Below are 111722 nucleotides of genomic sequence, written 5' to 3' on the forward strand. Positions count from 1 at the left end.
TGTCGATGCCAGTGCCGCCGACCACCACCTCGGGCGTGCCGAGCACGGCGTAGATGTAGTCGTTGCCGTCACCGCCGTAGGAGGAATCCGAGCCGCCCGCGCCGTTGATGATGTCATTGCCGCCGCCACCGTAGATCGCGTTGGCGCCACTGGTGCCGGTCAGCGTGTCATGGCCGATGCCGGAGATCAGGTTCTCCATCTGGGTGAAGCTCTCGCCGGCGAAGTTGGTCAGCCCGGTCGTCAGGTTGACCGCGTAATTGCCGGAGAAGGCCGTGGTGTCGAGCGTGTCGATGCCAGTGCCGCCGACCACCACCTCGGGCGTGCCGAGCACGGCGTAGATGTAGTCGTTGCCGTCACCGCCGTAGGAGGAATCCGAGCCGCCCGCGCCGTTGATGATGTCATTGCCGCCGCCGCCGTAGATCGCGTTGGCGCCGCTGGTGCCGGTCAGCGTGTCGTTGCCGATGCCGGAGATCAGGTTCTCCATCTGGGTAAAGCTCTCGCCGGCGAAGTTGGTCAGCCCGGTCGTCAGGTTGACCGCGTAGTTGCCGGCGAAGGCCGTGGTGTCGAGCGTGTCGGTCCCGGCGCCGCCGACCACCACTTCGGGCGTGCCGAGCACGGCGTAGATATAGTCGTTGCCGTCACCGCCATAGGAGGAATCCGAGCCGCCGCCGCCGTTCAGGGTGTCATTGCCGGCGCCGCCAAATAGGGCGTCCGCGGCCGTAGTCGGGGCCGCACCGCCGATTTTTGTCACCGTAGCGGAAACAAAGGTGGGACCAATGAACTCGTTAGCGCTGGAGCCAAAGAAGCTTGCCATAATATCACCTTCTGGAGTTGGAGAATGGCATAAGGAGACAGCACCGAAACCGGTGTGCCTTTCGAGTGTCGAATCTATAGCTGCGCGCAAAGCATACTCTGAAACTCGGCTTTTCACAAACCTTGACACCCCCGGGCGACCTGCCCTGCCCCGCTGTCGGGCGTCCACGACCGCGGCCCGGCCGTGGTAGACATCAGGCGCGGGAACGCAGGCGGCGCCCTGGGGATCTTGCGCCTGGCGATAGCCCGTGGGGCCGCGCGGACAGCATGTCCCAGGTCGCGGTGTCGATGGGGATTCCCTGCTCGCGGGCAAGGCTGGCGGCGGCCGCGGCACTGCAGCCTTCGGCCAGGAAAATCGCCGGCAAACGGACGGTCAGGGCGTCGGGCGACAGGTGCAGCGTGGCAAACCCCGGCAGGGGTGTAGCCTGATGGGGTTTCCCCGGCAGTGAACAGGCGGGGGGGGAGGCGTCTCACCGCCCGGGGACCCGGGCGGCGAGCATGCTGGCCGAGTGGCCCGGTCAGGCCGAAAGCGCCGCGACGGCGTCTTCGACATGCTTCATTTCCTCGGCGCTCAGCGGCGGAACCGGCATGCGGCACAGGCCGGCCGGGCGGCCGGTCATGGCGCTGCCGGCCTTGGCGACCGGGTTGAACGGCAGCGTCCAAAGCAGCCGGCTGATCGGCCGCAGTTTCGCCCAGACCTTTTCAGCCTCACCATATTCGGTCGACTTCGACAGATCCCACAGCTTGCGGATCAGCGCCGGGGCCACGTTGCCCGAGCCGGTGAACAGGCCCGCCGCGCCGTTGACGATGGCGAAGAAGTTCAGGAAGTCGCAGCCGCAGAACACCTTGGCACCCTGACCGGCCAGCTTTTCGATCCGGCTCGGATCCGCGGTCGAGTCCTTGATGTACTTGATCCCGTCGATTTCCGAGAACCGGGCGTAGATTTCCGGGGTGATGTCAAACTGGGTATAGACCGGGATGTTGTAGGCCATGATCGGGGTCTTGACCGCCTTGGCGAGCTGTTCGTAGTGCCACCGCACCCCCGCCTCGCCGGGGCCTTCGAAATAGGGCGGCAAGATCAGAAGGGCATCGGCGCCGATGCCGTCGGCGTGTTTCGAATTCTCGACGGCATCCTCGGTCCGGATCGCCGAGGTCTGGGCGATCACCTTGGCGCGGCCGTTTGCGCGCTTCACGGCGACTTCGGCCAGCTTGCGCTTTTCGTCTTCGGCCAGGAAGGGGAACTCGCCTGTGCCACCGTTCACGGCGATGATATGGACGCCGTTTTCAATCAGCGAGTCGATGTTGGCTTCAAAGGACTTGAGGTCCAGCGAGGCTCCGCTGTCCTTGAAGGGGGTGCAGATCGGCACGCATACGCCAGTCAGGTCGGTCATTTTGTCTCTCCTTTGTGTTGCTTGCCCGGAGCGCGGGAAGCGGTTCTGGTTTCAGTCGGGGGTTCTGCCGGAAACAGGCACTGCGTCCGGCAAAGGTGGTAAAGTTGGCGAACGAGGGTGGGCTGTCCGCGAAAGCAGCCAGTCGATCACCCCGGCAAGGCCGCCTGCGTCGCAATGGCCGCCGGTGAACCGGGCAAGGCGCCGCGCCGCTTCGACGCCGTTTGCAACCGTCAGCGGCAGGCCTGCCCATCGCAGCATGTCGATGTCGTTTTCGCTGTCGCCCACAGCTGCGCAGTCAGCCGGGGTCAGGCCAAGCCGGGCGGCGATCTGCGCCGTGGCGACGGCCTTGTTCACGCCCTTGCGGACCACTTCAAGCAGGCCGGGGCCGGACCGGGTGATCGACACCGTGCCGCCGCAAGCCGCGGCGAGCTTGAACTGCGCGGCCGCCAGGTCTTCCGGTCGCGCGACCAGCATGATCTTGAACGGATCTTCCGGTATCGCCGACGGCGCGTTGACGAGGTCAAGGCAGTCCTGTGTCACCGCAGCCTGCCACCGGGCGGCGCTGGCGTCAGGCTCCAGCGCATAGACCGTATCGGTCCCGTACCACAGCGCGGCAAGCCCGGCAGCTCTGCCGCAATCGATGACGGAAAGGGCCGTTTGCCGATCAAGCCCGTAGCCATACCAGGGACGCCGATTGCCGGGAGTTCCCGACCACGCTCCGTTGAAGCAGATGGCCGGGCCATCGAGCCCGAGGGAGTGCTGAATTCGGCGCACCCCGACGGGCGATCTGGCAGAGGCAAGAACCACCCGGATGCCTGCCGCCTCTGCGCGCCGGATGGCCTGTGCCACCTTGGGCAGCAGCGCATGCGCCTGGGTCAGCAGGGTCCGGTCAATGTCGCAGAAAAGCAGCCTTGGTCGCAGGGTCATGCGGCAACCCCTTCCGGCGAAACCGCGCGGGCGGCGCGGACATGAACCCGCGGGCAACCGGCGCCAAGCGCAATCAGCGCCTCGTGTTCGTTCGTCGCTTCAAAGCGGGCCAGACTGCGGTAGGAGATGGAGGGTCCGACGATCTCGGCGATGCTGCCGACGCCGACATCCCCGAGACCCGTGACATCGACGGCCGTCAGATCCATCGACACCCGCCCGACCACGGGCACCAGCCGGCCGTTGAAGGCGACCTGGCCCTGGTTCGAGGCGCTGCGGCGATAGCCGTTCGAATAGCCGATGGACAGGATGGCGATCCGGCATTTGTCCGGGGCGTGCCATGTGGAAGAATAGCCAACCGGATCGCCCCGGGTCAGGTCGCGCAGCTGGACCACCGGCGCATAGACTGCCGCAGGTTCGGCCATCGGGTTGCGCTCTTCCGGCAGGGGATTGATGCCGAAGGTCGACTTCCCGGGTCTGGTGATGTTGCCGTGCAAGGCGCGCGACAGGAACAACCCGCAGGAATTCGCGATGGACAGGGGCGCCGGCGGCAACCGGCGCACCGCCGCCTTCAGCCGGGCAACCTGCGTGCGGCACAGCGTAAGGTCGATGTCATCGGCCGCGGCAAAGTGCGTCATGTAGGCCTGAACCTCCAGCGCCCCGATCGCGGTGGCCAGCGCTTCGATCTCGTGCGCGGCAAAGCCAAGCCGGTTCATCGCGGTGTCGATATGGACGAAGGCGCGCACCCGCTTTCCAGTGTGGTGCGCCGTCCGGACTGCGGCGTGCAGCTGTTCCGGCCCGTTGATCACCGGCACGATTCCGGCCGCCACCGCCTCTGCCATCGTGGCGTCCTGCGCCCCGTCCAGAACGGCGACAGTGCTGCCGGGGCGCAATCTCTGGCAAAGCAGATGCGCGTCATCCAGCCGGGCCGTGAAGAACAGATCGGCGCCGGCCTGTTGCAGGGCCTGCGCCGCTGGCAGCATGCCGTGGCCATAGCCATCGCCCTTCACCACAGCCGCCGTGCGCCCGGCGCTGCGCCGCGACAGCTGCAGGAAGTTCGCCTGAATCGCAGCGAGATCGACAACCATGACGGGGCCGCCGCGAAGACACCGGAGCGCTTCGGCCGGGAGAGCGCCATCGTTCACAGGAGCTGCCGTCATGGGTGTCATCGCTTTGGGCCTCAGCGCAACTGGATCCAGATCGACTTCTGCTCAAGGTACTGGTCATGCGCGGCCAGCCCCTTGTCCTTGCCGCCGAAACCGGATTCCTTGTAGCCGCCGAAGGGCATGGCAAAATCGCCCTCGGAGAAGCAGTTGACCGACACGGTGCCGGCGCGGAGAGCCTTGGCCATCCGGTGCGCCACGTTCAGGTTGTCGGTATAAAGCGACGCCGCCAGCCCGTAGGGCGTGTCGTTCGCCACCTTCAGCGCCTCGGCTTCATCCTTGACCGAGATCACCGACAGGACCGGGCCGAACACCTCTTCACGGGCAATAGTCATGTCGTTGCGGACGTTCTCGATGATCGTCGGCTGCACGAAATAGCCGCCGCTTTCCTCAAGAATGCGCTTGCCGCCGAAGGTGATCTTGCCGCCCTCGGCCGCGCCCTTGGCGATCAGGCCTGTGACCTTGTCGAGATGCCTGGCCTCGATCATGGCGCCAACGCGCGTAGCGGCGGCAAAGGGGTTGCCCACCGTCCAGTTGGCGAATTCGGCCTTCAGAGCCTCAAGCAACTGGTCGCGGATCGGTTCCTCGACGATCAGGCGCGAGCCGGCCGAGCAATTCTCGCCCTGACAGAACAGGATACCGATGGCGATCTGCTGCACGACCGGCGCCAGATCCTGCACATCGCGCATCACCAGCGCAGGCGACTTGCCGCCGCATTCCAGCACGACCTTCTTCAGGTTCGACTTTGCCGAATATTCAAGGAAATACCGCCCGACCTCGCCCGAGCCGGTGAAGCTGACGCAGTCGACATCCCCGTGCAGGCCGATGGCCTTTCCCGCTTCGTGGCCAAGACCCGGCACGACGTTGAAAACCCCGTCGGGAATGCCCGCCTCGCTGGCCAGCGCTGCCATGCGGATCAGGCTGAGCGAGGTTTGTTCGGCGGGTTTCAGCACGATCGAGTTGCCGCCCGCCAGCGCCGGGGCCAGCTTCCACATCGCCACAAAGATCGGGAAGTTCCACGGGATCACCGCCCCGACCACGCCAATCGGCTCGCGCACGATCAGCGACACCACATCGGCCGGGGTCTGGGTGGTCTGGTCGTGCAGCTTGTCGGCCAGTTCGGCGTGCCAGCGCAGGGTTTCGATCGAATCCGGCAGGTCGACGGCGCGGGCGTCCGAGATCGGCTTGCCGCAGTCCAGCACTTCGATCAGCGCCAGCTCGTCCTGATGCTTCTCGATCAGATCGGCAAAGCGTAACAGCACCTTCTTGCGGTCGCGCGGATGCATCTTGCTCCAGGACCCGGCCTCAAAGGCGCGGCGGGCGGCAGCGACGGCGCGGTTCACGTCCTCATCATCACCCGCGGCCACTTCGGTAATAACCTTGCCGGTCGCCGGGTTGACGGTGGCAAAGGTGCGGCCCGACGCGGCAGGTACATATTTGCCGTCGATGAAGGCCCGGGTTTCCAGTTTCAGCTTCGCGGCGGCAGCGGCGAAATCGATTTCATTGCTCATTGCAGCTCTCCTAGAAAGGGGATGGCCCGGGCGTTCAGCCCTTGGGCCAGGTGTCGGTCAGGGTGTAGCCTTCGGGGAAGGGATCTGTCGGATCGAGGACGTATTGCTTGAACCCCGTGATCCAGGCCCGCCCGGTGATCGCCACTTCGACCGAGGGCAGGCCGCCCGTGGTGCCGCTGGCGAGAATCTCGCCGGTGAATCTGGTGCCGATGATGGATTCATGGACAAAGCGTTCGCCTTCGGCGATGGCGCCGCGGGCATGCAGAAGCGCCAGCCGCGCGGTCGTGCCGGTGCCGCAGGGGGATCGGTCGAGCCGGCCGGGCGACACGATCACGCCGTTGCGCGAGGTCAGAACCCCACCTTCGCGCCGCAGCGGGCCGGCCCAAAGAGTCTGGTTCACCGTGTGGATTTCCGGATTTTCCGGGTGAACCGAAGGCAGTTGTTCGGCCGCTGCGGCCTTGATCAGTTCCCCGACGCGGCTGAGATCCGCGGCCTCGTCCGGCACGATGCCAAAGCCCATGTCGGCGGCGTCGGCGATGACATAGAGCATGCCGCCATAGGCCACATCGACCCGCAGCGACCCGTGGCCCGCGACCTCGATCATCGCATCGCGGTGCAGCACGAAGGCCGGGATATTGCGGAAGGTGACGCCGGTGACCTTGCCCCCCTCGCATTCCGCGCGCACCCGGATCAGCCCGCCCGGCGCTTCAAGCGTCAAGTAGGTGACCGGCTCGACCATCGGGATCATGCCGGTTTCCAGCAATGCGGTGACGGTGCAGATGGTGTTGGTGCCCGACATCGGCGGATAGGAGGCCGGCTCGATGATGACATAGCCGGCCTGCGCCTCGGGGTGCGAGGAGGGCAGCACAAGGTTCACGCATTGCGTGACCTTGCCACGCGGTTCATGCAGCAGGAAAGCGCGCAGCCAGTCGCCCTTGGTTTCCAGCCAGCGGGCCTTTTCGAACATGGTCTTGCCCGGCACATCCAGCACGCCGCCGGTGATGACATCGTTCGGCTCGCCTTCGGCATGCAGGCCGACGACAGTGATCATGCGGGAAAAGCGCATCGTGAAACTCTCCTTACTGCGCCCGATAGTAGGGCTGGGCGTCGGGTGGCAGCGGGCTGCGCCCGCGGATGTTGTCGGCAATCTTCTCGGCCAGCATGATGACGGGGGCATTCAGGTTGCCCGACACGATCTCGGGCATGATCGAGGCATCGACCACGCGCAGGCCCTCGACCCCGTGAACCCGGCCCTCGGCATCGACCACGGCGTTGTCATCGGTGCCCATCCGGCAGGAACAGCAGGGGTGATAGTTCGTCCCGGCGACGTTGCGCAGCCAGGCCCGGATCTCGTCATCGCTGCGCACCTCGGGGCCGGGGGTCACTTCGGCGCCGCGGAATTCGTCCCAGCCCTTTTGCGCGACGGTAGCGCGGATCGCCTTTACCGCCTGCACGCATTGCTCCAGATCGTCGGCGTTGTCGAAATAGTTGAACACGAACTTCGGGTTCGCCAGCGGATCGGCGCTGTCGATCCAGACCCGGCCTTCGGATCTGGGCCGCATCAGCGACAGGAAATACTGGAAACCGTTCTCAAGCTTGACGTTGCCGTGCTGGAACTCGCCCAGCATGGGCACGAATTCGAACTGCACGTTCGGGATGGCTTCGCTGTCGCGGGTGCGCATGAAGGCGCCAACCTCGAAGAAATTCGTCGCCCCGAGGCCGCGCTTGAAGAACAGCCAGTTTGCCCCAAGCCAGGCCTTGCCAAGTAGCGTCAGGTCCTTGGCCGCCGACACATTTTTGGTCGCCCGATACATGACAGGCGCCGCCACATGGTCTTTCAGGCCGCGCCCGACGCCCGGCAGATGCTGGACCAGACCGACGCCTGCGCGCTTCAAGTCGTCGGCATGGCCGATGCCCGAAAGCTGCAGCAGCTGCGGCGAGTTGATTGCGCCACCGCACAGGATGGTCTCGCGCTCGACCTCATACCGCACGCGGCCCTGCGCCGTCTGCACCGCGACGCGCACTGCCCTGCGGTTCGAGGTTTCGATCCCCAGAACCCGCGCGCCAGTCAGCACTGTCAGGTTGGGCTTCGGCGGCTGGGCGTGGATATAGCCTTGCGACGTCGACCACCGAATACCATTGCCGACATTGCGCTGCGTGACGTGAACTCCTTCCTGCTGATAGCCGTTGTGGTCGGCGACATGCTTCAGCCCGGTGTCCTGCCCGGCCCGCAGGAACGCATGATACAGCGGGTTTTCTGCCTTGCAGGTCTCGACGCGCATCGGCCCGTCGCCGCCGCGATAGGCGTTCGCGCCCTTGTCGAAAGTCTCGGCCTTCTTGAAATAGGGCAGGATCTCGGCATAGCTCCAGCCGGCATTGCCCATGGCCGACCAGTTGTCATAGTCCCACGGATTTGCCCGGACCCAGTTCATGCCATTGATCGAGGACGAGCCGCCCAGAACCCGCCCGCGCGCCTCGTGGATGGTGCGGCCGTTCAGCTGCGGCTCCGGTTGCGAGTTGTAAAACCAGTTGAACCTGTCGTTCATCAGCGGAAAGCCAAGGGCGGCAGGCATGCGGATGTAAAGGTGCCGGTCCGATGGCCCCGCCTCGAGCAGAAGAACCGAGGTGTTCCGGTCCTCCGCAAGGCGGGCCGCGATGACCGAACCGGCGGAACCGGAGCCGATCACCACATAGTCGTAACTCTTTGCCATTGCGGGTTCCTTCCGGTCTGCTGCCAAGATTTTCATTGCCACCTGCAATTCCATTGCCATCAGGCGGCGGTATGGCCGAGCGCCTTGGTTCGCTTGCCAAGTCGGATGAAGGTGGATTTGACGTCCATGAACTCGATCAGACCCTCGATCCCGTTCTCACGCCCGAGACCCGACCGCTTGTAGCCGCCGAAGGGCATCTGAGGGGCGCCGTCCAGATAGGTGTTCACCCAGACCGTGCCGGATTTCAGGCGCTTGGACAGTTGCAGGGCCTTGTCGACATCCTTGGTCCAAAGCCCGTTGCCAAGGCCGTAGGTGGTGTCATTGGCCAGCGCGACCGCTTCTTCGATGGTGTCGAACACCGTGATCGAGGCCACCGGCCCGAACACCTCTTCGCGGAAATAGGTCATCGACGGCGTGACATCGGCCAGAATGGACGGCTGCACGAAATAGCCCTTGCCAAAATCACCGTCGAGCTTGCGATGCCCGCCTGCGGCGATCCTGGCACCTTCCTTGCGCGCCGTTTCAATATGGCCGAGAACCGAAGTCATATGCGCTTCGTGGATGACCGAGGCGATATCCGCCGTCTCGTCCAGCGGCATGCCGACGCGCAGTTTGGCGGCACGTTCAACCAGCGCCTCGGTGAAATCCTTCGCGATGCGGCGTTCGACCAGGATGCGCGTCCCGGCCACGCATTCCTGCCCCGCGTTCAGGATGGTGCCGAAAAGCGCCCCGTCCAGCGCGTCGTCGAGATCGGCATCGGCAAAGACCACGTTCGCGGCCTTGCCGCCGAGCTCCAGCCCTGCCCGCTTGACCTGACGGGCACAGGCCGCGCCAATCTCGGTGCCGGCGCGGGTGGAGCCGGTGAACGAGATCATGTCCACCAGCGGGTGTTCGATCATCGCCGTGCCGACCACCGTGCCCTTGCCGGTGACAACATTGATGACGCCATCGGGAATACCGGCCTCGGCTGCCAGCCGCGCGATTTCCAGCGTCGTCCCCGAAGTCAGTTCCGACGGCTTTATCACCACCGCATTTCCGGCCGCCAGCGCATAGGGCAATTTCTGGAACAGCGTCACCGCCGGAAAGTTCCATGGCGTGATCATGCCCACCACACCACGCGGCTCATAAGTCACCAGACCGAGAGCGCTGTCGCCGTGATGGCTTTGCGCCCGCCCCGGAATTTCCCAGGCCAGGGCGGCGGCATAGCGGGCAAGGTTGGCACTGTGGGACAGCTCGCCCCGGGCATCGCGGATGGTCTTGCCCGCTTCCTCGGCCTCAATTACCGCCAGACGCTCGCGGTCGCGCAGGATCAGATCGGCCAGTGCCGTGATGCGTCCAGCCCGCTCCATGCCGGTCATCGCCGCCCAGCCCACTTGCGCCGCGGCCGCGGTTTGGGCGGCCCGGTCGACATCTTCGGCCGTGCCCGCGGCATAGGACGCGAGCAGGGCGCCATGGGCGGGCGAGCTGCGGGTCACGCGGTCAGGGCCATGCCCCACCGCGTCCTTGCCGCCGATCCAGTGGTGATACGCGCGCATCGTGCTTTCTCCGTCCTCAGGCCGCGACCAGCCGCAGGGCTTCGCGGCGCACCTTCACGCCGACACGCTGACCGGCCTGAACCCTGGTGCGGTCGACCACTGCGATCATGCGAATGTCACCGACGTTGAGATAGACATTGGTCGTCTGACCCAGCGGTTCGACCAGATCGACGACCGCCTCGAAATCCGCCTGACCTTCGCCGCCTTCCACCAACGAAAGATGCTCGGGCCGGATGCCGATATAGGCGGCCATCTTGGCCGGCGCGACGGGATTGGCGGTCAGTTCGGCATCCGGCAGCAGCTCGGCCAGAACCGGCAGGTCGCAAGCCATGCGGCCATCCGGCCTTGCGCGGGCCGGCAACAGGTTCATCGCCGGCGAGCCGATGAATTCGGCCACGAACTTCGTCTGCGGGCGCTCATACATTTCCAGGGGCGAGGCGATCTGCACCATGTCGCCATCCTTCATCACCGCAATGCGGTCGGCCATCGACATGGCCTCGATCTGGTCATGGGTGACATAGATCGTGGTGATCTTCAGCTCGGTCACCAGCTTCTTGATCTCGGTCCGCATGGTGGCGCGCAGCTTGGCGTCAAGCGCCGACAGCGGCTCATCCATCAGAAAGACGCGCGGGTTGCGCACCAGGGCGCGGGCCAGCGCGACGCGCTGGCGTTGCCCGCCGGAAATCTGCCCCGGCTTGCGGTCCAGAAGATGAGAGATTCCCATCTTCTGCGCAACGCTCTCGACCTTCGTCCGGCGCTCGGCCTCGGGGACACCGCGGACTTTCAGCGGGAACTCGATGTTGCCGCGCAGCGACAGGTGCGGATACAGGCCGTAGTCCTGAAATGCCATGGCGATGTCGCGGTGGCGCGGCTCTTCATAGGTCACGTCACGGCCCCCGATGCGGATCTCGCCCGCAGTCGGCAATTCCAGCCCGGCCACCATGCGCAGGGTGGTGGTCTTGCCGCAGCCCGACGGCCCCAGCATCACGAAGAACTCACCGTCCGCGATATCGACCGACACGCCCTTGACCACCTTCAGCGCGCCGAACGACTTCTCGACATTCTTGATTTGGACCGACATGAAATCTCTCCCTATCCCTTGACCGCGCCGAGCGTCAGGCCCTGCACGAGGTACTTCTGCATCATCAGGACCAGCACGATGACCGGCATCGACATGATCACCCCCGCCGCACAGGCCAGACCAAAGGCGATGGCCTTGGGCTTGATCGCGTTCGCCGCAATCACCGGAAGGGTCTTGGCATCTGACGATGTGAGCAGGCTGGCCAGCAGGAACTCGTTCCAGGCGAACATGAAGACGATGACCATGGTGGCGGCCAGACCCGGCAACAGGAGCGGCAGCGTCACGCGCCAGAACGCCTCGATCCGTCCGCAACCGTCGATCATCGCGGCCTCTTCCACCGATTGCGGAATGTCCTGGATGAAGACCCGCATGATCCACACCACGAAAGGCAGCCCGCTCAGCGTATAGACCGCAATCAGCAGCCAGGGCGTGTCGAAGATGCCCAGCCAGCGGGCGATCATGAACAGCGGGATCACCGAGACGATGGGCGGCAGCATGCGCACCGAGAGGATCTCGATCGCCATGGCGTTCTTGCCCTTGATGTCAAAGCGCGCCAGCGCATAGGCGGCCATCGTGCCGGCGATCATGGCCAGAAGCGTCGCAATCGTGACGATGAAAAACGAATTCCACAGCGCCTTGCCCGCCTCTGCCTCGAGGAAGAGATGAACAAAATTGTCCATCGAGGGCGCGAAGGTGAAGACCGGCGGGAAGGTCGAGCTGACCTCGTCGGTCTTGAAGGCGGAAGAGAACATCCAGTAGACCGGGAAGAAGAAGAACACGGTCACTGACACGGCGAGCAGCCAGAGGGTGACGGCACGGCGGCGTTCGCGGGCCTTGTGCCGGGCAAGCGTGGCAGACATCAGCGGGCCTCCTTTTCATTCACGATGCGCAGGAACCCCGACAGGTTCACGAAGATCAGCACTACAGCGAGGATGAGCAGCATCGTCACCCAGCTGAGGGCGGAGCCATAACCCAGGTCGAAGAACCGGAAGTTCACGCGCTGCAGGTAGATCGAGACGACATCGGTCACGAAATCCGGCCCGCCGCGGGTGATGATGTAGATCGTGTCATAAGTGCGGATCGCGTCGATGAGGCGCAGCAGGACCGCGATCACGATCACCGGTTTCAGCATCGGCACTGTGACCTGCCAGAAGGTCTGCCAGCCGCTTGCGCCGTCGATCTGGGCGCTTTCGAACGGGCTGCGCGGCAGCGACTTCAACCCGGCGAAGATGATGATGAACATGAAGGGCGTCCATTGCCACACATCCACCAGCACGACCGAAGCAAGGGCCGACCCGCGCGAGCTGCCCCATTGGAACGGCCCAAGCCCGACGATACCGAAAAGGTAGTTCAGCACGCCCAGTTCCGGCATCATCATGATCCGCCAGATCAGGCCGACGGCAATCGGCGTGACCAGCATCGGGATCAGGATCAGCGAGCGCATCAGCACAAAGCCGGGCAGCGGTCGGTTGAACAGGATCGCCATCAGCACGGCAAGGACAAGAGAGCTGACCACGCTCAGCGCGGTGAAGCCGCCCGTCACCAGAACGGCGTGCCAGAATTGGCCGTCGCTGACCACCTCGGCGTAATTCTTCAGCCCGACCCAGCCCTGGTGCGCGTTCGGATCGGTCGGCTTGGCGCCGGTGAACGAGATGTACAGCGAGTGCAGCAGCGGATAGACGCCGACCACGTTCATGATGACCAGAGTCGGGGCCAGCAAGATCCATGGCGCCCATTTCTCGCCCGCACGTTGGGCCTTTGCGGCACCGGCGTGCACCGTCGCGCTGCGGATGGCAGATTCAGCCATGGGATGGCTCCTCGACATCGATTTCAGACAGAGAGGATGAATGCGGAGGCCAGTTCAGGCAACAGGCCTCCGCGGCGGGCATCAGCCCGCTAGCACTTCCTTCACGCGGGCCTCGGCATCGGCCATGGCCTGCTCGGCCTCCTTGCGCCCGTTCACACCGGCGAGAACCTCTTCGTAGATCACGCGCTGAACCTCGACGGCATTCACTTCGCGGTAGGGCGGAATGGCCACCGGCGAGGTGCCGCGGGTCTTGAAATCGGCAAAGGCCTGCAAGGTCGGCGCCTTGGCCACGACCTCGGGATTGTCGATGTCGCGCTGCAGGCAAAGCGAGCTTTCCCCGGCCTCGCGCATGATCTCGTAGCCGCGGCCCTCGGTCATCCAGGCCATGAACTTGGCCGCTTCTTCCTTGTTGGCCGAGGCGTTGTTGACCAGCATCGACCAGCCCCCCACCATCTGCTGCTCATATTGCTCGGTCGGCGAGACGGTATAGCCGAACTTGCCCTTGTGCGGGCCGTCCTCCAGCCCCAGAAGCACGTCCGACCAGGTGATGATCATGGCTGCGCCACCCTGCTGCATGATCGACGAGCCTTCGGGATAGTCGAACCCTTCCACGCCGGCCGGGCAATAGGGCAGAACTTCCTTCAGCCGGTTGATCGCCTTCACGCCCTGGCCTTCGCTGTTGAAGACCACGTTGCGGTTTTCATCCAGAACGCCGTCATTGTGCGGCTCGATCTTGGTCATGCCCATCAGGCGCGAGCCCCAGTCGCCCGACGCGTGGGCGTCCTGCCCGCCAAGCAACAGGACGTTGCCCGCGACCTCGGCCGAATGCATCTTGGCCGCCGCCTCGCGGTAGTCGTCCCAGGTCTTCGGCACATCGAGACCGGCAGCCTCCAGCAGGTCCTTGCGGTAGGCGAGGATCGGCGTCGTCATCACCATCGGGATGCCATACCGCTTGCCGTTGAATTGCTGATAGCCGACCGAGGCCTGGGCGAGGTTCTCCAGCATCATCTGCGGCGCCTCGGTCATGGCCGCCATGATGTCGTCCAAGGCCGCCGCCCAGCCATTCGCCATCGGCTGCACGATCCACAGGTTGTCGGTTGTGACCAGATCAAAGGTCGAGGAGCCCTGGCTCAACTCGATCAGCATCTTTTCGTAATGAGCCTCATAGGGATTGGCCTCGCCGACGAGGCCCGCGCCCTTGTACTCGGCCGCAACCCCCGCGGTGAGGGCCTCGGCCCAGATCGTGTTGGAGTTCAGGATATTCAGCGAGGCCCCCTGCGCCATGGCACCAGTGGCGCGATAGGCCGCCAGGACCGAAGCAAGCGCCGCGGTCTGCTTCATGAACATCCGGCGGGAAACCGGGTGGTTGGACGTGAGTCCCATGCGTCATTCCTCCAAGTTGTTTTTGCAGCAGTTTTTTTTGGCGCCCCACGACCCCGGGGAATCGGAATCATGAAACCGATTTCATGAAATCAATTTCAATCCCCCTTGTCAACCCGTTTCTTCCGCGTCAGGATGGCGGAGCGGTGCAGGGGAAGGACCGGGGAGACATGCAAGAACGACCCAAGAGAGGTGGCCTGGCCGCCGTCGCAAAGGCGGCCGGCGTTTCGCCTGCAACCGTGTCGCGAGCCTTCAATCTCCCCGAGTTGGTGAATGACGCCGTTCGGGCGCGCATTCTGGCCGTTGCCGCCGAACAGCAATACCGTCCCGACCCCGCCGCGCGAGCGTTGCGATCGCGCCGCACCCATATGATCGGCGTCGCCCTTCCAACGCTGGACTACTCAATTTTTGCGCGCCTTATCAATCGGTTCCAGTCCAGATTTGCCGAAGAAGGCTACACCACCATCATTCTCACCACCGGCTTCGACAACCGCAACATCCATGACTCGGTGCAACTTCTTCTGGATCGCGGCGCCGAGGCCGTGCTGCTTGTCGGAGCGGTCGAGGACGCCAAGGTTAACGAGATCCTCGCTGAAACCCAGGTGCCGTTCGTGACCACCTACTCCTTTCCGAAAGGCAGCGCGGTTCCAGCGGTCGGCTTTGACAACGGTGAGGCGACGCAGGCGGCAACCGAACATCTGCTTGCGCTCGGGCATCGGCATTTTGCGATGATCGCCGGCCTGACCGATGGCAACGACCGCCAGCGCGACCGGATCGCCGCCTACAGGCGCTGTCTTGAGAGGGCGGGGGCAACCGGGGCGGACCGGGTCGTCTGCCACGGCTTCGACATGGCCGCGGGCGGCCGGGCGCTGGCCGAGATCATGGATCACTACCCTGACACCACGGCGATTGTCTGCAACACCGACATCTTCGCTGTCGGCGCCTATGCCGAGTGCCGCAAGCGGGGCATCCGCGTTCCGGACGATCTGTCCATCATCGGTTTTGACGATGCGGAATATGCCCCCCTGCTCGATCCTCCGCTGACGACGATCGCCGTACCGGCGGACGAAATGGGGCTCTGTGCCGCCGAAGCGCTGCTGGCCGCCTTGAAATCCAAGGCGCCGCCGCAGGAACGCTGCATGGACACCACGCTGACCCTGCGGGGCTCGACAGCCGCGCCGCGCCACAAGAGCTGAGAAGGTTCACGCGGAGCTTGAGAACGTCACGTTCGGGACCGGGAGCGCAGGTGCAGGCAGCAGCCACCACACCACGGCGCCCGACGGAGAACGCGGGCCACAGCGTACCGAACGCGCACAATGCGCCCGCAGGGCCGATCCGGAATTTATTGATTAATCAGGTCATTGGTGGAGCAGAGGGCCGCCATTCCGCCATTGCATCCGGTGACTTCCAAGCGCAACGACAATATCTAACTCAATAAAATACAGGCAGAAAATATCTAACAAAGTCGCATGCCATTGCATCCCATGACCTCAAGCGCTATATTCTTAGGTGGGTAAGATGGGGGCTATAAAATGCCGCGCGTTGCCAAGGAACTCGGACCGCTGGACGTAAAGCGGGCAGTCCATGCAGGGGGCAAGGGAAACACCATGCTTCCCGTGGGTGGTGTCTCGGGCCTTTACATGCAAATCACCCCCAAGGGCGGCAAGACTTGGATTTTGCGCGTGGCGATGGGTGGCAAGCGGGCCGAGATTGGCTTGGGCGGCTTCCCGACCGTGACCCTTGCCCAAGCTCGCGACAAGGCACGCGAAGCCCGTGACAAGATCGAACGCGGCATTGACCCCATGGCCGAGCGCAAAGCCGCCCGCGCCGCCTTGGCCACCGCCCAGCGCAAGGGCCTGACCTTTGCTGATGCGGCTAGCCACTACCTTGCCGCGAAGCTGGACGCATACAGGAATGAGAAACACCGCTACCAATGGCGCGCGACCCTAGAGCAACTTGCCTACCCGGTCTTGGGAAAGTTGCCCGTCTCGGAAATCACCGTGCAAGACGTGCTGCAAGTGCTGCACCCGATCTGGGCTGACCGCACCGAAACCGCATCCCGCCTTCGCGGGCGGATTGAGGCGGTTCTGTCTTGGGCAACCGTCTCGGGCCACCGGGCAGGCGACAACCCCGCGCGCTGGGCTGGCAACCTGAAGGAACTTCTCCCCGCGCCTTCCAAGATCAAGACGCAAAGCAATCAACCAGCCCTGAGCCTTGACGACGCCCCGCGCTGGTTTGCCGCCATTCAAGGCCGCGAAGGCTTTGGCGCACGGGCCTTGGAATTTGCCGCCCTGACCGCCGCCCGATCCGGGGAAGTGCGAGGCGCGATCTGGGCAGAGATCGACTTGGAGCGCGACTTGTGGGTCATTCCTGCCGAGCGGATGAAGATGGGCCGGGAACATCGGGTGCCCCTGCCTGCCGCCGCCGTGGCGCTGTTGAAGGCCCTGCCGAGGCTGGACGGGTGCGACATGGTGTTTCCATCGGCCAAGGGCGGGCAGCTGTCCGACATGACCCTAAGCGCCACTATGCGGCGCATTCATGAGGCCGAGATTGAGGCCGAGCGCCACGGCTTTCTGGACCGCGTGAACAAGCGCCCCGCCGTGCCGCATGGCCTTCGCAGCACCTTCCGCGATTGGGTGGCCGAGCGCACCACCTTCCCCGGCGAAATGGCCGAGGTGGCCTTGGCGCACCGGATCAGCAACGCGGTCGAAGCCGCCTATCGCCGGGGCGACATGATCGAGAAGCGCCGCCGCATGATGGCCGATTGGGCGGGGTATCTTGCCGGGGCCAAAGTGTCGGGCAAAGTTGTGAGGATTGGGGTTTGAACGCTTGGGGAATCCCTGACTGGCGCGACCCCGCCGCCTATGGACATACTACCGCTTGGAGCATTTTTAGATGGCGGTGGGAGTTTTATCGTCGTCGCCCTGATCTACGTGAATGGTATGACAAGGTGGCGGCGCAACTAAACCCTGGAAACGCCTTCATGCTTGAAGGAATCCCGCCGAACTGCATGCCAACCGCATCGCCGTTCGGTTACAAATACTGGTTGCCAGACCCGCGCATTTCCGACCACGACGAAGAGGCAATATTTGCGGATGATAGCGGGATGCACCCAAGCCGCCCTTGGGAGCCGGGGCCTTCATCTGTCGAGATTTGGACGCCTGCAACAAACGGCGCGGTGTTCTGCTTCGACTTGGACAAGCCGATTGAGGCCCAGCTTGCGAGGGCCCAGAGGTCGCTGGAGTTGATGCAGAAGCATTTGCATGGGCGGCTTGTTCAACGGCGTAAGCACCCAGCTAAATGGCTGGGCTATTTGCGAACTCTAGACGCCCGAGCTGATGGCGCATCTTGGTCTGAAATAGCCGTTCTGCACGCAAGCACGGCCCGAACTGAGCAAACAGCGCGAGACGTTTGGCAACAAGCGCAAGGTTTGTGCTTTAACTTCTAGCGTTGTTCCGCAATCCCCCTGCAGCAGCGTTTCGCAGAAATTGCATCCCATCAACCACCGTTGAAGGATGGATGCACCAATGCCCAAGCAGATTTCCAACCCGACTGACCGCCCGGCCTATGCCACCGACGCCGCCCTTGCAGCCCATTTCGGGGTGAACAAGGCCACCATCTGGGGGTGGGTGAAGCGCAATGGTTTCCCGGCCCCCGTAAAGCTTTCGCCGCAGATGACCCGTTGGCGCTGGGCGGATGTTGCCGCATGGGAAGCCGCGCAGACCGCCGCCGCCTAAACGAAAACCGCCACCGGGCGAGGGTGACGGCTTCTATTCGTTTGGACGGCGGACAGGCCCCAAGGATAGCGCACCCCGGCCCCGGCATCAATGCCAGAGGGCAACATGCACGATCTGACCTTTTCCGATCCGTCGCAGGTGAGCTGGGCCTGTGAGGCGCTGCTATCCGGGCGCACCATCGGGCACAGTGACGAAATCATCGAGGCGCAAGGCTGGCGACTGGCGGCAATCGTTCACCGCCTGAAACACCGCTACGGCTGGCCCATCTCGACCGAGTATGTCGGGCCGGAAAACCGGGCCTGCTACAAGCTGCAGCCCGGCGCTGACCGGGCCGCGCTGCGGTTTCCGCCCAGCGCCAAAGGGCTTGCCGACAGGCGGAAAGGCGATGCGAAATGACCGAACCGCAATACCCACCGTCGCCCTTTCGCATCACCTATGAGGGGTCAACCGCCCTGATCTGGCGCCGGATGGACAACGTCCTGATAGCGAAGTGCAATAAACACTACCTGCCGGTCATTGTCCGGGCCTTGGCCGAGGCCCTGCGCGGCTATCACCGAGAGGGCCAGGGATGAGCGAGGCACAAGAGCTTGTTCGCGTCCTTGGCGGGCAGTGGCGGGGGCATCACGGCAACGCCCCCTGCCCGGTTTGCCAGCCCGAGCGGCGCTCCGATCAGCGCGGGCTTTCGATCCGGTCCGAGGGCGGGCACCTTCTGGCCTATTGCCACAAGACCGGGTGCGACTTCCGCGACATTGTGAAGGCCGCAGGCTTGCCGCCCGAAGCCCTGCGCCATGACCCCGCGGAAGCCCGAAAAGCCGACGCCCAGCGCAAAGCCTATGCAGCCGAGCAACGGGCCAAGGCGCGCACGCTTTGGGCCTCTAGCGCCCCGATCTGGGGCACCAAGGGGGAAGCCTATTTGCGGGGCCGGGGCGTCACCTGCCCCTTGCCGCCTTCCTTGCGCTGGGCGGCTGATACCTTCCACGGGCCTTCTGGGCGATGGCTTTCGGCCATGGTCGCGGATGTTTCCACCGGGGGCATTCATCGCACCTTCTTTGACAAGGCCGGGGGCCGCATCGCGGGCAATGCCAAGATGATGCAGGGGCCTTGCGCCGGGGGCGCTGTAGCCCTTTCAGAAGGGCCGGGGCCGCTGGTGGTGTGTGAGGGTATCGAGACAGGCCTAAGCCTTCTGAGCGGCCTTCTGGACGGCCCTGCGGCGGTCTGGGCGGCCTTGTCCACCTCTGGCCTTCGCGCGCTACACCTGCCCGCCGATCTGGGGGCGCTGATTATCGCCGCCGATGGGGACGCACCAGGCCGCGAAGCTGCAACCGCCCTTGCCGAGCGGGCCTATGCGCTGGGCTGGCAAGTGTCGCTGTTGCCCGCGCCCGAGGGGCAAGACTGGAATGACGTTCTGAGAAAAGGGGAAGCCGCTTGACCACCGCCCAGAAGATAATCCCTTTCGCGCCCTTCGCCTTCCGGGCTTGGGAAGAGATCGACTTGGCGGCGATTCCGCGCCTGCGCTTTGTCTACAGCGACTTCTACGCCGCCGGGTATCTGAGCGTCACCTTTGCCGCGCCCAAGACCGGGAAAAGCCTTCTTGCCCTGTGTGAAGCGATTGACGCCGTGACCGGGCGGGGCATCCTTACGGCACGTCCGACCGGCCCAATCAAGGTGCTTTACTACAACGCCGAGGATGATTTGGCGGTGCTACAAGCCCGTGTTGCCGCCGTCCTGCACCTCTGGGGCATTCCTCAAGCGGAAATCGTGGGGCGCCTCTATCTCGAATCCGGGGTGGCATCGCAAAACCCGGTTGTGTTGATCCGGGGTGAGAAAGGCGAGATTGTGGAACCCGCCTTCAGGTGCATTGAAGATCTGATCCGGCGCGAAGGCATCGCCTTTGCGGTCTTTGACCCGCTGCAAGACCTGAGCCATAGCCCCGAGACAAACGAGGCCTTCCGAGCGCTGGGCGGGCGCATTCGGGCGCTTGCATCCGCCACAGGGGCCGCGATTGGTCTTGTCCACCATACCCGAAAAGCTTCCCCCGGCATTACCCCCACGCTTGACGATGGCCGGGGCGGTTCTGCGCTTCGCGGGGTAGCCCGGTTCAATCGTTTGCTACTTCCCATGACCGAAGCCGAAGGGGTGCAGGCGGGCATTGACGACTTCCGGCGCTTCTTTCGCATCGGGGAAGCCGAAGCCAACCTGGCCCCGCCTTCTTCCGAACGGAACCGCTGGTTTGAAAAGCTGGGTGTGCAGATTGCCAACGGGGCCAATATCGCCACCATCCGGCCTTGGACATGGCCCGACCATTTCGCAGGGGTGACAGTGAACGACGCCTGCAAGGTGCGCGCTGCGATTGCTGCCTGTGACCCGGCCCCGCGCGAAAATGTGCAGGCCACCGATTGGGCAGGCAAGGTTGTGGCCGAGGTTCTGGGCCTTGATCTGGGCAGGAAAAGCGACAAAGCCCGGATTGCCGCGATGCTTAAGACGTGGCTGGAAACCGGGGTTTTGGCCCGTGAAAACCTGCCGATCGGCACCAATCGCAAGTCGGTTTCTTGCATCACAATCGGCCGAAATGACCCTTCCGAAAGGCTGGAATGATGGCCGCGTTTGCACCCACCTGCACCCACTTGCAACCACCTTGCACCCACCTGCGGTTTTTGCCTGCAACCTGCACCCACCACCCCCCCCTTATGGGGTGTGGGGTGGTGGTGGTGGCAAGCATATGACTGGAACGAAGCACCCACCTGCACCCACCTTCGCGATGCAATCACAGGGGCCGATTTGCGGGCTTTCCGCAAAGCTGCCAAACTGACCCAAGCCGATCTGGCAAGCTGCGCCGGGGGCGAATGCCGCAACAAGTCAGAACCGGGCAAGCGCCGCTGCAAGCTTCACGGCGGCAAATCCACCGGGGCCAAGACGCCCGAGGGACTGGCCCGCATTGCGGCTGCACAGGTGAGGCGCTGGGCGGCATATCGCACCGAGGAAGCCGGGAAGGCACCCTAAGATTACCCTAAGGTTTCACGTCTGCCCCATGGGCTGTTGCGGGCATCGCGGGCGGTGCGCACCGCACAACAAATCAAAGGTTCGCACCCCCGATAATCAAGGCGGAGAAAAAAAATCTCTTCATGAGGGGCACGCGGGTCCGGGGCGGGGAAACGCGCCAGACTTTGACCGCCCCCCTGTCACCCCAAACTTGGGGCGAGCCTACCCCTTCACCGCCACCCCCGGCCCGGTAGCCACCTGCCCGGCTTCAAGGAACTGGATGCCTTGGGCCTCAAGCGCCTTGCGGATGGCTTCTGCGGTTGAAAGCTGCAAGCCGCTCTTTCCCGTCTCGAAACGGTTGATCGTGGTGAAGGATACTCCGGCCAATTCGGCCAAGTCCCGCACGCCGATTTGAAGGGCGGCGCGCGCCATGCGGAGTTGTTCCGGCTTCATTTGCATACCCTGTATCACTTTTCGCTAACGTGGTAGTTGACTAAGCGCTTACCCTGTATTAGAACTACAACACAGTAAGCGAAAACGCAAACGGAGTTGCTGCCATGTTTGACCGCGCCGCAATCATGAATGAAGCCTGGACCATCGCCCGCCGCTTCGCTGGCAACCCTGAGACTTGGGGCCAGCGCCTTTCCCGCGCCCTTAAGCTGGTCTGGTGGAATGCGAAGGTTGCAGTGCGCCTTGCAGCCGAAGCCGCCCAGCGCGCCGCCGCCCGTGCTGCCAAGTGGGGGGCGCTGACAATCCCCCAAATTCGCGCCGCGATTGTCGATTTGGAGAACCGCGACTTTCTTGGGCATGCGGGCCTTCTGGAATTGTCCGAAGCGCAAGCCGCCCTTCACGCCGCCGTGGACAGCGAAGCCGCCGCCGATCTGGACGCCAAGCGCGCGCTTATCGCTTCTGCCGGCGGCCGCTTCTGCACCGTGATTTTCACGAAAGCCGATGGCACCGAGCGCGCGATGAAGGTGCAGCCCGCCGCCCTGAAATTCCACGTCAAAGGCGATACCGCCACCGAGGCAGGCAAGAAGGCCACCGCCACCCGTGCCGAGCGTCACCCCCACCTGTTGCCCGTCTGGGATGCTGACAAGCGCGCGCCCCGATCTGTCAATCTCGCCACCATCCGCGAAATCCGGGTGAACGGCGCAACCCATAGCTTCCGGGCGGCTTGATTGCCGCCCCACCTGACCCCGAAAGGAAAACACCCATGACCGAAGCCAAGCCTGACCTTCTCGACATTGCCGATCAGATCAGCATCGCCCGCAACTTTGTGGACTTGATCCACCTGGCGCATGCTCGCCCCGAGGGGGGCCCGACCGCCACCGCCGCTTTCCATGTTTCCGGCTTGCTGCAAGTCGCGCTGGACATGCTTTCCACCTTCAATGCCGCCAAACCGAAAGAGGGTAGCCAATGACCCGCCTTGCCCTTCGCGCCGCAGCTTCGCTTCGCATCAATCTGAATTGGGCCTTTGACCCTGCGACCGCATGGAAGCGCCGGGAACCGTTGTTCCTCAAAACCAACCTCCTGCCCTGAAAGGATTGACCAAATGACGACTGCCGACCGCGCGGGGTGGGTTTCCACCCCCTTCCTTAACCCCGAAAGCCTTGCCTGCCGGGTGGTGCAGCCATGAACGCGCAAGAGGCAACCAATCGCGCCTACGATCTGCAAAGCTTGTTGCGTATCCTGTCGCTTGCCACCGATGGCCAGCAAATCGCGGGCAAGACCTTTGAGGACTGTGGCGGGGGTTCCGTTCTGGATATGGCGGCCGAAATGGCCGGGGAAATCGTGGAAGCCTTAGAGGCGCTGCAACGGGCGGAACTGACAAGGGCAAAGCCTAAGCCTGAATAAGAGCCGCCCGCTTGCCCTAAGATAACCCAAAGGCCCCGCCCAGTGCGGGGCTTTTGCATTCGGGGCAGTGATTGTTAGACTGGCCCCATGACCCGCCGATCTATCCCGCCCGTGACCTTGCCGAGAAAACTTGGCCGATCCGGGCTTGCATCCGGGTGCCGAGCTTTGGCTTTGCCGGGGTGGGCATAGACCCCCACCGATGGCTAACAAAGGAACTCGGGCCGCATGGCTACGCGATGCATTCCCCTGGCCGCCCCCGATCCGAAAGCACCGCCGTGTATTTCAGGACGCTAGAGGATGCGGCGCGTTTCCTTGCCGCCTTCCCAAGCCTTGAACTTGCCGACGACACAAGCCCAGCGCAGGGCGGCCTTGGATCGACACCGATCTAACCCAAGCGTTTTCAAGATGGGGGGCTTTTAGGCGGGTATGGCGCGCGAATTGCCATTTTTCACAATAAGATCAATGGTCATTGGTGGAGCAGAGGGGGATCGAACCCCTGACCTTATCATTGCGAACGATACGCTCTCCCAACTGAGCTACTGCCCCAATGACCTGAGGCGTGATCTGGCCTATGCGGCGGCGAATGTCAAGCGGTCGGCGAGGGAGAAAGGGCGGGCATTGCGGCCCGCCCTCTGCCTTTGGCGCCCGCGCGCGCCTTTGGGTCCGGCGGCACGCGGGGAGCGGGTCAGCCGCACTCGGGATGCTCAAGGATGTCTTCCGGGTCGTCACAGCCCGAGCCGCCGGGGACACGGGGCTTGCGGCGCTTGTCGACGGCAGTCTGCAGGGTCGTTTCAAGCGCGGTGATGGCGGTCGCCCTCGGGGCTGCGCTGACCGGGGCAGTCAGCGTGAAGGCAAGCGCGGCGAGGGTTGCAGTCAGGATCAGGGGCTTCATCGCAGGGACCTTTCGGATTGGTGTTTCGATGAAACTACCCTGCCCGATTCGGCCCTGCTCCATAACGGACCAAGGGCTTGCGATCTTTGGGGCCGGTCACGGACCTTGGTCCGGCCGCCACCGGCCCATGGTCAGCCTTTCAGATGTTCGCGCGCCAGCATCGCCGCCTCGACCCTGTTCCTGACATGCAGCTTTTGCAGGATCGCGGTCATGTAATGCTTCACCGTCTTTTCCTGCAGGTCGAGCGTCTGGCCGACCTCGCGGTTCGACAGGCCCTGCGCCACCAGCCGCAGGATGTCCTCCTCGCGCCTGGTCAGGTCTTCCAGCGGATTGGCGGGGGCGCCACCGCGCGCGCGCATGCCCATCAGAAGCCGCCCCGCCAGCCCCGGCGAGACATAGGATTGCCCCTCGGCCATGCTCCGGACCACATCGACCAGTTCCCCCGCGCCAACGCCCTTGAGGACATAGCCCAGCGCGCCCAGCCGCAGGGCCTGCATAAGGTCGTCGTCCTCTTCCGAGGCGGTCAGCATGGCAACCTTCGGCGGTTCGGCCAGCTGGGTGATGCGGGCCAGCGCCGGCAAGCCACCCCCCTTGGGCATCGAGATGTCGAGCAGCACCAGATCGGGGCGGCAGTCCGCAACCACCGCCACCGCCGCCTCGCCATCGGCCGCCTGCCCCACGACGTCGATGCCGCCCGCGTCGGCCAAGGTGCGGGCCACGCCCTCGCGGTAGATCGGGTGATCGTCCACCAGCACCACACGAATTGCCTTGTCCATCACACCCCCCGCAAATCCAGCGTCATTGCCAATTCCGCCCCGCCGCCCGCGCGGTTCAGCGCCATGAACTGGCCGCCGAGACTTTCCACCCGGTCGGCCAGTCCGGCAAGGCCGAGGGTCGTCCCATCGGCCCCGGCCCCGGGTGGCGGCGCGGCAAAGCCCGGGCCACGGTCGGCCACGGCAAGCCTCAGCTCATCCGCCGTCACCTGCAACCGCACCTCCTGTTCCTTGCCCCCGGCATGGCGCCAGCCGTTGTTCAGACCTTCCTGGACGAACCGGTAGACGCAGATCTTCACCGCGTCGGGCAGGTCGACCCCGGGGGCGACGTGCGCGTCCACCTGCACCTCGGTTCCGGTCCGGGCTTTGTGAGCATCGGCCAGCCCCTGCACCAGATCGGCCAGCGAGCGCCGGTCGACGTCGGGCAGCGACACCCCGCGCGAAATGGTGCGGACTTCGGCAATCGCATCCTTGACGGCACGGGCGACTTCATCCACCGCGGGTCCGGCCTCGGGGCCTGCCGCCTTGCGCAAGGCGTCCAGGCGCAGCGCGGCAAAGCCCAGAAGCTGCGCCGGACCGTCGTGCAGATCGGCCCCGATGCGCCGCAGGGTCTGGTCGTTCATCGCGGCAAAGCGCGCCGCCGCGCCCTGCACCCGAAGCCGCAGCGCGACATTGCGTGCCGACATGTCGGACAGCGCGGCCAACTGGCTGTCGATGGTGCGCGACCCGCGCAGCACGACGGCAAACAGGCTTGCCGCGATCGCCAGCATCACCAGGGCCACCGTGGCCCAGCTGGCCAGCCTGGCTCGCGCCAGATCGGTCTTGAGCTGGGTGGCCACCTCATAGAACTCGGCCACGGCGATCACGCGCCCGGTCTCGATGTCGCGGATCGGCGAATAGATTTCCAGCAACGGCACGCCCAGCGCATTCTCATGCGCATCCTCGGGGTCGCCGGTGTCTTCGAAATCGGCCCGCACCTCGCCGGACCAGGCGAGTTTCAGGTTCTCGGTCGGCGGAAAGGTATGGCCCACAAGCGCGGTGTTCGAGGCATCGACCAGCAGCCCGCCCGTGCGCCAGATCTTGAAGCTGACGACACGGCGACCCAGCGCCGTGCCCGCCAGAAGCGCGCCGATGCTGCGCCGGCTTGCCTCGGTCAGCCGCTCGCTGCGGGCAAGGTCCTGGGTCAGGGGCGCGACGAAGCTTTCCATGTAAAGCGCGGTCGCATTGGCGGTGTTCCTGACCACCACTTCTTCGATCCGGCCCGAGACAAACCAGCCGACCAGAAGCGTCGCCGCCAGCATGACGACACCCCCTGCCAGCGCGAATTGCCGCGCCAGCGACAGGCCCTCCCAGCCCTTGCGCCGCCAAAGATCGTCCATCCGCCCCCCGCCGTTTCCAGCAAGACTAGCGGGCCGCACCGCCCGCCCCTAGCGGATTTTCTGTGCGATCATACGCGGGCGCTGACATGGCCTTGCACAAAGGCCACGATCTCGGCCGCGGGCCTTGCGCCGGCCAGCCGGGCCAGCTCGCGACCGCCGCGGTAAAGCACCAGCGCCGGGATGCCCTGAATGCGCGCGCGCCCCGCGATGTCGGGGTGATCCTCGGTATTCAGCTTGACCAGCCGCGCCCGGCCTTTCAGCGCCTGCGCGGCCTTGGCGAATTCGGGCGCCATCATCCGGCAGGGGCCACACCAGGGCGCCCAGTAATCCACCAGAAGCGGCACCTCATCGCCGCGCGTCGCCTTGTCATGACAGCGGGCGTCCAGCTCGGCGACCTTGCCGTCGGCCAGCGGATCGCCACAGGCACCGCATTTCGGCCCTTCGGCCAGTTTCGCCACCGGCACCCGGTTCATCTGGCCGCAGGTGGTGCAGGACAGTTTGACAGCGTCGTTCATCGCGGGCCTCACATTCATCTTTACGCATAAATCGGAAGGCGAAGGCCGCGCGTCAAGGGCGCCTCACAGGAAATCCTCTTCTTCCCCCGAGACATCGACCCCAAGCGCCTCCAGCCCGGATTCCAGGTTTTCGGCCAGGTGCGGCATGCCCATCAGATAATTTTCGGTCGGGGTCGTGGCTTCGGCATAGGCGGTTTCCACGGCCTCGGTGAAATCTTCCGCTTCGAATGCGCCGCGCCCGATCCAGGCGATTGCCGTCAGATGCGCCTTCTCGTCGTCGTTCAGGGCGGCAATGAACTCATGCAGCTCGGCAGACGCCGCTTGCCCCTCGCGGGCCTGATAGATGATGTGGACCACCTTGGCCGGCGTGATTTCAAGATCGATCTCGGACATGGCACTTCTCCCGTTCGCCCGTCGACTGTACCGCGGGAAGGGGGGTGCTGTCTTGACCTAGATCAGGCGCGCGGTCTGCCCGCAGGGTTCAGCCCGGCGGCAGCAGCCAGACCCCAAGCCCATAGGCCGCCGACCCCGCCATGGTGGCCCCGACGACCGAGCGCGTGGCGCCAAAGACTGCAAGAACAGCGATGGAGCCAAGGCCCAGCGGCAGCGGCATACCGCCCTGGACAAAGGGCACGACCGACGCGGTGAAAAGCGTGGCAATCGCCGCCGGGCCGGTGGCCGCCAGAAACCGCGCCAAGGGGCCGCCCTGCGGCAGCCGGGAAATATCCGCCCGCGTCGGAAGATAACGGAACGCCCAGGTGAAGGCGCCCACGATCAGCGCCAGTGTCAAAACCTCAAGCCGCATCGCGCCCTCCAAGCCCGATGACCCCGGCAATCGCCCCGGCGATCATGCCGGCCAGAATGCCTGCCGTGCCCGACCACAAGAGGGTGACGCCCACGGTCGCCACCGCCGCCACGGCGATGACCGGCAGCTGCGTCCGGTTGAGAATGGAGAGCAGCAGCGACAGGAACAGCGCGGGCAGCATGAAACCCAGAGCCGCCTCCAGCACCGGCCAGCCTTGCAGCGCCCCGCCCCCGGCATAGGCGCCCAGCGCCGTGCCGCTCAGCCAGCTGGCATAGGCGGCAAGGCCAAGGCCGAACATGAAAGGCTCGGAAAACTGCCGGCCCCGCGCAAGCTGGCCCAAGGCGGCGCCGAACACCTCATCGGTCAGCCCGAAGGCCCAGGCCCAGGCATGCCGCCGCGTCGCCACCGGCCCGGCCCGTTTCATCAGCGCCGGCCCATAAAGCACATGGCGCAGGTTCATCGCGACCAGCGTGAAGGCCGAGACCAGCACCGGCGCCCCGGATGTCACCAGCGCAAGCGCCAGAAACTGCGCCGCGCCGGCATAGACGATCACCGACAGGCCAAAGGCCTCCCAGCCAGTCAGGCCGTGCCCCGTCGCGGCGACGCCAAAGGCAAAGGCAATGGGGAAATACCCCAGAACGATGGGGGCACCGGCGATCAGGCCGTCGGCGAGGTTTGAAGAGCGTTCCGTCTGCATGGCGCGCAACCTGTCCGATCCGCAGCCCAAAGGCAAGCAAGGTCATTTTCCCCGGCCCACCGCACGGTCAGCCGAGGGCAGCAGGGGGGCCTTGCCCCCCTCGGGCCGCTGGCCCTCACCCCCCAGGATATTTTCGCCACATTGAAGGCCTTCAACGTGGTCCAAATATCCGGGTCGACAGATGCGGCGGGCGCAAGGCCGGCCAGACGCCCCCGACGAGAAGCCGAAGGCGCCCGAGAAGGGGCGGATTACTCTGCCGCCTCCATATAGCTTTCGACCGGCGGGCAGATGCAGGTCAGGTTGCGGTCGCCCCAGACGTTGTCGACCCGGCCAATCGGCGGCCAGTACTTGTCCACCCGGAAGGCGCCCGGCGGGAAGCAGCCCTGCTCGCGCGAGTATTTGCGGTCCCAGTCGGCCACAAGGTCGTTCACCGTATGCGGCGCATGGCGCAGCGGGCTGTCCTCGGACGAAATCTCGCCGGCCTCGACCGCCCTGATCTCGGCGCGGATCGCCAGAAGCGCGGTGATGAAGCGGTCGATCTCGGCCTTGGTTTCCGATTCCGTCGGCTCCACCATCAGCGTTCCGGCCACCGGCCAGCTCATCGTGGGGGCGTGGAAGCCGTTGTCGATCAGGCGCTTGGCGATGTCATCCACCGTGACCCCGCTTTCCGCGAAGGGGCGGGTGTCGAGGATGCATTCATGCGCCACCCGGCCCTTGTTGCCCATGAACAGGATCGGATAATCGCCCTTCAGCCGGCTGGCGATGTAATTGGCGTTCAGGATCGCCACCCGCGTCGCCTGCGTCAGCCCCTCGCCGCCCATCATCAGGCAATAGGCCCAGGAGATCAGCAGGATCGAGGCCGAGCCAAAGGGCGCCGCCGAGACCGGCCCTTCCGCGCCGCCGGTTTCCGGGTGGCCCGGCAGATGCGGCGCCAGATGCGCCCGCACGCCGATCGGCCCCATGCCCGGACCGCCGCCGCCATGCGGGATGGCGAAGGTCTTGTGCAGGTTCAGGTGGCTGACATCGCCGCCGATCTCGCCCGGTTTCACCAACCCGACCAGCGCGTTCATGTTGGCGCCGTCGATATAGACCTGGCCGCCGTGATCATGGGTGATCTTGCAGACCTCCTTGACGGTTTCCTCGAACACGCCATGGGTCGAGGGATAGGTGATCATGCAGGCCGCAAGCCGCCCCCCCGCCGCCGTTGCCTTTTCGCGGAAATCCTCAAGGTCCACGTCGCCGTTCGGCATCGACTTGACGACAACCACCTCCATCCCGGCCATCTGCGCCGAGGCCGGGTTGGTGCCATGGGCGGACACCGGAATGAGGCAGACCTTGCGGTCCTTGTCGCCGCGCGCCCGGTGATAGGCGAGGATGGTCAGAAGCCCCGCATATTCGCCCTGCGCGCCCGAGTTCGGCTGCATGGAAAACGCATCATAGCCGGTGATCTCGCAAAGCTTCGCCGTCAGATCCTCGATCGCCTCGCGGTAGCCCAGCGCCTGATCGGCCGGCACGAAGGGATGCAGCGCGCCGAATTCGGGCCAGGTGATCGGCATCATCTCGGCCGCAGCGTTCAGCTTCATCGTGCAGGAGCCCAGGGGGATCATCGCCCGGTCCAGCGCCAGATCGCGGTCCGAGAGCCGGCGCATGTAGCGCATCATCTCCGATTCCGCCCTGTTCATGTGGAACACCGGATGGGTCAGATACTGGCTGGTGCGCAAGAGTTCGGCGGGAAAGCCAAGTTCGGCCCCGACGGGCGGCGCATCGGCAATGCCAAACGCGCGCAGCACACGGCGCAGCACATCCTCGTCGCTGGTCTCGTCCAACGAAATTCCGACGTGATCGCTGCCGACCTTGCGGAAGTTCAGCCCCTCCAGCCGGGCGGCGGCAAGAATACCGGCCTGCCCGACACCAACCTCGACCGTGATGGTGTCGAAGAAGGCTTTCGGCGGCAGGGTGGCGCCGGCATCGCGCAGCGCCTTGGCCAGCCGCACCGTCAGCGAATGCACCCGCTCGGCAATGGCGCGCAGGCCGACCGGGCCGTGGAACACGGCATAGAAGCTGGCCATCACCGCCAGAAGCGCCTGCGCCGTGCAGACGTTCGAGGTGGCCTTCTCGCGACGGATGTGCTGCTCGCGGGTTTGCAGTGCGAGGCGATAGGCCTTGTTGCCGCGTGCGTCGATCGACACGCCGACAATCCGGCCCGGCATGTTGCGCTTGTGCTCGTCCTTGCAGGCAAAGAAGGCCGCGTGCGGGCCGCCATAGCCCATCGGCACACCAAAGCGCTGCGACGACCCGATGGCGATATCGGCGCCCATCGCGCCAGGCTCCTTCAACATGGTCAGCGCCAGAAGGTCGGTCGCCACAATGGCCACCGCCTTGGCAGCATGCAGGGCGGCAATCCCCGAGGTCAGGTCATGCACATGCCCCCAGGTGCCGGGATACTGGAAGATCGCGCCGAACACCTGTTCGGGCACCAAGGCCTCCGGCGCGCCGACGATCACCTCAAGCCCCAGAGCCAGCGCCCGGGTCTGGATGACGGCGATGGTCTGCGGATGGCAGTTTTCATCGACAAAGAACGCCTTGGCCTTCGACTTGGCCACCCGCTCGGCCATGGTCATCGCCTCGGCCGCCGCCGTCGCTTCGTCCAGAAGCGAGGCATTGGCAATCTCGAGGCCCGTCAGATCGGCCACCATGGTCTGATAGTTCAAAAGCGCCTCAAGCCGGCCTTGGGCAATCTCGGGCTGATAGGGCGTATAGGCGGTATACCAGGCCGGGTTTTCCAGAATGTTGCGCTGAATCGCCGGCGGGGTGACAGTGCCGTAATAGCCCTGCCCGATCAGGCTGGTCAGCACCTTGTTGCGGCTGGCAACCCGGCGCATCCGGGCCAGCAGATCATGTTCCGACAGCGGCGCCCAGCCGAGAGGAATCGACTGGCGGATCGAGGCCGGGACAGTTTCATCAATCAGCGCATCCAGCGAGGGCACGCCCACCGCCTTCAGCATGTCGGCCATCTCGGCCGGAGAGGGGCCGATGTGGCGGCGGTTGGCGAAATCGTAAGGATCGTAAGCGGTTGGCGTGAAGGTCATGGCCTTGCCTCTTGCAATGGGGGAAAGGTCGGGCGGCTCCCGCCCGACAATTTTCTGGCACAGAAAATTGACCGGAGTTTGTACCAAACTCCGGCTGCGACCGATCAGGCGATCAGCTCGTTGTATTCGTCCTCGTCCATGAACTGATCCAGCACCGACAGATCGTCGAGCTTCATCTTGAAGAACCAGCCGGCGCCCAGCGGGTCTTCGTTCACCAGCGACGGGTTGTCGGTCAGCTTTTCGTTGACCGCGACGATCTCGCCATCGACCGGGGCGAGGATGTCCGAGGCCGCCTTGACGCTTTCGATCACCGAAACCTCGTCGCCCTCGGCAACCTGGGTTTCAATTTCGGGCAGTTCGACGAAAACCACATCGCCCAGCGCGGTTGCGGCATGTTCGGTGATGCCGACCACCACCAGATCGCCCTCGACGCGCAGCCATTCGTGTTCCTTGGTGAATTTCATCTTGGGTCCCTCAGCGTTTGTAGGTTGTGGGTTGGAAAGGCATCGCGGCGACCGTCACCGGCATCCGCTTGCCGCGCACCTCGCCTTCCAGCTTGGTGCCGATTTCAGCGTGCGCCGCAGGCACATAGCCCATGGCGATGGGGGCCTCGACGCTCGGGCCGAAGCCGCCCGAGGTGATTTCGCCCAAGGCGGTATCGCCCGCGAAAAGCGCGGTGTGTTCGCGCATCGGCGCGCGGCCCTCGGGGCGCAGGCCGACACGGCACCGGGCCGGCCCCTCGGCCAGCTCACGCAGGATGCGCGCCGCACCGGGAAAGCCGCCCTCGCGCTCGCCGCCGGTCCGGCGGGCCTTCTGGATGGCCCAGGTCAGTCCGGCTTCGACCGGGCTCGTCGTGGTGTCGATGTCATGGCCGTAAAGGCAAAGCCCGGCCTCCAGCCGCAAACTGTCGCGGGCGCCAAGGCCGATCGGCAGGACTTCGGGCATGTCGAGCAACTTTCGAGCAAAGCCCTCGGCCTGCGTCATGGGCAGCGAGATTTCAAAGCCATCCTCGCCGGTATAACCCGAGCGGCTGACCCAGATGTCGCCAAACACGCCGACATCCATGAACTTCATCGCCGCAACCTCCGGCACCAGCCGCGCCAGCGCCGTTTCGGCCTGCGGGCCTTGCAGCGCCAGCAGCGCCCGGTCCGTCACCGGGATCACCTCGCAGACGCCCGACAAATGCGCCGTCATATGGGCGATGTCGGCGTGCTTGCAGGCCGCGTTGACCACGACGAAGATATGATCGCCCCGGTTGGCGAACATCAGGTCATCGAGAATGCCGCCCTCGGCGTTGGTAAAGAGGCCATAGCGCTGCCGCCCCGGCTTCACCCCCAGCACATCGACCGGCATCAGCGCCTCGAAGGCCCGCGCGGTGTCCGCGTAAGCCCCTTTCGGGCGCAGGATCACCTGCCCCATGTGGCTGACGTCAAACAACCCCGCCGCGGCGCGGGTGTGCAGGTGTTCTTTCATCACTCCGGCCGGATATTGCACCGGCATGGAATAGCCCGCGAAGGGCACCATCTTGCCGCCCAAGGCGACATGCAGGTCATTCAGACCCAGATACAGCAGTTCCTCGGCCAAAGCCGCCCCACTTTCCGCCGGAATGCGCAATCCGGCACCGTTCAGACAGTCCCCCTGTCCTCGGTGCCCCCTCTGTCCTTGCCCGCCGAAACCATCGGCATGGGCGCCTGAGATCGTTATCCCTTCGGCGGATGCTTTCGCACCACTCTCCAGAGTCTGTGTGCCAGAACGGTCCTTGCGCCTGAGAGTTTACCGGGGCGGTTGCTCCTTCGGCACCGGGCTTTCCCCGGATTCTCCCGAACTGACGCCCCTAGCTATCCCAAGGCCACAAAGCCTGTCCAGTGAAAAGAATGCGACAGTATGCAAGACATTTGCGGCATTTCCGCCATCGAATTCGGCGGCGCCCCCGAAACCCCCTCGAGCAAAGGCGGCATCATTGGCGAACGATCGAAGGGCTGCCCTGTGTCCGCGGAGGCTTTGCCCGGCGTCACGGATAGATTACACGGGCTTTGTTCTGAAACCGCCTGTGGATCAAAAGGGAGAGCGAGCCATGCACCGCAAGCAAGCGTCTGTTTTCGCCGTTGCCGCCGTGTTGACCGTGTTCAGTGCGGCGCAAGCCGGGGCCAGCTGCACCGATTGGATGGATCAGGGGGACGGCACGTCCTGGGCGACCTGCGTCGATGACGCCGGGGTGCAACACTGCTACCGCATCAGCAACACGCCGGGCAGCACGGCTTATGAGGTCAGCTGCTCCGCGTAAGGCAACCGGACCGACGCCGCAGGGTCTTCAGCTCGGGCCGCGGGTGCTTGACCGCAGGCAAGGCGGGCAGTTCACTCCAACGCGGACCGGGCGCTGGCAATCGTGCGCAGGCCAAGCCAGATGGCGATCAGTCCGAACACCACGCCCCCCGCCGCCTGCCCGATCAGAACGCCACCGGCGCCCCATGGTCCCGCCAGCCAGAGGGCGAATGGCACCGTGCCGACTGTATGGCGCCCCCAGTTGATCGCCGTCGAGGTAAAGGGCGCGCCCAGATTGTTGCAGGCCGCATTGGCCACGAAGATCGCGCCGTTGAAGAAGAACAAAAGACACAAGGGACCGCAGAACAGGTAAAGCAGCTCGCGCGTCAGGCCGGTCGCGTGGAACAGATCGGCGATCGGCGCCCGCAGGGCAAACAGGATCACCGTCGTCACGGCCACCACGACGCCGGTGAAGATCAGCGCATCCAGATAGGCCCGCCGCACCCGGTCCAGCCGGCCCGCGCCGTAGTTCTGCCCGATGATCGGGCCCACCGCGCCAGACATGGCGAAGATCACCCCCAGAGCCACCGGAGTCAGACGGCCGGCAATCGCCATGCCCGCCACCGCCGCCTCGCCGAACCCCGCCACCATCCGCGTGACGATCGCCTGACCCACCGGGGTCGCCAATTGCGTCAGGATCGCCGGCCCTGCGATGCCAAAGACCGGCGCCGCATCCGCCATAACACCTTGCGCCGTGGGGCGGTCAAAGCCGCCGTGGTGCCGGATGATCGGCACCAGCGCCATGACGGCAATCACCACTCGGCTGACGACCGAGGCAATCCCCGCTCCGGTCAGCCCCCAGCCAAGGCCGAAGATCAGCACCGGGTCCAGCGCGGCATTCACCAATGCGCCCCAGACCGTCGCCATCATCGCCCGCCGCGCGTCACCGTGACTGCGCAGGATCGCCCCGCCGATCATGCCCACCAGCAGAAACGGCTGCGACGGCACTACGATCGCCAGAAAATGCACCGCCAGATCCCGCGTCCGCCCCGTGGCCCCCAAAAGCCCGGCGAAGCCCGGCAGCAACACCCAGACCAGCCCGGCAAAGACCACCCCGAGGCCGATCCCCAGGATCAGCCCGTTTGTCGCCTTCTCGCGCGCCAGCGCCACGTCGCGCATGCCCACAGCCCGCGCCACCAGCGCCGAAACCGCAATCGAAAGCCCGATGCCGAAGGCCGTGGTGAAGAACAGGATCGCGCCGGCATAGCCTATGGCCGCGGTGATCTCCTCGTCCTTCAGCCAGCTGATGAAAACCATGTTCATCAGATCGACGGCGAAGATCGCCATCAACCCGACGGACGAGGTCAGCGACATCACCGTGATGTGCCGCATCAGACTGCCATCCACGAATTTCGCCTGACGAAGCGGACCAGCCATTTGGCAGCTCTCTGGCCTTCAATGTGGCCCAAATATCCCACGGGGTCCGGGGTGTGAAACCCCGGGGTGTCAGCCGGTTACAGCACCGGCCGTCTTGTCAGCAGCGGCATCACATCGGCCATCTCCGGCCCGTTTTCCCGCCCAGTCAGCGCCTTGCGCAGCGGCATGAACAACCCCTTGCCCTTGCGCCCCGTCGCCTCCTTCACCGTCGCCGTCCATTCGCCCCAGGTTGCCGTCGTCCAGGGTTGCGCGGGCAACAGGGCCAGCGCCTCGGCCACGAAAGCGCGATCTTCCTCGGCCACAAGCGGCGCGGCACCGTCGCGGAACAGCCCCCACCAGTCGGCAAGGTCGTCCAGCACGGTGATATTGCCCTTGGCCACGGCCCAGAACGCCTCGGCCTTTTCGGCCGGCACGCCCAGCGCCGCGATGCGCTCCTGAACCGCTGCAAAGGGCAACGATTGCACATGCGCGCGGGTCAGCGGGAACAGGTCTTCGGCATCGAACTTGGTCGGCGCCGCGCCAAAGGTGCCAACGTCGAAGCCCGCGATCAGATCCTCCATCGACCCGGCCAGCTCCACCGGCCTTGACGATCCCAGCCGCGCCATCAGGCTCAGAAGCGCCATCGGCTCCACCCCCCGCGCGCGCAGGTCGCGCAGCGACAGGACGCCCAGCCGCTTCGACAATTCCTCGCCTTGCGCCCCGGTCAGAAGCGAATGGTGCGCAAAGGTCGGCGGCGTGCCGCCCAGGGCCTTCATGATCTGGATCTGGGTCGCGGTATTGGTCACATGGTCCGCGCCGCGCACGATATGGGTGACCCCCATATCCACATCATCGACCGAGGAGGCGAAGGTATACAGCACCTGCCCGTCGGCCTTGATCAGCACCGGGTCCGAAACCGAGGCGGCGTCGATCGAGATGTCCCCGATGATGCCGTCCTTCCACTCGATCCGCTCCAGATCCAGCTTGAAGCGCCAGTAGCCCTGCCGCCCTTCGGCGCGGTAGGCGGCCTTCTGTTCTTCGGTCAGGTGCAACGAGGCTCGGTCATAGACCGGCGGCTTGCCCATGTTCAGCAATTTCTTGCGCTTGAGGTCCAGCTCGACCGGAGTTTCAAAGCATTCATAGAACCGGCCCGCCGCCTTCAGCTGCTCGGCCGCCTCGCCGTAGCGCGCCATGCGCTTCGACTGCTGCTCGATCCGGTCATAGCGGATCCCGAGCCAGGCAAGATCCTGCTTCAGCCCGTCGATGTATTCCTGCTTCGACCGTTCCTGATCGGTGTCGTCCAGCCGCAGGATGAAAGTGCCGCCAGTCTGTCGCGCAATGAGGTAATTCATCAGCGCGGTGCGCAGGTTGCCGACGTGGATATAGCCGGTGGGCGAGGGGGCAAAGCGGGTGACGGTCATGCGCAGTCTCCTTGAACCGCCCTTCCCTGTCACAAGGGGGCGCGATTGTCCAGTTTCGCGCGCCCTGCGGCCCTGCCGGACGTCGCACGAACTCAGGCAGGCGATTTCCACGCGGAAATCGCCCCTTCCGTCCTGCGCCCCGCCGGATTACCCTTTGTTCCATGACCCTGCCCGCCCCCGACAGCATCGCCCCTTCCCTTGACCTCATCGAAGCGCTCGCCCGTGACGCGGTGCTGGCCTTGCCCGAACCGCACCGGGCCGCGGCGCTGCAGGTGGCGCTGCGCATCGAGGATTTCGCCCCCGACGACATGCTCGAGGCCATGGCCATCGACAGCCCCTATGACCTGACAGGGCTATACGAAGGCATTCCGCTGACCGAAAAATCGGTGTCGGACCAGCCGCTGCAGCCCGACACGGTCTGGCTATTCCGCCGCCCGATCCTGGAGGAATGGATCGAACGCGGCGACATTGCGCTGGTCGATCTGGTTACCCATGTCGTGATCCACGAATTCGCCCATCACTTCGGCTGGTCGGACGAGGACATCGCCAGCATCGACCCCTGGTGGGAATAACGCGCAGCCTCGCGTGATCGTGAGGCGACACCGGCGGCCCGCGCCCTACCCTTCTCCGATCACGCACAGGAGAAGACCGATGACCCAGCTCACCCGCCGTCACGCCCTGATTGCCGCCAGCGCCCTGCCGCTCCTGCCGCTTTCCGGCCCCGCCCTGGCGCGGGCCGACAGGCTCGGCCCGCGCCAGGGCGGCTTCCACCGCTTTGCCCTTGGCGATTTCGAGGTGACCACACTGCTTGCCGGCACGCGGTTGAATGACAAGCCGCGCGAAACCTTCGGGCTGAACGTCCCGGACGACGAATTCGCCGCCGCATCGCAGGCTGCCTTCCTGCCCGCCGACCGCGCGATGACCTTCTTCACCCCGACGCTGGTCAACACCGGGTCGGAGCTCGTGCTGTTCGACACCGGCCTTGATCCGGCCGGCATTACCGCGGTTCTGGCCGCGGCGGGCGTCGCGCCGGATCAGGTCGACGTCGTGGTGCTGACCCACATGCACGGCGATCACATCGGCGGGCTGATGGGCGCGGCGGGGCCAACCTTTGTCAACGCCCGATACGTCACGGGTGCGGTTGAGCACAATCATTGGTCCGCTGCGGGCAACGAGGGCTTCGACACCAAGGTCAGACCCCTGAACGACAAGATGACCCTGCTGGACGATGGCGGCCCGGTCGCCCCCGGCATCACGGCATTGGCCGCCTTTGGCCACTCGCCGGGGCACATGGCCTACATGCTGGAAAGCGGCGGCAAGCTGTTGGCGATCACGGCGGACACCGCCAATCACCATGTCTGGTCACTGGCCAACCCCGACTGGGAAGTGCGGTTTGACGCCGACAAACCCGCCGCCGCGGCCAGTCGCAAGGCGATATTCGGCATGGTCGCGGCCGACAGAATTCCCTTCATCGGCTATCACATGCCGTTTCCAGGTCTCGGCTATGTCGAGGCGCAGGGCGCAGGCTTCCGCTATGTGCCGGCCAGCTACCAGCTGATGCTGTGAGCCGCCAGGGCGCCGACGCAAGGGGGGCGCTGCCCCTCGGTGCAGCCCGGCATCGGAGGCGGGCGGTGATCTTGGCCCTTGGCCCGCCCCCCCGCCTGCCGCTATCATGGCCCCACCGTTGCCCGTTCTGCGGCGCTTTTGGGGACATGACCATGCAATTTGCCCGCCCGTTTGCCTTTGCCCTGTTCAGCCTTGCCGCCGCCGTCGCGCCCGCCGCCCATGCCGGCGAGATTGCCGACAAGGCCGCCGAGGTTGAAAGCCTTCTGGCCGCGGGCGACGACGCAGGCGCCGTTGCCGCCGCGCGCGAGGTGTTCGGCAAGGCGTGGGAGGCCACCAGCGGGCTGGCCATCGGCGAGACCGTGCTGATTGCCGAGCCAGCCTCGGGCTATGGCATCTACAATCCGCGCCCGGACGACAGGTTCAAGATCGGCGAGCCGGTGCTGATCTATGCCGAGCCGATGGGCTTTGGCTATGGCAGCCCCGGCGAGGGGCTTTATTCCATTGGCTTCTTCGTCGATCTCAAGGTGATGACCGAGGCGGGCGAGGTCTTGGGCGACCTGCAGAACCTGACCGAGCTGGACCTGACCTCGCGCTATCCGAACCGCGAGTTTCAGGCCAACCTGACCTACAATCTGACTGGCGTGCCGCCGGGGCGCTATGTGTTGCAGACCACGCTGCGCGACAAGAACTCCGCCAAGATCGGCAGCTTTGAAAACACTGTCGAATTTGTCGAGTGAATGGTGCAGACCCCGATCCTGACGCTGACACTGAACCCCGCGCTGGATGTCTCGACCCATGTCGCGCATGTGGTTGCGGGCGAAAAGCTGCGCTGCGGGGCGCCGACGCTTGATCCCGGCGGCGGCGGTCTGAACGTGTCGCGCGCGATCGGGCGGTTGGGCGGCCGGTCGCGGGCGCTGGTGGCCCTGGGCGGGGCGACCGGGGCGCAACTGGCGGGGCTCCTACGGGCCGAGGGGGTGACGTTCGAGCCGCTGGAAAGCCCCGGCGAAACCCGGCAATCGCTGACCGTAACCGAAGAGGCAAGTGGCCGGCAGTTCCGCTTTCTTCTGCCCGGCCCGGAATGGCAGGCCAGCGATCAGGCCCAGGTCTTTGCCCATCTGGCCAAGGCGGCCCAGCCCGGTGGCTTTGCGGTGATCTCCGGCAGCCAGCCGCCCGGCGTGCCTGCCGACTTCCCCGCGCGGCTTGCCGCGGCGCTTGCCGGCATGCAGGTGGTGCTGGACACCTCGGGCCGGGCGCTGGCCGAGGCGGTCGCCCATCCGATCCCCGGCCTTGCCATCCTGCGGATGGACAGCAACGAGGCCGAGGCCATCGCCGGAGCGCGGCTGACGACGGCGCAGGACACCGCAGATTTCGCCCGCCGTCTGGTGGAGGGCGGCGTTGCGCAGGCCGTTCTTGTCGCCCGCAATGCCGAAGGCAATGTTCTGGTGACCGGAGGCACCCGCCTTTTCGCCCGGCCGCCGAAAGTGGATCTGGTCAGCGCCGTCGGCGCGGGCGACAGCTTTGTCGCCGGGCTGGTGCTGTCACTGGCGCGCGGGCAGGACTGGCGGCAAACCCTGTCGCTGGCCACCGCCGCCGCCGCCGCCGCGGTGATGACGCCGGCCACCGAACTCTGCCGGCCCGAAGATGTGGCCCGGCTGCTGCCCGGCGTCCGGATCGAGACGCTTTAGAAGCCTGTCGAACCAACGCGCCGCCTGTTGCCGCCGAGGTTCCGCAAGACCGGCACCGCCAGCTCAGCTTTCGTCCCGCCAGCGCATCGCCAAGGGATAGCGCCGGTCCAGCCAAAGCGCCTTTTTCGTCAACCGCGTGCCGGGAGCGGACTGGAAGCGCTTGTATTCGCTGATGTAAAGCAGGTGTTCCACTTTCTTCACCGTGGCCCGGTCATGACCCTTGGCCACGATCTCGGCCACCGACAATTCGCGCTCGATCAGCCCGTCAAGGATGTCGTCCAGCACCTCATAGGGCGGCAGGCTGTCCTGATCCTTCTGGTTCTCGCGCAACTCCGCCGAGGGCGGCTTGTCGATCACGCGCGGCGGGATGACCACGCCAGCGGGGCCCTGCATCCAGTCGCGGTGATTATCGTTGCGCCAGCGGCAGGTTTCGAACACGCGGGTTTTGTAAATATCCTTCAACGGGTTATACCCGCCATTCATGTCGCCGTAGATCGTGCAGTAACCGACCGCCATCTCCGATTTGTTACCGGTGGTCAGCAGCATCTCGCCGAACTTGTTCGACAGCGCCATCAGGAGAACCCCGCGCAGCCGGCTTTGCACGTTCTCCTCGGTGATCCCCGGCTGGGTTCCGGCAAAGAGATCGGCCAGGGCCGCGCCCACCGCCTCCTGCGGCTCCGAGATCGACACCGTGTCAAGCCGCGTCCCGAGATTGCGCGCCACCTCGCCCGCATCTTCCAGCGAGGCTTGCGAGGTAAAGCGTGACGGCAGCATGACGCAGCGCACATTTTCCGCGCCGATGGCATCGGCCGCAATCGCGGCGACCAGCGCGGAATCGATCCCGCCTGACAGGCCCAGCAGCACCTTTTTGAACCCGCATTTCGCCAGATAATCCCGCGTGCCGATGACCATGGCGTGATAATCTGCCTCGACGATGCGGGGCAGGTTGTCCATCAGCCCTTGCTTCGCGCGCCAGCCCTCGGCGGTTTCCGTAAAATCGACATGGGTGACGCAGGGCAGGAACTGCGGCATCTGCACTGCCAGCGCGCCGCCGGGGTTCAGCACGAAGGAGGCGCCGTCAAACACCTGATCGTCCTGTCCGCCGACCATGTTCAGATAGACCAGCGGCAACCCGGTTTCGACCACCCGCGCCACCATCAGGTTGGTGCGCACCGAGGGCTTGCCCCGGTGATAGGGCGAACCGTTCGGCACCAGAAGGATCTGCGCCCCGCTTTCGCCCAGCGTCTCGGACACGTCGGAATGCCAAGCATCCTCGCAGATCGGAGAGCCGATGCGCAGCGGCCCGACGCGATAAGGCCCCTGCAACGGCGCACTGGCGAAGATCCGCTTTTCGTCGAACACCCCGTCGTTGGGCAATTCGTGCTTCAGCACTGTCGCGGCAATCCGGCCATGCTCAAGAATGTAATAGGCGTTGTAAAGCCGCCCCTCCCGCGTATGCGGCCCGCCGATCCCCAAAGCCGGGCCACCGGCAATCCGCCTGGCCAGCTCGCCCACCGCGCGCTCGGCCTGCGCCGCAAAGGCCGGCTTCATCACCAGATCCTGCGTCTGATAGCCGGTGACGAACATCTCGGTCAGCGCCACCATCTGCGCGCCTGCGGCCCGGCCCTGTTCCCATGCGTCAAAGGCCAGGGCGATGTTGGCCTCAATCGCGCCCACAGTCGGGTTGAGCTGGGCAAGGGTCAGGCGAAAGGTAGTCTGGGACGAGGGGGACATGTGCGCGTTCCGGTTATTCCAAGGCCAGATCTTTATCAGGTTCCGAAGGAAGGGAAAGGCTCAGGCCTCGCCCGCAAAATGGGCTGCCACCCGGTCCACCTTGGCGCGGCTGCCAAAGACAAAGGGCACGCGCTGGTGCAGGGTCGCTGGCACCATGTCCAGAATGGCGCCCTGCCCGTCCGTCGCTCCGCCGCCCGCCTGCACTGCAAGATAAGCCATTGGCGCGCATTCATAAACCAGCCGCAGGCGCCCCGCCTCATAGCCCTTGCGCCCATCCGCCGGGTAGAGGAACACCCCGCCCCTGATGAAGATCCGGTGTGCCTCGGCCACCAGCGAGGCAATCCAGCGCATGTTGAAATTCCGCGCCCGCGGCCCTTCGGTCCCGGCCAGACATTCGTCGACAAAGGCGCGCACCGGCGCCGGCCAGTGCCGGTAGTTCGAGGCATTGATGGCAAACTCCGCCGCCGCGGGCGGGATGGCCGCGGCCACGTCGACCAGCACGAAGGCCCGCGCATCCAGGTCCAGCACATAGCGCTGCACGCCCTGCCCGAAGGAACAGACCAGCGCCACCTGCGGGCCGTAGATCACATAGCCCGCGCCGATCTGCTCTGCCACCGGCCGCAGGAAGCTCGCCTCGGGATGGGCCGCCGCCGGGTAGACCGAAAAGATCGTGCCGACCGAGACGTTGGTGTCGATGTTGGACGAGCCGTCCAGCGGATCAATCGCCAGCGCCCATGCGCCCGCGCCAAGGTCCAGCACCGTCTCCTGCTCCTCGGAGGCATAGTGGCGAACTCCGCCCGCGCGGGCCGCCGCAAGGAACACCTCGTCCGCGATCACGTCCAGCGCCTTCTGCGCGTCGCCATCGCTGTTCACCCCGGCGGCGGCGCCAAGATGTTCCGCCACCCCGTTGCGGGCGATCCGCGCGGCCAGCGTCATCGCCGCAGCGGCAACGGCCTCCATCAGCGGCAACAATCCGGGGGGAACGTGGGCAGGCGGAAAGGCGGGCATCGGCAGGGCTCCTTGGATCACACTCCCCCTTCATGCCGCGAACCGACCCGGCTTGCCAGAGGCCCGATGCCCCCCTAGTCTCTGGCCTCAGCCCCTGCCCGTCCCGTTTTCGAAGGCCTGCCCGATGCGACTGCCCGGTTTTTCCCCCTTGGTGCTGGCCTCGCTCGCCACACTGGCCCTCGTGTCCCCGGCGCTGGCGCAGGCCGAGGGCGAGGTGATTACCAAGCAATACAATGACGGCTCGGTCTATGAGGGCACCTTCAAGGACGGGTTGCAGGACGGCATGGGCATCTATCGCCTGCCTTCGGGTTTTGAATACGAAGGCGAATGGGCCAAGGGCCAGATTCAGGGCAAAGGCCGGGCGCGCTATCCGAATGGCTCGGTCTATGAGGGGAATTTCGCGGCAGGCAAGCCGGATGGCGCCGGCAAGATCACCTATGCCGATGGTGGCAGCTATGAGGGCGCCTGGGCGGCCGGCGAGATTTCCGGCACCGGCCGCGCGGCCTATGCCGACGGCTCGGTCTATGAGGGCCAGTTCAAGGCGGGCAAGCATGACGGCTCGGGCGTGCTGACCGATGCCAGGGGCCTGCGCTATGAAGGAGCCTGGGTGCAGGGGGTGAAAGAGGGCAAGGGCCGCATCACCTATCCCGATGGCGCGACCTATGACGGCGAGTTCAAGGCCGACCGGCGCGAGGGCGAGGGCCGCCTCACCATGCCCGACGGGCTGAGCTATGCCGGCCAGTGGCAGGCCGGGCAGATCAACGGCAAGGGCAAGCTGACCCACCCGTCGGGCGATGTCTACGAAGGCCAGTTCCGCGAAGGACGGCGCGACGGCGACGGCAAGCTCAGCTATGCCGACGGCTCGGTCTATGAGGGCAGCTTCGCGGCCGACCAGCGGCAGGGGCAGGGCCGGTTCACCAGCCCTGACGGCAGCCGCTATCAGGGCGCGTGGGAGGCCGGCGCAATGCAGGGCATCGGCCAGATGACCTATGCCGATGGCGCAGTCTATCAGGGGCGCTTTGCCGAAAACCTGCCCGATGGCACCGGCAAGATCACCTATCCCGACGGCGCCGCCTATGACGGGCGCTGGACGAAGGGCGCCATGACCGGCAGCGGCTCGCTGCGCCATGCCGATGGCACCAGCTACAGCGGCGCGCTCGTCAACGGCAAACCCGAAGGTCGCGGCGTGATGACCTATCCCGATGGCTACAGCTATGACGGGGCGTGGAAGGCGGGTCTGCGCGAAGGCGCGGGCAAGGCGACTTGGGCCGATGGCACCGTCTACGAAGGCAGCTTCAAGGCCGACAAGCGCCATGGCCGCGGCAAGCTCACCCAACCCGATGGCTTCAGCTATGAAGGCGACTGGGAGACGGGCGAGATGCAGGGCAAGGGTCTGGCCAGCTATCCGACCGGCGACAGCTATGAGGGCGGGTTCTTCAAGGGCAAGCGTCAGGGGCCGGGCAAGCTGACCTACAAGAATGGCGAGACTTCGGAAGGCATCTGGCAGAACGGTATCCTGAAGGCCCCGCTGCCCGCCGCGCCCGACACCGGCACAGCGACCACGCCCTGACTACACGGCAAGGCGTCCCAATTCCCCGTGGCCGCCCGGTCGTCCCCGTCAAGCGGGCGACCCGGCGCGGAGCCTTGGCCGGGGCAGGCCTGCCCAGCCTGACGACGACAGGCGTCACGCCCTGACGGCAGGGCAAAGCGTCCCGATTCCCCATGGCAGCTTGGTCATCCCCGTCGAGCGGGTGACCCGGCGCGGAGCCATGGCCATGGCTGGTTCACCCGAGCCGACACCGGCACAGCGACCACGCCCTGACCGCAGGGCAAGGCGTCCCCTTTCCCCATGGCCGCCCGGCCGTCCCCGTCAAGCGGGCGACCCGGCGCGGAGCCATGGCCAAGGCTGGACTACCCAGCCCGACGGCGACAGCCATGGGGGCGGGTTCTACAAGGGCAAGCGTCAAGGGCCGCAAGCTGACCTGCAAGAATGGTGAGACCTCTGAAGGCATCTGGCAGAACGGTGTCCTGAGGGCTCCGCTGCCTGCGCCGCCCCGACTACGCGCTGGCACCCCCCGCGGGCCGCTCCGCCCCCCGACCAAGGACACCACCGCGAACCACCCGCGTCAGACCTCCCGCGCCGGGAGCCCCTGCCAGACCGCAGGGATCAGCCCGCGCAGAGCATTGCCGACCCAGAGCCGGACACGGGGCAGGTCATCGGCCTGCAGCACCTGTTCCGGGCAGGCCAGTTCGGCGCGCAGTACGCCGGGCAACAACCCGCTGGACAGGGGCGGCGTGCGCATGCCGTCTCCCCGGTCGAAGAACAGCGTGGTGATGGTGCCATCGCAGACCTCGCCGCGTTCGTTCTGAAACAGCAGTTCCTCAACTCCCTCCGGCATCCCGGCCCGTGCCGTGTCATAGACCGCCCGTCGCGTGGACTTGATCCGCAACCATGGGTCGGAGGACAAGAGCCGTGTCCCGGCCAGCGCCAACCCCCACTCCGCCCGCATTGCGGGCAAGGCGGCCTGCGTCGCCTCGAACCGGCCCCCGGCGTCAAGCGTCAGCCGCAGCCGCAGGCCCGCGGCCGGGTCCACCTGCACCGCCCGATCGAAGCCGGCCGCGTCGAACCCCCAGCCCAGCGCCGCCGCGCCGGCCGCCATCCGCGCCCGGTGCAGCGCCCGCCGGGCCGGCGTGCTGCCGACCCGCAGCGTCTCGATCAGCTTCAGCCCCGGCTCACCAGCCCCTGAACGTAGCGCGCTTTCCACAAGGCCTCCTCCCATTCGCCAGAGGCCGTGCTGTCCTGCACCACCCCGCCGCCGACATTCAGCACGATGTCCCGCCCCGTCACCGACAGCGTGCGGATCGCCACATTGAAGCGCGCCGCGCCATCCGGCGCCATCCAGCCGATCGCGCCGCAATAGGCGCCGCGGGCAAAGGGTTCGACCTCATGGATGATTTCCATCGCGCGGATCTTCGGCGCCCCGGTGATCGAGCCACAGGGAAACAGCGCTTCCATCACCCCGGCCATCGACGGCGGCTGTACCAGATCACCCACCACGGTCGAGACCATCTGATGCACGGTGGCATAGGTTTCGACGGCAAAGAGCTTCGGCACCTTGACCGAGCCAACCTTGGCCACGCGGCTGATGTCGTTGCGCAGAAGGTCAACAATCATCAGGTTTTCCGCCTGTCCCTTTTCGCTTGCGCGCAGTTCTTCGGCCAGTTCGGCATCCACCACCGGGTCGGCATCGCGCGGGGCGGTGCCCTTCATCGGGCGGGCCTCGATCCGGCCTTCGGATGTCACGGCGATGAACAGCTCGGGACTGCGCGACACCAGAACCGGCCCGACACCCAGATCGACAAAGGCCCCGCGCCCCACCGCCTGCCGGGCGCGCAGCGCACCGTAAAGGCCCAGCGCCGAACCTTGCAGCAGCGTCGTGCGCATCGGGAAGGTCAGGTTGATCTGATAGCAGTCGCCCGCGCCGATATAGCCCATCACCCTGGCCATCGCGGCGTCATACTCCGCCCGGCTGACCATGGGCTCCACCAGGGCCAGAGCCACGCCCGCAGCCTCGGACGCCGCCCGGTCCACAAGCGGCCCTGCGGGTTTGGGCGCGGGAAAGACGCCGAACACAGCGCGGGGGCCGCCGCCCGAAGGTTCCAGCGCAGCGAGCTTCGGCTCCAGTGCATAGCCCGCCTCGTAGCTGATGTATCCCGCCACCCAGAACCCGTCGGCCCGCGCCCGGTCGAGCGCGGCCAGCAGCCCCGGCATCTCGGCCCCGGTCCGGGCTATCAGAACCTCGGCCGCGGCGTCGAACAGCGCGGGCAGGCCCGCCGGACCGTCCTCGACCAACACCTGTTCCAGACCTGAAGGGGCGCGTTTTTCCATGCCCCCTAGCTAAGCCGATCGCTGCGCGCTGACCAGTGCCTGCCCGCCGCCTGCGCTGCATTTTCCGACCTGCCCCGACTTGCCCCCTTGACCGGAACGCCCGGCGCAAACACTGTCTCGGGCCATGACCTATCTTCTCATCAAAGCTGCGATCTCCGGCCTGCTGGTCGCGTTGGCCTCGGAAACCGCCCGGCGCTTTCCGGGGATCGGGGCGCTGATCGTCTCGCTGCCCTTGGTGTCGATCCTGTCGATGATCTGGCTCTGGCGCGACACGCAGGACGTGGAACGCCTTGCCGCCCATTCCATCGGCACGATCTGGTTCCTTGCCCCCTCGATTCCGATGTTCTTCACGCTTCCTGCGATGCTGCGCGCGGGCTGGGGCTTCTGGCCGGCGCTTGCCGCCAGCTGCGCCCTGAACATCGCGCTTTACCTGTTGATGCTCTGGATCGGGCCACGCTTCGGGTTGAAGCTCTAACCCCCGCATCTGCCCCCGCAGGCCGCACCGTCGCCGCCCCATCCGCGGCCTGCGGCAAAATGGCAACAAAACCGCAGGTCGGAACAGGGCGGCTTGGGACCGGCGGCAATCCTCTCTAGGTTTGCGGCACAACTCCTTGGTGCATGTGGATCATGGCTTGCAATACCTTCAGATCGGGCGTCCGTCGCCTTGCCAGCCTGCTGGCCCTGACGCTGCTGCAGGGCCTTCCTGCCCAAGCCGAGCAGATGCCGGCGGTCCCGCTTGAATTCAACCTTGGGCCCGATGCCGAGGCGACGGCCGGAAACCCGGATCTGCGCCTTTCCGCGCCGTGGCGCGAAGCCTATGCCACGATCGGAGCCGATCTGAAGGGCATCCTGCGCTATCCGCTGGACCATCCCAGGGCCACAAGGAACGCGCTTCTGGGGATTGGCCTGCTGGTGCTGGCCGACAGGTCGGTGACCAACGCCTATCAGAACCATGTCGAAAAGGCGCTGAGCGGCTTTTCCCTGCCGGAATTGCCCTGGCAATCCGGCTTCGACAAGCTGGGACTGGTGAAAGAGGATGGCTGGCTGCTCAGCTCCATCGGCGCGACCTACCTTTATGGCGCCGTTGCCAAGGACGATCAGGCCAGACGCGCGGCGCTGCTGTCCACCAAGGCGCTGGCCTATTCGGTGCTGACCAGCCAGATCGTGCTGAAATCGGTGATCGGACGCAAGCGGCCCTACCCCGATCTGGACAATCCGACCTCAAGCGACATCTACACTGACGACCCGCTTGATTTCGGCAATTTCCACGGCATTTCGCTGGCTTCCGACGGCTACGGCACCTCGATGCCCTCGTACCATTTCACCCAGTATTTTGCCGTCGCGCGGGTCTATTCCGGGATCTATGACAACTCCTGGGTGCCCTATGGGGTCGTCGGCGTCCTGGCTGCCTCGGATATCAAAGGGCACCACCACTGGGTCTCGGACATGGTGGCGGGCTCGCTGATCGGCATTGCCATCGGCAATGTCGTGCTCGACTCCAACGAGCAGTATCGCCGGCGTGGCTACACGGTGAACCCCTATCCCACGCGGGACGGTGTCGGGCTGATGTTCGAGACCAAATTCTAGGCCGCAGCCCGACGTTTCAACCCGCGTCAAAATTGCCGCGCTCCCTCTGGTCGGGGGGTTGCGCCCATGACGCACATGGCTATAACCCACGAAGTTTTGCGCGTCGGGGGCGCAATCAAAGGAGACTGGCCATGCCGAAGAGAACCGATATCAAATCCATCATGATCATCGGCGCGGGCCCCATCGTCATCGGTCAGGCCTGCGAGTTCGACTACTCCGGCGCACAGGCCTGCAAGGCGCTGCGCGAGGAGGGCTACCGGGTCATCCTGGTCAACTCGAACCCCGCCACCATCATGACCGACCCCGGTCTGGCGGATGCCACCTATATCGAGCCGATCACCCCCGAAGTTGTCGCCAAGATCATCGAGAAGGAACGCCCCGACGCTTTGCTGCCCACCATGGGCGGGCAGACCGGGCTGAACACCGCCTTGGCACTGGCCGACATGGGTGTGTTGGAAAAGTTCAATGTCGAGCTGATCGGCGCCAAGCGTGAAGCCATCGAAATGGCAGAAGATCGCAAGCTTTTCCGCGAGGCGATGGACCGCATCGGGTTGGAAAACCCGAAAGCCACCATCATTGCCGCCCCCAAGGTGAACGGCAAATATGACATCGCCGCCGGGATCCGCGAAGCGATGGAAGCGTTGGAATACGTCGGCCTGCCCGCCATCATCCGCCCCGCCTTCACCATGGGCGGCACCGGCGGCGGCGTGGCCTACAACCGCGACGACTATGAGGCGATCATCAAGTCCGGCCTTGAAGCCTCTCCCGTCGCGCAGGTTCTGGTCGACCAGTCGCTGCTCGGCTGGAAGGAATACGAGATGGAGGTGGTGCGCGACAAGGCCGACAACGCCATCATCGTCTGCTCGATCGAGAACATCGACCCGATGGGCGTGCATACCGGCGATTCCATCACTGTCGCCCCGGCGCTGACGCTGACCGACAAGGAATACCAGATCATGCGCAACGGCTCGATCGCCGTGCTGCGCGAGATCGGCGTCGAAACCGGCGGGTCGAACGTGCAATGGGCGATCAACCCCGCCGATGGCCGCATGGTGGTGATCGAGATGAACCCGCGCGTCTCGCGGTCCTCGGCGCTGGCGTCCAAGGCCACCGGCTTCCCGATTGCCAAGATCGCCGCCAAGCTGGCGGTCGGCTATACGCTGGACGAGCTGGACAACGACATCACCAAGGTCACGCCCGCCAGCTTCGAGCCGACCATCGACTATGTCGTGACCAAGATCCCGCGCTTTGCCTTTGAAAAATTCCCCGGCTCGGAACCCAACCTGACCACCGCGATGAAATCGGTCGGCGAAGCCATGGCCATCGGCCGCACCATCCACGAAAGCCTGCAAAAGGCGCTGGCCAGCCTTGAAACCGGCCTCTCGGGCTTTGACGAGATCGCCATCCCCGGCGCCCCCGACAAGGCCTCGATCATGAAAGCCCTTGGTCAGGCCACGCCCGACCGCCTGCGGGTGATTGCGCAAGCCATGCGCCACGGCCTGACCAATGACGAGATCATCGCCGCCACCGCTTTTGACCCGTGGTTCCTGAACCGCATCCGCGAGATCATCGACACCGAGGCGGAGGTGAAGAAGAACGGCCTGCCCCTCGACGCCTCGGGCCTGCGCGCGCTGAAGATGATGGGCTTTACCGACAAGCGGCTGGCGACTCTGACCGGCCGCGACGAGGCGCAGGTCCGCCGTGCCCGCCGCAATCTGGGTGTGACGGCGGTGTTCAAGCGCATCGACACCTGCGCTGCCGAGTTCGAGGCCCAGACCCCCTACATGTATTCCACCTACGAAGCCCCGGCGATGGGCGACGTGGAGTGCGAATCCCGCCCGTCGAACGCGAAAAAGGTCGTCATCCTTGGCGGCGGCCCGAACCGCATCGGTCAGGGCATCGAGTTTGACTATTGCTGCTGCCATGCCTGCTATGCGCTGACCGCCGCGGGCTATGAGACCATCATGGTCAACTGCAACCCCGAGACGGTTTCGACCGACTATGACACCTCGGACCGGCTCTATTTCGAACCGCTGACGCTCGAGCATGTGCTGGAAATCCTGCGGGTCGAGCGGGAGAACGGCACGCTGCACGGCGTCATCGTGCAGTTCGGCGGCCAGACCCCGCTGAAACTGGCCAACGCCCTGCACGACGAGGGCATCCCGATCCTCGGCACCACGCCCGACGCCATTGATCTGGCCGAGGACCGCGAACGCTTCCAGCAACTTCTGCAATCCTTGAACCTGAAACAGCCGCACAACGGCACCGCCCGCTCGCGCGACGAGGCTTTCGCCGTGGCCAAGGATGTCGGCTACCCCTTGGTGATCCGCCCCTCTTTCGTGCTGGGCGGCCGGGCGATGGAAATCGTCCGCGACGATGCGCAGCTTGAACGCTACATCTCCACCGCCGTGCAGGTTTCGGGCGACAGCCCCGTGCTGCTGGACAGCTACCTGTCCGGCGCGGTCGAGGTTGACGTGGATGCGCTCTCCGATGGCCAGAATGTCCATGTCGCCGGCATCATGGAACATATCGAGGAAGCCGGGGTGCATTCCGGAGATTCCGCCTGCTGCCTGCCGCCGCACCAGTTGTCGGCAGATGTGGTGGAAGAGCTGAAACGCCAGACCGTCATCATGGCCAAGGCCCTGAACGTGGTCGGGCTGATGAACGTGCAATTCGCCATCAAGGACGGCGTAATCTACGTCCTTGAAGTGAACCCGCGCGCCTCGCGCACCGTGCCCTTCGTCGCCAAGGCCACCGACAGCGCCATTGCCTCCATCGCCGCCCGGCTGATGGCGGGCGAGCCGCTGTCGAACTTCCCCGAACGCGCGCCCTACTCCGCCGGCATCGGCCCTGACAGCCTGCTGCCGCTGGCGGACCCCAACACACTGGCCAATCCGATCACCCCGTGGTTCAGCGTCAAGGAGGCCGTGCTGCCCTTCGCCCGCTTCCCCGGCGTCGACCCGGTGCTGGGGCCGGAAATGCGCTCGACCGGCGAGGTCATGGGCTGGGACCGCACCTTCGCGCTGGCCTTCCTCAAGGCGCAGATGGGGGCGGGCGTCGTGTTGCCCGAAACCGGCCGCGCCTTCGTCTCGATCAAGGACATGGACAAGACCCCTACCTTCGCGAGCGCCCTGCGCGACCTGATCGCGCTTGGCTTCGAGATTGTGGCGACCAAGGGCACCGCGGCTTGGCTGACCGCCGAGGGCATCGCCGCCACTCAGGTCAACAAGGTCTGGGAAGGCCGTCCGAACATCGTTGACCGGCTGAAGAACAACGACATTGCCCTCGTGATGAACACCACCGAGGGCAATCAGGCGATTTCCGACAGCCGCGACATCCGCCGCGTGGCGCTGATGGACAAGATCCCCTACTTCACCACCGCGGCGGCAAGCATCGCCGTAGTGGCGGCGATGAAGGCGCGGGGCGATGGCTATGGGGTGAGGACGCTGCAGGGGTAAGGGACGGGCGGGCAAACCGCGACCCCGGCGTTTCCGGGGTCGTTCGCGGTGAAGCGTAGGGTGGGTGATCCCCCCACCCGCCCCAATCGCTTGTCATCCCCTTCACCCTTGACACCCATCTCCACCTTCCCCCAACTCGGCCCAAACCTGATGAGGCCCAAATGTCCTTCCTGACCGAGCTTGAATCCCGCCTGACCCGCTACTGCGCCATCGACAGCCAGTCCGATGCCGACAGCCCCACGGCCCCGTCAACCGCGATCCAGCTGGACATGGCCCGGCTTCTCGAAGCCGAGCTTCACGAGATCGGCGCCGCCGAAGTCCGGATCACCGAATACGGCACCGTTCTGGCCACCCTCCCCGCCACGGCCCCCGGCCCGACCATCGGCTTTCTCGCCCATGTCGACACCGCCCCCCAGTTCAACGCCACCGGCGTGAAGCCCCGCGTGATCCGGGGCTACAATGGCGGGGCGATCAGCTACCCGGACAATCCCGCGCTGACACTCACGCCGGAAATCTCCCCCGAGCTGGCCACGAAACAGGGCCATGACATCGTGGTGGCCTCAGGCCTCACTCTGCTGGGGGCCGATGACAAGGCCGGCGTTGCCATCCTGATGACCGCCGCGCGCCACCTGCTGGCCAATCCCCATATCCCGCATGGCAAGATCCGCCTCGCCTTCACCCCGGACGAGGAAATCGGCCGCGGCGTCGACACGCGCCTGCCCGCCGACCTCGGCGTCGATTTCGCCTATACTTTCGACGGCGGCATGGTGGGCGAGATCGAGTATGAAAGCTTCTCGGCCGACGGCGCGATCGTGCGGATCAAAGGCGTCTCCATCCACCCCGGTCTGGCCAAGGGCAAGATGGTCAATGCCATCCACCTTGCCGCCAAGATCATCGCCGCGCTCCCACAGCACACGATGCTGCCCGAACTGACGGACGGGCGCGAGGGCTTCATCCATGCCACCGACATGACCGGCGGCTCCTCGGAAATGACCCTGAAATTCATCCTGCGCGACTTCGAGCGCGACGGGTTGGCGCAAAAGGGCGAGATCCTGCGCGCCGTCTGCGCCGCCGTGCAGGCTACCGAACCCCGCGCCGAGATCACCTGCACCATCCAGCCGCAATACCGCAACATGCGCTACTGGCTGGAAACCGACATGACCCCGGTCGACCTTGCCCGCGCCGCCGCCCGCGACCTTGGGCTTGAGCCGGTCTCGGTCCCGATCCGCGGCGGCACCGATGGCTCGCGGCTGACCGAAATGGGCGTGCCCTGCCCCAACCTCTTCACCGGCATGCAGGAAATCCACGGTCCGCTCGAATGGGTCTCGGTGCAGGACATGGCTAAGGCGACCGACCTGATGCTGACCCTGGTCCAGAAAGCCGCCCGCTGACTCCTTCTTGGCCGCAATACTCCAGAGGTCCGGGGACAGCGTCCCCGGGGCCAGACCCGATCCCGAACCCGAGCAACCCCATGTCCAGTGGCAAAGAGCGTCCCGTCTCGCCCTATCACAAGCCCGGCTTCTACGCCGAGGCCCTGGCCAAGGGCCGGCACCGCGACATCGTCGGCGGGCGGTGGGAGGAGACGGGTCTGATCCAGATGCAACTCCTGCTGCATGCCGGGCTGGAGCCGCAGCACCATTTCCTCGACATCGGCGCGGGCTCCTTGCGGCTGGGCTGCCGGCTCGTGCCGTATCTGCGCCCGGGCCATTACTGGGCGACCGACCTGTCCGGCGACCTGTTGCGTCGTGGCTATGAGATGGAAATCGCGGACAAATCCCGGCTTTCCCCGGATCACCTGATCGAGGATGCGAATTTCGACTTCCCAGGCCTGCCCGACACCATCACCCATGCCCTTGCCTTCGCGGTCTTCACCCACCTGCCGCTTGGCCATCTTGCCCATGGCCTGACCCGGATCCGCGCCTGTTTTCCCCACCTCGACTGGCTGATGTTCACAGTCTTCACCGTGCCCGATGACGGCTTCGCCAGACCCCATCGCCAGCCCGACGGCGTCGTCACCCACCCCGACCGCGCCCCCTGGCATCACCGGCTTTCCGATGTGCTGGCCACGGCACGGGCAGCGGGGTTCGATCCGGAACCGCGGGAAACCGAGTTGCCCCGCGGGCAGCTGCTGATCCGGGCCACGCCGATGGGTGGCCGCTGAATTCCGGTTGATTTCTGCACGCAATGCGCAGAGCCTGACGGGCATTGAGGTGCCCCATGTTCAGGAAATTCCTTCTGGCCGGACTTCTTGCTGCTGCCCCGGCCCACGCCGAGACCCTCTCTGCCGAAATTGCCCGCGCGGGCCTTGCCGCGACCGAGGCCCGGCTTGCCGCCCTTGCCGCCCCCACCGACGATGACACGCTGGCGCTTGGCGCGGTGCAATTCCTGCACGCCATCGAAGGTTCGTTCCAGACCCGATGGACTTATGGCGTGACCGACCGTTCGGGCCTGCTGCCGCTCCTGCGTCTGCCACTGGACGACAACCCCGCCGCCAAGCCGTTCGAGCCGCGAGTCGTCGCGCAGATCTTTTCGGAGGCCGAGACCGGGCTGGCCCGCGCCATCGCCACCTTCTCCACCCTGCCCGACGCCTCACCCGCTGCGCTGGAATTAAGCCTTGGAGATTTGTGGTTCGACGTGAATGCCAATGCCACCCGCGAGCCGGGCGAGGACTTGCAGGAGATCGCCCGCTTCCTGATCTTTGACATCTCGCCCGGCGTGATCGAGAGCCCGGCCGTTGACCCGCCGACCATCCGCTTCGACATTGCCGATGCCGCCTGGGCCACGGCCTATGCGCATCTTCTGTCGGGCATCGCCGAATGCGTGCTGGCCTATGACCCGACAGAGCCGCTGACCCGCGTGATCGAGGCGCGCAAGGCCATGGCCGCCTATGGCCCGCCGCCGCCCAGCTTCCTGACCGGCATGGATCGCATGCCCGATGAAATCGACATCATCGCCATGGCTTTGATCACCCTGCGGCAGCAACCCGACGCCGGGCGGGCGGCCAAGGCGCATGGCCATTTCCTGTCCATGATCGCCCAGAACCGCCGGTTCTGGGCGCTTGTCGAGGCCGAAACCGACAACGCGCAGGAATGGCTGCCGAATGCGCGTCAGCACTCGGGTCTGGGCCTGCCGCTGCCACCGGAGACTGGCGCGCGCTGGCAGGCGGTGCTGGCCGACGCCGAGGCGCTTTTGACCGGGGAAAAGCTGATCCCCTATTGGCGGATGGGGGATGCTGGCGGGGTGAACCTGCAAAAGCTCTTCCTCTCCCCCGGCCCGCAGGATGTCGCAGGCTGGATTCAGGGCTGGTCTGCCGTACCCTATCTGGAACAGGGGCCGCTGGTGTCGGGTGAAAGCTGGATGCAGTTCGAAAACATGCTGACGGGCGATCCCATGCTGTTTGCCATCTGGCTGAACTGAGGCATCAGGCCTGAAAGCCGATCTGATCGAGAAACTTCGCCAGCTTTTCACGCAGTGCCGCATCGAAGCTGGCGACCGAAAGGTCCAGCGCCAGCCCGCCTAGGTTTGGCGCAAAGGCGGTGGTGTCGATCACGTCCAGCGCTGTCAGCCGCGCCTCTTGCGCCGCAGTCAGGGTTTTCAGGGCGCGGACCAGCGCGCGGAAAAACTCGGGGTCCGCGGCGTTCTCCTTCATCGCGTCAATCTGCCCTAGCCGCCCCGGCTTGTGGCGCGGCGGGCCGGGTAGCGGCTTTTCATGCGCCCGGCGCAGCAGTTTCAGCAGGTAGTGGAACTCGGTCAGCCCGTCGAAATGCAACAGCCGGGTGCCGGGGATCGGCAGCGAGGGGATTTCCGGCGTCGGCTGATGGATGCCAAGCGTCAGCCCGCGGCCCACCCGCACCACGCCCTTGCCATTCGGGTGCCCCGTCAGCCCCCGATCGAGATAGGCCGCAACCGGATGGTAGATCTCGGCCAGGGCGGTGTCCTGGCTATGCGCCGGCAGACGGAAGATGCCGTCGAACAGCCCGCTCTGAGTCGCCGTCGCCGGCATCACCCGTTCGGCCACCCGCAGGCGCAGGTGGTCGCAATCGGCCGGCGCCTTGGCCAGTGCCGCAGAAACCGCCGCGCCGTCCCGGATGAACTCGTCGGCGTCGCAATGGATCAGCCAGTCGGCCCGGCAGGCCGCATAGGCGATGTTGGCGTTGATGATCTGGCGACGGGTATGCAGATAGGGATGGGTGCCGTTGTTATGCGCCTCCCAATGGTCCTTGTTGCAGCGGGTCAGGAGACAGCCCTTCATCCCGCGCAACAGCCGCACCGTCTCCGGATCGCCCTTGTCGAGGAACAGATGCACCGCCTGCGCGCCTTCATTCAGGTGATGGGCGACAAAGGCCGCAACCAGCGGGGCCGGTTCGTCAACCGTGGCAACCACGGCCCAACTGGGTGGCATGGGCAATCTCCGCAAACTGGCCCGAGGCTAGTGTCCCTGCGGACCCGATGCAATCCGCGCCCGCCCCTGTCGCGCCGGACCAAGGGCCAGAGGCACCCGTCTTGCGAAAGGTCCCTCTGGCCGGCCTTGGGCGCGACGTGCCCGGCCTCAGGTCCAAAGATCGAAGTTCGCCGCCGACAGAGCGGTCACGCCGACCAGTACCACAACCGCAACCTGCGCCGCACCGCCCGCACCGTCGCGGTCCCAGAACAGGGTGTTGTTGGCCGCATTGAACACGAAGGTTCCCACCCCGGCCTGCGTTGCCGCCGTGCCGTTGACCAGAGTCAGCGTGCCGGTCATGCCTTCGATGTCCGGTGTGTTGAAGCCAAGCCGGTCGGCAGCAGGTCCTGTCGCCTGAAAATCGGTGATCCGGTCCCCATCGCCCAGCTCGATCGTGTTATCCCACACGAAACTGTCGCTACCGCCGCCGCCGGTCACGGTGTCGCGACCGTCGGCCAGATAGAATTCCTCCTCCCGGGCATTGCCGCGGGCAAAGTCGTCAAGGTGGGTTCCCCAGACGCTTTCGATATTCAGCGCGGTCTCGACATTGCCATAGCCGTCATTCTGGATCTGGCCGGTGGCCAGCGTGAAGTTCACGACGATGCCGCTGCTCACGCCGGAATTGCCGGTGACGCGGCCGAAGTCGATGCTGTCGAAATCCCCCTCTCCGTCAAAACTGTCCACGCCTTGCCCACCGGAAAACACATTGCTCATCCGCGAACCGACAAAGGTGTCATTGAACCGCGTGCCGACCACGCGTTCGATGTCGCGCACCACGTCGAGGTTGCCAAAGCCGTCGCGGATCGTGCCGGAGATCGAGTTGTTGGCAAAGCCGGTTTCCAGATCGACAATGATGCCACGTCGCCCACCATCGGCCGCGTCACGATGATACCGCGCCTCGTCGCGGCGGTCGTCGTCCACAGCGCCCCCGGCGGTAAAGCTGTTCGCGCCGCCATCAATCGTATCGCGCCCCCGCAACCCCATGAAACGGTCGCGGTTGATGTTGTTGCCGGTGTAGCTGTCGTTGAAGCGGGATCCTTGCACTTCCTCGATGCCGATCAGCAGATCGCGCCCGCCCCAGGGGTCCAGCACTACACCGGTCTGCATGTTGATCGTGGCCCCCCGAAAGGCCGCCGCGCCAAGGATCCAGTTCGTCTCCTGATAGGACACGGTGTCATAACCGTCACCACCGTTGAGCGTATCCTTGCCAAGCGCGGCGGCGATCCAGTCATCGCCAGCCCCCATCAGATACAGATCATTGCCGGCATCAAAGCCGACAATATTTCGCCAGTCGTCGCCGTCGGTGCCGTTGATGGTGTCGTTGCCGGCCGTCAACTGACCCCAGGCCGACCAGTACTGAGGGTCAATTCCGTCGCCATCCCCGCTGTCGAGCGTGCCAAAGCAACTGGCGTAGAACTGGCTCAGGTCGTTCACGAAGCTGTTGTTGCCCAGATTGGTGAAGCCGATGACCAGATTGCCGCTGCCATCTAGCACCTGCACCGAACCCATCTTGCCGGCAATCGGCTCTCCGCCGTCATAGGCAAACCCGGTGCCGCTGACCACGATGCGAAAATCGGCAAAGTCTCCAGCGCTTGGCCCCAGCCGAAAGACGAAACTTGTCGCCGTCGTCGTCAGGATCGTGGTGTCGGTGCCCGTCTCGAAAAGCCGGCCGGGCCAGTCCCCGAGGTTTGAGTAGATGGATGTCAGATTGATCGTCGCCATGATGCATTTCCCCCTAAGCCTGAATAAAAGCTGTTGGTCACGGAATGGCCGATCCGGCGTGTTCCGGACCGGTTCAGGCTACCGCAAAATCCTGCTATTCCCTAACGTGCTGTGAATCTGCGCAGTGCAGACCACCGCCGGCGCAGCCCTGAAATGCGGGCAACCACGCCCGGAATTGACCGTTAGCGCAACCTGTGATCACGAATTTTTTTCATGTGATCACAAATGTCGCTTTTCCAGCCCTCCCCCACGATTCCTGTTTTGAGACGGCCTTTTTTCGTGGCATGACCGCCGAAATTCATCCGAAACGGGGGTTCTCCCATGAATATCCACGAATATCAGGCCAAGGCCCTGCTGCGCAGCTATGGCATTCCGGTTTCCGACGGTCGCGCCGTGCTGCGCGCCGAAGAGGCCAAGACCGCTGCGGGCGAGCTGGATGGCCCGCTGTGGGTGGTCAAGGCGCAGATCCATGCCGGCGGTCGCGGCAAGGGCCATTTCGTCGAACCCGAAGCCGGCGAAAAGGGCGGCGTGCGTCTGGCCCGTTCGGTTGGCGAGGCCGCCGAGTTCGCCCGCCAGATGCTCGGCCGCACCCTTGTCACCATCCAGACCGGCGCGGCCGGCAAGGTGGTGAACCGCATCTACATCGAGGACGGTTCCGACATCGCCAAGGAGTTCTATCTGGCGCTGCTGATCGACCGCAAGACCAGCCGCGTCTCGATCGTCTCCTCGACCGAAGGCGGGATGAGCATCGAGGACGTGGCGCATGACACCCCCGAAAAGATCCTGACCTTCGACATCGACCCGGCGACCGGCTTTCAGGATTTCCACGGCCGCCGCGTGGCCTTCGGCCTTGGCCTTGAGGGCGCGCAGGTCAAGCAATGCGTGGCCATCGTGAAGAACCTCTATCGGCTGTTCATCGACAAGGACATGGACATGCTGGAAATCAACCCGTTCTGCGTGCTGAAGGACGGCTCGCTGAAGCTCTTGGACGCCAAGATGGGCTTTGACGGCAATGCGCTGTATCGCCACCCCGACATTCTGGCGCTGAAGGACGAGACCGAGGAAGACCCCAAGGAACTTGCCGCCTCGAAGTTCGACCTCAACTACATCGCGCTCGATGGCGAGATCGGCTGCATGGTGAACGGCGCGGGCCTCGCCATGGCCACCATGGACATCATCAAGCTTTACGGCGCGGAACCGGCCAACTTCCTTGACGTCGGCGGCGGTGCCACCAAGGAAAAGGTGACCGAGGCCTTCAAGATCATCACCTCGGACCCGAACGTCAAAGGCATCCTGGTCAACATCTTCGGCGGCATCATGCGCTGCGACGTCATCGCCGAAGGCGTGATTGCGGCGGTGAAGGAAGTCGGCCTGAAGGTGCCGCTGGTGGTGCGCCTGGAAGGCACCAATGTGGAGCTGGGCAAGGAAATCATCCGCAACTCCGGTCTGAACGTCATCGCCGGCGACAACCTCGCCGATGCAGCGCAGAAGATCGTCAAGGCGGTCAAAGGCTAATCCGTAGGGTGGGCGGTTTCGCCCACCATCCCCTCGGCATGGTGGGCAGATTGCCCACCCTACGCAAAAAAGGAGGCCATGATGGCCGTTCTCGTTGACAAAAACACCAAGGTCATCTGCCAGGGCTTCACCGGCAGCCAAGGCACCTTCCATTCGGAGCAGGCGATTGCCTATGGCACGCAGATGGTCGGTGGCGTCACGCCCGGCAAGGGCGGCAGCACCCACCTGAACCTGCCGGTCTTTGACTCTGTGCATGACGCCGTGGCGAAAACCGGCGCCGATGCCTCGGTGATCTACGTCCCCCCGCCCTTTGCGGCCGACTCGATCCTTGAGGCGATCGACGCCGAAATCCCGCTGGTCGTGTGCATCACCGAAGGCATCCCGGTTCTGGACATGATGAAGGTCAAGCGCGCCCTGCTGAACTCGAAAACCCGTCTGATCGGGCCGAACTGCCCCGGCATCATCACGCCCGATGCCTGCAAGATCGGCATCATGCCGGGCCATATCCACCGCCGCGGCTCGGTCGGCGTGGTCAGCCGTTCGGGCACGCTGACCTATGAGGCAGTGAAGCAGACCACCGATCTGGGCCTTGGCCAGTCGACCGCCGTCGGCATCGGCGGCGACCCGATCAAGGGCACCGAGCATATCGACGTGCTGGAGATGTTCCTGGCCGATCCGGAAACCCATTCGATCATCATGATCGGCGAGATTGGCGGCAGTGCCGAAGAGGAGGCCGCCGAATTCCTCGCCTCGGAAAAGAAGAAGGGCCGCTGGAAGCCGACCGCCGGTTTCATCGCGGGGCGCACCGCACCGAAGGGCCGCCGCATGGGCCATGCCGGGGCGATCGTTGCCGGCGGCAAAGGTGACGCGGAATCGAAGATCGAAGCGATGAAATCGGCCGGCATCGTCGTCGCCGAAAGCCCCGCCCATCTGGGCGAGGCGGTGATGAAGGCGATCGGCAAATAAGGCGTAGGGTGGGTTTTCAACCCACCATTCGCTTAACCTTGGTGGGTTAGAAACCCACCCTACGACACCGCAGCCAAGGGGCGGCCACAGGCCCCCCGACGCCCGGCCATCCGGCCTCAAGGGAGGAAACCATGACCGAACAGACCCCCAACAGCCAGTTCCACGCCTCGTCCTTCCTGAACGGGGCCAATGCCGATTATGTCGACCAGCTGGCCGCCCGCTATGCCGCCGATCCCGCCTCGGTCGATGCGCAGTGGGCCGAGTTCTTCCGTGCCCTTGGCGACAGCGAGATCGAGGCCAAGCGCGCCGCCGAAGGCCCGTCCTGGGCGCGCACCGACTGGCCGCCGCAGCCGGCTGACGACCTGACCGCGGCGCTGACCGGCGAATGGCCCGCCACGGCGGACGCCAGGGCTGCCGGCAGGAAGATTGCCGAAAAGGCCGCGGAAAAGGGCGTGGCATTGACGCAGGACCAGATCCAGCGCGCCGTGCTGGATTCGATCCGCGCCATCATGCTGATCCGCGCCTACCGCATCCGCGGCCATCTGGCCGCCGATCTTGACCCGCTGGGCCTGACGCCCGCCGGTAGCCACCCGGAGCTGGACCCCGCCTCCTACGGCTTCGCCGAGGCCGACATGGACCGGCCGATCTTCATCGACAACGTGCTGGGGCTGGAAACCGCCTCGATGCGTCAGATCGTCGAGATGGTGAAGCGCACCTATTGCGGCACCTTCGCCCTGCAATACATGCACATCTCCGATCCTGAACAGGCCAGCTGGCTGAAGGAACGCATCGAGGGCTACGGCAAGGAAATCGCCTTCACCCGCGAGGGCCGCCGCGCCATCCTAAACAAGCTGGTCGAAGCCGAAGGCTATGAAAAGTTCTTGCATGTCAAGTACATGGGGACCAAGCGCTTTGGCCTTGACGGCGGCGAAGCGCTGATCCCGGCGATGGAAGCCATCATCAAGGTCGGCGGCGCGCATGGGGTGAAGGAAATCATCGTCGGCATGCCGCACCGCGGACGCCTGAACATTCTGGCGAACGTGATGCAGAAGCCCTACAAGGCGATCTTCCACGAATTCCAGGGTGGTTCCTACAAGCCCGAGGAAGTCGATGGGTCGGGCGACGTGAAGTATCACCTCGGCGCCTCCTCGGACCGCACCTTTGACGGCAACACGGTTCACCTGTCGCTGACCGCAAACCCCAGCCACCTTGAGGCGGTGAACCCGGTGGTTCTGGGCAAGGTCCGCGCCAAGCAGGACCAGTTCGGCGACAGCGTCGAGCGCATCTCGGTGCTGCCGATCCTGCTGCACGGCGATGCGGCCTTTGCCGGTCAGGGCATCGTGGCCGAATGCTTCCAGCTTTCGGGCATCAAGGGCCACCGCACCGGCGGCTGCCTGCACATCGTGGTGAACAACCAGATCGGTTTCACCACCGCGCCGCATTTCTCGCGCACCTCGCCCTATCCGACCGACATCGCCCTGATGGTCGAAGCGCCGATCTTCCACGTGAACGGCGACGACCCCGAGGCTGTGGTGCATGCCGCGAAACTCGCCACCGAATACCGCCAGAAGTTCCATAAAGACGTCGTGCTGGACATCTTCTGCTACCGCCGCTTTGGTCACAACGAAGGCGACGAGCCGATGTTCACCAACCCGGCGATGTACAACCGCATCCGCAAGCAAAAGACCACGCTGCAACTTTATACCGAGCGTCTGGTCAAAGACGGCCTGATCCCCGAAGGCGAAATCGAAGACATGAAGGCCGCCTTCCAGGCCCGCCTGAATGAAGAATTCGAAGCTGGCAAAGCCTATAAGCCCAACAAGGCCGACTGGCTGGATGGCCGCTGGAAAAACCTGCAAACCAAAGACCTTGAGAATTACGAACGCGGCGAAACCTGGGTCAAGGCTGATACCTTCGCCGACATCGGTGCCGCCCTCACCCGCGTGCCGGAAGGGTTCGACATTCACAAGACCGTGGCGCGTCAGTTGGAAGCCAAGAAAGACATGTTCGCCAAAGGCGAAGGGTTTGACTGGGCAACAGCCGAAGCGCTGGCCTTTGGGTCTTTGGCTGTCGAAGGCTTCCCGGTGCGTCTGGCAGGCCAAGATTGCACCCGCGGCACCTTCAGCCAACGCCATTCGGGCTGGATCAACCAAGTCACCGAAGAGCGTCACTATCCCTTGAACCACATCCGTGCGGGTCAGGCGAAGTATGAGGTGATCGACTCTGCCCTGTCGGAATATGCGGTTCTGGGCTTTGAATACGGCTATTCGCTGGCTGAACCCAACGGGTTGACCCTGTGGGAAGCCCAGTTCGGCGATTTCGCCAACGGCGCGCAGATCATGTTCGACCAGTTCGTCAACTCGTCGGAATCGAAATGGCTCAGGATGTCGGGCCTTGTGGTGCTGTTGCCGCATGGCTTCGAAGGTCAGGGCCCGGAACATTCCAGCGCCCGTCTGGAACGTTTCCTGCAGCTTTCGGCGGAAGAAAACTGGATCGTGGCGAATTGCACGACGCCGGCGAACTATTTCCACATCCTGCGCCGCCAGCTGCACCGGACCTTCCGCAAGCCCTTGATCATGATGACGCCGAAGTCGCTTCTGCGTCACCCGATGGCGATTTCGAAGGCCGAGGATTTCCTCGACGGTTCCGCCTTCCACCGCGTGTTGTGGGACGACGCCGAACGCGGCAATTCCAAGTTGACGCTCAAGGCCGACGACAAGATCAAGCGCGTCGTGCTGTGTTCGGGCAAGGTCTATTACGACCTCTTGGCCGAACGCGACGCCCGCGGTCAGGACGACACCTATCTGATGCGGCTGGAACAGATCTACCCGGTGCCGACCAAGTCGCTGAAGGCCGAACTGTCGCGCTTCAAGGGCGCCGACTGGGTCTGGTGCCAGGAAGAGCCGAAAAATCAGGGCGCCTGGTCCTTCATCGAGCCGGAGCTGGAAACCATTCTGACTGGAATCGGCGCGAAGAAGACCCGCTTTGCCTATGCCGGCCGCAAGGCCAGCGCCTCGCCCGCCACGGGTCTGGCCAGCCGCCACAAACATGAACAGGAAACCCTCGTGAAGGAGGCTCTGGGCTGATCGCCCGGAGGTAGGAGAAGATCATGACCGATGTTATGGTGCCCGCCCTGGGCGAAAGCGTATCTGAGGCCACCGTCTCGACCTGGTTCAAGAAGGTCGGCGATGTGGTGAAGCAGGACGAAATGCTGTGCGAGCTGGAAACCGACAAGGTTTCCGTCGAGGTGCCCTCGCCGGTCTCGGGCGTGCTGCGCGAAATCCTTGCCCCCGAAGGCACCACCGTTGACGCCAAGGCGCGCCTTGCCATCGTCGCCGAAGGTGCCGCCGGGGCTGCCCCCGCTGCCCCCGCCGCCAAGGTCGAGGCGCCGAAACCCGCCCCTGCCCCGGCCGCCAACGACGTGGAAAACGCCCCCGCCGCCAAGAAGGCGATGGCCGAGGCCGGGCTTTCTCCCGATCAGGTGCAGGGCTCCGGCCGCGATGGCCGCGTGATGAAGGAAGATGTCGCCCGCGCCGCCGCCGCGGTCTCGGCGGCCGCCAGCGCCACCCCGGCGCCGGCCGCCATGCCGCGCGCCCCGGTTCCGGCCGACGACGCCGCCCGCGAGGAGCGGGTGAAGATGACCCGCCTGCGCGCCACCATCGCGCGGCGCCTGAAGGATGCCCAGAACACGGCCGCAATGCTGACGACCTACAACGAGGTCGACATGTCGGGCATCATGGAACTGCGCAACACCTACAAGGACGCCTTCGAGAAGAAGCATGGCGTCAAGATGGGCTTCATGTCCTTCTTCGTGAAGGCCTGCACCCATGCGCTGAAGGAAGTGCCCGAGGTCAACGCCGAAATCGACGGGCAGGATGTCGTCTACAAGAACTACGTCCACATGGGCGTGGCCGTCGGCACGCCCTCGGGCCTTGTCGTGCCGGTGGTGCGCGACGCCGACCAGATGGGCTTTGCCGCGATTGAAAAGAAGATCGCCGAACTGGGCATCCGCGCCCGTGACGGCAAACTGTCGATGGCCGAGATGCAGGGCGGCAGCTTCACCATCTCGAACGGCGGGGTCTATGGCTCGCTGATGTCCTCGCCGATCCTGAACCCGCCGCAGTCCGGCATCCTTGGCATGCACAAGATCCAGGACCGGCCCGTGGTGGTGAACGGCCAGATCGTGATCCGCCCGATGATGTACCTGGCGCTCAGCTACGACCACCGCATCGTCGACGGCAAGGGCGCCGTGACCTTCCTCGTCCGCGTCAAGGAAGCGCTGGAAGATCCGCGCCGGTTGTTGATGGATCTATGAAAAGTGGGTTGGAAACCCACCCTACGGGTCGCGTAGAGTGGGTTATTAACCCACCATGACACCGCGCAGGGCGGGCTTCAGCCCGCCTTGTGCTCCTCACCCGCAAGGGATGTGACATGACCCCCGAACTCACCGCCCTCACCCTCGCCGCCCTCCTGCAGGTCGTGCAATACGCCCTCTATGCGGTCCCGGCGAACCGGGATCTCGGCATCGGCTATACCGCCTCGGCCCGTGATCGCGCACCATCGCGGCAGCTTTCCAGACTGGCGGGCCGCCTGCAGCGCGCCTTCAACAATCACTTCGAAGGCCTGATCCTTTTCACCATTGCGGTTCTGGTCGTGACGCTTTCGAGCCAATCCACCGCAGCCACCCAATTCGCCGCCTTCACCTACCTTGCCGCCCGCATCGCCTATATCCCCGCCTATGCCTTCGGCTGGCGGCCCTGGCGCTCGGCGATCTGGTTCGTGGGCTTTATCGCCACCCTCACGATGCTGGTTGCAGCCCTGATCTGACACCTTCAACGTGGTCCCAAATATCCTCTGGGGGTCCGGGGGGCGAAGCGCCCCCGGCTCCAGCGCCAAATCTAAGGAACCTCCCATGGCAGAATTCGACGTCATCATCCTCGGCGCTGGCCCCGGCGGCTATGTGTCCGCCATCCGCTGCGCCCAGCTCGGCCTGAACACGGCCGTCGTGGAGGGTCGCGACACACTGGGCGGCACCTGCCTGAACGTCGGCTGTATCCCGTCAAAGGCACTGCTGAACGCCACCCATCACCTGCACGAGGTGCATGAGAACTTTGAAAAGATGGGCCTGATGGGCGGCGCCCCCACCGTGGATTGGGACAAGATGCAGGCCTACAAGGCCGATGTCGTCGGCGGCAATACCAAGGGCATCGAGTTCCTGTTCAAGAAGAACAAGGTGACCTGGCTGAAGGGCTGGGGCTCGATCCCGGCTGCCGGTCAGGTCAAGGTCGGCGATGAGGTTCACAGCGCAAAGGCCATCGTCATCGCGACCGGCTCGGAACCCTCCGCGCTGCCCGGCGTCACCGTCGACGAAAAGACCGTCGTCACCTCCACCGGCGCGCTGACCCTGCCCGCGATCCCGAAGTCGATGGTCGTCATCGGCGCTGGCGTGATCGGGCTGGAGATGGGCTCGGTTTATGCCCGGCTTGGCACGCAGGTGACGGTGGTAGAATACCTTGACGCCATCACCCCCGGCATGGATGCCGAGGTCGCCAAGACCTTTGAGCGCATCCTGAAAAAGCAGGGGCTGAAGTTCGTCATGGGCGCGGCGGTGCAAAAGGTCGAGGGCGGCAAGGTCAGCTACAAGCTGCGCAAGAACGACAAGGAGGCCGAGATCGAGGCCGAGGTCGTGCTGGTCGCCACCGGCCGGCGCCCCTACACCGCCGGTCTGGGGTTGGAGGCCTTGGGCGTTGAAATGCTGCCGCGCGGGCAAGTGAAGATCGACGACCATTTCCGCACCAATATCCCCGGCCTTTACGCCATCGGCGATGCCGTCCCCGGCCCGATGCTGGCCCACAAGGCCGAGGATGAGGGCATGGCCGTGGCCGAGATCATCGCCGGCAAGCATGGCCATGTGAATTACGGCGTCATCCCCGGCGTGATCTACACCACCCCCGAAGTGGCCTCGGTCGGCGCCACCGAAGAGCAGCTCAAGGAAGCGGGCCGCGCCTACAAGGTCGGCAAGTTCCCCTTCATGGGCAATGCCCGCGCCAAGGCGGTGTTTCAGGCCGAAGGCTTCGTCAAGCTTCTGGCCGATGCCGCCACCGACCGCATCCTTGGCGCCCATATCATCGGGCCGGGCGCGGGCGATCTGATCCACGAGGTTTGTGTTGCGATGGAATTCGGCGCCTCGGCGCAGGATCTGGCGCTGACCTGCCACGCCCACCCGACCTATTCCGAAGCCGTGCGCGAGGCGGCGCTGGCCTGCGGCGACGGCGCGATTCACGCCTGAACGGCTACCGACTGCCGCAATGAAAAAGGGCCACGGTCATGCCGTGGCCCTTTCGCTTGTGTGCCGTCCTCAGGGGACGTGCCGCCAGACATTGACGACAAAGGAGATCACCCCCAGCAGGATCGCCAGTTCCGCGATCGGCGCCAGCGGGAACATCCCGGCTTCGGTGATTCGGCCGGTCAGAAGCAAGGCCAGCATGGTCAGCAGAACCACGCTGCCGACGAGGTGCAGCCAGAAATGCGCCCGCGCCATCGACGTCGTCCCGGCCGCCGGGAACAGGTGATACACCACCCCGAAAACCGTCATCAGCACAAAGCCCAAAAGGTTGATGTGGACATGCAGCGGAACCAGCGTGTGATCGCCCGATCCCCCCATGTAGATGCCGATACTGATACCCAACACCAGATACAGTGACCCGATCCCCATGAACAAACGCGTGACTGACATGATTTGTTCCTCCATTTGGCGGGTTTTCCCGCATGGAGAGAGTAGCACCAATCGCGCGTCTCGCGCGAAAAAGATGCAAAGCCGAGTCAGCTTTACTCCGGACCCGCATTTGGGGCGGCGGTTCTGCGGTCAGAGCGTCTTGTGGGTGCCATCGCAGAAGGGCGCGGATTTCGTCCGTTTGCAGCCGCAAAGCCAGGCGGTCCGGGTCTCTTCGGCGGTGAATCGTTTCGGCGCGAAGGCCGATCCCTTGTGGCTCATGTCGCAGAACGGCTGAGTCTTCGATTCGCCGCAGGCGCACCAGAAATAGGTCTTTCCCGCCTCCAGTTGCACCTTGTAGGGCCCGCGTTGGGCAAGCTTCGGCACCTCGGTCACTGGCTGTCCTTTTGTGGAATGGCTGGCCCGATGGTTGCGCCGCAGGCCATGCCGATCAACCCCGGCCTTTGTGCAAATTCAGACCCTTGACCCTGCGGTGATGCACAAACGAAAACGACGCCCGAAGGCGTCGCTGTTCGAAGGCTGGTTGGTGGAGCCAGGGAGGATCGAACTCCCGACCTCTTGAATGCCATTCAAGCGCTCTCCCATCTGAGCTATGACCCCGTTACCAACTTACCGAGCGTGGGACGCTGCGGATGGGCGCTGTTTATTGGCAGGCGCGGCGGGGTGCAAGAGGAAAAATGCACTTTTTTCGCGCCTGCCAGAACGGTTTACAGTTCCTCTTCGTCGCCCGGCACATCGGCCAGGTCGTCGAGCGAAACATTGTCGTCGGCGTCGTCTTCCAGAAGCTCGTCGTCCATTTCGGCATCGTCCGAAACGCCGCCGGCCAACAGGTCGTCATCGGCTTCCAGATCGTCCACCAGAACCTCATCGTCCTTGTCGGGCGTCGAGCGGCTGATGACGGCAGCGGCCATCTTGCGGCGCGCGCTTTCGATATCCACGATCTCGCCGGTATAGGGGCTGACGATCGGGCTGCGGTTCAGGTCGTAAAAGCGCTTGCCGGTGGTCGGGCAAATGCGCTTCGTGCCCCATTCTGCCTTGGGCATGGTTTTCCCTTTTCAGGCTGGCCTTTTCAGGCGGATGTCCAGAGTCGCAGCCGATTGCCACAAGTGCCCGGAACTGTCAAAGCCTTTGTGCGCCGATTTCGACCGATTGCGACTGGCCCTCACATCGCTATTCTGGCCGTCCGTTTCAAGAGGTTCCATGCCCGTCCTTCCCGGCCCGCCTCCGCTCGAGATCACGCTGCGCCGCTCGGCCCGGGCGCGGCGATTCTCGTTGCGTGTCAGTCGGGTAGACGGGCGCATCACGCTGTCCTTGCCCGTGCGCGCCCGCGAGGCCGAAGCGATGGCCTTTGCCCGGTCGCAGGAGGGCTGGCTGCGCGATGCGCTCGCCCGGTTGCCGCAGACCGATTTCGTCGGCATCGGTTCGGAGATTCCGGTCGAAGGTCGCCCGGTCCGCCTTGTTCGCGGCGAGGGGCGCAAGATCGTGCTGGCGGGCGATTCTCTGCAGATTCCCGGCGATCCGGCACAGGCGGGCGCGCGGGCGCAGGCCTGGCTCAAGGCGCTGGCGCGGGACCGGCTGGTGGCGGCCTCTGACCATTACGCCGCGGTGATCGGCCATCAGGTTGCCCGCGTGACGCTGCGCGATACCCGCTCGCGCTGGGGCTCGTGCAGCCATGACGGCGCCTTGATGTATTCCTGGCGGCTCATCCTGGCGCCGCCCCCGGTGCTGGCTTACGTCGCGGCGCACGAGGTCGCACATATGCTGGAAATGAACCACTCCGACCGGTTCTGGGCGGTGGTCGAACGGCTTTATCCCGGCTGGCAGGCGGAACGGCGCTGGCTGCACAGCCATGGCACCGCCCTGCATGCCCTGCGCTTCACCGCCGCCCCAGACTGAACCCGTGGATGGAATGTGGGATTGACCCCCGCGCGGGCTTCATGTTCGCTGTCGCCATGACCGACCTGCCCCGCCCCTCGCCCCGTCTTGCCGACCCGAATGCCGCCGCGCACGAACGGGTGTTCCGCACCTTGCGCCAGCAGGTGATGCATGGCGAGCTTGCGCCCGGTCAGGCGCTCACCCTGCGGGGTATCGCGGCCCAGTTCGGCGTGTCGATGACCCCCGTGCGCGAGGCCGCCCGGCGGCTGGCGGCCGAAGGCGCGCTGACGATTTCGTCCTCGGGCCGCATCACCACGCCCGACCTGACCCCGGAGCGGATCGAGGAACTGGCCGCCATCCGCGCCCTGCTGGAGCCCGAAATGGCGGCCCGCGCCCTGCCGCGGGTCCATTTCGCGCTGATCGACCGGCTGGCCGCGATCAATTCGGCCAATCAGGAGGCGGTGATGAATCAGGATGCAGTCGCCTATGTGCGCACCAATCTGGAGTTCCACCGCACGCTCTACCTGCGCGCCCAGACCCCGGCGATGCTGGCGATGATCGAGACCGTCTGGCTGCAACTTGGTCCCACGATGCGCGCGCTATACCAGAAGATCCGCCGCCGTGACCTGCCGCAGCACCACCGGCTGATTCTGGCCGCGCTGCGCGCCGGGGACGAGCCGGGGTTGCGTCTGGCGGTGCGTACCGATGTGACGCAGGGGTTGCGGCATCTGATCGGCTGAACTGCCTTTTCCGTCGGGGAAGGGACCTTCCGACGAGAAACGCCGCATGCCCCCGAGGAGGTCAGCCGATCAGCACCACCAGCCACGCCACGCCACCCGCCAGCGCCGTCAGCGCCACCGCCGCGCTGCCGCAATCCTTGGCCTTCTTCGCCCGCGGGTCGATGTCGCGGGACAGGTAATCCACCACTTCCTCAAGCCCGGTGTTCATCAGCTCCGCCGCAAGGATCAAAAGGCCCAGCACCCAGATCAGCGCGCGCTCGACGGGTGTCATTTCGACCAGAAACGTCGCCGCGATGGACAAGACATTCACCACCGTCCATTGCCGGAGCGTCTTTTCACTGGCCCATGCCGCCGCCCAGCCCTGCCAGGACCACAGGCAGGTGTTCCAGAACCGCCGCGCCTCGGCGACGAGAATGGCGCGCATGAAAAGCCTCCCAGACTCTGCTCCCGGACTCAGGCGGGCAGGCTATGCCTTCGCCGCCTGCTTCTGCAAGGCCTCCAGATAGGCCCGCGTGCAGGTCACGACATGGGCAAAGCGGTCGCCGCCGAGATGCACCCCGCCATACCAGCGCGTCACCACCACGATGTGATCGACCAGCGCCGCGCGCTCCAGCATCTTCAGGATCACCGCCCCCGCGCCCGCCTCGCCATCGTCATTCTTCACCGGGCCAGCCTCCGAAAAGACGCAGGCCCAGGTGTTGTGGGTTGCCTTGGCGAATTTCTTGGCGCGCTTCAGTTCGGCCAGAAAGGCCTCGGCACCGGCGCGGCCCTGAACCGGGCCGCCCGTCACGGCATAGCGCGACCCCCGGTCACGCAGGACATCTTCGATCTGCAACATGGCGCCAGCCTAACCGCTGGTCCCCCCCGAGGAAACCCCGACCCGGCTGGCAAGTTCCGCGCGGCATGCTAGGCTTGCCCCGCCCCCAAGGAGCCCCGTTCGTGCCCGGCCATGTCCTGATTTCCTCGCTCAAGAACGAAGGCCCGTTCATTCTGGAATGGGTCGCCCATCACCGGGTTCTGGGCTTCGACGCCATCCATGTCGCCTCGAACGATTGCACCGACGGCTCGGAGGTGCTGCTGGAGGCGCTGGCCCGGGCCGGGATCATCAGCCATACGCCAAACCTGCTGCACCCCGGCGACATCCCGCAACATGCGGGCTATGAAAAGATCCGCGCCGCCCATCCGATCGACCGGGCCGACTGGCTGATGATGCTCGACACCGACGAATTCCTGAACATCCATGTCGGCGGGCACCGGGTGCAGGATCTGACGGCTCTGGCCAGTGGGGCCGACATCGTCAGCCTGTCCGCCCGCAGCTTTTCCGACCTGCCGCAGACCGCCTGGCAGCCCGGCCCCGTCACCCGCGCCTTTCCCATGGCCCATGCCCGGCACCATCGCGCCAGCCAGTCGGTCAAGACCCTGACCCACGACCCGGCGCGCTTTGGCGGCATTCACAACCACCACATGATCGGCTTTCGCGGCAGTGCGCCCTTGCGGGTGTTCAGCGCCCAGACCGGCGAGACGCAGGAGATCGCCAAGGGAACGCCCTTGGGCGACCGGCTGCGGCACATCCCGAAAGAGGCGGTGGGCTACAAGCTGGCGCAGTACAACCATTACGCCATCAAGACGCTGGACAGCTACCTGCTGCGCCGCGACCGCGGGCGCGGTGCTGCGGCAGGCAAGGCGGGTGCGGCCAATGACCGGCACACCTTCGACTATTTCACGCGACGCGCCGGGCGCGGCACGCCCGAGCCGTCGATCCAGCGCTATTTTGCCGAGACCGACCGGCTCATCGCCGAGCTGCTGGCCGATCCGGCCATCGCCGCCGCGCACCGCGCCTGCGAGGCCGCCCATGCCGCCGCCATTGCGGCAATCCGGGCCGCGCCGGACTGGACCTAGCCGCGCAGCGACCCGATCGCGGGCGCGTTCTGGCAGAAATCGGGCAGGGCTTCTGCCTTGACCGTGCTGGCCAGCCAGTCGGTGCATTTCACGGTCTGGCCGCAGGTGCGGCAGGCCTCGACCATGCAACCAAGTTCCCCCCGGCTGAGCCAACCCTCGACCACCGCCTCGGTCAGCGAGATGCCCACCGTCCGGGCCATGCCGCGTGTAAAGCCCCACGCGCGGGGCGCTTCAGGATAGCCGATCATGCCATTTCCTCGGGCTTGCAGTTCATCTGACCCGCAGCATGCGCCCATCAGGACGTGGCGCCTTGACGCAGATCAAAACGCCGGCCGGGCGTTTCAACCGCCGAGCCGCGCCAGAGTGGCCGCGACCACGCGCTTGCGGTCGGCATTGGCAGGATGGGTGCCAAGGAACTGGTCGCCCGGATCGGGCATCCGGTCAAAGAAGGCGGCCCCCAACATCGGATCATAGCCCGCGACAAGGGCGATCTCGGTGCCAAGGCTGTCGGCCTCCAGCTCGAACTCCTTGGAAAAGCGCCGCGCGCCCACTGTGGCGCCAAGATCCTGCGCCGTGGCGACCGCCTGTTCGCCCGCGCCGCTGACCTGCGCCAGCACGCCAGCCAGCACCGCCCCCGCAAGGGCCGTATTCTGCTGGCGCGGGATATGGCCCGCGATATGATGCGCCGCTTCGTGCCCGAGCACGAAGGCCAGCTCGTCGCGGTTGCGGGCATCGCGGATCAGCGGCACCGTAAAGGCCAGAATCGGCCGCCCGGCCTCGTCCAGCGTCTGGAAGGCGTTCGGCGGCTGGCCGGGGCGGTCGTCGATCACGATGCGGAAATCACAATTGGCCACGCGGCGCAGCGACCGGCAATATTGTTCGGCAACCGGCTCGACGCGGGCGACCACCGCGACAAAGTTTTCCGCCGCCGTTTCCACCGGCAGGATCGGGGCGGCCTCAAGTTCCGGCAGCGGGGCGGCAGGCGCCGTCATCACCGGCCCGATCTGCACGCACCCCTGCATCCCCGCTGCAACCACCGCCAGAAGAACCCTGTTCACCATGGCCCGCCCTCCTCTTTGCCCGATTTTTCGCCTCTCTAGCAGCCACCTGCCCCCACCCGCCAGAGCCTCACGCAAATCTGAGCGGGCTTGCCCGTGCCGACCTGGGGGCGTAGCATGCGCGCATGTTCACCATCGAGCACGAATTCGACGCGACCGTCATCACCCTCGTCGACGAGGGGGACCGGGACATGCCGTTGCAGGAAGATGTCATCATCGAAGCCTTCGAGGATTGCGTGGTGATCCGGCAGGTCGACGACATGACCGATGAGCCGCAGGTCATCACCCTGTCGATGGCGCAGCTGGCCGATCTGGCCGCCGCCCTGGACCTGCCCGAGGGCAGTTACCGGGTGGAAAAGGCCGCCAAGGGCTGACGCTTCGCTGCCCTACTGCGCCAGCCGGAACACCTTGTCGCGCGAGGTTGCGCCCCGCACCAGCACCAGCCGCGACTTGGCCACGCCCAGCGCATGCGCCAGAAGCGCCTGCACGGCGGCGTTGGCCTTGCCATCCTCGGGCGGCGCAAAGACCGCGACCTTGAAGCCCGTGTCGTCGCGGCTGATCTCCTCGCGCCGCGCCCGTGGTGTCACGCGCAGCGCGAATTCCGCCCCCGTCACCGCCAGTTCTGCCCAGGCACCCTTTTGCATGGCCGCAAGGTGAGCCTTCGCCGTCGCACATGCAAGCCCGCTTGACGCCCCGCCGGCTTTCCCCGACACCTTGGCCGACCCCGACACCTTGGCCGACAAGGAGACCCGCATGCCGACCCCGAACCCCGCCGCCTTCGCCTTTCTTGCCGCGCGCCAGTCGCAACCGGCCAAGCTGTTTTCCGGCCCCGTGCCCTCACGCGCCGAGCTGGAACCGATCCTGGCCGCCGCGCTGCGGGTGCCGGATCATGGCAAGCTGGAACCCTGGCGGCTGATCGTGCTGACGCGGCCCGACATGGAGCGGCTGGCCGCCATGGCCGAGGCGCGGGCGCTGGAACTTCGCGGCGATGCCGAGAAGATCGAGAAAGGCCGGGGGCAGTTCGACCGTGGCGGGCTGGCCGTGGTGGTGATCTCGGCGCCGCAGGACGTGCCGAAAATCCCGCTGGCCGAACAGAAACTGTCGGCGGGGGCGGTATGCATCAGCCTGTTGAACGCCGCCACGGCGGCGGGCTGGGGGGCGAACTGGCTGACCGGCTGGACCAGCCATGACGCCGAATTCTGCGCCCGCGCCTTCGGCTGCAAGGGGGCCGAGGCCGTGGCGGGCATCGTCCACATCGGCACCCCCGGACCCGCCGCGCCAGAGCGCCCGCGTCCCGACCTGGCCCGCGTCGTGCAATGGGGTCTTGCGTGATCTTCTCCAGCTTCTTCAAGGCCTTGGGCCAGATGGGCGATGCCCGCTTCCGCCGGGTCATGCTGCTGGGCGTGCTGCTGGCGCTGGCGCTGCTCGCCGGGGTCTACGCGGCCTTCCTCTGGCTTCTCGAAAGCGTGGTGCCGGGGTCTGTGGAAATCCCCTTCGTCGGCCCGGTCGGCGGCATCGACACGCTGCTCGGCTGGGGCTCGTTTCTGTTGATGCTGGGGCTGTCGGTGTTTCTGATGGTGCCCGTCGCCTCGGCCTTCTCGGGACTGTTTCTGGAAGACATCGCCGATGCAGTCGAGGACCGGCATTATCCGAACCTGCCGCCGGTCGAACCGCTGCGGCTGGCCGATACGCTGGTTGACAGCCTGAATTTCCTTGGCCTTCTGGTCGCCGCCAACGCGCTGGCGCTGATCCTTTACGCCTTTGCCGGGCCGCTCATTCCCGTGGTGTTCTGGGCGCTGAACGGCTGGCTTCTGGGGCGGGAATATTTCACCCTCGTCGCCATGCGCCGGCTTGGGCGTACCGGGGCCAAGGCCTTGCGCGCGGAAAACAGGGGGCGCATCTGGCTTGCCGGAACGCTGATGGCCGCGCCGCTGTCGATCCCGCTCGTGAACCTCGTCATTCCGGTGCTGGGCGTGGCGACCTTCACCCACCTGTTCCACAAGATCATGGCCGGCCGCTGATCAGTTCAGGATGTGGAACACGTCCATGTTGTCGCGCGTGATGACGCCCGAGGTGATGACCAGATAAAGCCCGGCAAAGATCACCACCGCGATGACTGTAGTGATCTTCGCCTTCTTGCCGATCATCGGGTCTGCCGGGGCCGAGGCCGGCGTGCCCGGCGTGACGGAGCCATCCTCCGCCTGCGACTTGAAGCGGAAGGGCAGGACGCAAAAGAACACCATGAACCAGGTCACGGCGAACAGCACGATGGCGGCGGTGATGGTCATACCTGCTCCAGTTCCACCAGACAGCCGTTGAAATCCTTGGGATGCAGGAACAAGACCGGCTTGCCATGGGCGCCGATCTTCGGTTCGCCGGTGCCCAGCACCCGCGCGCCCGACGCCTTCAGGTGATCGCGGGCGGCAAGGATGTCCTCGACCTCATAGCAGATGTGATGGATGCCGCCGGAGGGGTTCTTTTCAAGGAACCCCTTGATCGGGCTGTTGTCGCCCAAGGGGTACAAAAGCTCGATCTTGGTGTTCGGCAGCTCGATGAACACCACGGTCACGCCATGGTCCGGCTCGTCCTGGGCCGGGTTCACCTTGGCGCCAAGCGTGTTGCGATACTGCGCGGCGGCGGCCTCAAGGTCGGGCACGGCGATGGCGACATGGTTCAGGCGTCCGATCATGAGGGGCTCCGGGCGTTGCGCGTTTCCCGTCTTATGCGAAGACGGACGGTGTTCGGCAAGGGGCCGGGCGGAGGCCGGGCAGAAAATCTCGCAAAAGCCGGCGGGTCTTTACCGGCTGTTAGGCAAGACAGGGTCTACTGACCCCAAGCCTGCTGCCAAAGGTCCGCCATGCCCCGGAAACAGACGCCGCCCCCGTCCTCGCCGCCCGACCGCGGGCCGCCCCTGCCCGGCCTGTCCTGCGGCCCGTTTGCCGGCGCCCGGCCACTCACGGGCTGGGTGACGGACCTGCCGCTGCAGGGGGTGACGATCCTTGCGGTGGAGGACAGCCGCTTTGCCTGCGAGGCGCTGCGCCTGATGGCGCGGCGGGCCGGGGCGCGGCTGCGACGCGCCGAAACGATCGAGGCCGCGCGCGGGCATCTGCGCGTCTACCGGCCCGACGTGGTGCTGGTCGATCTCGGGCTGCCCGATGGCCGGGGCGAGGCGCTGATCCAGCAGATCCTGCACCGGCAACGCCGGCCCCCGGTGGTGATCGGCATGTCCGGCAACCCCGACGGCCGCGCGACGGCGCTCGCGGCCGGGGCGGCCGGCTTCATCGACAAGCCGCTGGAGAATGTCGCGCAGCTCTGCCGCGCGCTGCGGCCGCTTCTGCCGGAGCTGGACATCCATCCGCCCCCGATCGGGCGCGGGCGCGACCTGCCGCCGGATCCCCTGGCGCTGCGCGATGACCTGGCTTTTGCCGCCAGCGCCTTGCAGGGCGTGCCGGAACCGGGGCGGCAGCGGTATGTCAGGGCCTTTCTTGCCGGAATTGCCGCCCACGCCCAGGACCGGGAGCTGGCGGAAGCGGCCCGTTCGGCGGAGAACGGTCCAGGGCTGGAGCGGTTGCGCCAGATGCTGGAGGCGCGGCTGAAGGCAGGCGGCGGGCTTGCCGCTTCGCGCTGACCGCCGCTCCTCGAGCGCCTTCGGCTTCTCGTCGGGGAGGGCGGGCCAAGGGGAACGCGCAGGGCCACGCTTGGCCCTGATCCCGGTTGTGCGGACGAAACAGACCGCCCCGAGGAGCGACGCAGTCGACGACGAGGCGCCCCGCTGCCTCAGCGCAAGCCGGGGTCCTCGGCCACCCGCACCAGCCGCGTCAGATCGGACAGCCGCTCTCTCTGCCGCCCTGCCGCGTCGAAGTTGCGCGGCGCCAGCCAGGCCTTGTAGGCCTCGGCCAACGCCGGCCATTCGGCGTCGATCACCGCGAACCAGGCGGTATCGCGGTTGCGGCCCTTGACCACGGTGGCCTGCCGGAAAATCCCCTCATAGCTGAAGCCCAGCCGCTGCGCCGCCCGGCGCGAGGCCATGTTCAGCGCGTTGCACTTCCATTCATAGCGGCGATAGCCGGCGCGAAAGGCCCAGTCCATCATCAGAAACATCGCCTCGGTCCAGACCCGCCCCCGGGCTAGCTCGGGCGACAGGCAGATATGGCCAACCTCGATCGACCCGGCGGCCGGCGTGATGCGCAGATAGCTCGCCACCCCGCCACAATGCCCGCTCGCCCGGTCGCGCAGCACATAGAACAGCGGGTCCTCGCCGCTTGCGGTCTCCTTGGCCCAGCGATGATAGGCCGCGGCCGAAGAGAACGGGCCATAGGGCATGTAATCCCACAGCCGGTCATGGCCGGAATAGGCGCGGTGCAGGTCGGCGGCATGGGCGTCGGCATCCATCCGCTCCAGCCGCACATAGCGGCCTTCAAGCGGCACACCTGCCGGCGCGGGCGGCGGGGTCCAGCCGGGAAGCGGGGTTCCCAAAAGATCATCTGTCATCTGGCACATCCTTTGGCCTTTTTATGGAAGGCCAAGGGGGCAAGGGCAAGAGGTCTATAGGATCAACCCGGGATCGTCGCCCATCTCCAGACCGGGAAACACCTTGCTCTGCAGCAGCGTCCGGTCAAAGCCGTAAAGCCCGCGCATGGCATGCGCCGCCCAAGTTCGCACATCCGAAGTCGGCATCAGGTCGCGCCGGTCAAACAGCGCGGCTTCCGACAGGCCCGGCCACTGGCCGTAAACCTTGCCGCCGCGGATCGCCCCGCCCGCCGCCAGCATCGCGCCCGCGGTGCCGTGGTCGGTGCCGCCAGTGCCGTTCTCCGCGACGGTGCGGCCGAACTCGGTCATGGCCAGCACGGTCGTCTTGCCCCAGATCTCCGGCCCGAGATCGGCTTTCAGCCGCAAGATCACCTGTTCCAACTGCCGCAGAGACTGGCCCAGCCGCTTGCCTTGCGCCTTGTGCGTGTCCCAGCCGGTCAGCGAAAAGGCCGCGATCCGGGTTTCCTGACGCAGCTTTTCGGCGGCATAAGCGGCGACGCGGCCCGCCTCACCGCGCTTGGCCTGCCGCATGGCCTTGGCCGGATCCATCTCGGCGGCCATGTCCATGTCCTCGGCACCGCCCAGCAGCAGCGCCTCGGCGGCGGCGGACTGGAAGAGCGCGTCATCGTGGTAGACCTGCTCCAGCAACAACTGGGCTTGCGGCGACAAGTCGACCGCGGTGTCCGGCGCCCATTCCAGCACCGGGGCCGGACCGCGCAGGACGCGCATTTCCTGCCGCCCGACCGCAAAGGCGGTTTCCGCCTTCAGCCCCGGAACCGATTGCAAAAGCCGGTTGAGCCAGCCGTCGCGCACCTGCGAAATCGGCAGGTCCGGGCCGGTCCCGGCCTCCAGCAGGTCTTGGCCGTCGAAATGGCTGCGCTTGTCGCGGTAGGGCGTCGAGGTGGCATGGACAAAGGCCAGCTCTCCCGCGGCCCAAAGCGGATGCAGGCCGGAAAGCCCCACATGCATTCCGAAAAACCCGTCCAGTTCAAGATGTTCCGCTTTGCCCAGCGTGGGCCGATAGGTCGCGAAATCCTTGTCGCCAAGCGGGCGCACCACATCCAGCCCGTCCATCGCCCCACGCAGGATGATGACGACCAGCCGCTGGTCGCCCAGCCCCTTGCCGCTTGCGGTGCCGGCAAGCGTCACCGTCGTCAGGAACGGATGGGCCGCGGCCGAACATCCGAACGCGCCCAAGCCCCGCAACAGCGCTCTGCGATCCATCATTGGCTTACCTCCGGTTGAATTCAGGGCTGGCGAACACGATCCCCACGCCTTCGGCCACGGTTTCCGCCCGCACCACGGCCCAAAGCGTCGCCGCCGAGGCCCGGTCGGCCAGAACGGTTTCCGCCAGGGCCTTGGGATGCGGCAAGGGGTCGACGAGTTCCGCCGGCCAGCGCATGGCCCAGCCGATCCTTTCGGCCAGACCCTGCGGCGTGATCCAGCTTTCGATGTCTTCCGGCCAGCCGTCCGGGCCGGGCGGATTTTTCCAGCTCTGCCCCATGGCCCGCAACGGGGCGAGAACGACCTCGACCAGCCGCTCGCGCGGCCAGTTCATCACCGTCTCGCCGGTCAGCCCCAGCCCCTTGAGGGCCGCCACCACAAAATCCCAGGGCTGCCGGGCCTTGGCCGCGGAACCGGCAAAGGCCGCTTCATGGCGCAGCATGGTTCCGTAGACCTCGATCAGCGAGCCGCCCGTCCTTTGCCAGGTCTCGGCCATGGCCGCGACCATGCTGTCGTCCGGCGCGTCCGACAGGAAATGCACGGCAAGCTTGCGGGAAATATGGCGGGCGGTGTCCGGGTGGCGCGCAAGCTCGGCCAGAAAGGCCCGGATCGGCGCCTCGCCCTTGCCTTCATAGCTCTTGCCCAGAACCTCTTCCGGGCCCGGCTCGGCCAGATTGGGCTGGAAGGCATAGCCGCGGCGCGCGTCATAGGTCAGGCCGGTCAGCAACTCCGCCAGTTGCCGGACATCGGTCTGGCTATAGCCCGCGCCGACCCCCATCGTATGCAGTTCCAGCAATTCGCGCGCGAGGTTTTCGTTCAGCCCGCCGCCCCGCCGCTTCGCCTTGGCCGAATTCGGCCCGACCGAGCGGGTCTGGTCAAGGTAAAGCAACATGACCGGATGATGCACCACCGCCGACAGCATGTCGCCGAACTGGCCGGACAGATGGGGGCGAACCGCATCCTCGACAAAGGCATAGGACGCGATGGACCTCGCCTGCGCGCCGGAGCTGACCGTGAAATGGTCGGCCCAGAAGGCCAGCAGCCTTTCGCGCAGGGCGTCCGGAGCGTCGATTGACCGCGCGATCGTGGCCCGCAGGGCGCGGAACCCTTCCCGCTTCAACTCTTCATCCACCGTCTTCTGCCTTGCCAGCAAGTCAGGGTCGGTCTTTGCCGCCTTCTTGTTCTGCGCGATCTCGGACGTTCTTTCATGCACCCAGTCATAGGACATGACCGGAAAGCGCCGGGCCATCTCATCGGGCCCCTGCAGGGCGGCGAGCATGGCGTCGGGCGTGGTGGGCGCCCCTTGAGTCAGAGGCAGGCCGCAACCGTAACGGAAGGCGACGAGGCTTGCGGGGGATGACATGCGAACTCCCAATCGACCGGTGACACGGGGTGAAATGACAAGGGTTGAAGTGACAAGGGGTGAAACGACTATGGGCGCGCTTTCCGTCGCTGGAAAGCGCGCCCATCGGCAGATTGGCGGAAAGCCGCCCTTACTCTTTCGGCACGACCCGCAGGTTCAGCTCGCGCAGCTGCTTCAGCATCGGCTCCGAGGGCGCCCCCATCAGCAGGTCTTCGGCACGCTGGTTCATCGGGAACATGATGACCTCGCGGATGTTGGCCTCATCGGCCAGCAGCATGACGATGCGGTCGATGCCCGCCGCACAGCCGCCGTGGGGCGGCGCGCCGTATTTGAACGCCTTGACCATGCCGCCAAAGCGCGTGTCGACCTCGGAATTCGGGTAGCCGGCCAGTTCGAAGGCCTTGTACATGATTTCCGGCTTGTGGTTGCGGATGCCGCCCGAGATCAGCTCATAGCCGTTGCAGGCCAGGTCATACTGATAGGCGTAAACCTTCAGCGGATCGCCGTTCAGCGCCTCCATCCCGCCTTGCGGCATGGAGAAGGGGTTATGGCTGAAGTCGATCGCGCCCTCATCGGTCTTTTCATACATCGGGAAATCGACGATCCAGGCGAACTTGAAGCAGTTTTCTTCAGTCAGGCCCAGCTCGCGGCCGATCTCGTTGCGCGCACGGCCGGCGACGGGTTCAAACACCTCGGGCTTGCCGCCAAGGAAGAATGCCGCATCACCCTCATCAAGGCCCAAGGCCACGCGGATCGCCTCGGTCTTTTCCTCGCCCAGCGCCTTGGCGATCGGGCCGGCGGCCTCGGTCGAGCCATCCTCGGCCTTGCGCCAGAAGATATAGCCCATGCCCGGCAGGCCCTCTTTCTGGGCGAAGGCGTTCATCCGGTCGGCAAACTTGCGGCTGCCGCCGGTCGGCGCCGGAATGGCGCGCACTTCGTTGCCTTCGGTCTCCAGCAGCTTGGCGAAGATCGCAAAGCCCGAGCCGCGGAAATGCTCCGACACATCGGCCATCTTGATCGGGTTGCGGAGGTCGGGCTTGTCAGAGCCATACCATTTCAGGCTGTCGCGATAGGCGATCTTGGTCCAGTCGGAATAGACTTTCTTGCCCGGTGCGAATTCCTCGAAAATGCCCTGAATGACCGGCTGGACGGCGGCGAACACGTCGTCCTGGGTCACAAAGGACATTTCGATATCAAGCTGGTAGAAGTCGGTCGGCGAGCGGTCGGCACGCGGGTCTTCGTCGCGGAAGCAGGGCGCGATCTGGAAATAGCGGTCGAAACCGCTGACCATGATGAGTTGCTTGAACTGCTGGGGGGCCTGCGGCAGGGCATAGAACTTGCCCGGATGCAGGCGCGACGGTACCAGAAAATCGCGCGCGCCTTCGGGGGAAGATGCCGTGATGATCGGAGTCTGGAATTCGTTGAAGCCCTGATCCCACATCCGGTTGCGGATCGAGCGCACCACGTTCGAGCGCAGCATCATGTTGCGATGCAGCTTGTCGCGGCGCAGATCGAGGAAGCGATAGGTCAGCCGGGTTTCTTCCGGGTAGTCGACATCGCCGAAAACCGGCATCGGCAGATCGCCTTCGACGGCGCCCAGCACAGTCAGGCCAGTGGCGTAGACTTCGATCTCGCCCGTCGGCAGCTTGGGGTTCACAAGGGACGCATCGCGCGCCTTGACCCGGCCGTCGATGCACACCACCCATTCGGCGCGGATCTTGTCAATGGCGGCAAAGGCCGGGCTGTCGCTGTCGGCCAGCACCTGCGTGATGCCGTAATGGTCGCGCAGGTCGATGAACAGCACCCCCCCATGGTCGCGCACCCGATGGACCCAGCCCGACAGGCGGACCTCTTGTCCGACATGGGCGGTGTTCAGGGCGGCGCAGGTATGGCTGCGATAGGCGTGCATCATCTTCCCCTTTGCGAGGCTTCAAGCGGTTTCGCGCCGATACACCTTGGCGCGGGCGTGAAGTCAAGGGCAACCCGCGCTCATCGTCGGGCCTGCGCCCGCTCTTCGCCGGAGATTTTCCGGTCTGCGGGTCGCCCGGGGTGCGAGCCTGGGCCTCCGGCGGGAGTATTTTGCCAAGAGGAAGCCCCGCAGAGGAATATTTCCCGCCCCCCCTTCCCTTCGGCAAAAGGCTGGCTATAGTCCCGCCTCATGGCACGGACCCGCATCTTTACTGGCATGCCCACGCCCGCATTCGCGGCGCGGCTTCCCCGTGGTCTTCTCCTTCTTAGCAGCCTCTGAGCGTGCCCAAGGGCGCGACCGCTCGGAGGTGACCAGCGCCCAGGACACGCAAAGCTAAGACACGAAGGATTCCCGACATGACCAAGACCGACCAACCCCGCGTCATCATTTTCGACACCACCCTGCGCGACGGCGAACAATCGCCCGGCGCCACCATGACCCATGAGGAAAAGCTGGAGATCGCCGGCCTTCTGGACGAAATGGGCGTCGACGTGATCGAAGCCGGTTTCCCGATTGCCTCGGAAGGGGATTTCACCGCCGTCAGCGAAATTGCCAAGCGGGCAAAGACCTCGACGATCTGCGGCCTTGCGCGCGCCAATTTCAAGGACATCGACCGCTGCTGGGAGGCGGTGAAATACGCGAAATCGCCGCGCATCCACACCTTCATCGGCACCTCGCCGCTGCACCGTGCCATTCCGAACCTGACCATGGACGAGATGGCAACGCGCATCCATGACACCGTGACCCATGCCCGCAATCTGTGCGACAACGTGCAGTGGTCGGCGATGGACGCGACGCGCACCGAGCATGATTACCTGTGCCGCGTGGTGGAAATCGCCATCAAGGCCGGCGCCACCACGATCAACATCCCCGACACCGTGGGCTATACCGCGCCGCGCGAAAGCGCCGATCTGATCGCCATGCTGCTGGCCCGTGTACCCGGCGCCGACAAGGTGATCTTTGCCACCCATTGCCACAATGACCTTGGCATGGCGACGGCGAATGCCCTGGCCGCCGTGGATGCCGGCGCGCGCCAGATCGAATGCACGATCAACGGTCTGGGCGAGCGGGCCGGCAATACCGCGCTGGAAGAAGTCGTGATGGCGATGAAGGTGCGCAACGACATCATGCCCTACAGGACCGGCATCGACACGACCAAGATCATGAACCTCAGCCGCCGGGTGTCGTCGGTCTCGGGCTTTCCGGTGCAGTTCAACAAGGCCATCGTCGGCAAGAACGCCTTCCTGCACGAAAGCGGCATCCATCAGGATGGCGTCCTGAAGAACGTCGAGACCTTCGAGATCATGAAGCCCTCGGATATCGGCCTGACGGCAAAGAACATCGCCATGGGCAAGCATTCCGGCCGCGCTGCCCTGCGCGCCAAGCTGAAAGAGCTGGGCTATGAACTGGCCGACAACCAGCTGAACGACGTGTTCGTGCGCTTCAAGGCCCTGGCCGACCGCAAGAAGGAAGTCTATGACGACGACCTGATCGCGCTGGTCGCCGACGAGCAGACCAATGACGCCCATGAATACCTGCAATTGAAGAAGCTGCGGGTGATCTGCGGCACCGAAGGCCCGCAAGAGGCCGACATGGTGCTGGCGATCGACGGGGTGGACCACCACATCGACGCCACGGGCGATGGCCCGGTGGATGCCGCCTTCATGTGCGTCAAGATGCTCTTCCCGCATCACGCCCGGCTGGAGGTCTATCAGGTGCACGCCGTGACCGAAGGCACCGACGCGCAGGCCACGGTCTCGGTGCGCCTGCAAGAGGACGGGCGGATCGTGACGGGATCCTCGGCCGATACCGACACCATCGTCGCCTCGACCAAGGCCTATATCAACGCCCTGAACAAACTGATCGTGCGCCGCACCAAATCAGCCCCGGGGGATGATGTGAAGACGGTCAGCTACATGGATCAGAAGTGATCACATGACGATGGCGAAAAACCTCGTCGCCGTCGCCCTGCTTCTGGTCGGAGCGCCGGGCGCGGCCGAAGAGGTTTCTTTCACGCTTAAAACCCGGCCTGATCTGGCCGAGGGAATCGCGGCCCTTCCCCGTCTTGTCGGAGAGGGCCAAGCCATCAGGCAGATCAATGCACTTCTTTCCGCCAAGGATGCAGAGGTTCTGGCACTTGCCAAAGATTGCAACTCCGACCCACCGAACTCGTTTTATGAGCGCAGCCTCGCAGTAACCTTCGACGGGCCGCTTTTGTTGTCGATCTTGGTCGAGACGGCTTTCTATTGCCCCGGCGCGGCACACGGGTTATCATGGGTGGAGCCCCTGAATTTCGATGTGAGTCTTGGCACCGCGACCGACATGCATGGCGTTTTCCCCGCTGCGTTCATCGCGAAACCGACAACAGACCCGAAGGGGTATCTCCCGCCAAGGTTCACGCCAGAGGTGGCCGAACTCTACATCTCCTCCGATCCGGAAATTGACCCAGATTGTGCCAATCTCATCCGGGACAACGAGGGGCTGTTCGATGTTTGGCCAAATGCCGCACAACACGGCCTGACGTTGATGCCGTTCGGCTTGGCTTATTTTTTTACCTTTTGTCAGAACCCGGTCACCATCCCGACGGCAACCTTGAGACAGCTTGGCTTTGACAAAGCCCTGCTCGAAGCATTGGAAGCCTCGGAATAGGGCGGTGGGCCTGCGCGTCGTGGGCCTGCGCGTCGTCGGGGCTCACACATAGCGCGCCGTCGCGTCACGTTTATCGGGCCTACCCGGGCACCGAAACTGCTGGCCAATATTGTGCAGGTTTGCTTCACTGGCCCACAATCGAACCCGAATGAGGCCCCCCATGACCGGCACCGTCCGCCTTCACCGCGTCTTCGCCTGCCCGCCCGCCAAGCTCTACCGCGCCTTCACCGAGGCCGATGCCTATGCCACATGGCTGCCGCCCTATGGTTTCACCGCCACCGTTCACCGGATGGAGGCGCGGGTGGGCGGCGGCTTTCACATGTCGTTTCGCAACTTCACCACCGGCCAGTCGCACAGCTTTGGCGGCACCTATCTGGAACTGGTCCCCCCGGCCCGCATCCGCCACACCGACCGCTTCGACGACCCGGCCTTGCCGGGCGAAATGATGGTGACGATTGACCTGACCGCCGTGATCTGCGGCACCGAGCTGGCCATCGTGCAAGAGGGGATCCCCGACCAGATCCCGGTCGCCGCCTGCTATCTTGGCTGGCAAGACTCGCTGACCAAACTGGCGCGGCTGGTGGAACCGGATCTCCAAGGCTGACGCTCAGGTTTGGAAAAGTCAAAACTGGGGTAAATATCGCACCTCATCTGCCATGAAATGCTCGATTTGTGATACTGCAAGGCAGTCGGGCGGATAAGTGCCAGCGGCCTTCGCGGCCCTTCCCCTTCTTGCCCCCAATGCCTATATGAAAGCGCCCGCCTCATCCGCCTGAGTCGCGGGCACAGCTTCATTCGCGGATCAAGGACCTCATCGGCATGTCTCTCCTCAACGGCCTCTTTTCGTCCGACATGGCCATCGACCTCGGCACGGCCAATACGCTGGTCTACATGCGCGGCAAGGGGATCGTGCTGAACGAGCCTTCGGTCGTGGCCTACCACGTCAAGGACGGCAAGAAGCAGGTTCTGGCGGTGGGTGAAGACGCCAAGCTGATGCTGGGCCGCACCCCCGGCACCATCGAGGCGATCCGCCCGATGCGCGACGGGGTCATCGCCGATTTCGACAGTGCCGAGCAGATGATCAAGCACTTCATCCGCAAGGTCCACAAGCGCACCACCTTCGCCAAGCCGAAGATCATCGTCTGCGTGCCGCATGGCGCGACCCCGGTGGAAAAGCGCGCCATCCGCCAGTCGGTGCTGTCCGCCGGCGCCCGCCGGGCGGGCCTCATTGCCGAACCGATCGCGGCGGCCATCGGCGCAGGCATGCCGATCACCGATCCCACCGGCAATATGGTGGTCGACATCGGCGGCGGCACCACCGAGGTCGCGGTGCTGTCGCTTGGCGACATCGTCTATGCCCGCTCGGTCCGCGTCGGCGGTGACCGCATGGACGAGGCGATCATCTCCTACCTGCGCCGCCACCAGAACCTCCTGATCGGCGAATCCACCGCCGAACGCATCAAGACCTCGATCGGCACCGCCCGGATGCCCGATGACGGGCGCGGCACGGCAATGACCATCCGCGGCCGCGATCTTCTGAACGGCGTGCCGAAGGAAACCGAAATCAACCAGGCCCAGGTGGCCGAAGCGCTGTCCGAACCGGTGCAGCAGATCTGCGACGCGGTGATGCAGGCGCTGGAAACCACGCCGCCCGACCTGGCTGCCGATATCGTCGACCGCGGCGTTATGCTGACCGGCGGCGGCGCGCTGCTTGGCGATCTCGACCTGTCGCTGCGCGAGCAGACCGGGCTTTCGATCTCGGTCGCCAATGAATCGCTGAACTGCGTGGCGCTTGGCACCGGCAAGGCGCTGGAATACGAAAAGCAGCTTTCCCACGTCATCGACTACGACAGCTGAGACCGGAACGGCCGATCCGCAGAAGATCCGCGCAATTCGACTAAAATTGTGCTTCATCTGTTCATAAATATCCCACGGGGGTCCGGGGGTGTGAAACCCCCGGCGGCCCCCGCCTGAAACCACCTATCCGATCCGGCACCCATGGCTCGCAACTCCACCGATCCCGAAGAGTTCCACCGCCCGCTGCGCCGGGTTCTGGTGGGGCTTCTGGTGCTGTTCATGATCGGGCTTTTCGCGCTCTGGCGCATCGACAGCCCTCGGGTGGAACGCTTCCGCGCCGCGCTGATCGACCGCTTCGTGCCCTCGATGCAATGGGCCATGGCGCCGGTCACATGGGCCGCCGGAGTGGTGGATGATTTCCAGTCCTACTCCCGGCTTCTGGCACAGAACCAGCAGTTGCGCGAAGAGTTGAAGCAGATGCGGCAGTGGAAAGAGGCCGCGTTGCAGCTGTCGCAGACCAACGCCCGGCTTCTCGACCTCAATCAGGTGCGGCTCGATCCCCGGCTGACCCATGTCACCGGGGTGGTGATGGCCGACAGCGGCAGCCCGTTCCGGCAGTCGGTGTTGCTGAACGTCGGTGCGCGGGATGGCATTCTTGACGGCTGGGCCACCATGGACGGGCTGGGGCTGGTCGGGCGCATTTCGGGCGTCGGGGAAAAGACGGCGCGGGTCATCCTGTTGACCGATTCGAACAGCCGCGTGCCGGTGGTGGTGCAGCCCTCGGGGCAGAAGGCGATCCTGTCGGGCGACAATGGCGATCTGCCGCCGCTCGACTTCCTTGAAGACCAGACCGAGGTGCGCCCCGGCGATCAGGTGTTTTCCTCCGGCGATGGCGGGGTGTTCCCGGCCGGGCTTCTCGTCGGCTCGGTGGTGCTGGGTACTGACAAGCGCCTGCGCGTGGCGCTGGCCGCCGATTACCAGCGGCTTGAATTCCTGCGCGTCCTGCGCAGCCATGGGCTGGAAGCCATCACCGATCAGGGCGCGCTTCTGGCGCCCGACCCGGCCGAAATGCAGGGCCCGCCGGCGCCACCCGCGCTGACCTCGGGCGGCAGCAATTCGGCAGGCAGCTATTCGGCAGGCGGCAGATCGGGACACGGCCATGATTGACGGCGCCACCCGCGAGATCTGGCTTCACCGGGTTCTCTTCGTGGTGCTGGCGCTGGTCTTTCTGTTCTTCCGCCTGCTGCCCATCGCCGAGGCCATGCCCGCGGCCTGCGCGGGCGATGGCTGGTGCCGGGCGCTGGCCTGGCTGTCGCGCATGCCGGGGCCGGATCTTCTGTTGTGCATCGTCTTTGCCTGGACCATGCGGCGGCCCGACTATCTGCCGGCCCTGCTCATCGCGGCGGTCGTCCTGCTCGAGGACCTGATCCTGCTGCGTCCGCCGGGGCTTTGGACGGCCCTTGTGGTGATTGCCACGGAATTCATCCGCTCGCGCGTGGCGCTGACGCGCGAGCTGAACTTCGGGGTCGAATGGTTGCTGGTCTCGGCGATCATGGTCGGCCTGCTGGTCCTCTATCGCATCGCCTTCGGCCTTGTCCTCCTGCCGCAGCCTCCCTTCGGCTTCGCCATGGTGCAGGTGATCTGGTCAATCCTGTGTTACCCTCTGGTGGTCTTTCTTTCCCGCGTGGTGCTGGACCTTTACAAACCCGGCATGGGCGAGGTTGACGCATATGGGAGGCGGCTGTGAAACGGGTTGCCCGTGACTCCGAGGCCAGCGCGCGGCGGGTGACGCGGCGGGCGCTCCTGCTGGGCGGGGGCATGGCGGCAATGTTCGCGGCGCTTGGCTATCGCATGCGTTATCTCGGCGTCGAGCAGGCCGACGAGTTCCGCCTTCTGGCCGAGGAAAACCGGATTAACATGCGGCTCATTCCGCCGACCCGCGGCGTGATCCATGATCGCAACGGCAAGGTTCTGGCCGGCAACGAACAGAATTACCGCGTGGTGATGACGCGCGAGGATGCGGGCGATGTCGAGACGGTCCTGAACCGTCTGTCGCATGTCATCCCGCTGACGCGCTCCGACATCGCCGACGCGCTGGACGGGCTGGAAAAGAACAGCCCCTTCGTGCCGATCACCGTCAAGGACCGGCTGGACTGGGAAGAGTTCTCGCGCGTGGCCCTGAACGCCCCGGCCCTGCCCGGTGTCACCCCTGAAACCGGCATGTCGCGGGTCTATCCGCGCGATACCGATTTTGCCCATGTCATCGGTTACGTCGGCCCAGTGTCGGAAAAAGATTTCGAGGGCGTGGAAAACCCCGATCCCGTGCTGCGCATCCCCAAGTTCCAGATCGGCAAGATCGGTGTGGAAAAATGGCTTGAGGACACCTTGCGCGGCGAGGCTGGCACCAAGCGGATCGAAGTCAACCACATCGGCCGCGTCATGCGCGAGATCGACCGGATCGAGGGCACGCCCGGCGCGGACGTGCATCTGACGGTGGATGCCGGGGTGCAGAATTTCATTCAGGCCCGCATGGGCGAGGAAAGCGCCGCCTGCGTGATGATCGATGTGACGAACGGCGACGTGATTGCCGCCGTCTCGTCGCCCTCCTTCGATCCGAACCTCTTCGTGCGCGGCATTTCCAATTCGGATTTCCGCTTCCTGATGGATCACGATCACCGCCCGATGGCCAACAAGGCGGTGCAGGGGGCCTACCCGCCCGGCTCTACCTTCAAGATGGTGACGGCGCTTGCGGCGCTGGAAGACGGCGCCATCACCCCCGAAACCACCTTCCGCTGCCCCGGCTATTACGACGCGGGCGGTCGCAAGTTCCACTGCTGGCGGCGCGGCGGCCATGGGCCGGTGAACCTTGAACGCAGCCTGATGGAAAGCTGCGACGTCTTTTACTATGAAACCGCGCTCAAGGTCGGCATCGACAAGATTGCCGAGATGGGCCGCCGGCTGGGCCTGGGGCAACGGCATGACCTGCCGATGTCGGCAATCACCGAGGGCAACATGCCCGACAAGGCCTGGAAGCTGGAGCGGCACAAGGCCGAATGGCGGATTGGCGATACGATCAACGCCTCGATCGGGCAGGGCTATGTGCTGACCTCACCGCTGCAACTGGCGGTGATGACGGCGCGGATTGCCTCTGGCAAGGCCATCAAGCCGCGTCTGGTGCGCGCCATCGACGGGCAGGAAGTGCCGGTGGAACCGGCCGAAAGCATCGGGATCTCCACCTCGAACCTGACCGCCGTGCAGGGCGGCATGGTGGCGGTGATGAACGGCAAGTCGGGAACCGCGCGCTCCTCGCGCATCGTCGCCGAAGGCTTGCAGATGGCCGGCAAGACCGGCACCGCGCAGGTGCGCAACATTTCGGCGGCGGAACGGGCGGCGGGGGTGATCTCGAACGACCAGTTGCCGTGGAACCGGCGGGACCACGCGCTGTTTGTCGGCTATGGCCCGGCCGAAAATCCGCGCTATGCGGTGGCGGTCGTGGTGGAACATGGTGGCGGCGGCTCGACCGCGGCGGCACCGATCGCCCGCGATGCCTTGCTGCGCGCGATTTACGGCGCCGTGCCGCCGCTTGAGGCCTATCCCTCCGACCAGCGCGGCCGGATGGAAAGCCTGCTGAACGGGCTGGTGCTGCGCGGTGACGATGGCCGGCTTCCCCCGGCATCAGACACTTGAAGGGGGCAGGCGCATGAGTTTTCTCGAATACCGCGTCAAGACCGCCCCGACCGGGTTTTCCAAGGTCTTTGCGCTGAACTGGGCGCTGGTGCTGGTCGTCACCGCCGTCGCCGCCATCGGCTGGCTGATGCTCTATTCCATCTCGGGCGGGCGACTGGAGGTCTGGGCCGAGCCGCAGATGAAGCGCTATGTCCTGGGCCTTGTGCTGATGTTCGTCATCGCCTTCACGCCGATCTGGTTCTGGCGGTCGATGTCGGGCATGGCCTATGCCATTTCGATGATCCTGCTGCTGATCGTGGAATTCTTCGGCACCGTCGGCATGGGGGCGCAGCGCTGGATCGACCTTGGCTTCATGCGACTGCAACCGTCCGAGCTGATGAAAGTCACGCTCGTCATGGCCCTGGCCAGCTATTACGACGCGCTTGACGACAAGAAGATCTCGCGCCCGCTCTGGGTGCTGGTCCCGGTGGCGCTGATCGTGGCGCCCACCGTTCTGGTGCTGATGCAGCCGAACCTTGGCACCTCGATCATGCTCTTGGTCGTCGGGGCCTGCGTGATGTTCGCCGCCGGGGTAAGCTTCTGGTATTTCGGCGCCGTGCTGGCGCTGGTGGTGGGGGCAGTGGCCTCGGTGTTTTTGTCGCGCGGCACACCCTGGCAACTGCTGCACGATTACCAGTATGCCCGCATCGACACCTTCCTGAACCCCGCCGCAGACCCGCTGGGCGCGGGCTACAACATCATTCAGGCCAAGATCGCGCTGGGTTCGGGCGGCTGGGCGGGCAAGGGCTTCATGCAGGGCACCCAGTCGCGGCTGAACTTCCTGCCCGAAAAGCACACCGACTTCATCTTCACCACGCTGGGCGAAGAGTTCGGTTTCGTCGGCGCCTTCTCGCTGCTCATCCTTTACGGGCTGATCCTCGTCTTCCTGATCTGGGCCGCAGTCCAGAACAAGGACCGCTTCAGCCAGCTTCTGATCATCGGCGTTGCCGTGAACTTCTTTCTCTACCTCGCCATCAACCTGTCGATGGTGATGGGCATGGCCCCGGTGGTGGGCGTGCCCTTGCCGCTGCTGAGCTATGGCGGTTCGGCCACGCTGGTCATCATGCTGGCCTTTGGCCTTGTGCAAAGCGCCATCGTTCACCGGCTGCGCTGAGCCATGGCAAAGGGCCATTCCCGCCACCGCCGCTTCCTGCTCGCCTTCGGGCTGGGGGTCATGATCTTTGCACTGGCACTTTGGGCCGGCCGGATAGACGGCACGCTGGCGACGCTGGCCGGCTTTGATGGCTTTGCGCTGTGCTATCTGGCGCTGATGGTGCGCTTTGCCAATGCCACCACCGGCGAGGACCTGCGCCGCCATGCCGCCGAGGGCGACGAGGGCACCGCGCTGATCCTGACGCTGGCGCTGGGGGCAGTGGTCACTTCGGTCGCGGCGGTGGTCTTTGTCATGGCCCGACCCGACGGGGCCGTCGGCCATCTTGGCGCCGTGTTGGCGCTGGCGGCGGTGCCGCTGGGCTGGGCCGTGGTGCAGACGCTGATCGCCTTCCGCTATGCCCATGTGCACTACGCCGACGCCAGAACCGCCCCGCTGGTCTTTCCCGGCGCCAAGGCGCCGGCACCGTGGGACTTCCTCTACTTCGCCTTCACCATCGGCATGGCGGTGCAGACCTCCGATGTCGTCATCGCCACCGGAGCGATGCGCCGTCTGGTGCTGGGCCATGGCGTTCTGGCCTTCTTCTACAACACCGTCATTCTGGCGCTGGCGGTGAATGCCGCAGTTTCGCTGGCCGGCTGAGCGGCCTTGCGGTCGGCGCGGCGCCTGCCTAGCATCGCGGCGCAACGAAGGAACATCCCATGCCCCTGACCGTCCTGCTGGCCGCCGGTGCCGCCAACAATGACCGCTACGGCCCGCACATCGCCACGGCCCTTGCCGGCGCCGGGATCGCGGCCACCCTGACCGATCAGGCCGCGCCCGAGACGGTGGATTACATCGTCTACGCCCCCTCCTCGCCCTTGCAGGACTTCACGCCCTATCGCAACGCCAAGGCGGTGCTGAATCTCTGGGCCGGGGTGGAACGGATCACCGGCAACCCGACGCTGACCCAGCCCCTGTGCCGCATGGTCGATCCGGGCCTGACCGAGGGCATGGTGGAATGGGTGGTGGGCCACACGATGCGCCATCACATCGGCATCGACCGCTACACCGTGGCGCCGGACCGGACCTGGAATCACGATTGCCCGCCCTTGGCGCGCGACCGCAAGGTTGCCATGCTGGGCATCGGCGCCTTGGGCGAGACCTGCGCCCGCGCGCTCAAGGCGCTGAATTTCCACGTCGAAGGCTGGTCGCGCGGCCCGAAATCCCTGCCCGGCCTTGTCACCCATCAAGGGCAGGACGGGCTGAAAGCGGCGCTTTCCGGGGCGGATTTCGTCGTCACCCTGCTGCCGAAAACCCCCGACACCGAGAACACCATCAACGCCGAAACCATCGGCTGGATGAAGCGCGGTGCGGTGATCCTGAACCCCGGACGCGGCGCGCTGATCGACGATGAGGCGCTGCTGGCGGCGCTGGACAGCGGCCAGATCGGCCATGCCACGCTGGATGTGTTCCGCGTCGAACCCCTGCCGCAGGACCATCCGTTCTGGGCGCATCCCCGCGTTACCGTCACCCCCCATATCGCCGCCGACACAAGGCCCGACACCTCGGCCGAGGTCGTCGCCGAGAACATCCGCCGCGGCGAGGCCGGGGAGCCGCTCCTCCATCTGGTCGACCGCGTGCGGGGCTATTGAATGACCGATCTGGCCAGCCTGACCGCCACGGAAACCGCCGCCCTTGTCACCCGGCGCGAGGTTTCCGCGCGGCAGGTGGCCGAGGCAAGCCTTGCCCGGATCGAGGCCCGCAACCCCGCGCTCAACGCCATCGTGCAGCGTATGGACGCCGAGGCCCTTGCCGCCGCCGATGCCGTGGACGAAAGGCTGCGGCGCGGTGAAGATGCCGGCCCCCTGGCCGGGGTTCCGGTGACGATCAAGGTGATCGCCGATCAGGCCGGCCATGCCACCACCAACGGGCTGCGCAGCCAGAAAGACCTGATCGCCACCGAGGACAACCCCGTGGTCGCCGCGCTGCGCCGGGCTGGGGCGGTGATTGTGGGCCGCACCAACACGCCCGCCTTCTCGCTGCGCTGGTTCACAAGGAACGGGCTGCATGGCGCAACGAAGAACCCGCTCGATGCGGCGCTGACGCCCGGCGGCTCGTCGGGCGGGGCCGGGGCGGCGGTGGCCGCCGGCATGGGCGCGATTGCCCATGGCACCGACATCGCCGGCTCGATCCGCTATCCCGCCTATGCCTGCGGCGTGCATGGGCTGCGCCCCTCGCTGGGCCGCGTCGCCGCCTTCAACCCGAGCGGCGGCGACCGGCTGATCGGGGCGCAGCTGATGGCGGTCTCCGGCCCCTTGGCCCGCTCGATCCCCGATCTGCGGCTTGCGCTTCAGGCCATGGCCGCGCCAGACCCGCGCGATGCCTGGTATCAGCCGATGCCCCTGCAAGGTCCGCCCGCCCCGCGCCGTGTCGCGCTGGTCGAGGCCCCCGATGGCATGGCCGTCGCCGCCCCGGTCCGCGCCGCGCTCCAGGCCGCCGCCGAAACCCTGCGCGCGGCGGGCTACCGGGTGGAACCCGTCCAGACCCCGCCCTGGGCCGAGGCGATGGCCTTGCAACTGCGGCTCTGGATGGCCGAGTTCCGCCATTCCAACCTCGCGGGGCTGCGGGCCGAAGACGACCCCGACGCGAATTTCGTCTATGCCCAGATGACCCGGCACTGCCCGGAGATCGACCTTCACGGCCTGATGGACACGCTGAAATCCCGCGCCCGGCTGACCCGGCTCTGGCGCGGCTTCCTTGCCGACTGGCCGCTGGTCCTGTGTCCGGTTTCGGGCGAGCTGGCCTTTCCCGATCAGCTTGACGTCGCCTCTGAGGCGGGTTTTGACCGGGTGCTGGCGGCCCAGATGCCGCTGATCGCCACGCCCTTCATGGGTCTGCCCGGCCTGACCGTCACCACCGGCAGGCACGGCGGCGCCCCGGTCGGGGTTCAGCTTGTCGCCGACCAGTTCCGCGAGGACCTGCTGCTGGCGGCCGGCGAAGTTCTGGCCCCGTCGCCGATCCCCGCCGTCTGAGGTCGCAATCAGGACAGCGCCCGCCGGCCGAATCCGGCCATCTGCCGGCAAAGCGGAGAGCGGCATGACATACGGCAAGGGCGTGGCACTGGTTCTGGGCGCGGGCGTCCTGTGGTCGAGCATCGGGCTGGTGGTGCGCCAGATCGACGAGGCCGGCGCGGCTTCGGTGATGTTCTGGCGCTCGGCCGGGCTCTTGCCGGTGCTCTGGGCCTTCCTGCACTGGCGTTCGGGCGGGCGGGTGCTGGCCGGGCTGCGCTCGGTCGGGGTGCCGGGGCTGGTGGGCGCGCTGGGGCTGGTGGCGGCCTATTCCGGCGCGATCTATTCGCTGCAGGCGACGACCGTCGCCAATGCCGTGTTCCTCTATTCCGCCGCCCCGTTCTTTGCCGCGCTTCTCGGCTGGGCCGCGCTGGGGGAAAAGGTGCCGGCGACGACCTGGGCGGCGATGGGCCTCGCCGGCCTTGGCATCTTCGTGATGATCGGCGGCGGCATCGAGGGCGGACGGATGGACGGCAACATCGCCGCGCTGGTCTCGGCCTTCGGCTTTGCGGTGTTCTCGGTCAGCCTGCGCTGGGGCCATGTCGAGGACAGCCTGCCGACGGTGCTGCTGGGCGGCATCCTGTCGATGGTCGCCGCCTTCGGCCTTGCGCCGATGCTGGGGCAGACAGTTGCAGCCAATGGCCATGACATCGCCGTCTCCATGGCGCTTGGCGCCGTGGTTCTGACCGGCGGCATGGCGCTTTATACCTTTGGCTCCAAGGCCTTGCCGACGGCGGAGCTGACGCTGATCTCGTCGATCGAGAATATCCTCGCGCCGATCTGGGTCTGGCTGCTCTTGGGCGAAACCGCCACGCCGGCGACGCTGATGGGCGGGGCGATGGTGCTGATCGCGGTGATGGGCAATGCGGTGGCCGGCGCGCGGCGGCAGGCGTTGGCCTGACCTCGCACCCGGCGTTGCGCCGTCAGCGATAGCGCCGGAACAGCCGCGTGCGGGTGTAAAGCTCTTCCAGCCGCTTCATCCGCGTCTCGGTCACCTCCCAGGTCAACCCCTGCACGGCGGCCAGAAGCGCCTCGACCAAGACCATCAGCGTGACGTTGCTGTCCCAGGCCGAAGGCGCCTCGATATGGCAGGGCAGCACATGGCTGGCATGGGCCGCCGCCGGCGACACCCAGCGGTCGGTGACCAGCACGATTTCCGCCCCCTGCTCGCGCGCCACCTCGGCCACCTGCACCACGGCGTTTTCGTAGCGGCGGATGTCGAAGATCAACAGGACATCCCCCGGTTTCATGTCCAGTAGCGCCGGCGGCCAGGCGTTCGACATGTCCGACATCTGCACGACCTCGGGCCGGATCACCTTCATCAGCGTCACGAAATAGTCGGCAATCGCATGGGTGATGCGGCCGCCCATCGCGAAGATCCGCCGCGACGGATCGGCCAGCAGCACCGCCGCCGCGTCGAACTCGGCCGGGTCGATCTGCGCCAGCGTGGCTTGCAGGTTTTCCATCACCGCCCCGGCAAACCGCGTCAGCACATGGCCCTCGGGCGCCGCCGCCGCGCGGGCCTGTTTGACCAGCGGTGAGACGAGCATCGCCTCGACCTGCCCGCGCAGCGAGCGCTGGAAATCCGGATAGCCCTTGTAGCCCAGCTTCTGCACCAGCCGCACCACCGTCGGCGAGGACACCCCGGCGGCTTGCGACAGCGTCGTGATCGAGCCCAACGCTGCGACCGGATAATTCGACAGGATATGGCTGGCCAGTTGCCGTTCGGCCCGGGTCAGATCGGGCAGCGCGAGGCGCAGTTCTTCGTCCATTGGCGGGGTCTGGGTCATCGTCCTCTCCATTTCTGAAAGAATTGTAACAGATAACTTTCAAAAGAAACATTCTTGACAGATGGGGGCAGCGTGAGGGACGCTTTGATCAAACAGGGAGATGACTCGCAAAATGCGGGCGCAAGACGACACAGACGCGCCGGGCGGCATGGCGCCCGTGATCGAGAATGCGGGCGGGCAAAGCCCGGTTCTGCTGGTGTGCGAGCATGCCTCGAACGCCATGCCGGCCCCCTGGGGCAATCTTGGCCTGACGGCAGAGCAGACCCGCGCCCATATCGCCTGGGACCCCGGCGCGCTGGGGCTGGCGCGCGGGCTGGCGCGGCGGCTTGATGCGACGCTGATCCATGCCCCGGTCAGCCGCCTGATCTACGACTGCAACCGCGCGCCCGACATGGCCGGCGCCATGCCCGCGCGGTCCGAGGTGCATGACATTCCGGGCAATGCCGCCATTACCCCGGCCGAGCGGCTGGCGCGGACCAAGGCGGTCTACCTGCCTTGGGCCAACGGCCTGCACAACCTGATCGCCGCCCGCATCGCCGGCGGGCTCCGCCCGGTGGTGGTGACGATCCATTCCTTCACCCCAGTCTATCACGGCCAGCCCCGCGCGGTGGAATTCGGTATCATCCACGACGCGGACCCGGCGCTGGCGCGGGCCATTCTGGCGGCGGCACGCGGGCAGACCGGCCTCGACGCGCAGCTTAACGAACCCTATTCCGCCGCCGATGACGTGACCCACACGCTGCGCCTTCACGCCACCCCCTACGGGCTGCAGAACGCCATGCTTGAGATCCGCAACGACCTGATCGCCACCCCGCAGGCCGAGACCGCCATGGCCGACTGTCTGGCCCTGGTGCTGTCGGCGGCCCTGACCGAGATGAGGACCGCCGCATGACCAAGCGCCTGCCCCACCCGCTGATCGCCTTTGTCCGGCTGGTCGACCGGACGAATTACGGTGTCGGCCGCTTTGCCATGTATCTTCTGTTCGCGCTGATGGCAGTCCTGATGTGGTCGTCGATCTCGAAGGCCTTCTTCAACCCCTCGCTCTGGACGCTGGAAATGGCCCAGTTCCTGATGGTGGCCTATTACGTCCTCGGTGGGCCTTACGCGATGCAGATGGAGGCGCATGTCCGCATGGACCTGTTCTATGCCAAGCAATCGCCGGTGCGCCGGGCGGTCTGGGACGGCTTCACCGTCTTTGTCGTGATGTTCTACATGGCCGTGCTGATCTGGGGCGCCGCCGAGAGCCTTGGCTATTCGCTGGGCCTGACCTGGGACGGCCTCTGGCCGCAGATCGGCCGGCTGGAGCGCAGCCCGACGGCCTGGCGCCCCTATCTCTGGCCGATCAAGCTGGTGATGCTGGTCGGTTTTGCCCTCATGCTCTTGCAGGCACTTTCAGCCTTCATCCGCGACCTTGCCACCATTCGCGGGGAGACCATCTGATGCCGCAGGAACTGATCGCCGTCCTGATGTTTTCCACCATGCTCCTGCTGATGATGACCGGGCAGCGGGTGTTCGGGATCATCGGCTTTGTCGCCGTGGTGGCCTCGATCGCGCTTTGGGGCACCGGCGGGCATACCATGGGCTTTTCGGCGGGCATGAAGCTGATGAAATGGTATCCGCTCCTCAGCCTGCCGATGTTCGTCTACATGGGCTATGTGATGAGCGAAAGCCGGCTGGCCGAGGACCTTTACCGGATGTTCCACGTCTGGTTCGGCCCGGTTCCCGGCGGGCTGGCGATTGGCACCATCCTCCTGATGGTGCTGATTTCGGCGATGAACGGGCTTTCGGTCGCGGGCATGGCGATCGGCTCCACCATCGCCCTGCCCGAGCTTCTGAAGCGCGGCTATGACAAGCAGATGGTGACAGGCACGATTCAGGCCGGCTCCTCGCTTGGCATCCTCATTCCGCCCTCGGTGGTGTTGGTGCTTTACGCCATGATCGCCCGCGCCCCGGTGAGCGAGCTGTGGCTGGCCGGCGTCATTCCCGGCCTCGTCATGGCGGGGATGTTCATTCTTTACATCGGCATCCGCAGCGCCCTGCAACCCCGCCTTGCCCCGGCGCTTTCCGCCGAGGAACGCGCTGAAATCAGCTGGGCCGACCGGATTTCCACGCTGCGCGCCGGCGTCCTGCCGCTGCTGATCTTCGCCACCATGATGACCCCCTTCATCTACGGCTGGGCCAGCCTTGTCGAAAGCTCGGTGATCGGGGTGGCCACCACGGTTCTGGCCGCCGTCATCAAGCGCCGGTTCAACTGGGCGGTCTTTGAAACCGCCTCGCGCAATACCCTTGGCATTTCCTGCATGTTCATGTGGATCATCCTGGCGGCGCTGGCCTTCGGCGCGGTGTTCGACGGCTTGGGCGCAGTGAAGGCGATTGACAGCCTGTTCACCGAAAAGCTGGGCTTTGGGCCATGGACCATCCTGATCCTGATGCAGCTCTCGTTCCTCGTCATGGGCATGTTCCTTGACGACACCGCCATGCTGGTCATCGTCGCGCCGCTTTATGTGCCGCTGGTTGCCCGGCTCGACCTTGGCCTGCCGCCCGATCAGGTGCTGATCTGGTATGGCGTTCTTTACACCATCACCTGCCAAATCGCCTATCTGACGCCGCCCTTCGGCTATAACCTGTTCCTGATGCGTGCCTTCGCGCCGCCGGAAATCAGCATGGGCGACATCTACCGGTCGGTCACGCCCTTCGTGCTGGTCATGGTGGCGACGCTGGTGCTCATCATGGCCGTGCCCGATCTGGCGCTGTGGCTGCCCAACACCGTTTACCCCAAATAGGCCCAAATGACGCCGGGCAAACCCGGCGCACCCAACCCAACAAGGAGGTTTTTCGATGACGACCAGACGTTCCTTCCTCACAAAAGGCGCCCTTGCCGGAGCCGCCGCCGTCGCCGCCCCGCTGGCTGCGCCGACTGTCGTGCGTGCGCAAGAGGTCATCAAATGGCGCATGCAGACCTATGCCGGGGCCGCGCTTGGCGAGCATGTGGTGAAACCCGCCGTCGACGCTTTCAACCGGATGGCTGCGGGCCAGATGGAGATCGAACTCTCCTTTGCCGACCAGCTTGTGCCGACGGGCGAGCTCTTTCAGGCCATGCAGGCCGGCACCATCGACTGCGTGCAGTCGGACGACGATTCTATGGCCTCGCCGACGGAAGTCACCGTGTTCGGCGGCTATTTCCCGCTGGGTCTGCGCTACTCGCTCGACGTGCCGGCGCTGTTCAACAAATACGGGCTGAAGGCGATCTGGGAAGAGGAATATGCCAAGGTCGGGGTCAAGCACATCTCGGCCGGCTCGTGGGATCCCTGCAATTTCTCGACCAAGGATCCGATCAACAGCCTTGCCGACCTGCAGGGCAAGCGCGTCTTCACCTTCCCGACCGCCGGCCGCTTCCTGACGCAGTTCGGCGTGGTGCCGGTCACCCTGCCCTGGGAGGATATCGAAGTAGCGATGCAGACCGGCGAGCTTGACGGCATCGCCTGGTCGGGCATCACCGAGGTCTACACCGTGGGCTGGTCGAACGTGACCAACTACTTCTGCACCAACAACATTTCCGGCGCCTGGATCGGGCATTTCTTCGCCAACATGGACCGCTGGAACGCCCTGCCGCCGCATCTGCAGGAAATGCTCGCCACCTGTTTCGAACAGTCGCACTACTACCGCCAGCACTGGTATTGGGCGGGCGAGGCCGATCTGCGCCTCAACGGCGGCAAGCTGCAGCTGACCACCATTCCCGATGCCGAATGGGCGCAGGTCGAAGAGGCTGCGATGAAGTTCTGGGATGAAATCGCCGCCGAATCCGAAGTGAAGGCCAAGGTTGTGGCGATCTTCAAACAGTATAACGAAGTGATGAAAAAGGCCGGCCCGCCCTACCGCTACGGCTGATCGGGCCGTGGTGGGGCAGAACCCCACCCTGCGGCGAAACGCACCTCCCTCCCCCCTCGTGGGGGAGGGATGGGGTGGGGGGCTTCCCCCAAGGGAGACGACGATGAACCACGCCCGTGATTGCTGGCCCAGAAAACCCGAATTCGGAGGTGGGCGCGGCTGAACCGCGCTTCCCCGCCCGGCAACGGGCACTCCGAAACCCGAATTTATGAGGCAACCATGCCCGGAACCCTGACCCTTGACACCCTGAAAACCCTTGTGACCAAGGGCGAGATCGACACTGTCCTCGTGGCCTGCATCGACATGCAGGGCCGCCTGATGGGCAAACGCTTTCACGCCGCTTTCTTCGTGAACGGCGGCCATACCGAGACCCATTGCTGCAACTACCTCTTGGCGGTGGACATGGAGATGAACACCGTCCCCGGCTATAAATCCACCGGCTGGGAAAAGGGCTATGGCGATTATGTGATCCGCCCCGACATGACGACGCTGCGACTGGTGCCCTGGCTGCCGGGCACGGCGCTGGTCTTGGGCGATCTTCTGGACCACCACACCCACGAGGAAGTGGACATCTCGCCCCGCGCGATCCTGAAACGGCAGGTCGCCCGCGCCCGCGCCATGGGGTTCGAGCCGATGATGGCAACCGAACTGGAGTTCTACATCTTTGAAAACAGCTATGAAAACCTGCGCGACGGTGGGCTGCGCGACCTGAGGCCGATCTCGGCCTATAACGAGGATTACCACCTGTTCCAGACCACCAAGGAAGAGGGCCTGATGCGCGCCGTCCGCAACGGGCTTTATGGTGCGGGCATCCCGGTGGAGAACACCAAGGGCGAGGCGGATTCCGGCCAGCACGAGGTGAACTACAAGTATTCCGACGCGCTCGACACCGCCGACAACCATGTGATCGTCAAGCAGGCGGTGCGGGAGATTGCCCATGCGCAGGGCAAATCGGTGACCTTCATGGCCAAGTATGACCACCGCAAGGCCGGCTCCTCTGCCCATGTCCACCAGTCGCTCTGGACGCTGGACGGCAAGCCCGCCTTTGCCGACAAGGACGACACGCATGGCATGTCCGCCACGATGAAGCATTTCGTCGCCGGCCAGCTTGCCCATGCCCGCGACATCACCGCCTTCCTTGCGCCCTATGTGAACAGCTACAAGCGCTTCACCATCGGCATGTTCGCCCCCACCAAGGCGGTCTGGTCGGCCGACAACCGCACCGCCGGCTTCCGGGTCTGCGGCGAGCATACCAAGGCGGTCCGGGTGGAATGCCGGATTCCGGGCTCCGACGTGAACCCCTATCTGGCCTGCGCCGCGCTGCTGGCGGCGGGGCTGGACGGCATCGAGAAGAAAATGGAGCTGGAGCCGGAACTGAAGGGCGACATGTATGCGGCCCAAGGCATCCGCGAAATCCCGCACACCCTGCGCGAAGCCGCTGATTTGCTGAACAAATCCGCCATGCTGCGCGCCGCCTTCGGCGACGATGTGGTGGACCACTACCACCACGCCGCCCAATGGGAGATTTCGGAAACCGACCGCGTGGTCACCGACTTCGAACTCCAGCGCCTGCTTGAGCGCGCGTAACTCCGTAGGGTGGGGTCATACCCCACCCATCGCAAGACCGGTGGGTTGAAAACCCACCCTACAAGGTGACGACCATGACCCCCATTCAACTGATCTCCCCCGTCGACGGCTCGGTCTATGCCGAGCGCATGCCGCTGTCCCTCGACGCCGCCATCGCCGCCGCCAAACGCGCCAAGGCCGCGCAAAAGGCCTGGGCCGCCCGCCCGCTGGACGAGCGCATCGCGCTGGTCAAGGCCGGCGTGGCCAAGCTCAACGAGATGAAGGACATTGTCGTTGAAGAACTCGCCTGGCAAATGGGCCGCCCCACCCGCTTTGGCGGCGAATATGGCGGGGTCAACGCCCGCACCGACTACATGTCGGAAATCGCGGCGGAAACCCTGGCCCCGAAGCTGGTCGAGGACAGCGACAAGTTCCGCCGCTACCTCGCGCGCGAGGCGCTTGGCGTGGTGTTCATCGTCGCTCCGTGGAACTACCCCTACCTGACCACGATCAACACCCTGGTCCCGGCCCTGATCGCCGGCAACACCGTGGTCCTGAAACACGCCAGCCAGACCCTGCTGGTGGGCGAACGTCTGGCCGAGGCCTTCCACGCCGGCGGCGTGCCCGAGGATGTGTTCCAGAACGTGGTGCTGGACCACGCGACCACCGAACACCTGATCGCGAACCGCTATTTCAACTTCGTGAACTTCACCGGCTCGGTTGCCGGCGGCAAGGCGATGGAACGCGCCGCCGCTGGCACCTTCACGCCCTTGGGCCTTGAGCTTGGCGGCAAGGACCCTGCTTACGTCCGCGCCGACGCCAATCTTGACGCGGCGGTCGATACGCTGATGGACGGCGCGCTGTTCAACGCCGGCCAGTGCTGCTGCGGCATCGAGCGGATCTATGTCCATGAATCGCTCTACGATGCCTTCGTCGAAAAGGCCGTGGCCTGGACCAATGCCCTGAAGCTTGGCAACCCGTTTGACGGCGCCTCCACCCTTGGCCCGATGGCCAACAAGCGCTTTGCCAAGGTCGTGCGCGACCAGATCGCCGAGGCTGTCGCCGCCGGCGCCAAGCCGCTGATCGACCCGGCGAATTTCCCGGCCGATGATGGCGGGGCCTATCTGGCGCCGCAGGTTCTGGTGAATGTCGATCATTCGATGCGGGTGATGACCGAGGAATCCTTCGGCCCGGTGGTCGGCATCATGAAGGTCAAGGATGACGCCGAGGCGATCCGCCTGATGAATGACTCGCCCTATGGCCTGACCGCGAGCATCTGGACCGAAGACTATGACACCGCCGCCGCCATTGGCGCCCAGATCGAAACCGGCACGGTGTTCATGAACCGCGCCGATTATCTGGACCCGGCGCTGTGCTGGACCGGCTGCAAGGACACCGGCCGCGGCGGCTCGCTCTCCTACCTCGGGTTCCTGTCGGTGACCCGCCCGAAATCCTATCACCTGAAGAAAGTCTGAACCCATGAGCCACTCGGTCCCCAACCGCAACTGGTCCTACCCCACCGCGATCAAGTTCGGCGTCGGCCGGATTGCCGAGCTTGCCGAACACTGCGCCGGCGCCGGGGTGAAAAAGCCGCTCTTTGTCACCGACAAGGCGCTGGCGTCGCTGCCGATCACCGCCGAGGCGGTGGCGGTGCTGCAAAAGGCCGGCCTTGGCGCGGCGGTGTTTTCCGAAGTCGATCCGAACCCGAACGAGAAGAACATGGCCGACGGCATTGCCGTGTATCTGGCCGGCGGCCATGACGGGGTGATCTGTTTCGGCGGCGGCTCGGCCTTGGATCTGGGCAAGATGATTGCCCTGATGGCGCATCAGCGGGCCGATCTTTCAGTCTGGGATATGGAAGACATCGACGACTGGTTCACCCGCGCCGATGCCGCCAAAATCGCCCCGATCATCGCGGTGCCGACCACGGCCGGCACTGGTTCGGAAGTCGGCCGCGCCGGGGTGCTGACCAATTCGGCGACCCACAAGAAGAAGATCATCTTCCACCCGAAACTGCTCCCGGTCGTCACCATCTGCGACCCGGCCCTGACCGTGGGCATGCCGCGCTTCATCACCGCCGGCACCGGCATGGATGCGCTGGCGCATTGCCTTGAGGCCTATTCCTCGCCCTTCTACCACCCGATGAGCCAGGGGATTGCGCTGGAGGGCATGCGGCTGGTGTTCGAGAACCTGCCGAAGGTCTATGCCAACCCGAACGACCTTGACGCCCGCGCCCATATGATGAGCGCGGCGGCCATGGGGGCCGTGGCCTTCCAGAAGGGTCTGGGCGCGATCCATTCGCTCAGCCACCCGATCGGCGCGGTCTACGGCACCCATCACGGCACGACCAATGCCGTCGTGATGCCGATGGTGCTGGACATGAACCGCCCGGCGATCGAGGAGCGCATCGAAAAGGCCGCCGCCTATCTGGGCATCACGGGCGGCTTCGACGGCTTCCGCGCCGCGGTGATGGACCTGCGCAAGACCCTGAACATCCCCGAGAACCTGACGGCGCTGGGGGTGACGAACCCCAACCTCGATGAACTCACCGAGATGGCGCTGGAAGACCCGTCCTGCGGCGGCAACCCCGTCACCATGACGCGGGAAAACACCCTCGCGCTGTTCAAGGCCTGTCTGTAAGGTCGGCGCATCGCCGCGGTTCCGGCGCTCCTGCCAAGGGGCGCCGGGCCGGCGGCGCAAGCAATCCGGCAGGCAGGAATGACCGAACACATCACAACCGAAATCGCCGTGCTGGGCGCGGGCGTCGTTGGCCTTTGCGTGGCCGAGGCGCTGGTTGCTGCGGGCCATGAGGTCACACTGGTTGACCCCGGCACGCCCGGCATGGGGGCGAGCTATGGCAATGCCGGCACCATCGCCGATTATGCGGTGATGCCGGTCGGCAGCCCCGATGTGCTGAAGAACCTGCCGGCGCTTCTCTTTGACAAGACCTCGCCGCTGGCCATCCGCCGCGCCGCGCTGCCGGCGCTGCTGCCATGGCTTGCGCGCTTTGCCCTGCAGTCCCTGCCCGGCCCCACGGCGCGCAATGCCGCGGCGATTGCCGCTTTGCTGACCGGCGCCGCGCCGCTGTGGCAGGCGCTGGCCGAGCGCATCGGCGGCGGCCATATCCTGCAGCACCGCGGCTGCCTTTACCTTTACGAGGCGGCCAAGGCCTATCGGGTGGCAGACAAGGACATGGCGTTTCGCCGCTCGCATGGCATCACGATTGACCTGATCGGCCCCGGCGAGCTTGCGGCCCTGGAGCCGGGCCTGCCCGCCGTCGAAGGCGGGGCCGCCTTTTTCCCCAATGCGGTGTTTCTGTCAGACCCGGGGCAAATGGTCGGGCTTCTGACCCGGAAAGTGTTGGAAAAAGCCAACTTTCGCCAGACCCGCGCCGAGCGGCTGACCCGACAGATCGACGGCGTCATCGTCGAAGGTCCGGGCCTGCGGCTGCATGCCCGCAAAGTGGTGATCGCCGCCGGAGCGCATTCGCGCGACCTTGCGGCGCAAGCCGGCGACCGGGTGCCTCTGGACACCGAGCGTGGCTATCATGTCGAATGGGACATCGCCGCACCGCGCCTGACGCGCCCCGCCTGCCCGACCGCGCGCGGCTTCTATCTCTGCCCGATGACCGGGCGGCTGCGGGTGGCGGGAACGGTGGAGCTGGGCGGGCTGACCGCCCCGCCCTCGGCCCACCGCATCGCCAAGCTGGTCGAGGGCGCACGGGCGATCTTCCCGGATCTGCCCGAACCGTCGCGCGAGTGGATGGGCTTTCGCCCCTCGATGCCCGACAGCCGACCGGTGATCGGCCCCTCGCGCGCCGGGCCTGAGGTCATTCATGCCTATGGCCACGGCCATATCGGGCTGACGCTGGCTCCGATCACCGCCCGACTGGTCGCGGCGCTGGTCGCGGGCCGCACGCCCGAGGTCGAACTGGCCCCCTACCTGCCCCACCGCTTCGGCTGAAACAAGAAGGCCGCCCGCAGGCGGCCTTTTCAGTGTCAGGCGAGATAGCCCAGCACGATCGGTTCCACTTCGTGCCAGCCTTCCCACATCATCTTCAGGGCGACGTAGATGATGATCGCAAGACCGACGAAGGCAATCCAGCGGTGCTTGTTCAGAAGCTTGGCGATGAAGCTGGCGGCAAAGCCCATCATCGCGATCGACAGCGCCAGACCGATGATCAGCACCGTCGGATGATCCTTGGCCGCGCCGGCCACGGCCAGCACGTTGTCCAGCGACATCGACACGTCGGCAATGACGATCTGCCAGGCGGCCTGGGCAAAGGTCTTGCGCGGCGCGTCGTCGGCAATCGCGTTGTCGGCGTCGAGATCTTCGTTGGTCAGGGCCTCGACCGCTTCGATGTCATGCTCATGGGCGCCGGCGCGCAGTTCCTGCCACATCTTCCAGCAGACCCAGAGCAGCAGGATGCCCCCGGCCAGCAGCAGGCCGACGATGGCCAGAAGTTGCGTGGTGATCAGCGCGAAACCGATGCGCATGACCGTCGCGGCGATGATCCCGACCATGATGGCCTTGCCGCGTTGCTCCTTGGGCAGACCGGCGGCGGCGAGGCCGATGACAATCGCGTTGTCGCCCGCCAGCACCAGATCGATGCCGATGACCTGCATGAGGGCGACAAGGCCCTCGTATGTGAAGATTTCCATGCGTCCCTCTGTCCTGTCTTGCCCTTGCGGCCTTTGGCGTCACTTAGGCAGTGACAGGCCGACAATCAAGCGCTCCCTGCGGGGGATATGGCAGGGAAAGCTGACATGGGCCTGACACGGGGATGCCCTGGGGCTGACCTGCCGCGGGCCAGCCTTCCGGGCATTCTCAAAGGGTTCCCCCCGGAAAACTGCAATTCTCCGGCCCGATTTCTTGCAAGAAATCGCTTCCCTCAGGCCGCCGTTTCACCAGCACGGGCGATCTGTCCCCGGATCGCCCCCCCGTCCGGCGCAAAAATGCCGCGCCAAGGCAGGGCAGCGCGTCACAGCATCCCCGGCACGACCTGATCCGGCGGGCGGTGGCCATCGGCAAAGGTCTTGATGTTGATGATGACCTTCTCGCCCTGCTCGATCCGGCCCTCGACGGTGGCCGAGCCCATATGCGGCAGCAGCACGACATTCGGCAGGGCGCGCAACTCGGGCGACACGTTGGTTCCGTGTTCATAGACGTCCAGCCCCGCACCGGCGAGTTCGCGGGCCGCCAGCATCCGGGTCAGCGCGTTCTCGTCGATCACCTCGCCGCGCGAAGTGTTGATGATGACGGCCGAGGGTTTCATCAGCTTCAGCCGCCGGGCGTTCATCAGATGGAAGGTCGACGGCGTGTGCGGGCAGTTGATCGACAGGATGTCCATGCGGCTGACCATCTGGTCAAGGCTTTCCCACCATGTCGCGTCCAGTTCCTCCTCGATCTCGGGGCGCAGGCGCTTGCGGTTGTGGTAATGCACTTGCAAGCCAAAGGCGCGGGCCCGCCGCGCCACGGCCTGCCCGATGCGACCCATGCCGAGGATGCCCAGCCGGCGACCGCCCAGTCTGCCGCCAAGGAAGGCGGTTGGCGCCCAGCCCTCCCATTTGCCTGACTGCATCACGGCAAGGCCCTCGGGGATGCGGCGCGTGACGGCCAGCATCAGCGCCATGGTCATGTCGGCGGTGTCCTCGGTGACGACGCCGGGGGTGTTCGACACCAGAATGCCGCGTTGCCGGGCGGTGGCGACGTCGATGTGATCGACCCCCGACCCAAAGGACGCGATCAGCCGCAGCCGTTCGCCCGCCTTGGCGATCAGGCTGGCGTCGATCTGATCGGTGATCGTCGGCACCAGCACATCGGCCCTGCCCATCGCCGCCGCCAGTTCCTCGCGGGTCATCGGGCGGTCATCGTCGCGCAATTCGACATCGAACAATTCCTTCATCCGCGTCTCCACGGGTTCGGGCAAGCGTCGCGTCACGACAACACTCAGACGTCCTGCGGGCATAAGGGCCTCCCTGCACTTCCAAATCGCCTTCCAGAATGGCAAAGTGACGGGAAGCGGGGCGAGGCACAAGCCCCGGTGAGCAGTAACAGCGGCCCGCGCGCGGACATTCCGCCTAAGGGCTTGCGAAAGGCACGGGCGATGGCAGGAATTCGGGGGATCGGGGCGATCTTGGCGCTGGTGATCGGCGCATGGCCCGCCGCGGCGCAGGTCAGCGGCGAAGCGACGGCAACGCTGTCCGCCCCGGCGCCGGTTGATACTTCGCTGGCGGGCCTTGCGACCTCTCCGCGTCCGCGCCCCCGCCCCGGCACCGACCTCGACGGGGTTGCGGCGGCGGCCGAGGCCGCTCCCGCTGCGGCGGCTGAAACCCCGGGGCCCGCGACCGAGGCATCCGCCGCCAAACCCGCCAAGCCGCCACGCGATCCGTCCAAAGGCGCAGTGACGAACCTGCCGATTCCGCGCTTTGTCAGCCTGAAAGGCAACGAGGGCAACGCCCGGCGCGGCCCCAGCCTGACGCACCGCATCGACTGGGTCTTCACCACCACCGGCATGCCGTTGCGCGTCACCGCCGAGCATGAGAACTGGCGCCGCGTCGAGGATGCCGAGGGCATGGGCGGCTGGGTGCATTACGCGCTTCTGTCCGGTGTGCGGTCTGCCTTGGTCTCCGCCGATATGGCCGAATTCCGGGTGAAGCCCGATCCCGAAGCGCTGGTCGTCTTTCAGGCCGAGCGCGGCGTCGTGGGCCGGCTTGTGGAATGCCAGCCCGACTGGTGCCGGATGAACGTACAGGGTGAAAAGGGCTGGATCGAGAAATCCGCACTTTGGGGGGTCTTGCCCGGCGAGGTGCTGGAGTAACGCCGGCGCCCAATGGCCCCCCGTAGGGTGGGGCCACCCCATCTCGCCCCGCCCGTCACATCTGGCAGCGCGCCCTGCTATCCCCACAGGCTGGGGTTTCCCCCCCAACCACGAAGCCGCAGTGCGGTGCGATGGACCCCCACCCTGCCGGTGTTGCGCCTGCCTGCCCGTTTCCGCACTTGATCGGAAGTCCTTCCGGCCTTATGCGGCGGGCCTGCGTCCCGCCCGTCTCATCTGCCCGCGAGTCCCGCTCCATGTCCACGCCCGCCTCCACCCGCCTGACCCTGACCGCCGGAGCGGCTTCGGTCGGCATGGCGGCGCTGCTGGTCGCGCTCAAGCTCTGGGCGCTTGGCGAGACTGGCGCGCTTTCGGTGGCCGCCTCGCTTGCCGACAGCGCCATGGACCTGATGATGTCGCTCGCGGCCATGGCGGCACTGATCTATGCCGCCAAACCTGCCGACGAAGACCATGCCTTCGGCCATACCAGCGCCGAAGACCTTGCGGCGCTGGGGCAGGCCATCTTCATCCTGATTTCGGCGGCGATCATCGCCTTTGCCGCCGCCCAGCGGCTGCTGGATCCGGCCACCGCGCCCTTGCAATCGGAAACCCGCGGCATCGTGGTCATGGCGCTTTCGGTGGCGCTGACCCTGGGTCTGGTCCTGTGGCAAGGCCGTGTCGCCCGCCGCACCGGCTCGCGGGTGGTGGCGGCGGACCGGCTGCATTACCTGGGCGATCTGCTGCCGAACATCGGGGCCATCGCCTCGCTCTGGGCCTCCTCGACCTTCGGCATGAGCCAGATCGACAGCATCGTCGCCATCGGTGCGGCGGTCATGTTGTCGCTTGGCGCGTTGCGTATCGGCAAGGGCGCCTGGGACGCGCTGATGGACCGCCGCGCCGATCCCGCGATCATCGCCGGCATTGCCGAGATTGCGCGGGGCTGGCCGGGGGTGCATGGCTTTCACGACCTGAAGACCCGTACCGCGGGCAGCCGAATCTTCGTGAACATCCATATCGAGCTGGACGGTGCGCAGACCCTGCGCGAGGCGCATGCCATCGGCGCAGGCCTGCGGCGGGCCATCCTGCGGGCCTATCCGCAAACCGATGTCATCATCCACAAGGATGTTGCGAACGAAACCTGAGGCGGTTTCGGCGGCTCCGGGCTCTGCCTGCGAAAAATTTGCGCCATTTCCCTGATCGCCAGACCATTGACCCTTGCGTAAAGTCGCAACTGGCCCCAGTTTCAGCGCAATTATTCATCTGTATAACAGGCGAGTCATGTCGACCGATCGCAAGGTCTACAAACGGGAAAGCGAAGAGGCGCGGCGCGATGCGCTGATCGTTGCCGCCATGGATCTTGTGGCCGAAGGCGGACCGCAGGCGGCCACCGTGCGCGCGATCGCCGAGCGGGCCGGGGTGACGCCGGGGCTGATCCGGCATTACTTCACCTCGAAGGAAGAACTGACCCGCGCCGCCTTCCGCCGCCTGATGGAGTGGATGACCCGTGACAGCTCTGCAGCGCTTCTGTCGGGCGACCTTGGACCGAAGGCGCGGCTTGCGGCGTTTGTGTCAGCCTCGCTGCGGCCGCCAGTGGTGGACCCGAAACGTCTGGGGCTCTGGGCCGGGTTTCTGAACGCGCTGCGCACCGACCCTGAGATGCGCGACATCCACGAGCAGGGCTATCGCGCCTACCGTGACATCCTGGAAACCCTGATCGCGCAATTGCCGCGCAAGACCGATGCCGCCCAAAGCCGCCGCGACGCCATCGCCTGCAACGGCGTTATCGACGGTCTGTGGCTGGAAGGTTCGGCCCTGCCCGACGGATTTGCGCCGGGCGAACTGGAATCCATCGGCCTTGCCGCCGTTTCCGCCATCCTGAACATCGACCTGACCGGAGCCTGATCCATGCGCTATTCACCTCTCACCCATCGGCTGCAAGGCCTTGGCGGCGCCAAGTGGGAAATCCACCACCTCGCCCGCAGCCTGAAGGCCGAGGGCCGCGAGGTCATTGAACTGACCATCGGCGAGCCGGATGTGCCCTGCCCGCCGGCGCTGGTCGCCGCCACGACCGCCGCGATGCAGGCAGGCCGCACCGGGTATTCGAATGGCCATGGCGAACCCGCAGCGCTGGCGGCCCTTGCCGCGCGCTACACCGCGCGCCGCGGCCGCGTCTTCGGGCCGGAGAATGTCATGACCCTGCCCGGCACCCAGACCGCGCTTTTCGCGGTTCTCTGCACGCTCCTCGGTTCGGGCGACGAGGTGATCGTGGCCGATCCGATGTATGCCACCTACGAGGGCCTGATTGCCGCCACCGGGGCAACAGCCGTGCCGGTCGCGCTGCGACCCGAGGCCGGCTTCCGCCTGCAGGCCGCCGATGTGGCGCCGAAGATCAGCGCGAAAACCCGGGTGCTGTTCCTGAACTCGCCGCACAACCCCACGGGAGCGGTGCTGCGCGCCGCCGAGATCGCCGCGCTTGGCGCGCTGGCCCGCGCCCATGACCTGTGGATCGTCGCCGACGAGGTCTATGAGGATCTGATCTTCGACGGCGTGCCGTTCTCCTCGCCGCTCGATTTCCCCGAGCTGGCCGACCGCACCGTCGTCACCTCCTCGATCTCGAAATCCCACGCCGCACCGGGGTTCCGGTCGGGCTGGTGCGTCGGCCCGCAGGCTTTCTGCAACCGGATGCTGCCCTTGTCGGAAACCATGCTGTTCGGCAGCCAGCCCTTCATCGCCGACATGACGGCGCTCGCCATCACCGAAGGCTCGCCCGTTGCGCGCGGCATGGCCGAACGGTTCGCCCGCCGCGCCGCGCTGATCCACGCGCGGCTGCACGGCAAGGCCGGGCTTGCCGTCCACCGCCCCGAGGCCGGCATGTTCGCACTGCTTGATATCCGCAGCACCGGCATGAGCGGCGAAGCCTTTGCCCGCGCCCTGCTTTTGCAATCCGGCGTCGCCTGCATGCCCGGCGAAAGCTTCGGCACCGGGCTGGCGGGCTGGCTGCGGCTGTCGCTGACCCAACCCGACGGCGTCCTTGAAACCGCCTGCACCCGCATCGCGGCTTTTGCCGCCGAACCCAAGGGAGAAGCCGCATGAACACCGTCGGCATGAGACTGGTCGAAGGCCTGCACGCTCGCGGCGTCGAGGTGATCTTCGGCATTCCCGGCGTCCATACCGTTGAAATGTACCGCGGATTGTCCGGCAGCCCGGTGCGCCATGTCACCGCCCGGCACGAGCAGGGCTGCGCCTTCATGGCCGACGGCTATGCCCGCGCCACGGGCAAGCCGGGCGTTGCGCTGGTCATCACCGGGCCGGGGCTGACCAATGCCATCACCGCCATGGCGCAGGCGCGCGAGGATTCGGTGCCGATGCTGGTGATTTCCGGCGTCAACCGGCGGGCCAGCCTTGGCAAGGGCTGGGGCCTGCTGCACGAGCTTCCCGACCAGCAGGCGATGATCGCCACGCTCTGCCCGACGCGCCGCATCACCGACCCGTCCGAGGTAGGCGAGACGCTCGACTGGGCCTTCGCCACCCTCGCCTCCGGCCGCCCCGGCCCGGTGCATATCGAAGTGCCGACCGACGTGATGCCGATGGAATGCCCGGCGCTGGCCGCGCCGGCCCCGGTGCCGGCCCGCCCGGCCGCCAAGAGCCAGACCGAAGCCGCCGAGCTGCTGAACGCCGCCCGCGATGTGGTGATCCTTGCCGGCGGCGGCACGCGCGGGCAGGAGGCGGCGCTTCGGGCGCTGGCCGAACGGCTCGATGCGCCGGTGGTGCAGACCGCCAATGCCCGCGGCCAGATGCACGGCCATGCGCTGACCGTGCCGGCCTCGGCCAGTCTTGCCGCGGTGCGCGCGCTGATCCAGTCGGCGGGCCAGGTGCTGGCCATCGGGACCGAGTTCGGCTGGACTGAATATGACACCTATGTCATCGGCGACCTGCCCGCGCCGCCGAACATGATCCGCATCGACGCCTGCGCCGAGCAACTGGCCCGCCTGCCCGCGGCGCTGCGGCTGCATGGCGACGCCGGGGCGACCATGGCGGCGCTCTTGCCGCTGGTCCGGCAAAAGACCACGGACGGGGCGGGCCGCGCCGCCAGCACCCGCGCCCGCGCCCGCGCCGAAATCGGCGAGCTGGAGCCGATGATGCCCGGCCGGCTCGAGATGGTCGAGGTGGTGCGCGCCGCCCTGCCCGGCTGCCTGATCGTCGCCGACAGCACGCAGCCGATCTACGCCGC

The 111722-nt window shown here is 65.6% G+C and carries 109 protein-coding genes, 2 tRNA genes and 1 riboswitch (1 of these 112 running past the window's edge); of the genes, 61 read left to right on the forward strand and 50 right to left on the reverse strand.

Going from position 1 to position 111722, the window contains the following annotated elements:
* The 12 genes from G4Z14_RS08580 to G4Z14_RS08635 form a co-directional block, all read right to left on the reverse strand.
* A partial coding sequence (locus G4Z14_RS08580) for a calcium-binding protein (RefSeq protein WP_407703819.1) occupies positions 1 to 814 on the reverse strand: 814 nt, incomplete at its 3' end.
* A gap of 517 nt (positions 815 to 1331) precedes the next feature.
* Positions 1332 to 2204 carry a dihydrodipicolinate synthase family protein gene (locus tag G4Z14_RS08585; RefSeq protein WP_164624732.1) on the reverse strand — a complete coding sequence of 291 codons (873 nt, stop codon included), beginning with the start codon at positions 2202 to 2204 and terminating at the stop codon, positions 1332 to 1334.
* Positions 2205 to 2255: 51 nt separating this feature from the next.
* Positions 2256 to 3131 carry a Cof-type HAD-IIB family hydrolase gene (locus tag G4Z14_RS08590; RefSeq protein WP_164624734.1) on the reverse strand — a complete coding sequence of 292 codons (876 nt, stop codon included), beginning with the start codon at positions 3129 to 3131 and terminating at the stop codon, positions 2256 to 2258.
* The gene (alr, locus tag G4Z14_RS08595; protein WP_164624736.1) at positions 3128 to 4216 is read right to left on the reverse strand and encodes an alanine racemase; all 1089 of its coding nucleotides are present in this window, start codon (positions 4214 to 4216) and stop codon (positions 3128 to 3130) included. The genes G4Z14_RS08590 and alr overlap by 4 nt, the downstream gene beginning before the upstream one ends.
* 92 nt (positions 4217 to 4308) lie before the next feature.
* A complete protein-coding gene (locus G4Z14_RS08600; RefSeq protein ID WP_164624738.1) occupies positions 4309 to 5802 on the reverse strand; it encodes an aldehyde dehydrogenase in 1494 nt (497 codons plus the stop codon).
* Positions 5803 to 5836: 34 nt separating this feature from the next.
* Positions 5837 to 6868 (reverse strand): proline racemase family protein, encoded by a 1032-nt coding sequence (locus G4Z14_RS08605; protein WP_164624740.1) that lies wholly within the window; start codon positions 6866 to 6868, stop codon positions 5837 to 5839.
* A 13-nt stretch (positions 6869 to 6881) separates the two neighbouring features.
* Positions 6882 to 8513: a choline dehydrogenase gene (locus G4Z14_RS08610; protein ID WP_164624742.1), complete on the reverse strand. Its 1632-nt coding sequence runs from the start codon at positions 8511 to 8513 to the stop codon at positions 6882 to 6884.
* Positions 8514 to 8572: 59 nt separating this feature from the next.
* Positions 8573 to 10048 carry an aldehyde dehydrogenase family protein gene (locus G4Z14_RS08615; RefSeq protein ID WP_164624744.1) on the reverse strand — a complete coding sequence of 492 codons (1476 nt, stop codon included), beginning with the start codon at positions 10046 to 10048 and terminating at the stop codon, positions 8573 to 8575.
* A 16-nt stretch (positions 10049 to 10064) separates the two neighbouring features.
* Positions 10065 to 11129 (reverse strand): ABC transporter ATP-binding protein, encoded by a 1065-nt coding sequence (locus G4Z14_RS08620; RefSeq protein ID WP_164624746.1) that lies wholly within the window; start codon positions 11127 to 11129, stop codon positions 10065 to 10067.
* Positions 11130 to 11140: 11 nt separating this feature from the next.
* Positions 11141 to 11989, reverse strand: a complete 849-nt coding sequence (locus G4Z14_RS08625) for a carbohydrate ABC transporter permease (protein ID WP_164624748.1) — start codon at positions 11987 to 11989, stop codon at positions 11141 to 11143.
* A complete protein-coding gene (locus tag G4Z14_RS08630) occupies positions 11989 to 12936 on the reverse strand; it encodes a carbohydrate ABC transporter permease (RefSeq protein WP_164624750.1) in 948 nt (315 codons plus the stop codon). Before G4Z14_RS08630 ends, G4Z14_RS08625 begins: the two co-directional genes overlap by 1 nt.
* Before the next feature lie 81 nt (positions 12937 to 13017).
* Positions 13018 to 14319: an ABC transporter substrate-binding protein gene (locus tag G4Z14_RS08635; protein WP_164624751.1), complete on the reverse strand. Its 1302-nt coding sequence runs from the start codon at positions 14317 to 14319 to the stop codon at positions 13018 to 13020.
* A 167-nt stretch (positions 14320 to 14486) separates the two neighbouring features.
* On the opposite strand from G4Z14_RS08635, the gene G4Z14_RS08640 reads away from it, so the two are divergent.
* The 8 genes from G4Z14_RS08640 (at position 14487) to G4Z14_RS19165 (ending at position 21053) form a co-directional block, all read left to right on the forward strand.
* Positions 14487 to 15512 (forward strand): LacI family DNA-binding transcriptional regulator, encoded by a 1026-nt coding sequence (locus G4Z14_RS08640; protein ID WP_164624753.1) that lies wholly within the window; start codon positions 14487 to 14489, stop codon positions 15510 to 15512.
* 411 nt (positions 15513 to 15923) lie between these two features.
* On the forward strand, positions 15924 to 17141 hold the full coding sequence (locus tag G4Z14_RS08645; RefSeq protein ID WP_227751616.1) for a tyrosine-type recombinase/integrase: 1218 nt from the start codon (positions 15924 to 15926) through the stop codon (positions 17139 to 17141).
* Positions 17142 to 17843: 702 nt separating this feature from the next.
* Positions 17844 to 18053 (forward strand): helix-turn-helix transcriptional regulator, encoded by a 210-nt coding sequence (locus tag G4Z14_RS08650; RefSeq protein WP_227751617.1) that lies wholly within the window; start codon positions 17844 to 17846, stop codon positions 18051 to 18053.
* A gap of 105 nt (positions 18054 to 18158) precedes the next feature.
* Complete coding sequence (locus G4Z14_RS08655; RefSeq protein ID WP_227751618.1) at positions 18159 to 18449, forward strand: hypothetical protein; 291 nt, start codon at positions 18159 to 18161, stop codon at positions 18447 to 18449.
* Positions 18446 to 18625 (forward strand): hypothetical protein, encoded by a 180-nt coding sequence (locus G4Z14_RS08660; protein ID WP_164624760.1) that lies wholly within the window; start codon positions 18446 to 18448, stop codon positions 18623 to 18625. The genes G4Z14_RS08655 and G4Z14_RS08660 overlap by 4 nt, the downstream gene beginning before the upstream one ends.
* The gene (locus G4Z14_RS08665; RefSeq protein ID WP_164624762.1) at positions 18622 to 19482 is read left to right on the forward strand and encodes a toprim domain-containing protein; all 861 of its coding nucleotides are present in this window, start codon (positions 18622 to 18624) and stop codon (positions 19480 to 19482) included. Before G4Z14_RS08660 ends, G4Z14_RS08665 begins: the two co-directional genes overlap by 4 nt.
* Positions 19479 to 20648 (forward strand): AAA family ATPase, encoded by a 1170-nt coding sequence (locus G4Z14_RS08670; protein WP_164624764.1) that lies wholly within the window; start codon positions 19479 to 19481, stop codon positions 20646 to 20648. The genes G4Z14_RS08665 and G4Z14_RS08670 overlap by 4 nt, the downstream gene beginning before the upstream one ends.
* Positions 20649 to 20747: 99 nt before the next feature.
* Entirely contained in the window at positions 20748 to 21053 is a 306-nt protein-coding gene (locus tag G4Z14_RS19165) for an HGGxSTG domain-containing protein (protein WP_321573019.1), read from the forward strand.
* Positions 21054 to 21254: 201 nt separating this feature from the next.
* On the opposite strand, the gene G4Z14_RS08675 is transcribed toward G4Z14_RS19165, so the two are convergent.
* The gene (locus G4Z14_RS08675) at positions 21255 to 21485 is read right to left on the reverse strand and encodes a helix-turn-helix domain-containing protein (protein ID WP_227751619.1); all 231 of its coding nucleotides are present in this window, start codon (positions 21483 to 21485) and stop codon (positions 21255 to 21257) included.
* A 125-nt stretch (positions 21486 to 21610) separates the two neighbouring features.
* On the opposite strand from G4Z14_RS08675, the gene G4Z14_RS08680 reads away from it, so the two are divergent.
* From G4Z14_RS08680 to G4Z14_RS08690, 3 genes are all read left to right on the forward strand, one after another.
* Positions 21611 to 22210 carry a hypothetical protein gene (locus tag G4Z14_RS08680; protein WP_164624766.1) on the forward strand — a complete coding sequence of 200 codons (600 nt, stop codon included), beginning with the start codon at positions 21611 to 21613 and terminating at the stop codon, positions 22208 to 22210.
* 35 nt (positions 22211 to 22245) lie between these two features.
* Positions 22246 to 22452 (forward strand): hypothetical protein, encoded by a 207-nt coding sequence (locus G4Z14_RS08685; RefSeq protein ID WP_164624768.1) that lies wholly within the window; start codon positions 22246 to 22248, stop codon positions 22450 to 22452.
* A 212-nt stretch (positions 22453 to 22664) separates the two neighbouring features.
* On the forward strand, positions 22665 to 22886 hold the full coding sequence (locus G4Z14_RS08690) for a hypothetical protein (RefSeq protein ID WP_164624770.1): 222 nt from the start codon (positions 22665 to 22667) through the stop codon (positions 22884 to 22886).
* Positions 22887 to 23356: 470 nt separating this feature from the next.
* On the opposite strand, the gene G4Z14_RS08695 is transcribed toward G4Z14_RS08690, so the two are convergent.
* The 11 genes from G4Z14_RS08695 to gcvT form a co-directional block, all read right to left on the reverse strand.
* Positions 23357 to 23432, reverse strand: a tRNA-Ala gene (locus G4Z14_RS08695).
* A 139-nt stretch (positions 23433 to 23571) separates the two neighbouring features.
* Entirely contained in the window at positions 23572 to 23778 is a 207-nt protein-coding gene (locus tag G4Z14_RS08700; protein WP_164624772.1) for a hypothetical protein, read from the reverse strand.
* Between the two features lie 131 nt (positions 23779 to 23909).
* The gene (locus G4Z14_RS08705) at positions 23910 to 24554 is read right to left on the reverse strand and encodes a response regulator (protein ID WP_164624774.1); all 645 of its coding nucleotides are present in this window, start codon (positions 24552 to 24554) and stop codon (positions 23910 to 23912) included.
* The gene (locus tag G4Z14_RS08710; RefSeq protein ID WP_164624776.1) at positions 24554 to 25930 is read right to left on the reverse strand and encodes a sensor histidine kinase; all 1377 of its coding nucleotides are present in this window, start codon (positions 25928 to 25930) and stop codon (positions 24554 to 24556) included. Before G4Z14_RS08710 ends, G4Z14_RS08705 begins: the two co-directional genes overlap by 1 nt.
* Before the next feature lie 68 nt (positions 25931 to 25998).
* Positions 25999 to 26445, reverse strand: coding sequence for a thioredoxin TrxC (trxC, locus tag G4Z14_RS08715; protein WP_164624778.1), 447 nt, complete (start codon positions 26443 to 26445; stop codon positions 25999 to 26001).
* 63 nt (positions 26446 to 26508) lie between these two features.
* A complete protein-coding gene (locus G4Z14_RS08720; protein ID WP_164624780.1) occupies positions 26509 to 26838 on the reverse strand; it encodes a DUF3775 domain-containing protein in 330 nt (109 codons plus the stop codon).
* Between the two features lie 88 nt (positions 26839 to 26926).
* Positions 26927 to 27250 (reverse strand): AzlD domain-containing protein, encoded by a 324-nt coding sequence (locus tag G4Z14_RS08725; RefSeq protein WP_164624782.1) that lies wholly within the window; start codon positions 27248 to 27250, stop codon positions 26927 to 26929.
* Positions 27240 to 27947: an AzlC family ABC transporter permease gene (locus tag G4Z14_RS08730; RefSeq protein WP_164624784.1), complete on the reverse strand. Its 708-nt coding sequence runs from the start codon at positions 27945 to 27947 to the stop codon at positions 27240 to 27242. The genes G4Z14_RS08725 and G4Z14_RS08730 overlap by 11 nt, the downstream gene beginning before the upstream one ends.
* A 248-nt stretch (positions 27948 to 28195) precedes the next feature.
* The gene (gcvP, locus tag G4Z14_RS08735; RefSeq protein WP_164624785.1) at positions 28196 to 31036 is read right to left on the reverse strand and encodes an aminomethyl-transferring glycine dehydrogenase; all 2841 of its coding nucleotides are present in this window, start codon (positions 31034 to 31036) and stop codon (positions 28196 to 28198) included.
* Positions 31037 to 31140: 104 nt separating this feature from the next.
* Entirely contained in the window at positions 31141 to 31500 is a 360-nt protein-coding gene (gcvH, locus tag G4Z14_RS08740; RefSeq protein WP_164624787.1) for a glycine cleavage system protein GcvH, read from the reverse strand.
* A 10-nt stretch (positions 31501 to 31510) separates the two neighbouring features.
* Positions 31511 to 32644, reverse strand: coding sequence for a glycine cleavage system aminomethyltransferase GcvT (gene gcvT / locus G4Z14_RS08745; protein WP_407703822.1), 1134 nt, complete (start codon positions 32642 to 32644; stop codon positions 31511 to 31513).
* A 135-nt stretch (positions 32645 to 32779) separates the two neighbouring features.
* A riboswitch (glycine riboswitch) is annotated at positions 32780 to 32869 on the reverse strand.
* A 241-nt stretch (positions 32870 to 33110) separates the two neighbouring features.
* Between gcvT and G4Z14_RS08750 the strand changes: the two genes are divergently transcribed.
* On the forward strand, positions 33111 to 33320 hold the full coding sequence (locus G4Z14_RS08750) for a hypothetical protein (protein ID WP_164624789.1): 210 nt from the start codon (positions 33111 to 33113) through the stop codon (positions 33318 to 33320).
* 71 nt (positions 33321 to 33391) lie between these two features.
* Here the strand turns inward: G4Z14_RS08750 and G4Z14_RS08755 are convergent, their stop codons facing one another.
* Both G4Z14_RS08755 and gltX read right to left on the reverse strand, forming a co-directional pair.
* Positions 33392 to 34735: an MATE family efflux transporter gene (locus tag G4Z14_RS08755; RefSeq protein ID WP_227751620.1), complete on the reverse strand. Its 1344-nt coding sequence runs from the start codon at positions 34733 to 34735 to the stop codon at positions 33392 to 33394.
* Positions 34736 to 34812: 77 nt separating this feature from the next.
* Positions 34813 to 36135 carry a glutamate--tRNA ligase gene (gene gltX, locus G4Z14_RS08760; protein ID WP_164624791.1) on the reverse strand — a complete coding sequence of 441 codons (1323 nt, stop codon included), beginning with the start codon at positions 36133 to 36135 and terminating at the stop codon, positions 34813 to 34815.
* Between the two features lie 161 nt (positions 36136 to 36296).
* On the opposite strand from gltX, the gene G4Z14_RS08765 reads away from it, so the two are divergent.
* The 4 genes from G4Z14_RS08765 (at position 36297) to G4Z14_RS08780 (ending at position 39386) form a co-directional block, all read left to right on the forward strand.
* Positions 36297 to 36707 (forward strand): metallopeptidase family protein, encoded by a 411-nt coding sequence (locus tag G4Z14_RS08765; RefSeq protein WP_164624794.1) that lies wholly within the window; start codon positions 36297 to 36299, stop codon positions 36705 to 36707.
* Positions 36708 to 36786: 79 nt separating this feature from the next.
* Positions 36787 to 37701 (forward strand): MBL fold metallo-hydrolase, encoded by a 915-nt coding sequence (locus G4Z14_RS08770; protein ID WP_164624796.1) that lies wholly within the window; start codon positions 36787 to 36789, stop codon positions 37699 to 37701.
* A gap of 146 nt (positions 37702 to 37847) precedes the next feature.
* On the forward strand, positions 37848 to 38438 hold the full coding sequence (locus G4Z14_RS08775; protein WP_164624798.1) for a hypothetical protein: 591 nt from the start codon (positions 37848 to 37850) through the stop codon (positions 38436 to 38438).
* Positions 38439 to 39386 (forward strand): 1-phosphofructokinase family hexose kinase, encoded by a 948-nt coding sequence (locus G4Z14_RS08780; RefSeq protein ID WP_164624800.1) that lies wholly within the window; start codon positions 38439 to 38441, stop codon positions 39384 to 39386.
* Positions 39387 to 39449: 63 nt separating this feature from the next.
* Here the strand turns inward: G4Z14_RS08780 and G4Z14_RS08785 are convergent, their stop codons facing one another.
* Positions 39450 to 41120 carry an NAD+ synthase gene (locus G4Z14_RS08785; protein WP_164624802.1) on the reverse strand — a complete coding sequence of 557 codons (1671 nt, stop codon included), beginning with the start codon at positions 41118 to 41120 and terminating at the stop codon, positions 39450 to 39452.
* Positions 41121 to 41180: 60 nt separating this feature from the next.
* Positions 41181 to 42128, reverse strand: a complete 948-nt coding sequence (locus G4Z14_RS08790; protein WP_164624804.1) for a class 1 fructose-bisphosphatase — start codon at positions 42126 to 42128, stop codon at positions 41181 to 41183.
* Positions 42129 to 42252: 124 nt separating this feature from the next.
* Between G4Z14_RS08790 and G4Z14_RS08795 the strand changes: the two genes are divergently transcribed.
* Complete coding sequence (locus G4Z14_RS08795) at positions 42253 to 43698, forward strand: MORN repeat-containing protein (RefSeq protein ID WP_164624806.1); 1446 nt, start codon at positions 42253 to 42255, stop codon at positions 43696 to 43698.
* Between the two features lie 556 nt (positions 43699 to 44254).
* Here the strand turns inward: G4Z14_RS08795 and G4Z14_RS08800 are convergent.
* Both G4Z14_RS08800 and G4Z14_RS08805 read right to left on the reverse strand, forming a co-directional pair.
* Positions 44255 to 44893, reverse strand: coding sequence for an aminotransferase class IV (locus tag G4Z14_RS08800; protein ID WP_164624808.1), 639 nt, complete (start codon positions 44891 to 44893; stop codon positions 44255 to 44257).
* Positions 44851 to 46017, reverse strand: a complete 1167-nt coding sequence (locus G4Z14_RS08805) for an aminodeoxychorismate synthase component I (RefSeq protein ID WP_164624810.1) — start codon at positions 46015 to 46017, stop codon at positions 44851 to 44853. Before G4Z14_RS08805 ends, G4Z14_RS08800 begins: the two co-directional genes overlap by 43 nt.
* 124 nt (positions 46018 to 46141) lie before the next feature.
* Between G4Z14_RS08805 and G4Z14_RS08810 the strand changes: the two genes are divergently transcribed.
* From G4Z14_RS08810 to G4Z14_RS08835, 6 genes are all read left to right on the forward strand, one after another.
* The gene (locus G4Z14_RS08810) at positions 46142 to 46492 is read left to right on the forward strand and encodes a DUF3147 family protein (protein ID WP_164624812.1); all 351 of its coding nucleotides are present in this window, start codon (positions 46142 to 46144) and stop codon (positions 46490 to 46492) included.
* A gap of 152 nt (positions 46493 to 46644) precedes the next feature.
* Entirely contained in the window at positions 46645 to 47604 is a 960-nt protein-coding gene (locus tag G4Z14_RS08815) for a phosphatase PAP2 family protein (protein WP_164624814.1), read from the forward strand.
* A gap of 131 nt (positions 47605 to 47735) precedes the next feature.
* On the forward strand, positions 47736 to 51062 hold the full coding sequence (gene carB, locus G4Z14_RS08820) for a carbamoyl-phosphate synthase large subunit (RefSeq protein ID WP_164624816.1): 3327 nt from the start codon (positions 47736 to 47738) through the stop codon (positions 51060 to 51062).
* Between the two features lie 161 nt (positions 51063 to 51223).
* On the forward strand, positions 51224 to 52453 hold the full coding sequence (gene pepT / locus G4Z14_RS08825) for a peptidase T (RefSeq protein ID WP_164624819.1): 1230 nt from the start codon (positions 51224 to 51226) through the stop codon (positions 52451 to 52453).
* An 80-nt stretch (positions 52454 to 52533) separates the two neighbouring features.
* Complete coding sequence (locus tag G4Z14_RS08830; RefSeq protein WP_164624821.1) at positions 52534 to 53223, forward strand: class I SAM-dependent methyltransferase; 690 nt, start codon at positions 52534 to 52536, stop codon at positions 53221 to 53223.
* Between the two features lie 56 nt (positions 53224 to 53279).
* Positions 53280 to 54479: a hypothetical protein gene (locus G4Z14_RS08835; protein WP_164624824.1), complete on the forward strand. Its 1200-nt coding sequence runs from the start codon at positions 53280 to 53282 to the stop codon at positions 54477 to 54479.
* Between the two features lie 4 nt (positions 54480 to 54483).
* Here G4Z14_RS08835 and G4Z14_RS08840 read toward each other — a convergent pair whose 3' ends face one another.
* Together G4Z14_RS08840 and G4Z14_RS08845 are read right to left on the reverse strand one after the other, a co-directional pair.
* Entirely contained in the window at positions 54484 to 55464 is a 981-nt protein-coding gene (locus G4Z14_RS08840) for a glycosyltransferase family 2 protein (RefSeq protein ID WP_164624826.1), read from the reverse strand.
* Positions 55465 to 55611: 147 nt separating this feature from the next.
* Positions 55612 to 57225: an autotransporter outer membrane beta-barrel domain-containing protein gene (locus G4Z14_RS08845; protein WP_164624828.1), complete on the reverse strand. Its 1614-nt coding sequence runs from the start codon at positions 57223 to 57225 to the stop codon at positions 55612 to 55614.
* Positions 57226 to 57546: 321 nt separating this feature from the next.
* Between G4Z14_RS08845 and sucC the strand changes: the two genes are divergently transcribed.
* The 6 genes from sucC (at position 57547) to lpdA (ending at position 65995) form a co-directional block, all read left to right on the forward strand.
* Positions 57547 to 58740 (forward strand): ADP-forming succinate--CoA ligase subunit beta, encoded by a 1194-nt coding sequence (sucC, locus tag G4Z14_RS08850; RefSeq protein ID WP_164624830.1) that lies wholly within the window; start codon positions 57547 to 57549, stop codon positions 58738 to 58740.
* 81 nt (positions 58741 to 58821) lie between these two features.
* A complete protein-coding gene (gene sucD, locus G4Z14_RS08855) occupies positions 58822 to 59706 on the forward strand; it encodes a succinate--CoA ligase subunit alpha (RefSeq protein WP_164624832.1) in 885 nt (294 codons plus the stop codon).
* A 131-nt stretch (positions 59707 to 59837) separates the two neighbouring features.
* Positions 59838 to 62792, forward strand: coding sequence for a 2-oxoglutarate dehydrogenase E1 component (locus tag G4Z14_RS08860; protein WP_164624834.1), 2955 nt, complete (start codon positions 59838 to 59840; stop codon positions 62790 to 62792).
* 23 nt (positions 62793 to 62815) lie between these two features.
* On the forward strand, positions 62816 to 64021 hold the full coding sequence (gene odhB / locus G4Z14_RS08865) for a 2-oxoglutarate dehydrogenase complex dihydrolipoyllysine-residue succinyltransferase (RefSeq protein ID WP_227751622.1): 1206 nt from the start codon (positions 62816 to 62818) through the stop codon (positions 64019 to 64021).
* A gap of 116 nt (positions 64022 to 64137) precedes the next feature.
* Positions 64138 to 64533 (forward strand): MAPEG family protein, encoded by a 396-nt coding sequence (locus G4Z14_RS08870; protein ID WP_164624837.1) that lies wholly within the window; start codon positions 64138 to 64140, stop codon positions 64531 to 64533.
* An 85-nt stretch (positions 64534 to 64618) separates the two neighbouring features.
* A complete protein-coding gene (lpdA, locus tag G4Z14_RS08875) occupies positions 64619 to 65995 on the forward strand; it encodes a dihydrolipoyl dehydrogenase (protein WP_164624839.1) in 1377 nt (458 codons plus the stop codon).
* A 69-nt stretch (positions 65996 to 66064) separates the two neighbouring features.
* Here the strand turns inward: lpdA and G4Z14_RS08880 are convergent, their stop codons facing one another.
* The 4 genes from G4Z14_RS08880 to G4Z14_RS08895 all read right to left on the reverse strand — a co-directional run bounded on the left by G4Z14_RS08880 (position 66065) and on the right by G4Z14_RS08895 (position 67482).
* Positions 66065 to 66442: a hypothetical protein gene (locus G4Z14_RS08880; protein ID WP_164624841.1), complete on the reverse strand. Its 378-nt coding sequence runs from the start codon at positions 66440 to 66442 to the stop codon at positions 66065 to 66067.
* 129 nt (positions 66443 to 66571) lie between these two features.
* Positions 66572 to 66814: a CDGSH iron-sulfur domain-containing protein gene (locus G4Z14_RS08885; RefSeq protein WP_164624843.1), complete on the reverse strand. Its 243-nt coding sequence runs from the start codon at positions 66812 to 66814 to the stop codon at positions 66572 to 66574.
* A 149-nt stretch (positions 66815 to 66963) separates the two neighbouring features.
* Positions 66964 to 67039, reverse strand: a tRNA-Ala gene (locus tag G4Z14_RS08890).
* 107 nt (positions 67040 to 67146) lie between these two features.
* Positions 67147 to 67482, reverse strand: coding sequence for a TIGR02300 family protein (locus G4Z14_RS08895; protein WP_164624845.1), 336 nt, complete (start codon positions 67480 to 67482; stop codon positions 67147 to 67149).
* A gap of 157 nt (positions 67483 to 67639) precedes the next feature.
* Here G4Z14_RS08895 and G4Z14_RS08900 point away from each other — a divergent pair, with 157 nt between their 5' ends.
* Positions 67640 to 68335 carry a M48 family metallopeptidase gene (locus G4Z14_RS08900; RefSeq protein WP_164624847.1) on the forward strand — a complete coding sequence of 232 codons (696 nt, stop codon included), beginning with the start codon at positions 67640 to 67642 and terminating at the stop codon, positions 68333 to 68335.
* A 56-nt stretch (positions 68336 to 68391) separates the two neighbouring features.
* Positions 68392 to 69054 (forward strand): GntR family transcriptional regulator, encoded by a 663-nt coding sequence (locus G4Z14_RS08905; RefSeq protein WP_164624849.1) that lies wholly within the window; start codon positions 68392 to 68394, stop codon positions 69052 to 69054.
* A 61-nt stretch (positions 69055 to 69115) separates the two neighbouring features.
* Here G4Z14_RS08905 and G4Z14_RS08910 read toward each other — a convergent pair whose 3' ends face one another.
* Positions 69116 to 69478, reverse strand: a complete 363-nt coding sequence (locus G4Z14_RS08910) for a diacylglycerol kinase (protein ID WP_164624851.1) — start codon at positions 69476 to 69478, stop codon at positions 69116 to 69118.
* 42 nt (positions 69479 to 69520) lie between these two features.
* Complete coding sequence (locus G4Z14_RS08915) at positions 69521 to 69892, reverse strand: YigZ family protein (protein WP_164624853.1); 372 nt, start codon at positions 69890 to 69892, stop codon at positions 69521 to 69523.
* 101 nt (positions 69893 to 69993) lie between these two features.
* On the opposite strand from G4Z14_RS08915, the gene G4Z14_RS08920 reads away from it, so the two are divergent.
* A complete protein-coding gene (locus G4Z14_RS08920; protein WP_164624855.1) occupies positions 69994 to 70953 on the forward strand; it encodes a glycosyltransferase family 2 protein in 960 nt (319 codons plus the stop codon).
* On the opposite strand, the gene G4Z14_RS08925 is transcribed toward G4Z14_RS08920, so the two are convergent.
* Both G4Z14_RS08925 and G4Z14_RS08930 read right to left on the reverse strand, forming a co-directional pair.
* On the reverse strand, positions 70950 to 71201 hold the full coding sequence (locus G4Z14_RS08925; RefSeq protein WP_164624857.1) for a DUF6455 family protein: 252 nt from the start codon (positions 71199 to 71201) through the stop codon (positions 70950 to 70952). The genes G4Z14_RS08920 and G4Z14_RS08925 overlap by 4 nt on opposite strands.
* Before the next feature lie 93 nt (positions 71202 to 71294).
* Entirely contained in the window at positions 71295 to 72014 is a 720-nt protein-coding gene (locus tag G4Z14_RS08930; RefSeq protein ID WP_227751624.1) for a M48 family metallopeptidase, read from the reverse strand.
* Positions 72015 to 72136: 122 nt separating this feature from the next.
* Here G4Z14_RS08930 and G4Z14_RS08935 point away from each other — a divergent pair, with 122 nt between their 5' ends.
* Positions 72137 to 72385 carry a hypothetical protein gene (locus G4Z14_RS08935; protein WP_164624859.1) on the forward strand — a complete coding sequence of 83 codons (249 nt, stop codon included), beginning with the start codon at positions 72137 to 72139 and terminating at the stop codon, positions 72383 to 72385.
* 12 nt (positions 72386 to 72397) lie between these two features.
* Here the strand turns inward: G4Z14_RS08935 and G4Z14_RS08940 are convergent, their stop codons facing one another.
* Positions 72398 to 72655 (reverse strand): DUF167 domain-containing protein, encoded by a 258-nt coding sequence (locus G4Z14_RS08940; protein ID WP_164624861.1) that lies wholly within the window; start codon positions 72653 to 72655, stop codon positions 72398 to 72400.
* Between the two features lie 109 nt (positions 72656 to 72764).
* On the opposite strand from G4Z14_RS08940, the gene G4Z14_RS08945 reads away from it, so the two are divergent.
* Positions 72765 to 73343, forward strand: a complete 579-nt coding sequence (locus tag G4Z14_RS08945; RefSeq protein WP_164624862.1) for a nitroreductase family protein — start codon at positions 72765 to 72767, stop codon at positions 73341 to 73343.
* On the forward strand, positions 73343 to 74032 hold the full coding sequence (locus G4Z14_RS08950) for an EI24 domain-containing protein (RefSeq protein WP_164625170.1): 690 nt from the start codon (positions 73343 to 73345) through the stop codon (positions 74030 to 74032). The genes G4Z14_RS08945 and G4Z14_RS08950 overlap by 1 nt, the downstream gene beginning before the upstream one ends.
* Here G4Z14_RS08950 and G4Z14_RS08955 read toward each other — a convergent pair whose 3' ends face one another.
* Both G4Z14_RS08955 and mce read right to left on the reverse strand, forming a co-directional pair.
* Positions 74033 to 74299: a DUF1467 family protein gene (locus G4Z14_RS08955; protein WP_164624864.1), complete on the reverse strand. Its 267-nt coding sequence runs from the start codon at positions 74297 to 74299 to the stop codon at positions 74033 to 74035.
* Complete coding sequence (mce, locus tag G4Z14_RS08960) at positions 74296 to 74700, reverse strand: methylmalonyl-CoA epimerase (RefSeq protein ID WP_164624866.1); 405 nt, start codon at positions 74698 to 74700, stop codon at positions 74296 to 74298. Before mce ends, G4Z14_RS08955 begins: the two co-directional genes overlap by 4 nt.
* Positions 74701 to 74868: 168 nt before the next feature.
* Here mce and G4Z14_RS08965 point away from each other — a divergent pair, with 168 nt between their 5' ends.
* On the forward strand, positions 74869 to 75639 hold the full coding sequence (locus G4Z14_RS08965) for a response regulator (RefSeq protein WP_164624869.1): 771 nt from the start codon (positions 74869 to 74871) through the stop codon (positions 75637 to 75639).
* A 149-nt stretch (positions 75640 to 75788) separates the two neighbouring features.
* On the opposite strand, the gene G4Z14_RS08970 is transcribed toward G4Z14_RS08965, so the two are convergent.
* The 4 genes from G4Z14_RS08970 to aspS all read right to left on the reverse strand — a co-directional run bounded on the left by G4Z14_RS08970 (position 75789) and on the right by aspS (position 81037).
* On the reverse strand, positions 75789 to 76502 hold the full coding sequence (locus G4Z14_RS08970; protein ID WP_164624871.1) for a GNAT family N-acetyltransferase: 714 nt from the start codon (positions 76500 to 76502) through the stop codon (positions 75789 to 75791).
* 54 nt (positions 76503 to 76556) lie between these two features.
* A complete protein-coding gene (locus G4Z14_RS08975; protein WP_164624872.1) occupies positions 76557 to 77768 on the reverse strand; it encodes a DUF1501 domain-containing protein in 1212 nt (403 codons plus the stop codon).
* Positions 77769 to 77772: 4 nt separating this feature from the next.
* On the reverse strand, positions 77773 to 79128 hold the full coding sequence (locus G4Z14_RS08980) for a DUF1800 domain-containing protein (RefSeq protein ID WP_164624874.1): 1356 nt from the start codon (positions 79126 to 79128) through the stop codon (positions 77773 to 77775).
* A 130-nt stretch (positions 79129 to 79258) separates the two neighbouring features.
* Positions 79259 to 81037, reverse strand: a complete 1779-nt coding sequence (aspS, locus tag G4Z14_RS08985) for an aspartate--tRNA ligase (protein WP_164624876.1) — start codon at positions 81035 to 81037, stop codon at positions 79259 to 79261.
* Between the two features lie 416 nt (positions 81038 to 81453).
* On the opposite strand from aspS, the gene G4Z14_RS08990 reads away from it, so the two are divergent.
* The 12 genes from G4Z14_RS08990 to G4Z14_RS09045 all read left to right on the forward strand — a co-directional run bounded on the left by G4Z14_RS08990 (position 81454) and on the right by G4Z14_RS09045 (position 94331).
* Positions 81454 to 83028 (forward strand): 2-isopropylmalate synthase, encoded by a 1575-nt coding sequence (locus G4Z14_RS08990; RefSeq protein WP_164624878.1) that lies wholly within the window; start codon positions 81454 to 81456, stop codon positions 83026 to 83028.
* 4 nt (positions 83029 to 83032) lie between these two features.
* Complete coding sequence (locus G4Z14_RS08995) at positions 83033 to 83746, forward strand: hypothetical protein (protein ID WP_164624880.1); 714 nt, start codon at positions 83033 to 83035, stop codon at positions 83744 to 83746.
* A gap of 160 nt (positions 83747 to 83906) precedes the next feature.
* Positions 83907 to 84350 (forward strand): SRPBCC family protein, encoded by a 444-nt coding sequence (locus tag G4Z14_RS09000; protein WP_164624881.1) that lies wholly within the window; start codon positions 83907 to 83909, stop codon positions 84348 to 84350.
* Between the two features lie 215 nt (positions 84351 to 84565).
* On the forward strand, positions 84566 to 85603 hold the full coding sequence (locus tag G4Z14_RS09005) for a rod shape-determining protein (protein WP_164624883.1): 1038 nt from the start codon (positions 84566 to 84568) through the stop codon (positions 85601 to 85603).
* Positions 85604 to 85744: 141 nt separating this feature from the next.
* Positions 85745 to 86710: a rod shape-determining protein MreC gene (gene mreC, locus G4Z14_RS09010; protein WP_164624885.1), complete on the forward strand. Its 966-nt coding sequence runs from the start codon at positions 85745 to 85747 to the stop codon at positions 86708 to 86710.
* On the forward strand, positions 86703 to 87290 hold the full coding sequence (locus G4Z14_RS09015) for a rod shape-determining protein MreD (RefSeq protein WP_164624887.1): 588 nt from the start codon (positions 86703 to 86705) through the stop codon (positions 87288 to 87290). The genes mreC and G4Z14_RS09015 overlap by 8 nt, the downstream gene beginning before the upstream one ends.
* Positions 87287 to 89230, forward strand: coding sequence for a penicillin-binding protein 2 (mrdA, locus tag G4Z14_RS09020; protein ID WP_164624889.1), 1944 nt, complete (start codon positions 87287 to 87289; stop codon positions 89228 to 89230). Before G4Z14_RS09015 ends, mrdA begins: the two co-directional genes overlap by 4 nt.
* 13 nt (positions 89231 to 89243) lie before the next feature.
* Positions 89244 to 90383, forward strand: a complete 1140-nt coding sequence (gene rodA / locus G4Z14_RS09025) for a rod shape-determining protein RodA (protein ID WP_164624891.1) — start codon at positions 89244 to 89246, stop codon at positions 90381 to 90383.
* Between the two features lie 3 nt (positions 90384 to 90386).
* Positions 90387 to 91022, forward strand: a complete 636-nt coding sequence (locus G4Z14_RS09030; protein WP_164624893.1) for a DUF1345 domain-containing protein — start codon at positions 90387 to 90389, stop codon at positions 91020 to 91022.
* Positions 91023 to 91081: 59 nt separating this feature from the next.
* Complete coding sequence (locus G4Z14_RS09035; RefSeq protein WP_164624894.1) at positions 91082 to 92014, forward strand: 2-hydroxyacid dehydrogenase; 933 nt, start codon at positions 91082 to 91084, stop codon at positions 92012 to 92014.
* Positions 92015 to 93394: an amidase family protein gene (locus G4Z14_RS09040; protein WP_164624896.1), complete on the forward strand. Its 1380-nt coding sequence runs from the start codon at positions 92015 to 92017 to the stop codon at positions 93392 to 93394.
* 64 nt (positions 93395 to 93458) lie between these two features.
* On the forward strand, positions 93459 to 94331 hold the full coding sequence (locus G4Z14_RS09045) for a DMT family transporter (RefSeq protein ID WP_164624899.1): 873 nt from the start codon (positions 93459 to 93461) through the stop codon (positions 94329 to 94331).
* A gap of 22 nt (positions 94332 to 94353) precedes the next feature.
* On the opposite strand, the gene G4Z14_RS09050 is transcribed toward G4Z14_RS09045, so the two are convergent.
* Positions 94354 to 95220 carry a MurR/RpiR family transcriptional regulator gene (locus G4Z14_RS09050; RefSeq protein WP_227751625.1) on the reverse strand — a complete coding sequence of 289 codons (867 nt, stop codon included), beginning with the start codon at positions 95218 to 95220 and terminating at the stop codon, positions 94354 to 94356.
* Positions 95221 to 95320: 100 nt separating this feature from the next.
* On the opposite strand from G4Z14_RS09050, the gene G4Z14_RS09055 reads away from it, so the two are divergent.
* The 8 genes from G4Z14_RS09055 (at position 95321) to G4Z14_RS09090 (ending at position 104637) form a co-directional block, all read left to right on the forward strand.
* Complete coding sequence (locus tag G4Z14_RS09055; protein ID WP_227751626.1) at positions 95321 to 96112, forward strand: N-formylglutamate amidohydrolase; 792 nt, start codon at positions 95321 to 95323, stop codon at positions 96110 to 96112.
* 8 nt (positions 96113 to 96120) lie between these two features.
* Positions 96121 to 96660: a TRAP transporter small permease subunit gene (locus G4Z14_RS09060; RefSeq protein WP_164625174.1), complete on the forward strand. Its 540-nt coding sequence runs from the start codon at positions 96121 to 96123 to the stop codon at positions 96658 to 96660.
* The gene (locus G4Z14_RS09065; RefSeq protein WP_164624903.1) at positions 96660 to 98003 is read left to right on the forward strand and encodes a TRAP transporter large permease; all 1344 of its coding nucleotides are present in this window, start codon (positions 96660 to 96662) and stop codon (positions 98001 to 98003) included. Before G4Z14_RS09060 ends, G4Z14_RS09065 begins: the two co-directional genes overlap by 1 nt.
* 55 nt (positions 98004 to 98058) lie before the next feature.
* Positions 98059 to 99108 carry a TRAP transporter substrate-binding protein gene (locus G4Z14_RS09070; protein WP_164624905.1) on the forward strand — a complete coding sequence of 350 codons (1050 nt, stop codon included), beginning with the start codon at positions 98059 to 98061 and terminating at the stop codon, positions 99106 to 99108.
* Between the two features lie 219 nt (positions 99109 to 99327).
* Positions 99328 to 100695 carry a glutamine synthetase family protein gene (locus G4Z14_RS09075; protein ID WP_164624907.1) on the forward strand — a complete coding sequence of 456 codons (1368 nt, stop codon included), beginning with the start codon at positions 99328 to 99330 and terminating at the stop codon, positions 100693 to 100695.
* A gap of 74 nt (positions 100696 to 100769) precedes the next feature.
* Positions 100770 to 102149 (forward strand): aldehyde dehydrogenase family protein, encoded by a 1380-nt coding sequence (locus G4Z14_RS09080; protein ID WP_164624909.1) that lies wholly within the window; start codon positions 100770 to 100772, stop codon positions 102147 to 102149.
* A gap of 4 nt (positions 102150 to 102153) precedes the next feature.
* Positions 102154 to 103314: an iron-containing alcohol dehydrogenase gene (locus G4Z14_RS09085; RefSeq protein ID WP_164624911.1), complete on the forward strand. Its 1161-nt coding sequence runs from the start codon at positions 102154 to 102156 to the stop codon at positions 103312 to 103314.
* Between the two features lie 78 nt (positions 103315 to 103392).
* Positions 103393 to 104637 (forward strand): NAD(P)/FAD-dependent oxidoreductase, encoded by a 1245-nt coding sequence (locus G4Z14_RS09090; RefSeq protein ID WP_164624913.1) that lies wholly within the window; start codon positions 103393 to 103395, stop codon positions 104635 to 104637.
* A 35-nt stretch (positions 104638 to 104672) separates the two neighbouring features.
* Here the strand turns inward: G4Z14_RS09090 and G4Z14_RS09095 are convergent, their stop codons facing one another.
* Positions 104673 to 105335 (reverse strand): TerC family protein, encoded by a 663-nt coding sequence (locus tag G4Z14_RS09095; protein WP_164624914.1) that lies wholly within the window; start codon positions 105333 to 105335, stop codon positions 104673 to 104675.
* 320 nt (positions 105336 to 105655) lie between these two features.
* Positions 105656 to 106642 carry a 2-hydroxyacid dehydrogenase gene (locus G4Z14_RS09100; RefSeq protein WP_164624916.1) on the reverse strand — a complete coding sequence of 329 codons (987 nt, stop codon included), beginning with the start codon at positions 106640 to 106642 and terminating at the stop codon, positions 105656 to 105658.
* 138 nt (positions 106643 to 106780) lie between these two features.
* On the opposite strand from G4Z14_RS09100, the gene G4Z14_RS09105 reads away from it, so the two are divergent.
* The 5 genes from G4Z14_RS09105 to G4Z14_RS09125 form a co-directional block, all read left to right on the forward strand.
* Positions 106781 to 107494 (forward strand): SH3 domain-containing protein, encoded by a 714-nt coding sequence (locus G4Z14_RS09105; protein ID WP_164624918.1) that lies wholly within the window; start codon positions 106781 to 106783, stop codon positions 107492 to 107494.
* A 254-nt stretch (positions 107495 to 107748) separates the two neighbouring features.
* Entirely contained in the window at positions 107749 to 108633 is an 885-nt protein-coding gene (locus G4Z14_RS09110) for a cation diffusion facilitator family transporter (RefSeq protein ID WP_164624920.1), read from the forward strand.
* Positions 108634 to 108769: 136 nt separating this feature from the next.
* The gene (locus G4Z14_RS09115) at positions 108770 to 109393 is read left to right on the forward strand and encodes a TetR/AcrR family transcriptional regulator (RefSeq protein ID WP_164624922.1); all 624 of its coding nucleotides are present in this window, start codon (positions 108770 to 108772) and stop codon (positions 109391 to 109393) included.
* A gap of 3 nt (positions 109394 to 109396) precedes the next feature.
* Positions 109397 to 110584, forward strand: a complete 1188-nt coding sequence (locus G4Z14_RS09120) for a pyridoxal phosphate-dependent aminotransferase (RefSeq protein ID WP_164624924.1) — start codon at positions 109397 to 109399, stop codon at positions 110582 to 110584.
* On the forward strand, positions 110581 to 111722 hold the 5' portion of the coding sequence (locus G4Z14_RS09125) for a 5-guanidino-2-oxopentanoate decarboxylase (RefSeq protein WP_164624926.1). 430 nt of this gene lie beyond the right edge of the window; 1142 of the gene's 1572 nt are visible here — the first part of the coding sequence; it begins with the start codon at positions 110581 to 110583; the stop codon falls past the right edge of the window. Before G4Z14_RS09120 ends, G4Z14_RS09125 begins: the two co-directional genes overlap by 4 nt.

The sequence above is a fragment of the Tabrizicola oligotrophica genome, from assembly GCF_011008935.1.
Lineage (GTDB): Bacteria > Pseudomonadota > Alphaproteobacteria > Rhodobacterales > Rhodobacteraceae > Tabrizicola_A > Tabrizicola_A oligotrophica.

What these genes read in the sequence shown, in the direction of transcription:
- G4Z14_RS08750 (WP_164624789.1), top strand. Translation starts at nt 33,111, where the DNA reads ATGCACCGCAAGCAAGCGTCTGTTTTCGCCGTTGCCGCCGTGTTGACC.
- G4Z14_RS08690 (WP_164624770.1), top strand. Translation starts at nt 22,665, where the DNA reads ATGAACGCGCAAGAGGCAACCAATCGCGCCTACGATCTGCAAAGCTTG.
- G4Z14_RS08795 (WP_164624806.1), top strand. Translation starts at nt 42,253, where the DNA reads ATGCGACTGCCCGGTTTTTCCCCCTTGGTGCTGGCCTCGCTCGCCACA.
- G4Z14_RS08775 (WP_164624798.1), top strand. Translation starts at nt 37,848, where the DNA reads ATGACCATGCAATTTGCCCGCCCGTTTGCCTTTGCCCTGTTCAGCCTT.
- G4Z14_RS09080 (WP_164624909.1), top strand. Translation starts at nt 100,770, where the DNA reads ATGACCCCCATTCAACTGATCTCCCCCGTCGACGGCTCGGTCTATGCC.
- G4Z14_RS09095 (WP_164624914.1), bottom strand. Translation starts at nt 105,335, where the DNA reads ATGGAAATCTTCACATACGAGGGCCTTGTCGCCCTCATGCAGGTCATC.
- alr (WP_164624736.1), bottom strand. Translation starts at nt 4,216, where the DNA reads ATGGTTGTCGATCTCGCTGCGATTCAGGCGAACTTCCTGCAGCTGTCG.
- G4Z14_RS08860 (WP_164624834.1), top strand. Translation starts at nt 59,838, where the DNA reads ATGACCGAACAGACCCCCAACAGCCAGTTCCACGCCTCGTCCTTCCTG.
- G4Z14_RS08910 (WP_164624851.1), bottom strand. Translation starts at nt 69,478, where the DNA reads ATGCGCGCCATTCTCGTCGCCGAGGCGCGGCGGTTCTGGAACACCTGC.
- G4Z14_RS08770 (WP_164624796.1), top strand. Translation starts at nt 36,787, where the DNA reads ATGACCCAGCTCACCCGCCGTCACGCCCTGATTGCCGCCAGCGCCCTG.
- G4Z14_RS09055 (WP_227751626.1), top strand. Translation starts at nt 95,321, where the DNA reads ATGACTCGCAAAATGCGGGCGCAAGACGACACAGACGCGCCGGGCGGC.
- G4Z14_RS08675 (WP_227751619.1), bottom strand. Translation starts at nt 21,485, where the DNA reads ATGAAGCCGGAACAACTCCGCATGGCGCGCGCCGCCCTTCAAATCGGC.
- G4Z14_RS08880 (WP_164624841.1), bottom strand. Translation starts at nt 66,442, where the DNA reads ATGTCAGTCACGCGTTTGTTCATGGGGATCGGGTCACTGTATCTGGTG.
- G4Z14_RS08835 (WP_164624824.1), top strand. Translation starts at nt 53,280, where the DNA reads ATGTTCAGGAAATTCCTTCTGGCCGGACTTCTTGCTGCTGCCCCGGCC.
- G4Z14_RS08925 (WP_164624857.1), bottom strand. Translation starts at nt 71,201, where the DNA reads ATGATCGGCTATCCTGAAGCGCCCCGCGCGTGGGGCTTTACACGCGGC.
- G4Z14_RS08905 (WP_164624849.1), top strand. Translation starts at nt 68,392, where the DNA reads ATGACCGACCTGCCCCGCCCCTCGCCCCGTCTTGCCGACCCGAATGCC.
- G4Z14_RS08645 (WP_227751616.1), top strand. Translation starts at nt 15,924, where the DNA reads ATGCTTCCCGTGGGTGGTGTCTCGGGCCTTTACATGCAAATCACCCCC.
- pepT (WP_164624819.1), top strand. Translation starts at nt 51,224, where the DNA reads ATGTCCTTCCTGACCGAGCTTGAATCCCGCCTGACCCGCTACTGCGCC.
- odhB (WP_227751622.1), top strand. Translation starts at nt 62,816, where the DNA reads ATGACCGATGTTATGGTGCCCGCCCTGGGCGAAAGCGTATCTGAGGCC.
- G4Z14_RS08640 (WP_164624753.1), top strand. Translation starts at nt 14,487, where the DNA reads ATGCAAGAACGACCCAAGAGAGGTGGCCTGGCCGCCGTCGCAAAGGCG.
- G4Z14_RS08895 (WP_164624845.1), bottom strand. Translation starts at nt 67,482, where the DNA reads ATGCCCAAGGCAGAATGGGGCACGAAGCGCATTTGCCCGACCACCGGC.
- G4Z14_RS08635 (WP_164624751.1), bottom strand. Translation starts at nt 14,319, where the DNA reads ATGGGACTCACGTCCAACCACCCGGTTTCCCGCCGGATGTTCATGAAG.
- G4Z14_RS09045 (WP_164624899.1), top strand. Translation starts at nt 93,459, where the DNA reads ATGACATACGGCAAGGGCGTGGCACTGGTTCTGGGCGCGGGCGTCCTG.
- G4Z14_RS08705 (WP_164624774.1), bottom strand. Translation starts at nt 24,554, where the DNA reads ATGGACAAGGCAATTCGTGTGGTGCTGGTGGACGATCACCCGATCTAC.
- G4Z14_RS09075 (WP_164624907.1), top strand. Translation starts at nt 99,328, where the DNA reads ATGCCCGGAACCCTGACCCTTGACACCCTGAAAACCCTTGTGACCAAG.
- G4Z14_RS08615 (WP_164624744.1), bottom strand. Translation starts at nt 10,048, where the DNA reads ATGCGCGCGTATCACCACTGGATCGGCGGCAAGGACGCGGTGGGGCAT.
- G4Z14_RS09035 (WP_164624894.1), top strand. Translation starts at nt 91,082, where the DNA reads ATGCCCCTGACCGTCCTGCTGGCCGCCGGTGCCGCCAACAATGACCGC.
- G4Z14_RS09065 (WP_164624903.1), top strand. Translation starts at nt 96,660, where the DNA reads ATGCCGCAGGAACTGATCGCCGTCCTGATGTTTTCCACCATGCTCCTG.
- gcvH (WP_164624787.1), bottom strand. Translation starts at nt 31,500, where the DNA reads ATGAAATTCACCAAGGAACACGAATGGCTGCGCGTCGAGGGCGATCTG.
- G4Z14_RS08970 (WP_164624871.1), bottom strand. Translation starts at nt 76,502, where the DNA reads ATGACAGATGATCTTTTGGGAACCCCGCTTCCCGGCTGGACCCCGCCG.
- G4Z14_RS08655 (WP_227751618.1), top strand. Translation starts at nt 18,159, where the DNA reads ATGCACGATCTGACCTTTTCCGATCCGTCGCAGGTGAGCTGGGCCTGT.
- G4Z14_RS08610 (WP_164624742.1), bottom strand. Translation starts at nt 8,513, where the DNA reads ATGGCAAAGAGTTACGACTATGTGGTGATCGGCTCCGGTTCCGCCGGT.
- G4Z14_RS08680 (WP_164624766.1), top strand. Translation starts at nt 21,611, where the DNA reads ATGAATGAAGCCTGGACCATCGCCCGCCGCTTCGCTGGCAACCCTGAG.
- G4Z14_RS08650 (WP_227751617.1), top strand. Translation starts at nt 17,844, where the DNA reads ATGCCCAAGCAGATTTCCAACCCGACTGACCGCCCGGCCTATGCCACC.
- G4Z14_RS08620 (WP_164624746.1), bottom strand. Translation starts at nt 11,129, where the DNA reads ATGTCGGTCCAAATCAAGAATGTCGAGAAGTCGTTCGGCGCGCTGAAG.
- G4Z14_RS08870 (WP_164624837.1), top strand. Translation starts at nt 64,138, where the DNA reads ATGACCCCCGAACTCACCGCCCTCACCCTCGCCGCCCTCCTGCAGGTC.
- G4Z14_RS09105 (WP_164624918.1), top strand. Translation starts at nt 106,781, where the DNA reads ATGGCAGGAATTCGGGGGATCGGGGCGATCTTGGCGCTGGTGATCGGC.
- G4Z14_RS08945 (WP_164624862.1), top strand. Translation starts at nt 72,765, where the DNA reads ATGCCGACCCCGAACCCCGCCGCCTTCGCCTTTCTTGCCGCGCGCCAG.
- G4Z14_RS08725 (WP_164624782.1), bottom strand. Translation starts at nt 27,250, where the DNA reads ATGCGGCTTGAGGTTTTGACACTGGCGCTGATCGTGGGCGCCTTCACC.
- mreC (WP_164624885.1), top strand. Translation starts at nt 85,745, where the DNA reads ATGGCTCGCAACTCCACCGATCCCGAAGAGTTCCACCGCCCGCTGCGC.
- G4Z14_RS08730 (WP_164624784.1), bottom strand. Translation starts at nt 27,947, where the DNA reads ATGCAGACGGAACGCTCTTCAAACCTCGCCGACGGCCTGATCGCCGGT.
- aspS (WP_164624876.1), bottom strand. Translation starts at nt 81,037, where the DNA reads ATGCACGCCTATCGCAGCCATACCTGCGCCGCCCTGAACACCGCCCAT.
- gcvP (WP_164624785.1), bottom strand. Translation starts at nt 31,036, where the DNA reads ATGACCTTCACGCCAACCGCTTACGATCCTTACGATTTCGCCAACCGC.
- G4Z14_RS08980 (WP_164624874.1), bottom strand. Translation starts at nt 79,128, where the DNA reads ATGTCATCCCCCGCAAGCCTCGTCGCCTTCCGTTACGGTTGCGGCCTG.
- G4Z14_RS09030 (WP_164624893.1), top strand. Translation starts at nt 90,387, where the DNA reads ATGGCAAAGGGCCATTCCCGCCACCGCCGCTTCCTGCTCGCCTTCGGG.
- G4Z14_RS08915 (WP_164624853.1), bottom strand. Translation starts at nt 69,892, where the DNA reads ATGTTGCAGATCGAAGATGTCCTGCGTGACCGGGGGTCGCGCTATGCC.
- G4Z14_RS08930 (WP_227751624.1), bottom strand. Translation starts at nt 72,014, where the DNA reads ATGGTGAACAGGGTTCTTCTGGCGGTGGTTGCAGCGGGGATGCAGGGG.
- G4Z14_RS09100 (WP_164624916.1), bottom strand. Translation starts at nt 106,642, where the DNA reads ATGCCCGCAGGACGTCTGAGTGTTGTCGTGACGCGACGCTTGCCCGAA.
- sucC (WP_164624830.1), top strand. Translation starts at nt 57,547, where the DNA reads ATGAATATCCACGAATATCAGGCCAAGGCCCTGCTGCGCAGCTATGGC.
- G4Z14_RS09005 (WP_164624883.1), top strand. Translation starts at nt 84,566, where the DNA reads ATGTCTCTCCTCAACGGCCTCTTTTCGTCCGACATGGCCATCGACCTC.
- G4Z14_RS08660 (WP_164624760.1), top strand. Translation starts at nt 18,446, where the DNA reads ATGACCGAACCGCAATACCCACCGTCGCCCTTTCGCATCACCTATGAG.
- G4Z14_RS08605 (WP_164624740.1), bottom strand. Translation starts at nt 6,868, where the DNA reads ATGCGCTTTTCCCGCATGATCACTGTCGTCGGCCTGCATGCCGAAGGC.
- G4Z14_RS09050 (WP_227751625.1), bottom strand. Translation starts at nt 95,220, where the DNA reads ATGACCCAGACCCCGCCAATGGACGAAGAACTGCGCCTCGCGCTGCCC.
- G4Z14_RS08900 (WP_164624847.1), top strand. Translation starts at nt 67,640, where the DNA reads ATGCCCGTCCTTCCCGGCCCGCCTCCGCTCGAGATCACGCTGCGCCGC.
- G4Z14_RS08685 (WP_164624768.1), top strand. Translation starts at nt 22,246, where the DNA reads ATGACCGAAGCCAAGCCTGACCTTCTCGACATTGCCGATCAGATCAGC.
- carB (WP_164624816.1), top strand. Translation starts at nt 47,736, where the DNA reads ATGCCGAAGAGAACCGATATCAAATCCATCATGATCATCGGCGCGGGC.
- G4Z14_RS08995 (WP_164624880.1), top strand. Translation starts at nt 83,033, where the DNA reads ATGACGATGGCGAAAAACCTCGTCGCCGTCGCCCTGCTTCTGGTCGGA.
- G4Z14_RS08590 (WP_164624734.1), bottom strand. Translation starts at nt 3,131, where the DNA reads ATGACCCTGCGACCAAGGCTGCTTTTCTGCGACATTGACCGGACCCTG.
- G4Z14_RS09070 (WP_164624905.1), top strand. Translation starts at nt 98,059, where the DNA reads ATGACGACCAGACGTTCCTTCCTCACAAAAGGCGCCCTTGCCGGAGCC.
- gltX (WP_164624791.1), bottom strand. Translation starts at nt 36,135, where the DNA reads ATGACCGTCACCCGCTTTGCCCCCTCGCCCACCGGCTATATCCACGTC.
- lpdA (WP_164624839.1), top strand. Translation starts at nt 64,619, where the DNA reads ATGGCAGAATTCGACGTCATCATCCTCGGCGCTGGCCCCGGCGGCTAT.
- G4Z14_RS08630 (WP_164624750.1), bottom strand. Translation starts at nt 12,936, where the DNA reads ATGGCTGAATCTGCCATCCGCAGCGCGACGGTGCACGCCGGTGCCGCA.
- G4Z14_RS08780 (WP_164624800.1), top strand. Translation starts at nt 38,439, where the DNA reads ATGGTGCAGACCCCGATCCTGACGCTGACACTGAACCCCGCGCTGGAT.
- G4Z14_RS09110 (WP_164624920.1), top strand. Translation starts at nt 107,749, where the DNA reads ATGTCCACGCCCGCCTCCACCCGCCTGACCCTGACCGCCGGAGCGGCT.
- G4Z14_RS08665 (WP_164624762.1), top strand. Translation starts at nt 18,622, where the DNA reads ATGAGCGAGGCACAAGAGCTTGTTCGCGTCCTTGGCGGGCAGTGGCGG.
- G4Z14_RS09040 (WP_164624896.1), top strand. Translation starts at nt 92,015, where the DNA reads ATGACCGATCTGGCCAGCCTGACCGCCACGGAAACCGCCGCCCTTGTC.
- G4Z14_RS08765 (WP_164624794.1), top strand. Translation starts at nt 36,297, where the DNA reads ATGACCCTGCCCGCCCCCGACAGCATCGCCCCTTCCCTTGACCTCATC.
- G4Z14_RS09115 (WP_164624922.1), top strand. Translation starts at nt 108,770, where the DNA reads ATGTCGACCGATCGCAAGGTCTACAAACGGGAAAGCGAAGAGGCGCGG.
- G4Z14_RS08990 (WP_164624878.1), top strand. Translation starts at nt 81,454, where the DNA reads ATGACCAAGACCGACCAACCCCGCGTCATCATTTTCGACACCACCCTG.
- G4Z14_RS08700 (WP_164624772.1), bottom strand. Translation starts at nt 23,778, where the DNA reads ATGAAGCCCCTGATCCTGACTGCAACCCTCGCCGCGCTTGCCTTCACG.
- mce (WP_164624866.1), bottom strand. Translation starts at nt 74,700, where the DNA reads ATGATCGGACGCCTGAACCATGTCGCCATCGCCGTGCCCGACCTTGAG.
- G4Z14_RS08785 (WP_164624802.1), bottom strand. Translation starts at nt 41,120, where the DNA reads ATGTCCCCCTCGTCCCAGACTACCTTTCGCCTGACCCTTGCCCAGCTC.
- G4Z14_RS08965 (WP_164624869.1), top strand. Translation starts at nt 74,869, where the DNA reads ATGCCCCGGAAACAGACGCCGCCCCCGTCCTCGCCGCCCGACCGCGGG.
- G4Z14_RS09085 (WP_164624911.1), top strand. Translation starts at nt 102,154, where the DNA reads ATGAGCCACTCGGTCCCCAACCGCAACTGGTCCTACCCCACCGCGATC.
- G4Z14_RS09015 (WP_164624887.1), top strand. Translation starts at nt 86,703, where the DNA reads ATGATTGACGGCGCCACCCGCGAGATCTGGCTTCACCGGGTTCTCTTC.
- trxC (WP_164624778.1), bottom strand. Translation starts at nt 26,445, where the DNA reads ATGAACGACGCTGTCAAACTGTCCTGCACCACCTGCGGCCAGATGAAC.
- G4Z14_RS08940 (WP_164624861.1), bottom strand. Translation starts at nt 72,655, where the DNA reads ATGCAAAAGGGTGCCTGGGCAGAACTGGCGGTGACGGGGGCGGAATTC.
- G4Z14_RS08810 (WP_164624812.1), top strand. Translation starts at nt 46,142, where the DNA reads ATGACCTATCTTCTCATCAAAGCTGCGATCTCCGGCCTGCTGGTCGCG.
- G4Z14_RS08815 (WP_164624814.1), top strand. Translation starts at nt 46,645, where the DNA reads ATGGCTTGCAATACCTTCAGATCGGGCGTCCGTCGCCTTGCCAGCCTG.
- G4Z14_RS08710 (WP_164624776.1), bottom strand. Translation starts at nt 25,930, where the DNA reads ATGGACGATCTTTGGCGGCGCAAGGGCTGGGAGGGCCTGTCGCTGGCG.
- G4Z14_RS08790 (WP_164624804.1), bottom strand. Translation starts at nt 42,128, where the DNA reads ATGCCCGCCTTTCCGCCTGCCCACGTTCCCCCCGGATTGTTGCCGCTG.
- G4Z14_RS08840 (WP_164624826.1), bottom strand. Translation starts at nt 55,464, where the DNA reads ATGCCACCCAGTTGGGCCGTGGTTGCCACGGTTGACGAACCGGCCCCG.
- rodA (WP_164624891.1), top strand. Translation starts at nt 89,244, where the DNA reads ATGAGTTTTCTCGAATACCGCGTCAAGACCGCCCCGACCGGGTTTTCC.
- G4Z14_RS08805 (WP_164624810.1), bottom strand. Translation starts at nt 46,017, where the DNA reads ATGGAAAAACGCGCCCCTTCAGGTCTGGAACAGGTGTTGGTCGAGGAC.
- G4Z14_RS08755 (WP_227751620.1), bottom strand. Translation starts at nt 34,735, where the DNA reads ATGGCTGGTCCGCTTCGTCAGGCGAAATTCGTGGATGGCAGTCTGATG.
- G4Z14_RS08975 (WP_164624872.1), bottom strand. Translation starts at nt 77,768, where the DNA reads ATGATGGATCGCAGAGCGCTGTTGCGGGGCTTGGGCGCGTTCGGATGT.
- G4Z14_RS08720 (WP_164624780.1), bottom strand. Translation starts at nt 26,838, where the DNA reads ATGTCCGAGATCGATCTTGAAATCACGCCGGCCAAGGTGGTCCACATC.
- G4Z14_RS08625 (WP_164624748.1), bottom strand. Translation starts at nt 11,989, where the DNA reads ATGTCTGCCACGCTTGCCCGGCACAAGGCCCGCGAACGCCGCCGTGCC.
- G4Z14_RS08600 (WP_164624738.1), bottom strand. Translation starts at nt 5,802, where the DNA reads ATGAGCAATGAAATCGATTTCGCCGCTGCCGCCGCGAAGCTGAAACTG.
- G4Z14_RS08585 (WP_164624732.1), bottom strand. Translation starts at nt 2,204, where the DNA reads ATGACCGACCTGACTGGCGTATGCGTGCCGATCTGCACCCCCTTCAAG.
- G4Z14_RS08830 (WP_164624821.1), top strand. Translation starts at nt 52,534, where the DNA reads ATGTCCAGTGGCAAAGAGCGTCCCGTCTCGCCCTATCACAAGCCCGGC.
- G4Z14_RS09090 (WP_164624913.1), top strand. Translation starts at nt 103,393, where the DNA reads ATGACCGAACACATCACAACCGAAATCGCCGTGCTGGGCGCGGGCGTC.
- sucD (WP_164624832.1), top strand. Translation starts at nt 58,822, where the DNA reads ATGGCCGTTCTCGTTGACAAAAACACCAAGGTCATCTGCCAGGGCTTC.
- G4Z14_RS09120 (WP_164624924.1), top strand. Translation starts at nt 109,397, where the DNA reads ATGCGCTATTCACCTCTCACCCATCGGCTGCAAGGCCTTGGCGGCGCC.
- G4Z14_RS09000 (WP_164624881.1), top strand. Translation starts at nt 83,907, where the DNA reads ATGACCGGCACCGTCCGCCTTCACCGCGTCTTCGCCTGCCCGCCCGCC.
- G4Z14_RS08955 (WP_164624864.1), bottom strand. Translation starts at nt 74,299, where the DNA reads ATGACCATCACCGCCGCCATCGTGCTGTTCGCCGTGACCTGGTTCATG.
- G4Z14_RS08935 (WP_164624859.1), top strand. Translation starts at nt 72,137, where the DNA reads ATGTTCACCATCGAGCACGAATTCGACGCGACCGTCATCACCCTCGTC.
- G4Z14_RS08845 (WP_164624828.1), bottom strand. Translation starts at nt 57,225, where the DNA reads ATGGCGACGATCAATCTGACATCCATCTACTCAAACCTCGGGGACTGG.